The organism is Mycobacterium bulgaricum (assembly GCF_041287165.2).
Taxonomy (GTDB): domain Bacteria; phylum Actinomycetota; class Actinomycetes; order Mycobacteriales; family Mycobacteriaceae; genus Mycobacterium; species Mycobacterium bulgaricum.
The window spans coordinates 115,343-218,440 of the sequence record NZ_JBGGKV020000010.1; the positions used below are offsets into that span (position 1 = coordinate 115,343).

General features: G+C 67.0%; 95 protein-coding genes and 1 pseudogene (1 of these 96 running past the window's edge). 47 read left to right on the plus strand and 49 right to left on the minus strand.

The window, feature by feature from the left end:
• The 5 genes in view from ACAG24_RS22985 to secA2 are tightly spaced (at most 13 nt apart) and all read right to left on the minus strand, a layout consistent with a single transcriptional unit that may run on beyond the window.
• On the minus strand, positions 1–35 hold the beginning of the coding sequence (locus ACAG24_RS22985) for a DUF881 domain-containing protein (RefSeq protein WP_370474696.1). It extends 721 nt beyond the left edge of the window; 35 of the gene's 756 nt are visible here — the first part of the coding sequence; the start codon lies at positions 33–35; its stop codon lies beyond the left edge, outside the window.
• Positions 36–38: 3 nt separating this feature from the next.
• Positions 39–371, minus strand: coding sequence for a small basic family protein (locus tag ACAG24_RS22990; RefSeq protein ID WP_270718809.1), 333 nt, complete (start codon positions 369–371; stop codon positions 39–41).
• 13 nt (positions 372–384) lie between these two features.
• On the minus strand, positions 385–1,275 hold the full coding sequence (locus ACAG24_RS22995; RefSeq protein ID WP_370474697.1) for a DUF881 domain-containing protein: 891 nt from the start codon (positions 1,273–1,275) through the stop codon (positions 385–387).
• Positions 1,272–1,856: a CDP-alcohol phosphatidyltransferase family protein gene (locus ACAG24_RS23000; protein WP_370474698.1), complete on the minus strand. Its 585-nt coding sequence runs from the start codon at positions 1,854–1,856 to the stop codon at positions 1,272–1,274. The genes ACAG24_RS22995 and ACAG24_RS23000 overlap by 4 nt, the downstream gene beginning before the upstream one ends.
• Before the next feature lie 11 nt (positions 1,857–1,867).
• Positions 1,868–4,234 (minus strand): accessory Sec system translocase SecA2, encoded by a 2,367-nt coding sequence (gene secA2 / locus ACAG24_RS23005; protein ID WP_370474699.1) that lies wholly within the window; start codon positions 4,232–4,234, stop codon positions 1,868–1,870.
• Between the two features lie 197 nt (positions 4,235–4,431).
• Between secA2 and ACAG24_RS23010 the strand changes: the two genes are divergently transcribed.
• The 6 genes from ACAG24_RS23010 (at position 4,432) to ACAG24_RS23035 (ending at position 11,638) form a co-directional block, all read left to right on the plus strand.
• A complete protein-coding gene (locus tag ACAG24_RS23010) occupies positions 4,432–6,321 on the plus strand; it encodes an ABC transporter ATP-binding protein/permease (RefSeq protein ID WP_370474783.1) in 1,890 nt (629 codons plus the stop codon).
• 45 nt (positions 6,322–6,366) lie between these two features.
• The gene (locus ACAG24_RS23015; RefSeq protein ID WP_370474700.1) at positions 6,367–8,277 is read left to right on the plus strand and encodes an ABC transporter ATP-binding protein/permease; all 1,911 of its coding nucleotides are present in this window, start codon (positions 6,367–6,369) and stop codon (positions 8,275–8,277) included.
• 115 nt (positions 8,278–8,392) lie between these two features.
• Complete coding sequence (locus ACAG24_RS23020; protein WP_370474701.1) at positions 8,393–9,109, plus strand: lasso peptide biosynthesis B2 protein; 717 nt, start codon at positions 8,393–8,395, stop codon at positions 9,107–9,109.
• A gap of 35 nt (positions 9,110–9,144) precedes the next feature.
• Positions 9,145–10,890: an asparagine synthase-related protein gene (locus tag ACAG24_RS23025; protein WP_370474702.1), complete on the plus strand. Its 1,746-nt coding sequence runs from the start codon at positions 9,145–9,147 to the stop codon at positions 10,888–10,890.
• 71 nt (positions 10,891–10,961) lie between these two features.
• Entirely contained in the window at positions 10,962–11,144 is a 183-nt protein-coding gene (locus tag ACAG24_RS23030; RefSeq protein ID WP_370474703.1) for a hypothetical protein, read from the plus strand.
• A 14-nt stretch (positions 11,145–11,158) separates the two neighbouring features.
• On the plus strand, positions 11,159–11,638 hold the full coding sequence (locus ACAG24_RS23035) for a DUF6636 domain-containing protein (RefSeq protein WP_370474704.1): 480 nt from the start codon (positions 11,159–11,161) through the stop codon (positions 11,636–11,638).
• Here ACAG24_RS23035 and ACAG24_RS23040 read toward each other — a convergent pair.
• The 4 genes from ACAG24_RS23040 to ACAG24_RS23055 form a co-directional block, all read right to left on the minus strand.
• Complete coding sequence (locus ACAG24_RS23040; protein ID WP_370474705.1) at positions 11,635–13,335, minus strand: ABC transporter ATP-binding protein; 1,701 nt, start codon at positions 13,333–13,335, stop codon at positions 11,635–11,637. The two genes, ACAG24_RS23035 and ACAG24_RS23040, sit on opposite strands and share 4 nt — an antisense overlap.
• An 82-nt stretch (positions 13,336–13,417) precedes the next feature.
• The gene (locus tag ACAG24_RS23045) at positions 13,418–14,920 is read right to left on the minus strand and encodes an FAD-binding protein (RefSeq protein WP_370474706.1); all 1,503 of its coding nucleotides are present in this window, start codon (positions 14,918–14,920) and stop codon (positions 13,418–13,420) included.
• Positions 14,917–15,411: a VOC family protein gene (locus tag ACAG24_RS23050; RefSeq protein ID WP_370474707.1), complete on the minus strand. Its 495-nt coding sequence runs from the start codon at positions 15,409–15,411 to the stop codon at positions 14,917–14,919. Before ACAG24_RS23050 ends, ACAG24_RS23045 begins: the two co-directional genes overlap by 4 nt.
• Positions 15,412–15,493: 82 nt before the next feature.
• Positions 15,494–16,174 (minus strand): TetR/AcrR family transcriptional regulator, encoded by a 681-nt coding sequence (locus ACAG24_RS23055; protein WP_370474708.1) that lies wholly within the window; start codon positions 16,172–16,174, stop codon positions 15,494–15,496.
• A 106-nt stretch (positions 16,175–16,280) separates the two neighbouring features.
• Between ACAG24_RS23055 and ACAG24_RS23060 the strand changes: the two genes are divergently transcribed.
• On the plus strand, positions 16,281–16,721 hold the full coding sequence (locus ACAG24_RS23060; protein ID WP_370474709.1) for a nitroreductase/quinone reductase family protein: 441 nt from the start codon (positions 16,281–16,283) through the stop codon (positions 16,719–16,721).
• Here ACAG24_RS23060 and ACAG24_RS23065 read toward each other — a convergent pair.
• From ACAG24_RS23065 to ACAG24_RS23085, 5 genes are all read right to left on the minus strand, one after another.
• A complete protein-coding gene (locus ACAG24_RS23065; RefSeq protein ID WP_370474710.1) occupies positions 16,718–17,449 on the minus strand; it encodes an Rv1815 family serine proteinase in 732 nt (243 codons plus the stop codon). The genes ACAG24_RS23060 and ACAG24_RS23065 overlap by 4 nt on opposite strands.
• 115 nt (positions 17,450–17,564) lie before the next feature.
• Positions 17,565–18,971, minus strand: coding sequence for an NAD(P)/FAD-dependent oxidoreductase (locus tag ACAG24_RS23070; RefSeq protein WP_370474711.1), 1,407 nt, complete (start codon positions 18,969–18,971; stop codon positions 17,565–17,567).
• A gap of 10 nt (positions 18,972–18,981) precedes the next feature.
• On the minus strand, positions 18,982–19,860 hold the full coding sequence (locus tag ACAG24_RS23075; protein WP_370474784.1) for a sterol desaturase family protein: 879 nt from the start codon (positions 19,858–19,860) through the stop codon (positions 18,982–18,984).
• 61 nt (positions 19,861–19,921) lie between these two features.
• Positions 19,922–21,502, minus strand: a complete 1,581-nt coding sequence (locus ACAG24_RS23080) for a carboxylesterase/lipase family protein (protein ID WP_370474712.1) — start codon at positions 21,500–21,502, stop codon at positions 19,922–19,924.
• A gap of 93 nt (positions 21,503–21,595) precedes the next feature.
• Positions 21,596–22,798 carry an MFS transporter gene (locus ACAG24_RS23085; protein WP_370474713.1) on the minus strand — a complete coding sequence of 401 codons (1,203 nt, stop codon included), beginning with the start codon at positions 22,796–22,798 and terminating at the stop codon, positions 21,596–21,598.
• Between the two features lie 67 nt (positions 22,799–22,865).
• Here ACAG24_RS23085 and malQ point away from each other — a divergent pair, with 67 nt between their 5' ends.
• From malQ to ACAG24_RS23100, 3 genes are all read left to right on the plus strand, one after another.
• Entirely contained in the window at positions 22,866–25,010 is a 2,145-nt protein-coding gene (malQ, locus tag ACAG24_RS23090; protein WP_370474714.1) for a 4-alpha-glucanotransferase, read from the plus strand.
• A gap of 90 nt (positions 25,011–25,100) precedes the next feature.
• A complete protein-coding gene (locus ACAG24_RS23095; RefSeq protein ID WP_370474715.1) occupies positions 25,101–26,222 on the plus strand; it encodes an L-talarate/galactarate dehydratase in 1,122 nt (373 codons plus the stop codon).
• An 18-nt stretch (positions 26,223–26,240) separates the two neighbouring features.
• Positions 26,241–26,924, plus strand: a complete 684-nt coding sequence (locus ACAG24_RS23100) for a FadR/GntR family transcriptional regulator (protein ID WP_370474716.1) — start codon at positions 26,241–26,243, stop codon at positions 26,922–26,924.
• 3 nt (positions 26,925–26,927) lie between these two features.
• Here ACAG24_RS23100 and ACAG24_RS23105 read toward each other — a convergent pair whose 3' ends face one another.
• Genes ACAG24_RS23105 through ACAG24_RS23115 form a run of 3 tightly spaced genes read right to left on the minus strand, consistent with a single transcriptional unit; the run spans position 26,928 to position 30,026 of the window.
• The gene (locus tag ACAG24_RS23105; RefSeq protein ID WP_370474717.1) at positions 26,928–28,460 is read right to left on the minus strand and encodes a tripartite tricarboxylate transporter permease; all 1,533 of its coding nucleotides are present in this window, start codon (positions 28,458–28,460) and stop codon (positions 26,928–26,930) included.
• Positions 28,461–28,475: 15 nt separating this feature from the next.
• Positions 28,476–29,012 (minus strand): tripartite tricarboxylate transporter TctB family protein, encoded by a 537-nt coding sequence (locus ACAG24_RS23110; protein WP_370474718.1) that lies wholly within the window; start codon positions 29,010–29,012, stop codon positions 28,476–28,478.
• A 3-nt stretch (positions 29,013–29,015) separates the two neighbouring features.
• A complete protein-coding gene (locus ACAG24_RS23115) occupies positions 29,016–30,026 on the minus strand; it encodes a Bug family tripartite tricarboxylate transporter substrate binding protein (protein WP_370474719.1) in 1,011 nt (336 codons plus the stop codon).
• A 270-nt stretch (positions 30,027–30,296) separates the two neighbouring features.
• On the opposite strand from ACAG24_RS23115, the gene ACAG24_RS23120 reads away from it, so the two are divergent.
• The 5 genes and pseudogenes from ACAG24_RS23120 to ACAG24_RS23140 all read left to right on the plus strand — a co-directional run.
• A complete protein-coding gene (locus ACAG24_RS23120; protein ID WP_370474720.1) occupies positions 30,297–30,788 on the plus strand; it encodes a ferredoxin reductase domain-containing protein in 492 nt (163 codons plus the stop codon).
• Positions 30,789–30,876: 88 nt separating this feature from the next.
• Positions 30,877–31,779 carry a metal-dependent hydrolase gene (locus ACAG24_RS23125; protein ID WP_370474721.1) on the plus strand — a complete coding sequence of 301 codons (903 nt, stop codon included), beginning with the start codon at positions 30,877–30,879 and terminating at the stop codon, positions 31,777–31,779.
• Positions 31,779–32,885 carry a PDR/VanB family oxidoreductase gene (locus ACAG24_RS23130; RefSeq protein WP_370474722.1) on the plus strand — a complete coding sequence of 369 codons (1,107 nt, stop codon included), beginning with the start codon at positions 31,779–31,781 and terminating at the stop codon, positions 32,883–32,885. Before ACAG24_RS23125 ends, ACAG24_RS23130 begins: the two co-directional genes overlap by 1 nt.
• Before the next feature lie 32 nt (positions 32,886–32,917).
• Positions 32,918–34,366: a serine/threonine-protein kinase gene (locus ACAG24_RS23135; RefSeq protein ID WP_370474723.1), complete on the plus strand. Its 1,449-nt coding sequence runs from the start codon at positions 32,918–32,920 to the stop codon at positions 34,364–34,366.
• Positions 34,363–34,758 (plus strand): annotated as a pseudogene (locus tag ACAG24_RS23140) (nuclear transport factor 2 family protein); the annotation flags it as partial. The gene ACAG24_RS23135 and the pseudogene ACAG24_RS23140, both read left to right, overlap by 4 nt.
• Positions 34,759–34,780: 22 nt before the next feature.
• Here the strand turns inward: ACAG24_RS23140 and ACAG24_RS23145 are convergent.
• Positions 34,781–35,272 (minus strand): NUDIX hydrolase, encoded by a 492-nt coding sequence (locus ACAG24_RS23145; RefSeq protein WP_370474724.1) that lies wholly within the window; start codon positions 35,270–35,272, stop codon positions 34,781–34,783.
• A gap of 26 nt (positions 35,273–35,298) precedes the next feature.
• Between ACAG24_RS23145 and ACAG24_RS23150 the strand changes: the two genes are divergently transcribed.
• Together ACAG24_RS23150 and ACAG24_RS23155 are read left to right on the plus strand one after the other, a co-directional pair.
• Positions 35,299–36,036: a hypothetical protein gene (locus tag ACAG24_RS23150; RefSeq protein ID WP_370474725.1), complete on the plus strand. Its 738-nt coding sequence runs from the start codon at positions 35,299–35,301 to the stop codon at positions 36,034–36,036.
• Positions 36,037–36,155: 119 nt separating this feature from the next.
• A complete protein-coding gene (locus ACAG24_RS23155; protein ID WP_370474726.1) occupies positions 36,156–36,941 on the plus strand; it encodes an SGNH/GDSL hydrolase family protein in 786 nt (261 codons plus the stop codon).
• A gap of 105 nt (positions 36,942–37,046) precedes the next feature.
• On the opposite strand, the gene ACAG24_RS23160 is transcribed toward ACAG24_RS23155, so the two are convergent.
• Both ACAG24_RS23160 and ACAG24_RS23165 read right to left on the minus strand, forming a co-directional pair.
• On the minus strand, positions 37,047–37,649 hold the full coding sequence (locus ACAG24_RS23160; protein WP_370474727.1) for a hypothetical protein: 603 nt from the start codon (positions 37,647–37,649) through the stop codon (positions 37,047–37,049).
• 89 nt (positions 37,650–37,738) lie between these two features.
• Positions 37,739–38,548, minus strand: a complete 810-nt coding sequence (locus ACAG24_RS23165) for a nuclear transport factor 2 family protein (RefSeq protein ID WP_370474728.1) — start codon at positions 38,546–38,548, stop codon at positions 37,739–37,741.
• Positions 38,549–38,651: 103 nt separating this feature from the next.
• Between ACAG24_RS23165 and ACAG24_RS23170 the strand changes: the two genes are divergently transcribed.
• On the plus strand, positions 38,652–39,086 hold the full coding sequence (locus ACAG24_RS23170; RefSeq protein ID WP_370474729.1) for an Rv0313 family protein: 435 nt from the start codon (positions 38,652–38,654) through the stop codon (positions 39,084–39,086).
• On the opposite strand, the gene ACAG24_RS23175 is transcribed toward ACAG24_RS23170, so the two are convergent.
• Complete coding sequence (locus ACAG24_RS23175) at positions 39,066–40,283, minus strand: cytochrome P450 (RefSeq protein WP_370474730.1); 1,218 nt, start codon at positions 40,281–40,283, stop codon at positions 39,066–39,068. The two genes, ACAG24_RS23170 and ACAG24_RS23175, sit on opposite strands and share 21 nt — an antisense overlap.
• A gap of 254 nt (positions 40,284–40,537) precedes the next feature.
• Between ACAG24_RS23175 and ACAG24_RS23180 the strand changes: the two genes are divergently transcribed.
• Genes ACAG24_RS23180 through ACAG24_RS23195 form a run of 4 tightly spaced genes read left to right on the plus strand, consistent with a single transcriptional unit; the run spans position 40,538 to position 44,842 of the window.
• A complete protein-coding gene (locus tag ACAG24_RS23180; RefSeq protein WP_370474731.1) occupies positions 40,538–40,966 on the plus strand; it encodes an MmpS family transport accessory protein in 429 nt (142 codons plus the stop codon).
• Entirely contained in the window at positions 40,963–43,869 is a 2,907-nt protein-coding gene (locus tag ACAG24_RS23185) for an MMPL/RND family transporter (protein WP_370474732.1), read from the plus strand. Before ACAG24_RS23180 ends, ACAG24_RS23185 begins: the two co-directional genes overlap by 4 nt.
• Complete coding sequence (locus ACAG24_RS23190) at positions 43,866–44,201, plus strand: DUF732 domain-containing protein (protein ID WP_370474733.1); 336 nt, start codon at positions 43,866–43,868, stop codon at positions 44,199–44,201. The genes ACAG24_RS23185 and ACAG24_RS23190 overlap by 4 nt, the downstream gene beginning before the upstream one ends.
• Positions 44,198–44,842 carry a class I SAM-dependent methyltransferase gene (locus tag ACAG24_RS23195; protein ID WP_370474785.1) on the plus strand — a complete coding sequence of 215 codons (645 nt, stop codon included), beginning with the start codon at positions 44,198–44,200 and terminating at the stop codon, positions 44,840–44,842. Before ACAG24_RS23190 ends, ACAG24_RS23195 begins: the two co-directional genes overlap by 4 nt.
• On the opposite strand, the gene ACAG24_RS23200 is transcribed toward ACAG24_RS23195, so the two are convergent.
• Both ACAG24_RS23200 and ACAG24_RS23205 read right to left on the minus strand, forming a co-directional pair.
• Positions 44,843–45,310: a DUF5078 domain-containing protein gene (locus tag ACAG24_RS23200; protein ID WP_370474734.1), complete on the minus strand. Its 468-nt coding sequence runs from the start codon at positions 45,308–45,310 to the stop codon at positions 44,843–44,845.
• Between the two features lie 94 nt (positions 45,311–45,404).
• The gene (locus tag ACAG24_RS23205; RefSeq protein WP_370474786.1) at positions 45,405–45,620 is read right to left on the minus strand and encodes a hypothetical protein; all 216 of its coding nucleotides are present in this window, start codon (positions 45,618–45,620) and stop codon (positions 45,405–45,407) included.
• Positions 45,621–45,831: 211 nt separating this feature from the next.
• Here ACAG24_RS23205 and ACAG24_RS23210 point away from each other — a divergent pair, with 211 nt between their 5' ends.
• Complete coding sequence (locus ACAG24_RS23210; protein WP_370474735.1) at positions 45,832–47,106, plus strand: spinster family MFS transporter; 1,275 nt, start codon at positions 45,832–45,834, stop codon at positions 47,104–47,106.
• A 5-nt stretch (positions 47,107–47,111) separates the two neighbouring features.
• Here ACAG24_RS23210 and ACAG24_RS23215 read toward each other — a convergent pair whose 3' ends face one another.
• Both ACAG24_RS23215 and ACAG24_RS23220 read right to left on the minus strand, forming a co-directional pair.
• A complete protein-coding gene (locus ACAG24_RS23215) occupies positions 47,112–48,296 on the minus strand; it encodes an acyl-CoA dehydrogenase family protein (protein WP_370474787.1) in 1,185 nt (394 codons plus the stop codon).
• Positions 48,297–48,323: 27 nt separating this feature from the next.
• Entirely contained in the window at positions 48,324–49,328 is a 1,005-nt protein-coding gene (locus tag ACAG24_RS23220) for a DUF7159 family protein (protein WP_370474736.1), read from the minus strand.
• 344 nt (positions 49,329–49,672) lie between these two features.
• Here ACAG24_RS23220 and eat point away from each other — a divergent pair, with 344 nt between their 5' ends.
• From eat to eutC, 3 genes are read left to right on the plus strand one after another with little or no spacing between them, the layout of a single operon-like run.
• Positions 49,673–51,082: an ethanolamine permease gene (gene eat / locus ACAG24_RS23225; protein ID WP_370474737.1), complete on the plus strand. Its 1,410-nt coding sequence runs from the start codon at positions 49,673–49,675 to the stop codon at positions 51,080–51,082.
• The gene (locus tag ACAG24_RS23230) at positions 51,079–52,488 is read left to right on the plus strand and encodes an ethanolamine ammonia-lyase subunit EutB (protein WP_370474738.1); all 1,410 of its coding nucleotides are present in this window, start codon (positions 51,079–51,081) and stop codon (positions 52,486–52,488) included. The genes eat and ACAG24_RS23230 overlap by 4 nt, the downstream gene beginning before the upstream one ends.
• Complete coding sequence (gene eutC, locus ACAG24_RS23235) at positions 52,485–53,237, plus strand: ethanolamine ammonia-lyase subunit EutC (protein ID WP_370474739.1); 753 nt, start codon at positions 52,485–52,487, stop codon at positions 53,235–53,237. The genes ACAG24_RS23230 and eutC overlap by 4 nt, the downstream gene beginning before the upstream one ends.
• On the opposite strand, the gene ACAG24_RS23240 is transcribed toward eutC, so the two are convergent.
• Together ACAG24_RS23240 and ACAG24_RS23245 are read right to left on the minus strand one after the other, a co-directional pair.
• Positions 53,238–53,900, minus strand: coding sequence for a sensor domain-containing protein (locus ACAG24_RS23240; protein WP_370474740.1), 663 nt, complete (start codon positions 53,898–53,900; stop codon positions 53,238–53,240).
• Complete coding sequence (locus ACAG24_RS23245; protein WP_370474741.1) at positions 53,897–56,245, minus strand: Tex family protein; 2,349 nt, start codon at positions 56,243–56,245, stop codon at positions 53,897–53,899. The genes ACAG24_RS23240 and ACAG24_RS23245 overlap by 4 nt, the downstream gene beginning before the upstream one ends.
• 95 nt (positions 56,246–56,340) lie before the next feature.
• On the opposite strand from ACAG24_RS23245, the gene ACAG24_RS23250 reads away from it, so the two are divergent.
• The 5 genes from ACAG24_RS23250 (at position 56,341) to ACAG24_RS23270 (ending at position 63,024) form a co-directional block, all read left to right on the plus strand.
• Complete coding sequence (locus tag ACAG24_RS23250; RefSeq protein ID WP_370474742.1) at positions 56,341–58,128, plus strand: thiamine pyrophosphate-requiring protein; 1,788 nt, start codon at positions 56,341–56,343, stop codon at positions 58,126–58,128.
• Between the two features lie 70 nt (positions 58,129–58,198).
• Positions 58,199–60,346 (plus strand): catalase, encoded by a 2,148-nt coding sequence (locus ACAG24_RS23255; RefSeq protein ID WP_370474743.1) that lies wholly within the window; start codon positions 58,199–58,201, stop codon positions 60,344–60,346.
• A gap of 399 nt (positions 60,347–60,745) precedes the next feature.
• Positions 60,746–61,561 (plus strand): AraC family transcriptional regulator, encoded by an 816-nt coding sequence (locus ACAG24_RS23260; RefSeq protein WP_370474744.1) that lies wholly within the window; start codon positions 60,746–60,748, stop codon positions 61,559–61,561.
• A 173-nt stretch (positions 61,562–61,734) separates the two neighbouring features.
• Complete coding sequence (locus ACAG24_RS23265) at positions 61,735–62,355, plus strand: PAS and ANTAR domain-containing protein (protein ID WP_370474788.1); 621 nt, start codon at positions 61,735–61,737, stop codon at positions 62,353–62,355.
• Positions 62,356–62,373: 18 nt separating this feature from the next.
• On the plus strand, positions 62,374–63,024 hold the full coding sequence (locus ACAG24_RS23270; RefSeq protein WP_370474745.1) for a UdgX family uracil-DNA binding protein: 651 nt from the start codon (positions 62,374–62,376) through the stop codon (positions 63,022–63,024).
• A gap of 3 nt (positions 63,025–63,027) precedes the next feature.
• On the opposite strand, the gene ACAG24_RS23275 is transcribed toward ACAG24_RS23270, so the two are convergent.
• Positions 63,028–64,881, minus strand: coding sequence for a CheR family methyltransferase (locus tag ACAG24_RS23275; RefSeq protein ID WP_370474746.1), 1,854 nt, complete (start codon positions 64,879–64,881; stop codon positions 63,028–63,030).
• A 103-nt stretch (positions 64,882–64,984) separates the two neighbouring features.
• On the opposite strand from ACAG24_RS23275, the gene phoU reads away from it, so the two are divergent.
• A complete protein-coding gene (gene phoU, locus ACAG24_RS23280) occupies positions 64,985–65,728 on the plus strand; it encodes a phosphate signaling complex protein PhoU (RefSeq protein ID WP_370474747.1) in 744 nt (247 codons plus the stop codon).
• On the opposite strand, the gene ACAG24_RS23285 is transcribed toward phoU, so the two are convergent.
• The gene (locus tag ACAG24_RS23285; protein WP_370474748.1) at positions 65,661–66,890 is read right to left on the minus strand and encodes a glycosyltransferase; all 1,230 of its coding nucleotides are present in this window, start codon (positions 66,888–66,890) and stop codon (positions 65,661–65,663) included. The genes phoU and ACAG24_RS23285 overlap by 68 nt on opposite strands.
• 119 nt (positions 66,891–67,009) lie before the next feature.
• Between ACAG24_RS23285 and ACAG24_RS23290 the strand changes: the two genes are divergently transcribed.
• Positions 67,010–68,020 (plus strand): chemotaxis protein CheB, encoded by a 1,011-nt coding sequence (locus ACAG24_RS23290; RefSeq protein WP_370474749.1) that lies wholly within the window; start codon positions 67,010–67,012, stop codon positions 68,018–68,020.
• Complete coding sequence (locus ACAG24_RS23295) at positions 68,013–68,768, plus strand: STAS domain-containing protein (protein WP_370474750.1); 756 nt, start codon at positions 68,013–68,015, stop codon at positions 68,766–68,768. Before ACAG24_RS23290 ends, ACAG24_RS23295 begins: the two co-directional genes overlap by 8 nt.
• A 9-nt stretch (positions 68,769–68,777) precedes the next feature.
• On the opposite strand, the gene katG is transcribed toward ACAG24_RS23295, so the two are convergent.
• On the minus strand, positions 68,778–71,030 hold the full coding sequence (gene katG / locus ACAG24_RS23300; protein ID WP_370474751.1) for a catalase/peroxidase HPI: 2,253 nt from the start codon (positions 71,028–71,030) through the stop codon (positions 68,778–68,780).
• Between the two features lie 11 nt (positions 71,031–71,041).
• Positions 71,042–71,491 carry a Fur family transcriptional regulator gene (locus tag ACAG24_RS23305; protein ID WP_370474752.1) on the minus strand — a complete coding sequence of 150 codons (450 nt, stop codon included), beginning with the start codon at positions 71,489–71,491 and terminating at the stop codon, positions 71,042–71,044.
• 146 nt (positions 71,492–71,637) lie between these two features.
• Here ACAG24_RS23305 and ACAG24_RS23310 point away from each other — a divergent pair, with 146 nt between their 5' ends.
• Complete coding sequence (locus ACAG24_RS23310; RefSeq protein WP_370474753.1) at positions 71,638–72,423, plus strand: SDR family NAD(P)-dependent oxidoreductase; 786 nt, start codon at positions 71,638–71,640, stop codon at positions 72,421–72,423.
• Here ACAG24_RS23310 and ACAG24_RS23315 read toward each other — a convergent pair.
• The 3 genes from ACAG24_RS23315 to ACAG24_RS23325 all read right to left on the minus strand — a co-directional run bounded on the left by ACAG24_RS23315 (position 72,377) and on the right by ACAG24_RS23325 (position 77,255).
• Positions 72,377–73,675, minus strand: coding sequence for an acyltransferase family protein (locus ACAG24_RS23315; RefSeq protein WP_370474754.1), 1,299 nt, complete (start codon positions 73,673–73,675; stop codon positions 72,377–72,379). The two genes, ACAG24_RS23310 and ACAG24_RS23315, sit on opposite strands and share 47 nt — an antisense overlap.
• A gap of 52 nt (positions 73,676–73,727) precedes the next feature.
• Entirely contained in the window at positions 73,728–74,861 is a 1,134-nt protein-coding gene (locus tag ACAG24_RS23320) for a DUF7159 family protein (protein ID WP_508506432.1), read from the minus strand.
• A 156-nt stretch (positions 74,862–75,017) separates the two neighbouring features.
• A complete protein-coding gene (locus ACAG24_RS23325) occupies positions 75,018–77,255 on the minus strand; it encodes an NADP-dependent isocitrate dehydrogenase (protein ID WP_370474756.1) in 2,238 nt (745 codons plus the stop codon).
• A gap of 240 nt (positions 77,256–77,495) precedes the next feature.
• Between ACAG24_RS23325 and ACAG24_RS23330 the strand changes: the two genes are divergently transcribed.
• From ACAG24_RS23330 to ACAG24_RS23345, 4 genes are all read left to right on the plus strand, one after another.
• Positions 77,496–78,341: a hypothetical protein gene (locus tag ACAG24_RS23330; protein WP_370474757.1), complete on the plus strand. Its 846-nt coding sequence runs from the start codon at positions 77,496–77,498 to the stop codon at positions 78,339–78,341.
• A gap of 52 nt (positions 78,342–78,393) precedes the next feature.
• On the plus strand, positions 78,394–78,723 hold the full coding sequence (locus tag ACAG24_RS23335) for a cupin domain-containing protein (RefSeq protein WP_370474789.1): 330 nt from the start codon (positions 78,394–78,396) through the stop codon (positions 78,721–78,723).
• A 108-nt stretch (positions 78,724–78,831) separates the two neighbouring features.
• Positions 78,832–80,355 carry a protein kinase family protein gene (locus tag ACAG24_RS23340; RefSeq protein WP_370474758.1) on the plus strand — a complete coding sequence of 508 codons (1,524 nt, stop codon included), beginning with the start codon at positions 78,832–78,834 and terminating at the stop codon, positions 80,353–80,355.
• A 52-nt stretch (positions 80,356–80,407) separates the two neighbouring features.
• Positions 80,408–81,085, plus strand: a complete 678-nt coding sequence (locus tag ACAG24_RS23345; RefSeq protein WP_370474759.1) for a VldE C-terminal domain-containing protein — start codon at positions 80,408–80,410, stop codon at positions 81,083–81,085.
• Between the two features lie 20 nt (positions 81,086–81,105).
• Here the strand turns inward: ACAG24_RS23345 and ACAG24_RS23350 are convergent, their stop codons facing one another.
• Together ACAG24_RS23350 and ACAG24_RS23355 are read right to left on the minus strand one after the other, a co-directional pair.
• Positions 81,106–82,998, minus strand: a complete 1,893-nt coding sequence (locus ACAG24_RS23350) for an alkaline phosphatase family protein (RefSeq protein ID WP_370474760.1) — start codon at positions 82,996–82,998, stop codon at positions 81,106–81,108.
• 241 nt (positions 82,999–83,239) lie between these two features.
• Positions 83,240–83,926, minus strand: coding sequence for a GAF and ANTAR domain-containing protein (locus ACAG24_RS23355; RefSeq protein ID WP_370474761.1), 687 nt, complete (start codon positions 83,924–83,926; stop codon positions 83,240–83,242).
• Positions 83,927–84,229: 303 nt separating this feature from the next.
• On the opposite strand from ACAG24_RS23355, the gene ACAG24_RS23360 reads away from it, so the two are divergent.
• Positions 84,230–84,673 carry a hypothetical protein gene (locus tag ACAG24_RS23360; protein ID WP_370474762.1) on the plus strand — a complete coding sequence of 148 codons (444 nt, stop codon included), beginning with the start codon at positions 84,230–84,232 and terminating at the stop codon, positions 84,671–84,673.
• Between the two features lie 72 nt (positions 84,674–84,745).
• On the opposite strand, the gene ACAG24_RS23365 is transcribed toward ACAG24_RS23360, so the two are convergent.
• The gene (locus ACAG24_RS23365; RefSeq protein WP_370474763.1) at positions 84,746–86,455 is read right to left on the minus strand and encodes a diguanylate cyclase domain-containing protein; all 1,710 of its coding nucleotides are present in this window, start codon (positions 86,453–86,455) and stop codon (positions 84,746–84,748) included.
• A 411-nt stretch (positions 86,456–86,866) separates the two neighbouring features.
• On the minus strand, positions 86,867–86,995 hold the full coding sequence (locus ACAG24_RS23370) for a hypothetical protein (protein WP_370474764.1): 129 nt from the start codon (positions 86,993–86,995) through the stop codon (positions 86,867–86,869).
• Between ACAG24_RS23370 and ACAG24_RS23375 the strand changes: the two genes are divergently transcribed.
• Complete coding sequence (locus ACAG24_RS23375) at positions 86,975–87,631, plus strand: MFS transporter (RefSeq protein WP_370474765.1); 657 nt, start codon at positions 86,975–86,977, stop codon at positions 87,629–87,631. The two genes, ACAG24_RS23370 and ACAG24_RS23375, sit on opposite strands and share 21 nt — an antisense overlap.
• 32 nt (positions 87,632–87,663) lie before the next feature.
• Here the strand turns inward: ACAG24_RS23375 and ACAG24_RS23380 are convergent, their stop codons facing one another.
• From ACAG24_RS23380 to ACAG24_RS23390, 4 genes are read right to left on the minus strand one after another with little or no spacing between them, the layout of a single operon-like run.
• Positions 87,664–89,028 (minus strand): MBL fold metallo-hydrolase, encoded by a 1,365-nt coding sequence (locus tag ACAG24_RS23380; protein WP_370474766.1) that lies wholly within the window; start codon positions 89,026–89,028, stop codon positions 87,664–87,666.
• A 19-nt stretch (positions 89,029–89,047) separates the two neighbouring features.
• A complete protein-coding gene (locus tag ACAG24_RS23385; protein WP_370474767.1) occupies positions 89,048–89,821 on the minus strand; it encodes a sulfite exporter TauE/SafE family protein in 774 nt (257 codons plus the stop codon).
• Positions 89,822–89,830: 9 nt separating this feature from the next.
• Entirely contained in the window at positions 89,831–90,004 is a 174-nt protein-coding gene (locus tag ACAG24_RS29575; RefSeq protein WP_508506433.1) for a DUF8730 family Cys-rich protein, read from the minus strand.
• A gap of 25 nt (positions 90,005–90,029) precedes the next feature.
• Positions 90,030–91,409, minus strand: a complete 1,380-nt coding sequence (locus tag ACAG24_RS23390) for an MBL fold metallo-hydrolase (protein ID WP_370474768.1) — start codon at positions 91,407–91,409, stop codon at positions 90,030–90,032.
• A gap of 172 nt (positions 91,410–91,581) precedes the next feature.
• On the opposite strand from ACAG24_RS23390, the gene ACAG24_RS23395 reads away from it, so the two are divergent.
• Positions 91,582–92,166 carry a rhodanese-like domain-containing protein gene (locus ACAG24_RS23395; RefSeq protein WP_370474769.1) on the plus strand — a complete coding sequence of 195 codons (585 nt, stop codon included), beginning with the start codon at positions 91,582–91,584 and terminating at the stop codon, positions 92,164–92,166.
• Between the two features lie 114 nt (positions 92,167–92,280).
• The gene (locus ACAG24_RS23400) at positions 92,281–92,550 is read left to right on the plus strand and encodes a metal-sensitive transcriptional regulator (RefSeq protein WP_370474770.1); all 270 of its coding nucleotides are present in this window, start codon (positions 92,281–92,283) and stop codon (positions 92,548–92,550) included.
• Positions 92,551–92,730: 180 nt separating this feature from the next.
• On the opposite strand, the gene ACAG24_RS23405 is transcribed toward ACAG24_RS23400, so the two are convergent.
• Positions 92,731–94,017 (minus strand): cytochrome P450, encoded by a 1,287-nt coding sequence (locus ACAG24_RS23405; RefSeq protein ID WP_370474771.1) that lies wholly within the window; start codon positions 94,015–94,017, stop codon positions 92,731–92,733.
• Between the two features lie 47 nt (positions 94,018–94,064).
• The gene (locus ACAG24_RS23410; RefSeq protein WP_370474772.1) at positions 94,065–94,262 is read right to left on the minus strand and encodes a ferredoxin; all 198 of its coding nucleotides are present in this window, start codon (positions 94,260–94,262) and stop codon (positions 94,065–94,067) included.
• A gap of 140 nt (positions 94,263–94,402) precedes the next feature.
• Here ACAG24_RS23410 and ACAG24_RS23415 point away from each other — a divergent pair, with 140 nt between their 5' ends.
• Both ACAG24_RS23415 and ACAG24_RS23420 read left to right on the plus strand, forming a co-directional pair.
• Entirely contained in the window at positions 94,403–95,002 is a 600-nt protein-coding gene (locus ACAG24_RS23415) for a TetR/AcrR family transcriptional regulator (RefSeq protein WP_370474790.1), read from the plus strand.
• A gap of 127 nt (positions 95,003–95,129) precedes the next feature.
• Positions 95,130–95,969, plus strand: a complete 840-nt coding sequence (locus tag ACAG24_RS23420) for a mycofactocin-coupled SDR family oxidoreductase (protein ID WP_370474773.1) — start codon at positions 95,130–95,132, stop codon at positions 95,967–95,969.
• Positions 95,970–96,130: 161 nt separating this feature from the next.
• Here the strand turns inward: ACAG24_RS23420 and ACAG24_RS23425 are convergent, their stop codons facing one another.
• From ACAG24_RS23425 to ACAG24_RS23440, 4 genes are read right to left on the minus strand one after another with little or no spacing between them, the layout of a single operon-like run.
• Positions 96,131–97,591, minus strand: coding sequence for an aldehyde dehydrogenase family protein (locus ACAG24_RS23425; protein WP_370474774.1), 1,461 nt, complete (start codon positions 97,589–97,591; stop codon positions 96,131–96,133).
• Positions 97,588–98,376 (minus strand): carboxymuconolactone decarboxylase family protein, encoded by a 789-nt coding sequence (locus ACAG24_RS23430; protein WP_370474791.1) that lies wholly within the window; start codon positions 98,374–98,376, stop codon positions 97,588–97,590. The genes ACAG24_RS23425 and ACAG24_RS23430 overlap by 4 nt, the downstream gene beginning before the upstream one ends.
• Before the next feature lie 11 nt (positions 98,377–98,387).
• Positions 98,388–99,191, minus strand: coding sequence for a mycofactocin-coupled SDR family oxidoreductase (locus ACAG24_RS23435; protein WP_370474775.1), 804 nt, complete (start codon positions 99,189–99,191; stop codon positions 98,388–98,390).
• Complete coding sequence (locus ACAG24_RS23440) at positions 99,188–100,018, minus strand: mycofactocin-coupled SDR family oxidoreductase (RefSeq protein ID WP_370474776.1); 831 nt, start codon at positions 100,016–100,018, stop codon at positions 99,188–99,190. Before ACAG24_RS23440 ends, ACAG24_RS23435 begins: the two co-directional genes overlap by 4 nt.
• Positions 100,019–100,119: 101 nt before the next feature.
• On the opposite strand from ACAG24_RS23440, the gene ACAG24_RS23445 reads away from it, so the two are divergent.
• Positions 100,120–100,707 (plus strand): TetR/AcrR family transcriptional regulator, encoded by a 588-nt coding sequence (locus ACAG24_RS23445; RefSeq protein ID WP_370474777.1) that lies wholly within the window; start codon positions 100,120–100,122, stop codon positions 100,705–100,707.
• On the opposite strand, the gene ACAG24_RS23450 is transcribed toward ACAG24_RS23445, so the two are convergent.
• A complete protein-coding gene (locus ACAG24_RS23450) occupies positions 100,697–101,557 on the minus strand; it encodes a CbbQ/NirQ/NorQ/GpvN family protein (protein WP_370474778.1) in 861 nt (286 codons plus the stop codon). The two genes, ACAG24_RS23445 and ACAG24_RS23450, sit on opposite strands and share 11 nt — an antisense overlap.
• Positions 101,558–101,673: 116 nt before the next feature.
• Here ACAG24_RS23450 and ACAG24_RS23455 point away from each other — a divergent pair, with 116 nt between their 5' ends.
• Positions 101,674–102,111, plus strand: a complete 438-nt coding sequence (locus ACAG24_RS23455) for a TetR/AcrR family transcriptional regulator (protein ID WP_370474779.1) — start codon at positions 101,674–101,676, stop codon at positions 102,109–102,111.
• The last annotated feature ends 987 nt before the right edge of the window (positions 102,112–103,098 follow it).

The window sequence follows — 103,098 nt, forward strand, 5'->3', positions numbered from 1 at the left end:
GGCAGTTCGTGGCGGCCGTGATGCTGCTCGGTCATCCGTCAAGCCCCGAACAGCCTGCGCCGCAACGCCGCGGCGTTGCCGAAGATGCGGATGCCCAACACGACGATGATCGCCGTCGACAGCTGCGTCCCGACACCGAGCTGGTCGCCGACGTAGACGATCAATGCCGCCACCAGCACGTTGAACACGAACGAGACCACGAACACCTTGGAGTCGAAGATCTTCTCCAGGTAGGCCCGCAGCCCGCCGAACACCGCGTCCAGCGCGGCGACCACCGCGATCGGCAGATACGGCTGCACGAACTCGGGGACGCTGGGATGGAACACGACACCGACCACGATGCCGACGACGAGCGCGACGATTCCGATCACGCGACCATCCCCATCAGTTGCCGCCAATCTGTGTGGCGAAGTTGACTTCTCGCACCGACCCGGCAGGCAGTGTGAGGCCGTCACCGGCGGCGACGTTCACTCCGACGCCGTAGGACGCCTCCAGCAGCCTCAGGCGCTGCAGGCCCGCGCTGCGGTTGATGTTGTCTCCCAGCGCGTGGGGCGGGCCCACGGCGAGGATGACATACGGGCTCGATATCGGCTGGTTGTCGACCAGGATGCCGCCGCCGGCCTGCCGCATCGTCACGTTGGGGCCGACCCGCACGCCGCCCACCGAGATCGCCTCCGCGCCGCCCGCCCACAGCGAGTTGACGACGAGCTGCAGGTCGCGGTCGAGGATCACCTGCTGGCTGCCGTCCACGCGCGGCGTGGAGACGTCCGTCAAGTCCGGTGACATCCCGGGATCGGTGACGGTGACCGTCAGGCCGGGCCCGATCACCGGGGTGGCCGCGGCGGCGTAGTTCGCATCGTCGAGATCGGTCAGCAGCCGACGGCCGGTCGCGTCGCCCTCCAGGCGGCTGCGGCGCGCGGCGTCCACGTCGGCGTCGAGGTCGTTGCGGCGCGCGGCGGCCACATCGGTGGCGGCCTGCGCGGACCGAACGCTGCCGGCCAGCACCTGCTGGGACTCCCTGACACCCGGTGCGGTGTCCTTGGCCTGCGCCCACGCCATCGCGAACACCGACGCGACCACCACCGCGGCGAGCAGTTGCCACAGCACCGTCGACACCCTGCCGCGCGGTCGACCGACCTGTGCCGCAGCGGCATACCCGGGGTCGAGATGATCGGAGAGCAGCGATCGCAGCAGCGACGGCACCGGGATCCGGGTCGGCGCGTCCGGGTGGTCCGCATCGCGCCCCGCCGACTCGTAGCCCCCCAGACTGCTCATGCTCTGGCTCGTGCGCGCGGCAGGGAACGCATCACCATCGTGACCTGGATCAGGTACAGCACCCCCGACCACACATACAGCGCCATGCCCCAGATCAGAAAGCCCCACCCGATCGCCAGCACGACGCGGCTCCACTGGCCGTCGAATTGGCCGAGCAGCACCAGCGGCAGCCCGGACATCAACGCGAACGTCGCACCCTTGCCGAGGTAGGTCACCGGCAACGCCGAGAGCCCGCGGCTGCGCAACAGCGGCAGCGTGCCCGCCAGCACGACGTCGCGACCGAGCAGCAGAATCACGACCCACCACGGGATCACATGTGCCAGGGCCAGGCTGATGGGGACGACCACCATGTAGATGCGGTCGACCGCGGGGTCGAGCAGCTCCCCCAACCGGGACGCCTGGTTGTCGTATAGTCGCGCGATCTTGCCGTCGGCCCAGTCGGAGGCGCCGCTGAACATCAGGATGCCGACCGCCCAACCGGTCGCATCGGCGACCAGGAGCAGGTACAGGAAGACAGGCACCAAAACCAGCCGGATCACCGACAGCACGTTGGGAACCGTCAGCACGCGGTCGCCTGCCATGGAACTAGAACCTAGCGGAACACCCCGGGCAGGCTCAGCGCGGACAACGTGTCGTCGGCCAACGGATTGTCGTGGACCATGTACGTCCACGTCGACGTCGGACGTGCCAGTTTGGACAGATCCACGCCCGGTTCGTCCTCGATGGACGGCGCGGTGTCGAACGTCTGCTGGGCGGCTTCGATGGCGTCGGCGGCCAGCGAACCGAACGCGTCGACGGCCATCCGGTGGAACTCGTCGAGCGGGTTCTGCCTGCCCAGGGCCCGCAGGTGGATGCTCTCGCGGATGTCGGACAGGAAGGCCAGGTGATCGGCCCACGCCCGGTCGAGGTGGTAGAGCATGATCAGCCGGCAGATTTTCTCCAGCTTGGCCTCGGCGTCCTCGCCGAGCTGTGCGCTGACCTCGTCGTAACGCTCCGGGGAGAGCTCGCGCAGCTCGTCGCGGGCGGTCGCCGTGCGCAGCAGCTTGTCGCGGCGTTCGACAAGGATGGCCCGCTGCTGGGCGATCAGCTGGTTGTAGCGCCAGGTGTTGGCGTGCACGTCGAGCAGCCGGCCCTCGGCGACGCGCTGGGCGTGCTCGAGCAGGGTGGCCGCCTTCGGGCTGATGATCCTGCCGTTTTCGTCGCACTCCAGGGGCAGCTTGCTGTCTTCGAGGTGGGACACGACGACGTCGTCCTCCCAGCTGGAGAAGAAGACGGACGTGCCCGGGTCGCCCTGGCGGCCTGCGCGCCCGCGCAGCTGATTGTCGAGGCGCTCGGTGTTGTGCCTGCCGGTGCCGATGACGTGCAGGCCGCCCAGCTCGGCGACCCGTTCTTTTTCCACGTCCTCGTCGCTCGCGGCGGAGCCGCCCAGCCGGATGTCGGTGCCGCGCCCCGCCATCTGCGTGGACACCGTGACCGCGCCGAGCTTGCCCGCCTCGGCGATGACGGCGGCTTCCTCGGCGTCGTTCTTGGCGTTCAGCACGACCGCAGGCACGCCCCGCTTCACCAGCTTCTCGTGCAGCTCTTCGGATTCCGCGACATCGCGCGTGCCGACGAGCACGGGCTGGCCGGTCTCGTGGATCTCGGCGATGTGGTCGAGGACGGCTTCGGTTTTCGCCGCGATCGTGACGTAGACGCGGTCGGTCTCGTCCTCGCGGATGTTGGGCTTGTTCGGCGGTATCGGCGAGACCCCGAGCTTGTAGAACTGCCGCAGCTGCTCACCGGCGGCCAGCGCGGTGCCCGTCATCCCGCAGACCTTCGGGTAGCGGTTGATCAGAGCCTGCACCGTGATGGTGTCGAGCACCTCGCCGGTCTCGGTGGTCTCGATGCCTTCCTTGGCCTCGACCGCGGCCTGCAGCCCGTCCGGCCAGCGTTGCAGCGTCGCGATGCGCCCGCGAGAGGCGTTGATGAGGTGCACCGCGTTGTCGCGGACGATGTAGTGCACGTCGCGCTGGAGCAGCACGTGCGCGTGCAGCGCGACGTTGATCTCGGTCAGTGTGGTGGCGACGTGCTCCTCGGAGTAGAGGTCGATGCCGCCGAGCGCCGCTTCCACCTTGCGGGCGCCCTCTTCGGTGAGATGCACGTTGCGGCTGTCGTTGTCAGTGGCGAAGTCCTTGTTCTCGTCGAGCTCCCCGACCAGCCGGATCAGTTCCAGCCGTGGGGTCTCGCGGTGGCTGGTGCCCGCGAGCACCAGCGGCACCAGGGCCTCGTCGACGAGGACGGAGTCCGCCTCGTCGATCAGCGCGACGTCGGGGTTCGGGGAGACGAGGTCGTCGACGTCGGTGACCAGCTGGTCGCGCAGGACGTCGAAGCCGATCTCGTTGACCGAGGCATAGGTGATGTCGCACGTGTAGGCCTCGCGACGCTCGGCCGCGGTGGAGTCGGCGGTGATCCAGCCGATACTGAGCCCCATCGCCTCGATCAGCGGCCCCATCCATTCGGCGTCGCGGCGGGCCAGGTAGTCGTTGATCGTGATGACGTGGACGTTGCGCCCTGCCAGCGCGTAGCCGGCCGCTGCGATCGCTCCCGAGAGCGTCTTGCCTTCACCGGTGGCCATCTCCACGACGTCGCCCGCGAGCATCCGCAGCGCGCCCTGCAGCTGCACGTCGAAGGGCCGCAGGCCGGTGGCCCGTTCCGCGGCTTCGCGAGCGATCGCGAGGAACTGCGGGATGTCGGCCGAGTCGGCGAGGTCCTGCAGGTCGAGAAGTTTCGCGGCCTTGCTCAGCTGTTCGTCGTCGAGTTCGGAAGCTTTCGCATCGAAGTCCGCCGCCTTGGTCACCTGGTCCATGGACCGTGACTGGTCTTTGTCGGTGCTGGCGCCCAGCAACTTCCAGAACCGCCCGGACAGCCGGCCGGACTTCGCCGCCGATTTCGAGGACGTCTTCTCAGAGGTTCGTGCCACACGATTACGGTACGCGGCTCCCCAGCCCGCGCCGAGCGCACCGTATTCGTGCCGGTCCCGGGCCGTCGGCGGCGTGGGCGCCGGACGTTTAATTGACGCTCTGGGCAGCACATTTGCGTGTCCAGAACGCCCCTGCGCGACAGAACCTGCGGTAACTTCGGATCGCGCGGAGGGGAGGTCGCCCGGCTGTGGAGACGGTGAACGCACAGACGTTCCAACCGACGCTCGACTGGGGCGGCGAGTTCCTCAATTCCCTGCAATGGGCGGCGACGACGTTCGTGCTGACCGCGTTGTGCCTGCTGGTGATCCTCGTCGCGCTCGCCCGGTTCACCGAGTGGGGACGCCAGTTCTGGCATGTCACCGGCGATTACTTCCGCGGCAGGAACAGCATCGCGGTGTGGGTGATGCTCGCGGCGCTGCTGCTGTTGGTGATCATCTCGGTCCGCATCAACGTCCTGCTCACCTACTACGTCAACGACCTCTTCACCTCGCTGCAGGTCGCATTCCAGGGCGGCATGTCCAGCGGAGTCGCCGGCTTCTGGGCGTCGATGCGCGTGTTCGCCGTCCTCGCGGTCTGTTTCGTGGTGCGGCTGCTGGTGGACATGTACCTCACGCAGCGGTTCGTGATGCGGTGGCGGGTCTGGCTGAGCAGGCGCTTCATCGACGACTGGCTCGGCGACCTGTCCTACTACCGCGCCCAGTTCTCCGGACGTCCCATCGACAACCCGGACCAGCGCATCCAGCAGGACGTCGACGTGTTCACCACCGGCGTCGGCGCGCTGCCCAACAATCCGATCTACAACTCGAGCAACACACTGCTGTTCGGCGCTGTCGAGGCGGTGCTGTCGGTGCTGTCGTTCGGACCGATCCTGTGGAGCCTGTCCGAACCGGTGACCGTCGGCGGGCTGACGCTGCCGCGCGCGCTGTTCTGGATCGTCGTCGTCTACGTCCTCGTCGCGACGATCGTGGCGTTCGTCATCGGACGGCCGCTGATCCGGTTGAACTATCTGAACGAGTTGCGCAACGCGGGCTTTCGTTACGCGCTGGTCCGGGTGCGCGACGCGGGGGCCGCCATCGGGCTCTACCGGGGCGAGTCCGCCGAACGCACGGTGCTCAGGGGCCGGCTCGACTCGGTGATGGACAACTATCGCGGGTGGCTGCACCGCACGATGCTGTTCTTCGGCTGGAACGTGTCGGTCAGCCAGACGATCAACCCGCTGCCGTGGCTCGTCCAGGCGCAGGGCCTGTTCGCGCAGCGGATCACGTTCGGAGACGTGTGGCAGTCGTCGAACGCCTTCGGCGCGATCCACGACTCCCTGTCCTTTTTCCGGAATGCCTACGACCAGTTCGCGAGCTACCGCGCGGCGATCATCCGGCTCGACGGGCTCGTCGACCAGAACACCCGCGCAGGTGCGTTCACGGCGGTGCACACCGAGCACTCAGGCAACGGCGCGTTCGTCGTCGACGGCGTCGAGGTGCGCAAGCCCGACGGCTCGCCGCTGGTGCACACCCTGGACCTGCAGGTGAAATCCGGTGAGGGACTGGTGATCACGGGTCCGTCGGGAATCGGGAAGTCGGTGCTCGTGCAGAGCCTCGCCGGAATGTGGCCCTACGCGTCGGGGCAGGTGCGGATGCCCGACGGTCGCGACGAGGCCATGTTCGTCCCGCAACTGCCCTACTTCCCCGTGGGCGACCTGCGCACCGTGGTGTCCTACCCGCAGCCGTCGGGTGCCTTCGCGGACGCCGCGATTCAGCAGGCGCTGCTGGACGTGGCCCTTTCGCACCTGGTGATCCGTCTCAACGATGACAAGGACTGGGCGAAGTCGCTGTCCGTCGGCGAGCAACAGCGGGTCGCGTTTGCCCGAATCCTGGTGAGCCGGCCCAAGACTGTGTTCCTCGACGAATCGACCTCGGCCATGGACGAGGGTCTCGAGCAGATGCTCTACGAGGTGCTGCGCACCCAACTGCCCGACACCATCGTCGTCAGCGTGAGCCACCGCCAGTCGGTGCAGCCGTTCCACACCAGCAGGCTTGAGCTGACCGGCGGCGGCCGGTGGCGGCTGGAACGACTCGACGCCCCGGCCTGACGCCTCCAACACGCTGCGCGCAGGCGGGCGCGGTACCTTGCCCGGGTGGATAACTTCACACCGACCCTGGACTGGGGTAATGAGCTCTGGACGTCGCTCTGGTGGATCGCCAAAGCCTGGGTCATCGCCGCGGTGTGCACCATGGTGGCCCTGGTCCTGATCGCCAAGTTCACCACCTGGGGCAGGCAGTTCTGGCGCGTCACCCGTGGCTATTTCGTCGGTCGCGACAGCATCATCGTCTGGGCCTGGCTGGCCGGTCTGCTGCTGTCGGTGATGATCGGTGTGCGGCTGTCGGTGCTGTTCACCTTCCAGGGCAGCGACATGTCCACCAGCTTCCAGGTCGTCGCCGGCGGTCTGCTGAGCGGTGACGACGCGGTTCGCCAATCCGGTGGCGACGGCTTCTGGATGTCGCTCGGCATCTTCGGCATCCTCGCCGTGGTCAACATCGCGCAGGTGATGCTCGATCTGTATCTCGCGCAACGGTTCATGCTGCGGTGGCGTGCCTGGCTGACCGAGGAGCTCACCGGTAACTGGCTCGACGGCAAGGCGTTCTACCGGGCACGCTTCATCGACGACACGATCGACAACCCGGATCAGCGCATCCAGGCCGACATCGACATCTTCACCGCGGGCGTCAGCTCGCAGCCGAACACGCCGGGCAACACCTCGACGTCGACGCTGCTCTTCGGCGCGGTGTCCTCGATCGCGGCGATGGTGTCGTTCACCCAGATCCTGTGGAATCTGTCGGGGCCCGTCGATCTGCCCTTCGTGAATTTCGCACTCCCGAAGGCGATGTTCTGGATCGGAATCGCCTACGTTCTGTTCGCCACCGTCATCGCGTTCTGGATCGGTCGGCCGATCATCCGGCTGTCGTTCAACAACGAGCGATTCAACGCCGCCTTCCGGTACGCCCTGGTGCGTCTGCGAGACGCGTCGGAGGCGGTCGCGTTCTACCGCGGCGAGGTCGCCGAACGGTCGGGGCTGCGGCGCCGATTCGCGCCCGTGGTCACCAACTACAAGAAATACGTCAACCGGATGACGGGGTTCTTCGGCTGGAACATCTCGATCACGCAGGCGCAGGAACTCATCCCCTACGTCGTCCAGTTCAACCGGTTCTACACCGGCGAGATCACGCTCGGGCAGCTGTCGCAGACGGCTGCGGCGTTCCGCGAGATCCTGACCGGCCTGTCGTTCTTCCGCAACGCGTACGACAACTTCGCCGGCTACCGCGCGGCGATCATCCGTCTGCACGGCCTGGTCGTCGCCAACGACGAGGGCCGCGAGCTGCCGACGCTGTCGGTGGCGCCCAGTGCCGGCGGCATCGAATTCGACGATGTCGAGGTCCGCAAGCCCGACGGCACCCGGCTGATCAATCCGATCGATCTGCGCCTGAGCGCCGGCGACACACTCGCGGTCACGGGCGTCTCGGGAACCGGTAAGACCACGCTGCTTCGCAGCCTCGCGCAGCTGTGGCCCTACACCACCGGCACGTTGCGCTGCCCCGCCGGCCCGAACGAGACGATGTTCCTGTCGCAGATGCCCTACGTGCCTCTCGGCGACCTGCGCACGGTGCTGTCCTATCCCCGGCAGGCGGGTGAGATTCCCGACGGCGAGCTGACCACCATGCTGAACAAGGTGGCGCTGCCACATCTCACGGACCGTCTCGACGAGGAGCAGGACTGGGCGAAGGTGCTCTCCCCGGGTGAGCAACAGCGCATTGCGTTCGCCCGGATCCTGCTGACCAAACCGAAGGCGGCATTCCTCGACGAGGCCACCTCGGCGCTCGACGTCGGCCTGGAGACGATGCTCTACCGGATGGTCCGCGAAGACCTGCCCGATGCCATCCTCGTCAGCGTCGCCCACCGCGGAACCGTGATCAGCCACTGCGATCAGGAGCTGGCGCTGCTCGGCGGTGGCGAATGGCGGTTCGGCCCCAGAGGGGCCGACGCACCCTAGGCGCTGGTTTGCCAGTTTCCCGTGCCGTGGGACTCGCGGAACGGAAACAGCACGTTCACCTGACATACGGCGTAGTCGCGCCCAATTGATGCCGACGTTGCCTTAAGTTGGTCGCGTGGACCGTCGCGATACGCCAGGCATCGGTGCGGCGCCGACGCTGCCGCGACTGTTCCGCGGCGGGCATATTCGCTGCGTCGAGATCTCGGATCAACTCGTGTTGCTCGACGTATCGGCGGGCACCTACGACGTGGTCGACGAGGTCGGCACGCAGATGTGGAAACAGCTCCTGCTGGACCCGCGGGAGCGCGACATCGCTTGTCTGGCAGACCGATACGGCGTGCCGCTGTCGGTGATCACGACCGACTTCGTCGACTTCGCCGCAGCGCAGCAGGCGGCCGGGCGGCTCTGCACCGACGCGCCGCGATGCGCGCCGTCCGGCGCGCGGGTGCCGAAACGCCGCCCGACGGTCTGGCGCGCTCTGCGGGAGCGGGCCGCCGTCGAGCGGGAGCTGAGGAAGGGCTTTGCGGACGCCTACGCCACGTGCACCGGTCCTGCTGCCGACGGCACGCCGCCCCGACACCCGGTGGAGCGCTCGGTGCGGCAGTTCCGCACTGCCGACGGCCTCTACCCCGCCCGCGAGGCCCCGCTGGACTGCCTTCCGCGTTCACTGGCGCTGACGCGGTTCCTGCGGATGGCCGGGTGGCCGGCGCGGCATGCGATCGGGGTGGCACTCCACCCGTTCGAGGCGCACGCGTGGGTGGAACTCGACGGCGTCCCACTCGACGAGAACCCCGCGTCGCTGCTGCGCTACACCAAGATCGCCATCGCCTGATGAAACCGGAACCGCCTCCGTTGCACGGTTTTCTGGTGGTTCTGCCTTCCGACGCCGCCACTGCTCGCGGGTGGCCGGAGGCGGAGGGGGCGGGCCAGGCCGCCGTGTGGTTCCACGGCTACCTCGCGCACCCGGCCCGCCTGCGGGCGCAGTTGGGCCTCGACAGCGGCGCCTCTGAGGGCCGAATCGTGTCGGCGGCCTGGCGGCGCTGGCGCGCCGACGTGACCGAGCGTGTGGTCGGTGAGTACGCGGCGGTGATCGCGACCGGCTCAGATGCCGTGGTGGTGGGCGACCGCATGGGCCTGCGACCGTGCTACATCGCGAACGCGTCGGCAGGCACCGTGGTGTCGACCGACCTCGGGGTCCTGGCCCGCGAAACGGGCGCATGGCGAGACCCGGACGAACAGTATCTGGCGGACCTGCTCGCCGCGGGCATCCATCTGGGCACGCGCACGCCCTACCGCGACATTCGGCGCCTCGGCATGGGCGAGACCGCCACCTGGAGCTCGAACCGGCTGACGGTGTCGGGCGGCTGGCGCCCGACGGCCACACCGATTCTCGGCACCGCGCGCGAGCACGAAGAACTGCTGCGGGCCACCGTGCAGGATGCCGTCGCCGGGGCGATGCCGGCCCGCGGAGGCGCCGCGGTCGAGCTGTCGGGAGGGTTGGACACCTCCACCGTTTTGGCCGTCGCCGCCCGGCAGGCGCCGGTGCACGCTCTGAGCTTCGTCCACCCGGGCTCGCCCGGAAGCGACGAGACGGAATGGATCGAGGCAGCGCTGCAGTCCACCCCGGCCCAGTGGTATCCGATCGATGCCACCGAGCACGAAATCTTCGCTGCCGGGCCCGATTTCGGCAGATTCCTGGCCGCTCCGTCGCGGCGGATCCTCAACTGGTCATCGAGTGAGGCCGAGGACGCGGTCGCGACGCGACTCGGTGCGTCGACGGTCCTGACCGGGGAGGGCGGCGACGCCGTGTTCCTGGCGGGGCTTCTGCCGTGGTATCTCGCCGACCTGTTGCGCACCGGTCGATGGGTGCGGCTGCGTAAGGAGCTGCGGGCCTGGGGTGTTCGGTCCGACGTGCGGCGGTCCGCGACGTTCTGGTTGCGCCGCGCCGCGATCGACGGGCTGGTGCGCTGGCGCGAGCGCCGGACGCTGACGCTGCACCCGCCGAGACCGCTGTCGGTGACGGCACCGTGGCTGGCGCCCGAGTATGTCGGCGCCCTCGGCCTGGAGGGCAGAACGGACCGCACGACGTCGCTGCGGGTGCCGTCGGTACACGGTCAAGCTGTTCTGGAAAATGTGGTGAGGTGTGCCGAATTCGCCCGCAGCCGACAGGTCATCCCTTCGGGAACGGCGCAGGTGCGGCATCCGCTGCTCGCCCCCGCTCTGGTGGATCTGGCGTTGCGCACACCGTGGCAGGTCGCCGCGGACCCCCGCATCGACCGTGCCGTGCAGAGGTATGCGTTCGCGGGTTTGGTCAGTGACACCGTCCTGCGCCGGCGATCCAAGACGATCGCCGACGAGGCCGTCGTGAACGGCTATCGACGTCATCCCCGCTGGCAGGAGTACCTCTGCGACAGCCCTCTCGTCGTGGGTCGCGGCTACGTCGACGCAGACGGTTGGCGGAATGCGCTGCAGTCGCTCGGGCGCGGCGGAGGGGTCGCGCAACTCTACTCGGCGATCCAGGTCGAAGTCTGGCTGCGGCACGTAAACCACGCGGGTCCCCCGGTGCTGCTCAGTCCCCCGGGCCGAGTGCCGCAGGCCAACGATACAAATTAGCTGTACAAGCCTCTGCGAATGGATTCGATCTGGGTTACCCTGTGGTCAATTCACACTTCTCAGGGGGAGACATGAGCATGCAATCCAAGCCCTATTCGGCGCCGGGTGTGGCCCACGTCGGCGATGCCCGCGACGTCACGCAGGGTAGTGGCAACTACCTGTCGGACAGCAGCACCGGGTACGGCTACATGGGCTGGTACGCACGGCATCTCGACACGCCCGACACGGTGGCTGCCCTGCCTCCCCGGGCGTGATTGCGGCGACCGGCATGTCAGCCGAGCGATTGCAGATCGCTGTCGGCGCGTGGGCAATGGCCGCGGGCGTGGCCTCGGCCGTCGCGCTGGGGCCGGCGGCGGGCGCCTCTCCGGACACCGTTCCGGTGCAGACGCCGCCCAAGCTGGTCACCGAGTTGACCGGCTTCCAGTCACCCAGCGGCAACGTCGGGTGCTATATCGACGCGACAACCGTGCGCTGCGACATCGCCGAACGCGACTGGGCGCTACCGCCCCGACCCGCCGACTGCTACTCCGGGATCGACTTCGGGCAGGGTCTCGTCCTCTCCGATGGCCAGGCCCGCTTCGTCTGCGCCGGCGACACCGCGCTCGGCTACGGCGACACCCTGCAGTATGGCAGTGCCATCGCCGCCGGAACCCTGCGGTGCGAGAGTGCCGAGTCCGGAATGACGTGCCGGGACAACGCAACTGGGCACGGTTTCGTGATCAGTCGGCAGGCCTACCAGATCTTCTAGTCCGCGGTGGGGCCCGCTCGCCGGACCACTCGACCCCCGTCGACCACGAGAACCTGGTCGCAGTGCTCGAGCGTGGCTCGGTGGTGCGCGACGATGATCAGAGTGCGGTGTTCGCGTTGCCGAATCAGCGTGTCCACCATGGCGGACATGTTTTCCCGATCGAGGTGCGCCGTGGGCTCATCGAGAAGGACGAGCTCGGCCGGGGACAGCAGCGCCCGCGCGATCGCCACCCGTTGGCGCTGCCCACCTGACAGCGCGCGGCCACGGTCGAGAACGTCGGTGTCCAGACCGTTCGGCAGCCCGTCGACGAAGCCGTCGAGATTGACCTTCCGCAGCGCGTCGAAGATGTCCTCGTCCGAGGCATCCGGACAACCCATCGCGAGGTTGTCACGCAGGGAGCCGTGCAGCACCGGATTGTCCTGCTCCACCAACGCGATTCGACGTCGCAGTTCGGGCAGTGCCAGCTGGGGGTAGGGGCGGCCGTCGAAGACGAGCCGACCCTCGTCGGGTTCGTGGAAGCGGCACAGCAGCGCAAGCAGAGTGGACTTGCCACTGCCCGACGGCCCTATCACCGCGGTTACCTGGTTGCGGTGCACTGTGAAGGACACCTCGCGCAGAACACGGCGGCTGCCGTAGGCGAATCCGAGGTGTTCGGCCTCGATCAGCGCGGGCCTCGCGGTCGCCGCGGGGAGGTCGGCGGCCGGGCGGGGCGCCGCCGCGAGTTTCTCGGTGGGCAGCGCAAGGATCTCCTGGATCCGGTTGTCGGCGGCCGCCGCGGTGTGCATCGACGTCAGCCCCTGGTAGACATCCTGCAGCGGCGCCAGCGAGTACAGCGCGAGGAGGAACAAGGTCACCAGCTCGCCGACCGATATCGCGCCGGCAGACACGCGGGTTGCCCCGACGACCAGGACCACCACCAGCGAGCCCGTCGCGGTCATCCGCATGACCGGTGCGGAGAGGGCGGCAAGGCCCGCCAGTCGCATGCCCGCGCGGCGCGCATCGCCGGCGGCCTCGCCGATCAGCGCTTCGTGACGGCGTTGCGCACCGGACATTTTCACGGTGCGGATCGCTCCGAGCGTTCGCTCCAGCCGTGCTCCGTGCTCCCCGACGGCCTGCTGGCGGGCAGCAGCCGCAGCTCCGGCCCTGGCCAGCAGAAGGCTCCCGCCGAGGAACGTCGTCGCCACGACGGTCAGGACGGCGGCGGCAAGGGGCGCATCGATGCCCACCATCAAGGTGCCGGCCACCACCAGCGTGCCCACCCCGATGACCACCCGGCTGACCTTGCGCGGAAACTCTTGCAGCTCAGTGGTGTCGGCGATCGCGCGTGCGACCAGGTCTCCCGCCCTGAGGCGGTCCAACTCCCCGACGGGCAGGGCGATCAGGTGGGCGGCATAGGCGCGCCGCCGGTCGTACACCACAGCCTCGCCCAGCCGGTAGAACAGATAGGTGTCCGCCGCCTCGGCGACGATCGCGATCGCGAATGCGGCCGCGAGGAGCAGTGCCGAGGCCCACGAGACTCCGCCATGGGATGCCTCGTCGACAGCGCGCCCCGCGATCAGCGGTTGCGTCAACGCCGCCGCGCTCGCCAGGGCCGCGGTCGTCATCGCCACCGCCATGGCCCGCCAGTGGCCGCGCAACAGACTCTGCGCCACCCCGAGCACTCCGGCAGCGCGTTCAGGCGGCGACAGGGGAACCACCTAGGGATTATCGGCCAACGACGACTTCACTGCTCGCATCCGATGTTTCGTGTTGCCCGGTCGGACCTGCCGCGGAACCGTTCTAGACGTCGGCCTGCTCGCCCACATGCCGGGCTGCATGCTCCCCCGCCCGCCGTCCGAAGAACGAACCCTCGCCGAGCTGCGTGCCACTGGCGTAACCCTTGCCGTCCTGGGCGATGTTGCACGCGCACGCCCCGGCTGCGTACAGGCCCGGCACGGGGTCGCCGCCCTCGCGCAGCACCTCACCGTCGATCGACACGGTGAGCCCGCCCATCGTGAAGCCGGAGTACATCGCCCGGCCCAGTGACAGGTCGAACACCGCCCACGGGCCGTTGTCCTGTGCGGCAACGTATTCGGGCTGCTTGTGGAAGTCGGGGTCGTGACCATCGGCGGCGTTGGCGTTGTAGCGCTCCAGTGTCGCCGCGAAGTTGCCCGCCGGAATGCCCAGCTCTGCCTCCAGTTCGTCGATTGTCTCGAATCCGTCGAGGAATCGGATGAGCGGCATCTCGGGCATCTCGGTGTGTGCCTCGTCGACGATGAGGTAGGCCGTCTGTTCGGGCTGTTCGAGCACGAAAGCCGAGGTTCGCGCATGATAGGAGTCCTCGGCGACGAACCGCTGACCGTCCTTGTTCACGATGAGGCCGGTGAGCAGGATCTCCGGCGGGTAGGCGGCGGCCGTGATGAACAGCTGGTCGAGGTTGCTCGCGACACCGCCCGCCGAGACACCGAGCCCGATGCCCAGCCCGTCGTCGTGCGGGTTGCCCAGGATGTAGGGGGCCACCGTGCCGTGGTGCTTGGTCTTGCGTTCCTGCCCCAGCGCCGGGGTGTATTCGGCGACCATCTCGGCATTCATGGCGAAGCCGCCCGCGGCGATGATCACCGATTTCGCCTTGACGTCGCCGGTTTCGGTGAAGTGCTTCCACCGCACGCCCGCCACCGCGCCGTCGTCGTCGAGGACCAGCGCTGCCGCCCCTGTCTCGTAGCGGATCTGCACACCGAGGTCGGCGGCGCGCTTGACCAGCAGGTCGATCACCATGGCGGCGCCCCCGAGCTCACCGGGAACGGGCACGGAGTGGCCGCGCGGAGCGGGCTTGGCCTGCTCGCAGAACGGCCAGACTTTCTCGTTGCCGGTGTAGGACAGCCCCTCCGTTCCCGGCGGCACGACGACCTTGCCCGGGTAGTAGCTGCGTTCGAACTGAAAGCCAAGCGCCTCAAGCCAATTGAAATGTTCGACGCTGCCCTCGCAGTAGGCGCGGATCTTGTCGTGCTCCGGGTCGCGGGACTGGGTGACGAGGTATTTGTACATCTCCTCGGCCGAGTCCTCGTGGCCCGTGGCCTGCTGAACCGCGGTGCCGCCACCGAGGTAGAAGTGGCCTCCGGCCATCGACGTCGTTCCGCCCGCGGCGGCGGCCTTTTCCAGGACGAGAACGCGGGCACCGGCCGCGGCTGCGCTGACGGCAGCGCAGCCGCCCGCGATGCCGAATCCGAGAACCACGACGTCGGCCTCATCCGACCACGAGGTGACGTCACCGGCACGCACGGTCTCCGGGATGTTGATGGTCAATTCTGCTCCTCTTTGATGTGGCTGAAGAACGCGCGGATCTCCGGTGGTATGTATGCGAATTCGACGAACGGCACACCCGCCTGCTCGGCGGACACGTACGCGAACCGCATGCCCCCGGGCATGGTGCCGGCCATCACGACGGCGGCACCGTCGCGTTCGGCAGCGCCGATGGCGGCATCGAAGCTGTCGGGGTCGGGAGCCGCCACGCACACGTGGTGCAGCCCCGGCCCACACCGGTCGAGGAATTCGGTGTAGATGCTCGGGCCCTGCACCGGGGCGATGACCTCCAGTTGGGTCTCGCCCGCGTAGCTCAGCGAGACGTCGGCGACGAAGTCCGCGGGTTCCCCGCGGTACGTGCACGAATCCGGACCGAAGTGCACGGCGGGCATGCGGATCCACTTCGTGGCACCCAGCAGCGCCGTCAGCGTCGCCTCGGTGGCGGCGAGGTCGCGGGTCACCCAGGCAATCTGGACAGGTGTCTGGTCAAGCATCGAATCGAGAATATCGCCCTGGGGCGACACAAGCTAGAACGTGTTCTAGTTAGGTCGGCAGGAGACGACCTCGAGCCCGTTGTCACCGACACAGCATGTCGGTCAGCATTGCCACCTGCATGTCGAACACCGGCGCCGGATCGACGAAGGTGTCCGGACCGTACTGGCCGAACACCTCCAGGCTGATCGCTCCGACCAGGCCCGCCCACAGGGTCAGGCAGCCGCCGACGACACCGTCGCCCCCGGGGAAGTCGAATTCATCGCGCAGGCCGTCGAAGTCACTCGAAAGGTGCTGCGGCACAACTAATTCCGAGGTATCGACGTCGCCGGCGGTGATGCCGTCGGCGATCACGCCGAACAGCGCGCCGACGACGCGGGTGCCGGGGTCCACCGTCCGGTTCCTCGGCGCGTGATAGCCCGGAACGGGGCTTCCGTAGAGCAACGACCACCGCGCCGGGTGTCGCACCGCCCACGCGCGGGCCGCCCGCGCCATCGCGACCAGCCGGTCGCGCCAGCTTCCGGCGCAGTCGTCGCGGGCGGCTTCGACGGAGTCGGCGAGCTCGGTGTAGGCGTCGACGAGCAGGAGCGTCAGGAGGTCGTCTCGGCTGGCGACGTAACGGTAGACCGCCGACGACACCATGCCCAGGTCCCGGGCGATGGCGCGCAGCGACAAACCGGCGGCCCCTTCGGTGACGAGTTGTTCGCGGCCGAGCTCCACGATCTGGCGCTCGATCCGGTCCCGCGATTCCTGCCGCTTGCCCACGGCCACAGTCTGACACAAAGAGATCAGTGCTCTTGAATTCTGCGCCCAGGCGTGGCACGGTGGCTTTGAGAGAGCGATGCTCTCGTTTTTATGGAAGGAGAGACCGATGCCGAAGCGCTACGACCGACCCGGATGGGGTGCGCGGGTCTTCAACGATGCGATCCGCAGGCTCGCCGAGGTCGGGATCAGCATTCAGGGCAGCACCGCGGTGCGGGTCCGAGGACGCACGAGTGGCCGGCTGCGCGGCGTCGTGGTCAACCTGCTGACGGTCGACGGGCGCCGCTACCTCGTGTCACCGCGCGGCGACACCCAGTGGGCCCGCAACGCGAGGGCCGCCGGCTGGGTCGAGGTGGGCCCACGTCGACGTTCCCGCTCGCACCCGATCGTCGAGGTGTCCGACGAGGCCAAGCCCGACCTCTTCAAGCCGTATCTCGATCGGTGGTATTGGCAGGTGAAAGGTCACGTGGGCGGTCTGACGCCGGAGTCGAGCCGCGACGAGATGCGCCGAGCGGCCCCGTCGATCCCGGTGTTCGAGCTCGTCGGTTAGCCGGCGACGGGCTGCGGGAGCTGGGCCGACGCGGCGGAGATGGTGTCTGCCTGGGCCTGCTGGCTGGCAACCTGCCACGAGATCGCGGCGGGGAACGTGCCCCAGGTGCTGTTGAAAAGGCCGATCAGGACGGTGCGTCCGTCGGACAGCGTGGTGTAGACCGGGCCGCCGGAATCGCCTTTGCGGCTGACCACACCGTTGGCCATCGTGAACCATCCGTTGTTCACCGACTCGATCGTGCCGCAGCTCTCACCCGTGACGACACCGAAGTGGCACACCGGCATTCCCTTCGCGGGCAGTACGGCCGGGTCGGTCACCAGCACCTTGCCGCCGGGCAGCACGTTGTTGATCATCACGCCGGGATGGAGGTGGATGACCTCCCAGTCCGTGATCTGGTGGTTGGTGTCGACCGTCATGCCGTCGGGGGTGTTGTCACGGAACGTGCCCTGCGTGCCGATCGGGGTTCCGAACTTGTCCGAGACGGTGCCCGAGGCGCGGCAGTGGCCTGCGGTGTAAGCGGTGCGGGTCTGCGGATCGACGTATCCGAGCGTGCACAGCACGGTGTCCTGGTGGATCTCCATGCCCGGAAAGACGAGGACGCCGGGCTGCGCGTGGACGGGCGGCGTCGCGACAGTGACGACGAACAGCGGAGCGAGCAGGGCCAGCAGCAGCTGAACCAGTCGCCGCGGCGGCCGCGCGGATGCGGATACAGACCTTGAGAAAGACACTGCGCCTCCGACCCCGTGATGACCCGATTCCCCAGTACCCGTTGGCACTGCTGGTGTAACTGGGTCATCGCGGTTCTATAAAGCGGCGTTACACGCGAGTTGTCGAACCGCGACCTCAGGAGTCGAAGCCGAGACCCGCGGCGTCGAGGGTCCGCAGCAGCAGGTTGCGACGCCCCGCGGAATGGTCGGCGCGGTCCAGCGACCAGCGGGTGGCCTGGATGCCGACGCTGGCCAGCGGCTCCGGCGGGAACGGCAACGGCTTGCTGCGCACCATCTCCAGCTGCGTCCGCGGTGTGGGTGTCCCGTCGAGCAGATCGAGGCAGACGTCGGCGGCGAACCGGGCGGCGCCGACGCCGAGCCCGGTGAATCCGTTCACGTAGGCCACCCGCCCCTCCCGGGCCAGTCCCCAGTGCGCGCAGAACCGGGTGTTGGTGTCGATCGCCCCTGCCCACCGGTGGGTGAACCGGACATCGTCGAGTTGCGGGAAGGTGATGAAGAAGTGGGCGGCCAGCCGCCGGTAGGTCTCCTGCCGCTCCTCGTAGGACGAATTGACGCGCCGGCCGAAGTGGTAGACGGCGTCGTAGCCGCCCCACACGATCCGGTTGTCCGCAGACAGCCGGTAGTAGTGAAATTGGTTGGCGGAGTCGCCGATTCCCTGCCTGCCGCGCCACCCGATCCGGCCCAGCTGTTCGTCGGTCAGCGGCTCGGTCGCGAGCACATAGTCATAGACCGGCACCGTGTAGAGCCGGTTGCGCCGCAGCAGGCTCGGAAAGACGTTGGTGGCCAGCACGACGTGCCGGCACAGGATCGCCGACCCGCTGGTGTAGACGCGCAGCGCCGCGCCACCGGACTCGATGCGCGACGCAGCGGTGTGTTCGAAGATGTCGACCCCGGCCTCCCGGCAGGCGCGCGCGAGCTCGAGGGCGAGCTTGGCGGGGTTGACGATCGCGCACGAATCGGCACTGAGCAGTCCCCCGAGGAACGTCGGCGAATGCACCTGATCGCGAACCTGCTCGAGATCGAGGAAGTCGCCATGGCCGTCGGCGGCCGACTCCTCGAGCCATTGCACCTGGTGCGGCTCGGTGGCCACGCCCAGCATGCCGGTGCGCTCCCATTCGACATCCAGCCCGAGTTCGGCGATCTCGGCCTGCATCCCGTCGAGGTTCTCCACCCCCATCGCTTCGAGGGTGTCGATCTCGTTGGGCCAGCGCGTCTTTCCGTTCTCGTACCCGTGGGTCAGGCTGGCGTCGACGAATCCGCCGTTACGTCCCGAGGCGGCCCATCCGATGCGGTCGGCCTCGATGAGCACGATGCGGCGGTCGGGGTGACGCCGCGCCGCGTGCAACGCGCTCCAGAGCCCCGTGTAGCCGCCGCCGATGACGAGCAGGTCGCACGTGACGGGACCGGCGGTGGCGGGGTATTCGGGGCGCGGAATGTCCAGCCACATCGACCCGAGCGTGGTCGCGGCAAGCGAACGATCGATCAGGGCTGGGTCGACAGGGGCATCGAAGACGGTCTCCACATGCCGAACACTACGGCGTGGCATGGGCCTGCCGGGCCGGGCTCGGCGCGGTGGTGGGCTGCCAGCCGGGCGGCCCGAAGATGTAACCGAGCTTGGCGCGCAGTCCGCGCGCAGCGCGCACGTCGCGCCCGATCGCGGCGTACTCGCGCGTCTGCAGCTTCCAGATGTTGAAGGTGTTCACAGGCTTGGTGAGGCCGTAGTGGGGGCGGAACTCCTCGGCCTGGAAGCTGCCGAACAGCCGATCCCAGATGATGAGGATCCCGCCGTAGTTTCTGTCCAGATACAGCTGATCCATCCCGTGGTGGACCCGGTGGTGTGACGGGGTGTTGAAAACGAATTCGAATGGCCGCCACAGCTTTCCGATGCGCTCGGTGTGGATCCAGAACTGGTAGATCAGGTTGAGCGAAAAGCTGAAGAACACCATCCACGGCGGGACGCCCAGCAGTGGCAGCGGGAGCCACATCAGGATCTCTCCGCTGTTGTTCCATTTCTGGCGCAGCGCGGTCGCGAAGTTGAAGTACTGGCTGGAGTGGTGCGCCTGATGGGTCGCCCAGATCAGCCGGACCCGGTGCGCAGTGCGGTGATACGCGTAGAACAGCAGATCGACACCGAGGATCGCGATGACCCAGGTGTACCACTGCGACGCCGAGAGCTGCCACGGCGCCACGTAGGCGAAGATCGCGGCATATCCCAACAGCGCCAGGAACTTCCACGCGCCCATGGTCGCGACCGATACCAGCCCCATCGAGATGCTCGCCCGCGCGTCTCTCGTGTGATACGCGCCGCTGGCGGGCCGATCCTCGAGGTCTTCGAGCTTGCGCGCGGCGGTCCACTCGACGATCAGCAGCAGCAGGAAGAACGGGATGGCGAACAGCACGGGATCGCGCATCTGCGGCGGAAGGAAATCCAGGAACTCCACGGCGAGCACCTCCGAGGTGAGTGTACGGCGCTTACAGGAAGCTCAGGACGTCGTCGCCCCACGCGCGGCGCACGTCGACGTCGAGATCGTCGACCACCGAGTCGTGCTTGTCGATGACCAATGTCGCGCGGTCGTCGGCGCCGTAGGGTCGCCACTGCGGTTCACCTGCCGGGCCGTCCGGCGAGCCCTCGGCGGCGAAAGTCGCCCACCGGGTCTGCATCCGCTTCGACACCTCGGTGCCCGCTTTGCGACCACCGAGCGCGAACGTCGGGTCCTTGCGTCCGGACCCGAAATTGCCCCAGACGAACGGCAGTTCGGTCGCATGGGCGGCGTGCAGCCGCGCGAGTCGCAGAAGCGGCGTCGCGAAGTCGAACCGGTAGAGGTACACGGGCGCGACGGTGCGGTGGCCGTCGGCGAACCAGATCGACGGCATGCGGAAGCCCAGGTCGCTGGTCAGGCCTAGGCCCCAGGACTTTCCGGTCCTCCCGCGTCGACGGTAGGTGCCCTTCAGGACATCCTCGCCGGGCAGCGCCAGGTCGGGTTGCTCGGCGGCGATCTCGGCGAACATGGCCTTGATGGACTCCGGCGCGATCGGCATCAGCGGGGACTTCATGTACCGGAACAACGCAGCTTCGTTCTTGTTGGTGCCGATGATCAGCGGGACGGCGTGCGTCTTGCCGTCCCTGGCCAGATTGACCGGATAGTCGGGCAGCAGGTCGCCGTCCACGGTCGGCGCGAACGCGAGGGTACCCGGCGTGCGCACCGGGACCTCGTTGAACACCGTCCGCGAGGCCTCGATCAAGACCTCCAGCGGCGCGGTGGCCAACGACGCCAGGTCGTCCCTTCCGGCGCCGAGCACCTCGAGGAAGCGCTCGGCGACCCGGCGGGCCCGGCCCCGGTCGTAGATCGACGTGGCCGGCGCGCTCTGGGCGATCGCCGCACCGAACAAGCCCGCCGCGGCCGGGCTGCCGAGCAGCGACGTGACGACACCGCCGCCTGCGGATTCGCCGAACAACGTGACTCTGCCGGGGTCGCCACCGAAGGCGGCGATGTTGTCGCGCACCCAGTGCAGAGCGGCGAGGACGTCGCGCAGGCCGACGTTGGTCGCGAACCGACCGGAGTCGTCTCCCAGGGTGGAGAGCTCCAGGAAGCCGAGGGCCCCGAGCCGGTAGTTGAGCGTGACGACGACGACGTCGCCTGCGGTGGCCAGCGCACGACCGTGATACAGCGGCTGGCTCGCCGAGCCCAGCACGTAGGCCCCACCGTGCACCCACACCATCACGGGCTTGCCGTCGCCGGGCTGGGTGCCCGAGGGCGCCCACACGTTCAGGGCCAGAAAGTCCTCGCCCTGCGGGGCGCCGAGGTCGAGAGGAATCTTCGGATCGGTCGGCTGCGGGCACACCGGCGCGATGCGTCCGGCGTCGGCCGGCTCGGTCCAGGCCTCGGGTGGTTCGGGGGCGCGCCAGCGCAGCTCCCCGACCGGCGCGGCGGCGTACCGAACACCCCTCCAGGACATGACGGTGCCGTCGTCGACGCCTCGGACCGGTCCGTTCGTCGTGTCCACGACGGGACGGTCGTGTTCCGAACTTCGGGCGGTCGCCTCCGCGGTCATGCCGAGCTCCTTCGGTCGATCGGTACGCCAGTGTACCAGCGATGCGCGCTGATCATTCCCCGCGCGACGTCTGCATGTCTCCCTCGGCCACGCTCAGGGCGTGTCAGCACGGCTCCGCCGTGCACCCAGCGCCCCGGCGAGCACGAGCAGCGCGACGCCGGCGACGGGAACGGTGAGCAGCCCGATCCGCAGGCTGCTCGCATCGGCGACGACACCGACGATCAGCGGGGCGCCGAGGAATCCCAGCCGCATCAGCCAGGTCAGCAACGTCAGCCCGGTGCCCGCGCGCAACCCCGGCAGCTCGTCGGCGGCGCGCATCGCGGCCGGCACCACCGTCGCGACCCCGAGGCCCGCGGCCGCGAAACCGGCGATGGTGCCCGGCACCGTCGGGAAGGCCAGCGCGACGCCCATGCCGACGGCCGTGAGGACGCCGCCGGCGCGTGCCACCGCCCGGTCGCCGTATCGGTCGACGAGCCGGTCACCGACCATCCGGCCGACGAACATGAAGCCGACGAGAGCGACGTAACCGAGCACCGCGACAGCGCCGGGGGCGCCCAGACTGTCCCGCAGGTACAGGGTGGCCCAGGACGAGCCGGCGTCCTCGACGGTCGCGCCCGCCACCGCGATGCCCACCAGCGCCGCCAGCGTCAGGAAGATCAATCCGCCCGTCTTGGCGCCGCCGGCGTCCTGCGTCGCGGGGTGGCTGTCGTGGTCGGGGCCGTGTAGCAGCGAGGGGTAGGCGACGGCGACGACGGCGCAGAAGACCACCGCCGCGAATCCGAGGTGGATCCCGCGCGGAATGTGCAGCGCGATGGCGCCCGCGCCCATCAGACCGCCGAGGATCGCCCCCACCGCCCAGATCGCATGGAGCGAGTTGATGATCGACCGGCCGTAGTTGCGTTGCAGGCGAAGCCCGTTGACGTTCTGGGCGACGTCGGTGATCGCGTCGCACGCGCCTGCGACCAGAAGTGCTGCCGCGAAGATCAACGGCGTCGTGGCCACCCCGGCGACCACGATCAGCGTCGCGAGCGCCACCGTCGTGGCGACGGCGACACGCGCGGACTGGAAACGCCGCACCAGTGCGCCCGCGGTGAGGCCGGCCAGCAGGGCGCCCACCGAGAATGACGCGACGGACGCGCCGTAGGCGGCGTTGGACATCCCGAGGTCGGTCTTGATCTCGGGGAAACGTGGCAGCAGATTCGCGAACAGCGCGCCGTTGGTGAGAAACAGGGCGGCGGCGGCGATCCTGGCCCGGCCGTCACGCGCCTCGCCGCCGGCCGGCGGTTCAGACGCCATGATGGTCGACCCTACCGCCGTCTTCGTCACCGCTTGCGCACGGGCTTCACAGGGCAAGATTGGCGCCATGTCCGATGACACCGAGCTGTCCGATTCGCTGATCGAACTCGCACACCGCTACGGGGTGGCGACCGAGTACACCGACTGGACCGGCCGCGCGGTTGCGGTGTCCGCGTCGACCCTGATCGCGGTGCTGGATGCCCTCGGCGTCGCGGCGGCCACCGAGGCGGACCGCGCCGACGCCCTGGCCGCGCGCGATCGCGACCACTGGGCGCGCCCGCTGCCACCGACGATCGTCGGCCGTTCCGGCGTGACGACGCCGTTCTGGGTCCATGTCACCCACGGCGACCCGGCCAGGTTGTGGCTGCGGCTCGAGGACGGCAGCGTGCGCACCGGCCTCCGACAGCTCGAAAACAACACCCCACCTTACGATCTCGACGGCAGACTGATCGGCGAGGCCACCTTCGAGCTGCCCGCGGACCTGCCCATCGGCTATCACCGGCTGCATCTTCAGGTCGGCTCGTCCGACGTCGGTGCCACCGTGATCGTGTCGCCGTCGTCGCTGCCGCGCTCGGTTTCGCCGGCGACGGGGCGAACCTGGGGGCTGGCCACCCAGCTCTACAGCGTGCGCTCCCGGAACTCTTGGGGCACCGGCGATTTGACTGACCTCGCCGATCTCGCGGTGTGGTCGGCGGCACGGCACGGTGCGGGCTTCGTGCTCGTCAACCCGCTGCATGCGGCGGCGCCCGTCGCGCCGATGGAGCCGTCACCGTACCTGCCGACGTCGCGGCGGTTCGTCAACCCGCTCTACCTCAGGGTCGAAGCGGTGCCGGAGTTCGCCTACCTCAGGCACCGTGGCCGCATCCGGAAAGCGCGGGTCCAGGTGCAGGCGCGCGCCAACCGCTCGACGCGCATCGACCGCGACGCGGCGTGGAAGGCCAAGCGCGCCGCGCTGGAGGCGTTGTACCTGGTCGAACTGTCGGAAGGTCGCGACATCGCCTATCAGGCATTCCAGGAGCGCCAGGGGCGCAGCCTCGACGACTTCGCCACCTGGTGTGCGCTGGCCGAGCAGCACGGAGCGGACTGGCATCAGTGGCCTGAGGAGCTCCAGCATCCTCATGGCGACGCGGTGGCCGAGTTCGTCGAGCGGCATCCCTCGGAGGTGGACTTCCATCGTTGGCTGCAGTGGCTGGTCGACGAGCAGTTGTCGGCCGCCCAGGATGCGGCCGAGCGGGCCGGTATGGAACTGGGCATCATGCACGACCTCGCCGTGGGTGTGGATCCCGACGGCGCCGATGCCTGGGCTCTGCAGGACGTGCTGGCACTCGGCGTGACCGCAGGAGCTCCGCCGGACGAGTTCAACCAGTTGGGTCAGGACTGGTCGCAGCCGCCGTGGCGTCCGGACCGATTGGCCGACGCGGCGTACGAACCGTTCCGGGCGCTCGTCAGCTCCGTGCTGCGGCATGCGGGCGGCGTCCGGATCGATCACATCATCGGCCTGTTCCGGCTGTGGTGGATCCCGAAGGGCTCGCTGCCCACGGTCGGCACGTATGTGCGCTACGACCACGAAGCGATGATCGGCATCGTCGCTCTGGAGGCGCACCGGGCCGGTGCCGTGGTGGTCGGCGAGGATCTCGGCACCGTCGAGCCGTGGGTGCGTGACTATCTGCGTGATCGCGGGCTGTTCGGCACGTCGATCCTGTGGTTCGAGATGACCGGCGAAGGCCGGGAGCCGTTACCCGCCGACCGCTGGCGGGAGTGCTGCCTTTCGGCGGTCACCACGCACGATCTGCCGCCGACCGCCGGTTATCTGGCCGGCGAGCACGTGCGGCTGCGCGACGAACTCGGCCTGCTCACCCGATCCGCCGACGAAGAATTGGCCGCCGACCGTGCCCACCAGGACGCCTGGCTGGCCGAGCTCCGGCGCGTCGGTCTGCTCCCCGACGCCGAGGCGGACCTCGATCAGGTGGTGCTGGCATTGCACCGCTATCTCGGGCGCACACCGTCGCGACTTCTGTCGTTGTCGCTGGCCGACGCCGTCGGCGAGGTGCGCGCCCAGAATCAGCCGGGCACGGTCGACGAATATCCGAACTGGCGGGTTCCGCTGAGCGGCCCGACGGGCAGGCCGGTGCTTCTCGAAGACGTCTTCGGCGATCCCCGGGCAGCGGCGCTGTGCGAGGCGATGCGGTCCGCCGTCCGACCCCAGAGCTGATTCGCGAAGTCGGCGGCACAGCCTTCCTTGCTGCCCAGATAACTTGTATGATGAGTTGCGTTACTTGTCATACAACTAAGTGAGGTCCCTGTGTCCGATCGCATCCGCCACCTGAAGCTGTCGCACGTCGTGCTCCCGCTGGAGACTCCGGTCAGCGACGCGAAAGTGTTGACGGGCCGCCAGAAACCCCTTACCGAGACGGTTCTGCTCTTCGTCGAGGTGCGCACCGAGGACGGTCACACCGGAACCGGTTTCAGCTACTCGAAGCGCGCAGGCGGGCAGGCGCAGTACACGCACCTCAAAGAGATTGCCGAGGTCGCGATCGGGCAGGATCCGTCCGACATCGACCGGATCTACCAGTCGCTGCTGTGGGCCGGAGCGTCGGTCGGCCGCTCCGGCACCGCCACCCAGGCCATCGCGGCGCTCGACGTCGCCCTGTATGACCTGAAAGCCAGGCGGGCCGGCCTGCCGTTGGCGAAACTTCTCGGCGCCCATCGTGATTCGTGCCGGGTGTACAACACCTCGGGCGGCTTCCTGCAAGCCTCCGTCGACGAGATCAAGGAGAAGGCAAGTGCTTCCCTGGCCGCCGGCATCGGGGGAATCAAAATCAAGGTGGGACAACCAGATTGGCATACCGACCTGGCCCGCGTCGCGGCGCTGCGCGAGCACCTGGGCGAGGCTCCGCTGATGGTCGACGCCAACCAGCAGTGGGACCGCGCCCGCGCCCGCAGGATGTGCCGGGAACTCGAACAGTACGACCTGATCTGGATCGAGGAGCCTCTCGACGCGTGGGACGCCGTCGGGCACGCCGACCTGAGCCGCACGTTCGACACTCCCATCGCGACCGGGGAGATGCTCACCTCCGTCGGCGAGCACATGGCGCTCGTCGACGCCGGCTACCGCGGCATCGTCCAGCCCGACGCCCCGCGCATCGGTGGCATCACGCCGTTTCTGCGGTTCGCGACACTTGCCTCGCACGCGGGCCTGGCCCTGGCGCCCCACTATGCGATGGAGATCCACCTGCATCTGGCGGCAACCTATCCGACCGAACCGTGGGTGGAGCACTTCGAGTGGCTCAACCCGCTGTTCGACGAGCGCATCGACATCCGCGACGGCCGGATGTGGCTGCCGGAGCGGCCGGGCCTCGGATTCACGCTCAGCGACCGGATGCGGGCGCTGACCGTGGAGTCGGCCGAGTTCGGCGCGCGGTGACCGCGCGATGATGTGGTCATGACGACCACCATGGCGGCGCGGGTCGTCGCCGGACTGAAAGACAAGATCTTCGCCGGCGACCTCCCCGCCGGGGAGAAACTGCCGTCGGAGGCCGAGCTCATCGAGGAGTTCGGGGTGTCGCGCACCGTGGTGCGCGAGGCGGTGACCCGGCTGCGGGCCGAGGGGCTGGTGGAGACGTTCCAGGGCCGCGGCTCCTATGTGCTCGCACTCCCCCGGTCCACGGCGTTCACCGTCGGGCCGGTCGAGATCCGAACTCAGCGCGACGTGCTCGACGTCGTCGATCTGCGCCTCGGGATCGAGAGCGAGGCCGCCGCGCTGGCCGCCGCCCGCGCGGACGCATCGGGCCGCGACTCGGTGTGCGCCGCGCTCGCCGACTTCGAAAGTGCTGCGCCCGAGGACGCCGTCGAAGCGGACTTCCGCTTCCACCGGGCCGTCGCCGCGGCCTCCGGCAACCGGTTCTTCCTCGACCTGCTGGACTCGCTCGGTCCGATGACGATCATGCTGGCCCGCACCCGGCTCGGTGAGGAGCACTCGATCGTGCACGCCGACCACGCCGAGCGGGTGTTACGCGAACACGGCGACATCGCCGCCGCGGTCGTGGCAGGCGATGTCGAGACCGCCCGGGCGGCGATGCGGGTGCACCTGGGCAACACCCGGCGCCGCCTGGATTCCGGCGGGTGACGGTCACACCCCGAGTTTGTCTGTCTCCGTGGCCTTTTCGTCCCGCCCGGCCCGGTCCTTGCGCCCCTTGAGCAGGTGCCGCACCAGCGGCAGCACCGCCAGGCCGACGAACACGGCCAGCAGCACACCGGAAATCGGCCGGGTGACGAAACCGGTCGGGTCGCCGCCGAAGATCAGCAGGGACCGCCGGGTGCTCGACTCGATGATCGAACCCAGCACGAACGCCAGCACCATCGGTCCCGGGTCGAAGCCGGCCTTCTTCATCAGATAGCCGACGATGCCGAACGCCACCATGAGGAAGATGTCGAACGTCGAGTTGTTGATCGTGTAGACGCCGAGCAGCGTGATCAGTGCGGTGATCGGCGCCAGGATGGCGGGCCGCACCCGCAGGATGCGCACGAACATTCCGACCAGGGGAACCGACAGGATCAGCAGCAGGATGTTGCCGATGTACATCGAGTTGATGACGCCCCAGAACACGTCGGGATGCTCGTCGACCAGCTGCGGACCTGGGGACACCCCGAGGATCAGCAACGCCCCGAACAGCATCGCCATGGTCGCGTTGGCGGGCAAGCCGATGGTGAGCAGCGGGATGAAAGACGACGTAGCTGCGGCGTTGTTGGCCGTCTCGGGGGCGGCGACACCCTCGACCGCGCCGCGGCCGAATCGTTCCGGGGTCTTGCTGCGCCGCTTCTCGGTGGCGTAGGCGACGATCGACGACAGCACCGCACCGCCGCCGGGCAGGACGCCGAGCACGAAACCGATGACCGATCCCCGGCCGATGGCCCCCGAGGACTGCCGCAGATCTTTGCGCGACGGCCAGACGTTGCCGACCTTGGCCGGCGGTGATGCCTTGCGGTGACGCTGCTCGAGGTTGTAGAGGATCTCGCCGACGCCGAACAGCCCCATGGCGACGACGACGAAGTCGATGCCGTCCGCGAGCTGCAGGCTGTCGAACGTGAAACGCGAAGCGCCCGTGAAGCTGTCGCGTCCCACGGTGGCCAGCAGGAGGCCCACCGCGCCAGCGATCAGCGCCTTCAGTTTGTTGCCGCTGCCGATGGTTGCGACGAGCAGCACCCCGAGCAACGCCAGCGCCGCGTACTCGGGCGGGCCGAAGTCGAGTGCGACGCTGGCCACCACGGGTGCCAGCAGGGTCAGACCGATGATCGAGATCGTGGCTCCCACAAAGGAACCGATGGCCGCGATGCCCAGCGCCGTGCCCGCCCTGCCCTGTTTGGCCAGCGCGAAGCCGTCGAAGACGGTCACCACCGACGACGCCTCGCCGGGCAGTCTCAGCAGCACCGAGGTGATGGTGCCGCCGTATTGGGCGCCGTAGTAGATGCCCGCAAGCATGATGATCGCCGACACCGGGTCGATGGTGTAGGTGATCGGGAGCAGGATGGCGATGGTGGCCGCCGGCCCCAGCCCCGGCAGGACGCCGATGACCATGCCGATCAGCACGCCGACGAGGCAGTAGAGCAGATTCTGGGGTTCGACGACCAGTGCGAACCCGTCGAGAAATGCGGTGAAGTCCATGTTCGAAGGTCGTTTCTACAGAGATATGAGGTGCGGCAACGGGATTCGTAAGCCGTAGAGGAACAGGAAGTAGAACGCCGCCACCGTGACCACGCTGATCACGACGGTGTTGCGCCAGCTCTCGCCGCCGAGGAACTTCAGCCAGATGACACACAACGCCAGCGCAGGGATCTCGAACCCGGTGAGCGGCAACAGGAGTCCGAACGCGACGAACGTGACGATGCCGGCGACCGCGAGCAGGCTGCTGCGGGTGAACGCCTCGCTGTCGGTCAGCCCGCGGCCGGCGACCAGCAGCACCGCCGACAACGCGGCGATGACAACGCTGACGACGAACGGCCACAGGCCGGGCCCGGGTTCGCTCAGCGATCCGAGGCCGTAGCCGAATGACAGCACAGCGCCGCCGAGGCCGATGGCGAGGCCCACCAGCGCGCCAACCGTCTGGTAGACGGGCCCCCCGGGAGTGGGCCGGTCCTCCTCCATCTCCTCGGCGACCTCGGCCTCGATCTCGGCGAGGATGTCGCGGGTGTGCGGGTGGGCCGCGGGTTCGGACACGGCTCAGCCCTCGGCACGCAGATTGATGCCGTACTGCTGGACCAGGTCGGCGTACCGCTGGCGGTCCTCTTCGAGCTGCGCGACGACCTCGTCACCGGAGATCTCCATGGGCGTCAGGCTGTTCTGCTCGTTGAACGCCTTGTAGTCCTCGGTGTCGAAGGTGGCTTTCATGCCCTCGACGAGGCGGTCCCGCACCTCCTGCGGGGTGCCCTTGGGCACGGTCATGAAGCGGTACTGGGTGACCTCGACGTCGAGACCCTGCTCTTTGGCGGTCGGCACCTCGGGCAGGTAGGCGATGCGGTCGGGTCCGAAGACGGCCAGCGGTGTCAGCTTGCCGGACTGGATGTTCTCGATGGCCTCGCCGACCTGGATGCTCGCGACGTCGACCTGGTTGCCGAGCACCGCGGCCAGCGCGGGCGCGCCACCGTCGAACGGCACCGCCTGGGCGTTGACGTTGCTGGTCTTGAACAGCAGCGCCGCCGAGAGCTGAGCGCCGGTACCCACTCCTGTGGTGCCGTATCGGACCACGCGGGTGGCGCGCTTGATGTCGTCGAGGGTGCGGTATCCGCTGGCGGGGTTGGTGACCAGGACGTAGTCGTCGCGGGAGACGCCCTGCACGATGTCGAAGCTGTCGAGGTTGGTGACCTCGTCCTGGGCGACGGCCAGCGGGGTGATCGTGAACAGCGACGCATTCTGGATCGCGATCTTGGAGCCGTCCGGCGCGGCGTTGGCGACCTCGGCGGCGGCGAGCGCACCGTTGGCCCCTTCGCGGTTGATGACCGGGAAGGAGGCGCCGAGATTGTCGGACAGCCCCTTGGACACCGCGCGGCTGATCAGATCGCTGGATCCGCCGGCGGAGGCGCCGACATACATCTCGACGGTGCCGGACGGATAGTCGCCGCCGGATCCGCCGCCCGTGGAGCTCTGCACTCCGCTGCAGCCGGTCACCGCGAGGCCGGTGGCTGCCAGGACCGCGATGCCGCGTGTCAAAGAGGTGGGGAGAGCCAGGTGCATCGGTTCACTCCTTGTTCAGTGTGATCCACATGGGCGGCGAGGCGCTGATGTGGTGAGCGTCACGTGTCACGCTAAGCAATACGGTCGATACCTGTCCAAGCCGTTTTCGGCATGGGTTGATACCTTCTGCGCATCGCGCGCGGCTCCCCGCGGGGCGACGCCGCCTGCGCCGGCCGTGCTGCGCTGTAACGCGGGGGCCTGCTGCAGCGGTTTCACATTCGTCACGGCTGCGATATGTTCGCACCGCATACCGAACCCGAGGGAGTTGTCGTGAACAAGCTCGTTGCGCTCAGCGGCGGAATCGTCGCCGCCGGAACGGCCGCGCTGATCGGTACCGGTGTGGCGGTGTCGCAACCGCAACCGGGTGCAGCAGCCCATCCCTCCAACGTCATCGGCGAGCAGTACGGACGCGCGCTGGCCATTCTGAAGAGCCAGGGCGTCAAAGCCTATTTCGGTGGATCCACCGGCAGCGTGCTGCCGCAGTCGTCCTGCCTCGTCGGTTCGCAGAAGGTGACCAGCGGTGGTCGCATGCTTCTCATGCTCGACTGCACGCAGGCCGCGGCCGACCAGATCAAGGCCATGGGTCCCACCGGCGGACCGACCGTCGGCGCCAACGGCGTCACCACGGTCACCCCGACCCCGATGGTCCCAGTCGCCGGCGCACCCGGCGCGGGCATGGCGCCGCCGGCGCCCGGCATCGTCCAGAGCGTCCCGCAGGGTGGCGGCGCCCCGATCATCGCCAACACCTCACCGCGGCCCTGACCACAGGCAGCTAACCGGTACCCGCGTTCCCACCAACGGGTCTGCTTCGTCGTAAACTCGGCTGAGTTCACGACGAACAGGAGCCGCCATGCTGCGACCGCGCCGCTTCGCCGCGGAAATCGACCCCGGTCCCGTCCAGATACAGGCCCGCAAGGTGCACTTCGACGTCACCGACGCGCCGCTGCACTGGATTCCCGGCCACCCGGTGGCCTCGCACGTCGTCAGCGTCCTCAACATCGTGCTGCCGGCGGGGGAACGCTGGTTCGTCGAGACGTTCAACGAGGCGCTCCCACTGGTCAAGGACCCCAAGCTGGCTGACGACATCCGGGGGTTCATCGGACAGGAAGCCACCCACGCCGACGTGCACGACCAGGTTCTGCACGAGTTCATGATCCACCACGGTGTGGATCCGACGCCGATCCTCGATCAGATCGAGCATTTGTTCAGCGGGGTCCTCGCTCCGATGGACGACTCTGTCGACGAAGCCCGCCGCATGAACCATCTGTGCGACCGGCTCTGGCTGATTGCGGCGATCGAGCACTACACCGCCGTGATGGGCGATTTCGCGTTGAACTGTACGTGGGACGATCACGGCGCGGATCCGACGCTGGTGGACATGTTCCGCTGGCACGGCAGCGAAGAGGTGGAGCACCGCAGCGTCGCCCACGACGTCGCCGTCTACTTCCACGACAGCTATTTCGCGCGGATCCGTGCGATGGCGATGTCGGCGACGATGCTGTTCGTCTTCTTCCAGCGGGCGGCCTGGTATCTCGTCAAGCACGACCCGTCGGTGGACGCCGGCTGGTGGACGTTCAACAGAATGCGGATGCGCGACTCCAAACTGGGCCTTCTTCCCCTGTACCGCAACCTTTTCGGGTCCAGCACCCTCGGGTATTTCCGCCCCGGCTATTCGCCGGAGCAGTTGGGCTCCACCGCGCAGGCCGTCGCGTACCTGGCCACCTCGCCGGCGGCGCGCGCCGCACACCTGTGATGCGTCTGTTCGAGCGCCATCGGCGGGTCCCGCCGAGCGCCTCGGGGCGGCTGCGCCACGACCCGACCTTGAGCCTGGCCGACGCGGCCATCTCCGGGCTCTTCGCGGCGTCGGCGGCGGTGCGGCGGATCCGGCCACCGGCGGGCGGGCCGGACACCTTCGCCCTGACGGTCGCCGCGCGCCGCGTCGTGGCCCACGACCAGGATGTCGTCGAGCTGACCCTCACGCCCGTCGGCGGCGCCGCGCTGCCGCCGTGGTACCCCGGCGCCCACCTCGACGTCCACCTGCCCAGCGGAGCGGTACGGCAATACTCACTCTGCGGAAACCCCGCCGTCACAAGCGATTACCGCATCGCGGTGCGGCGTATCCCCGGTGGCGGCGGCGGGTCGATCGAGGTGCACGACGCACTCCCGGTGGGATCGACGGTGCGCACCCACGGTCCGCGCAACGCGTTTCCGCTGACGGTGCCCGGCTACGGGTCCCCCGCGCGCCGATTCCGTTTCATCGCAGGCGGTATCGGCATCACGCCGATCCTGCCGATGCTCGCACTGGCGCGCCGCCTCGGCATCGACTGGTCGATGGTCTACACGGGACGTTCCCTCGACAGCCTGCCGTTCGTCGACGACGTCGCCGGGTACGGTGCCGCGGTCACGGTCCGAACCGACGACCGGCAGGGGTTGCCGTCGGCGGCGGATCTGCTCGGCGAATGCCCGCCCGGCACCGCGGTCTACGCCTGCGGGCCCGCGCCGATGCTCACCGCGATCCGGTCCGCCCTGGTCGGACGGGACGACGTCGAACTGCACTTCGAACGATTCGCCGCGCCGCCGGTGGTCGACGGCAGGCCCTTCCCGGTGACGATCGCCTCCCGCGGCGAGCCGGTCGAGGTGGGCGCCGAGGAGACTCTGCTCGCGGCGCTGCGCCGGGCGGGCGTCGCCGCGCCGTACTCGTGTCAGCAAGGCTTCTGCGGAACCTGCCGCACGCAGGTGCTGGCCGGGTCCGTCGATCACCGCGACACACTGTTGACCGGTCCGGAACGCGACGCCGGAATGATGCTGACCTGCGTGTCCCGTGCCACGGACGGTTCCGGCCTGACGCTGGATCTCTGAGGGCTGCGCACCTGCGTCTGTAGTATTCGGCAATGCCGTTGTCCGCTGGCGAAACGTTCGCGGGGTACACGATCGTGCGTCTGCTCGGATCCGGCGGAATGGGCGAGGTCTACCTCGCTCAGCACCCGAGACTCCCCCGCCAGGATGCGCTGAAGATCCTGCCCGCCACGGTTTCTGCGGACTCCGAATACCGGCAGCGGTTCCACCGGGAGGCCGACATCGCCTCATCGTTGTGGCACCCGCACATCGTCGGTGTGCACGACCGCGGCGAACACGACGGACAGATCTGGATCTCGATGGATTACGTCGAGGGCACCGACGCCGCGCATCTGATCGCCGATGCGCAGGGCGACGGAATGCCGGCCCGGCAGGTCGCCGACATCGTCACCGCGGTCGCCGAGGCCCTCGACTACGCCCATGAACGTCACCTGCTCCACCGCGACGTCAAGCCCGCCAACATCCTGATCTCGCGACCCGGCTCGCGAGACCAGCGGATCCTGTTGGCGGACTTCGGGATTGCGCGCTGGGAGGACGACATCAGCGGGCTGACCGCGACGAACATGACCGTCGGCACCGTGTCCTATGCGGCACCGGAGCAGCTGATGGCCCGCGACCTCGACGGCCGCGCCGATCAGTACGCGTTGGCCGCGACGGCCTTCCACCTGCTGACGGGAAAACCGCCGTTCCCGCACTCGAATCCGGCCGTCGTGATCAGCCGGCACCTGTCGGCGGAGCCGCCCACGCTCGCCGGCCCCCGGCCCGATCTGGCCGGCGCGGACCCCGTTCTGGCCAAGGCGCTGGCCAAGGATCCCGGCGATCGCTTCGAGCGGTGCACAGATTTCGCGCGTGCGCTCAGTCACCGTCTCAACGTTGCGGGACACCAGGATACGGATGCCACCCGGCTGGACGCGCCCGTCGCGACCAAGCGTGCCGGCCGGAGCGGGCCGGCCTGGTCGCGGCCGGCCTTCCTCGTGCCCGCTGTGCTCGCGGTGCTGCTCGTCGTCGCGGTCGCGGCGGCGGCCCTGGAGTTCCTGCGCGCCGACAGCGAGCAGCAGCCGACCGCACGCCCACCTGTTACCTCTCCCCCTCCGGCGGCGACGACCACCACCGGCGCCGCACCGCCGCCGGTCGTCGCCACCTCCGAGGCAACCGAGACGGTGACCGACACCGTGACGTCATCGGCAGTTGCGTCCGCGGCGGTGATCGGCGCGAACTGCGCCCCGCTGGGCAGCACCGCGACCACCGAGACGGGTGCGACCGCGTACTGCGCGTCCGTGCCCGACTCGGACGCCACGATCTGGTCGTTGACGCAGGGCGAGGTGCCCAGCCCCACCTCGACGCCGCCGCCCGACCCGGCCGAGCCGCCGGTGTCCGCCGAAGAGGCGTTCCCGGTGCTGACGTGCATGGCGCAGACCGGCCAGACTCGCAGGCAGTGCCGCGACGACATCCGCAGCAGCAACGGCAGACCACCGCTGCCGTGACGCTCGACATCGCCGACCGGCTCGCAGTGTCCGACCTGGTCCACCTCTACGCTTCCGCCGTCGATGACCGGAGGTTCGACGACCTACTCGAGTTGTTCACTGCGACAGCGGAATTGCGGGTCCCCGACCCGCCGCGATCGCTGGAACCGGTCCGCACACACCACGGCCACGCCGGCGTGCGGACCGCGCTGTCAGCGTTGGCGCGGGTGATACGCACCGAGCATGCGATCGTCGGTGAGGTCTACGCGCGCGGCGACGATCGCGATTACGCCCTGGGGCGCATCGCGTGCGTCGCCCACCACTGGACGGTGGACGGGGATGGCGCCGCCACCGATCTGGTGTGGCACCTGCGCTACGACGACGAATATCTGCGCACACCCAGAGGCTGGCGCTTCCACGGTCGCGCGCTGACCATCAACGCGATAGAGACCCGTCCCGCCCGCCGCGTCCGACTGCCTCCTCGAGCCGGTCCAGCAGTGGGCGCTGGCCTTTCAGCAGCTTCTCCCGCGCCGCCGGCACGTCGAACCACGCCGCCCGGTCGATCTCCGGGAACTCCTTGAACTGTCCCGACCTGGGCGGCCACTCCAGCGTGAAGGTGTTGCTGAACGTGCCGTCGAGGTCGAGGTCGCCGCGGACGGCGAACGCGGTGACGATCTTGCCGCCCGGCTGGCGCAGCGGCGGGAAGTCGATGCGGGGGCCTTCGGGCGGCTGCTTTCCGAGCTCTTCGGCGAACTCGCGCTGCGCGACGTGCCACGGATCTTCGCCGTCGACGTACTCGCCCTTCGGAATCGACCACGCTCCTTCGTCTTTGCGCGCCCAGAACGGCCCGCCGGGATGGCCGATGAGCACTTCGAGACTTTCGCCGGTTTCGCGGTATAGAAGCAGTCCGGCGCTGAGCTTGGGCACGAACCGACGATAATATGGACGCCATCATGACCCGTCCGCGGCGGTTCGACCCGTTTCGTCCAGCCGAGCTGCTGTCGTCTCTGTGGTCGGCGACGGCGATGGTGCCCGTCAACAGTGGCGCCGCGGCAGCCTACCGCACGATGTTCATCACCGTCCGCAGGCTCGTCCTGGGTCGTAGGTTCACCGTCCACCTCGACGACGGGGATCTGACCATGACCGTCACCGAATTCGCGTCCCACCTCGACACCCGCGGCCTGGCCGTCGGCCAGCTCAACGACGTCACCGCGAAGGCCGAGGACATCTGTTGGCGGACAAGCCGATTCGACTCTGCCACGGTGAAGGCGCACAACGTCCACATGAAACCGGGTGCGCCGCCGGTCCTGGTGGCGGCGCCCGTCGACATCACGGTGGAGCTGCCGGCCGCCGCGCTCGATGACCTCTTCCGCACGGCTGCGCCGCGGTTGTCGGGTGTGGTCGGCCCCGACGGCGTCGCCCGGCTGCGGCTGGCCAAAAGGCCCCGACTCGGCCATGTCGAGGTCGAGGCCAGGCTCGACGGGACCACGCTGTGGCTCACGGCACGCAGGCTCAGCATCGGGACCCGACGCTGGCGGTTGCCTGCCAGGACGCCCCGTTACCCCGTGCGGCTGCCGGAGATGGCCCATGGCCTGCAGCTGACCGCCATCACGTTCGCGCCGGGAGTCGTCCAGGTCTCGGGGCGGCTGCCCGAATGGCGCGCCGAATTGCCGCCGAAGCTGTTGCTGTGATGCCACGAATTCGCGGCCATCGACATGGCGGCCCCTGGGCGGCGGCGCGTCACCTCCCGCTGGCCGACACCGCCGCGTGCAGTCGGTGACGGACGCATTGCGCCGCTAGAGTCGCGTCTGTGTTGGGGTATTCCCGGTATGTGGCGCTCGGCGACAGTCAGACGGAGGGCCTCTGGGACGGCGACGACGAGACCGGCCTCGCCGGGTTCGCCGACCGCCTTGCGGTGATGCTCGACGACGTCCGGCCCGGGTTGCGGTACGCGAATCTGGCGATCCGCGGGCGACAGATCCGCGACGTCCTCGACGATCAGCTGCCGAAGGCCATCGCGATGCAGGCCGATCTGATCACGGTGTGTATCGGCATGAATGACATGACTAGGCCGGGTAGGGGTTTTGACCGTGCCCTGGCGCAACTCGACGAAATGCACGTGCGGCTGGCGTCCTCGGGTGCGACGGTCGTGACGACGACGTTCCCGGACCTGGCCCGCATCCTGCCGATCGGTCGCGTCCTTGCCAAGCGGCTCCTCACCATCAACGGACGGATCCGGGATGCCGCGGCACAGCACGGCTTCCGGCTGGTCGATCTGTTCGTGGCTCCGTCGATGACCCAGCCCGACGTCTGGGCTCTCGACCGGGTGCACGGCTCGCCGAAGGGGCATGCGCTGTTCGCTGCCGCTGCCGCCGAGGCGCTCGGCCTCCCCGGCAGCAATCACGAATGGGCGGTCGCCGATCCTGCCGCGGCGCTGCCGTCGTTCCGGTCGCGGATGTACTCGCAGATGCTGTGGACCCAGAACATGATGATGCCGTACCTGTGGATGCACATGCGCGGCAAATCGGTCGGCACCGGCCGCCCGCCGAGGCGCCCCGAACTCGAAACGCTCGAATCGCTGGGCGCGCAAGCTTAGACACCTGTCGCCGAACTGAGATTCCTGGTCGTGATACAGGCCGAAAGCACAGCCGGGAACCTCAGTTCGGCGAGGCTCGGCGGGGCGCTCGGCGAGGACGCGGGCTCAGACGCCCGTCCATGTCTCGGCGATGGTCTCGGCAACGTCGATGACCTTTGCCTCCTGCGATCCCGGGCTGTCGATCTCGCCGGCGACATGCAGGGCGATGAAGCGTTTGATCTCGGCGTCCACGCCTCCGACGATGCGGACCACCTCGCCACGCAGCGATTTCGACGTCACGTGGATCGCGATGTCGGAGGCCCGCGGCTTCTCCACGTCGAGGATCAACAGCAGTGGTTCGGCGGCCTTGGCGGTGGCGCGCAGCGATATCTCGCCGAACACCATGAACTTGGGCTTGTCGATGCGGAGGTCGACGACCATGTCGATCTCCAGCGGGATCCGGACCGCGAACGTGATGAGCTCACCCACGTCACGGGTCACCCGCGGCTGCTGGATGCGCACCTTGGCGGTCACCTTGGCGATCCGGCCCGGGCCCTGCGCAATCGGGCCCATCTCGAAGGCGTCACCGGCGATCTCGCCGATCGCTGCTCCGACGCGGTCTTCGGTCACGGCGATCTCGAAGAACCTGCGGCCGAACTCCTCATAGGTCAGGTAGTTGCCGGGGAACGGGTCGCCGCCGGGCGGGTTGGACGCAACAGACTCTGACATGGTGCTGCTACGTTCTCACGTCCGGCGCACCCGACGCGACACCGCGACCGAAACGTAGCCGGGTCGCCGCCCCCGGTTGATGTGGCGGGTCAGCCGATCTGCCCGAACAGGCGCATGCGCGTGATCTGCGCGCGATCGGCGCCCCCACCTGCCGCGATCTCACCGATGAGCACGCTGCGCTGCCCGTCGCGGTCGACGCGGGCCGCCACCGAGTGCCCGGCGCCGACGAGCTTGCTCCAGCTGCCGCCCGCGAGGTGCTTGACCAGATCGGACGAGGTCAGGGGGTCGTTGTCCCCGACGGTCAGTGGAGTGTCGGAGAGCAGTCGCCGCATCCCGACCTCGTCTCCTCTGCAGACGTCGTCGAGGAGACGTCCGAAGAGCGCCTTGCCGCCGCTGCCCGGCCCGCGGAACCCGCCGAGAAATCCCAGACTGCCGCCGAGACCCTGGTTGGCGAACATCGTCCGGCCCAGGGACAGCCCGGCCGGGACGGCGCCGAGACCCGCTCGGGCGAACTGTCCGACCATCGCGGGCAACTCCCAGTAGGCCGAGAGTGCCGCGACCTTCAACTCGCCGCGCTCGTCGCGCAGGTCGTACCGGATGTAGGTGGGGACGTTCATGGTCAGCGACGACGACATCTGGATCACGAGCTCCACGTCGCGGATCACGACGGATCCGACGACGAGGTCACCCTCCGAACGGAAGGAGATGGACCGTGGCGCGATGAAGGTGTCGTAGAACCTCCCGATCGCGGTGTGCCCCCGGTGCGGCGCCGACCCGACCGGGTCCTCGACCCTGCCGTCGCCGGTGAACAGGCCGATCCAGCCATCGCGGTCGTGTTCTCCCGCGGCGGCCAGGGAGCGCTGCGCCGCGGCCAGCACGTCGGCGTGTGTGAAGGGCATATGGTTGCCTACCACCTCGTGGGGCGACAGTCGACTAGACCTGCCGTCGCAGGCACACTGGTCTCTAACCGCTGTGTTTCCGCGCGGCCTGAGGAGGACCACCATGAGCAGGAGCAACGGCCCCTTCGGATTCGATCCCGAGGATTTCGACCGTGTCGTCCGCGAAGCAGGCGAAGGATTGAAAGAGGCGCTCGACGGTCTTGGCCGGTTCGTGAGCACCCCCGGTGAGCGGGCGGGCTGGTCGACGTTGTTCGACGAGTTCTCCCGCGGGTCGCGTCCGCGTCCCCGGCCCGAGACCACCGGCGAGGCCGGCGACGGGGTCTGGGCGATCTACACGATCGACGAGGCGGGCGGAGCGCACATCGAGCAGGTGTACCCGGCGGAGCTGGACGCGCTGCGGGCCAACAAGAACAACACCGATCCCCGGCGCCGTGTACGTTTCCTGCCCTACGGCATCGCCGTCAGCGTCCTGGACTCCGGTGCAGACGCAGGCCCGGGCACGGAAGCGCCGGACACCTCAGCCGACCAGCATCCGTAGGTGCTCCCAGCCCCTGACCGTGGAGGTCGGGGCGAGCCGGGCGGTGGCGTAGTCGATGTCCCACTCCGGCCACCGGTTGAGCAGTTCGTCGAGGGCGACGCGGCCTTCGAGCCTCGCCAGGTTGGCGCCGAGGCAGTAGTGCAGCCCCTTGCCGAATGTCAGGTGGCTGATGTTGTCGCGGCGGATGTCGAATGTGTCGGGATCGCGGTATCGGCGCTCGTCGCGGTTGGCGGCACCGAACAGCAGCAGAAATGCGCTGCCGGCCGGCACGGTCGTGCCTTGGTACTGGAAATCCCGTACGAGATAGCGCGCGACGTGCGGTCCGGTGGGTTCGAAGCGCAGGGTCTCGTCGATCGTGCGTCCCAGCAAGGTGCGGTCTTCGACGATCTGCCTGCGCTGGTCGGGGTGCTCGGCGAGCACCTTGGCCAGCCAGCCGATCAACCTGCCGGTGGTCTCGTTACCCGCGCCTGCCACCACCTGGGTGTAGTGCAGGACCTCTTTGCGTTTCAGCCTGCGCTCGACGCCGTGCTCGTCGGTGAATTCGACGTTCAGCAGTGCCGTCATCAGATCGTCCGAGGGGTTGGCCGCACGCCATTCGACATAGTCGGCATAGATGCGTCCGTCGGCGATCCTGTCGGGGTCGGCGACTTTCATCGGGGCACCGGGTTTGGTGCGCAGGTTCGCATCGTTGGCGTCGCGCACCGAGACCTGCTCTGACTCCGGGATGCCGAGCAGCATGCCGATCACCCGCATCGGCATCATCGCGGCGAGCTCGGCGATGACGTCGAATCCGTCCGACCCCACCAGCGGGTCGAGGCAGTTGATGCAGTATCGCCGGATCTGGTCTTCGATCTCGGCCATGCGCCGGGGCGTGAACACCCGCGACATCAGGCCGCGCAGCATGGTGTGTGCGGGTGGATCCTCGAACATCATCACGCCCTTGGGCATGGCGAAGTCGGACTTCACCAGCTCGAGGATGTCGCTGCGGCTGTTGGAGAAGGTCGCCCACTCCAGCAGCGCCCTCTCGACGTCGGCGTGACGGGACAATGCCCAGAAGTCGTGGCGCTCGTTGTAATAAAGAGGTGCCTCGTTGCGCAGGCGCGCATAGGTTGGGTAGGGGTCGGCGGTGATCGCCAGGTCGTAGGGGTCGTAATAGAGGTCGGCCGCTCCAGGAGAAGGCTCAGAGAGCACGGTCATTGGTGCACGCTCCTCGTCGACTGTGCAACCGCTCAGCATTGGGCTGTCGCTATGTCTAACAGCGCTGCGTCGCCTACCGCAAGCGTCACATTGTGACCTGGATCGCGCCTGCCGAAAACGAGTTAGCAGGGACACAATCGCTTGAGCTAATCTGTCGCTGGATGAGAACTTAAACGCGCTAAGTTACGATCAGCAGAACATCAGTCTCGAAAATCCAGGGGTCACATGCGCGCCACTTCGCGGGGTCAGCAGTCGTGTTAACAATCGGCAAAAAGGTGTGGCTGCCGCTACTCATCATCGTCGTCGTGGTCGTCGCAGGCCTCACGGTCGCACGCATTCGTACCTTCTTCGGCGCCGAGGGAATCATCGAGACGCCCCGCAACTTCGCCGACCTGCCCGAGCCGTTCGATCCGAAGGTGGTCCGCTACGAGGTCGTCGGCAACGGCACCTATGCCGACGTCAACTACCTCGACCTGGATGCGAAGCCGCAGCGGGTCGACGGTGCCGCGCTCCCCTGGTCGCTGACGCTGGAGACTACCGAGCCGTCGGCGGCCCCGAATATCGTGGCCCAGGGTGACAGCGGGTCGATCACGTGCCGCATCTACGTCGATGACGAGTTGAAGGACGAGCGCACGACCGACGGCTTGAACGCCCAGACCTTCTGTTTTGTGAAATCCGCATGAGCGCACCAGTTTCCGACGCCCGCACCGACGAATTTCCAGCGGCGCGCCAGCCGCACCGCCCGTTCATCCCGCGGATGATCCGGCTGTTCGCCCTGCCGATCATCGTGGTCTGGGTCGCGATCATCGTCTGCCTGAACGTCTTCGTGCCCCAGCTCGAGGCGGTCGGTGAGGCCCAGGCCGTCTCGATGAGCCCCAACGACGCACCGTCGATGATCTCGATGAAGAAGGTCGGCGAGCTGTTCGAGGAGGGCGATTCGGACAGCTCCGTGATGATCGTCTTCGAGGGCGAGCAGCCCCTCGGCGACGAGGCGCACGCGTGGTACGACGAACTCGTCGACCGGCTCGAGGCCGACACCGCGCACGTGCAATCCGTTCAGGACTTCTGGAGCGATCCCCTGACCGCGTCGGGGTCGCAGAGCAACGACGGCAAAGCCGCCTACGTCCAGGTCAAGCTCGCGGGCAATCAGGGCGAGGCACTCGCCAACGAGTCGGTGAAATCCGTCCAGGGCATCGTCAACAGCCTGGAGGCGCCGCCGGGCGTCAAGGCCTACGTCACGGGTCCGGCCGCGCTGGCCGCCGATCAGCACATCGCCGGCGACCGCAGCATGCGCCTCATCGAGGCCGCCACGTTCACCGTCATCATCGTGATGCTGCTGCTGGTGTACCGGTCGATCGTCACGGTGCTCATCACGCTGGTCATGGTGGTGCTGTCCCTGGCCACCGCGCGGGGCGTCGTCGCGTTCCTTGGCCACACAGAGATCATCGGCCTGTCGACGTTCGCGACGAACCTACTGGTGACGCTTGCAATTGCCGCGGCCACGGACTACGCGATCTTCCTGATAGGCCGCTATCAGGAGGCGCGCGCCCTCGGCGAGGACAAAGAGACCGCGTACTACACGATGTTCCACGGCACGGCTCACGTCGTGCTGGGTTCGGGCCTGACCATCGCGGGTGCGACGTTCTGCTTGAGCTTCACGCGGCTGCCGTACTTCCAGACCATGGGTGTCCCGTTGGCGATCGGCATGTTCGTCGTCGTGATGGCCGGTGTCGTGCTGATGGTCGCGATCATCAGCATCGCCACCCGCTTCGGCAAGCTGCTGGAACCCAAGCGCGCCATGCGTATCCGCGGCTGGCGCAAGGTCGGTGCCGCGGTGGTCCGTTGGCCGGGTCCGATCCTGATCGCCACGATGGCGGTGACGCTGGTGGGCCTGCTGGCGCTGCCGGGCTACAAGACCAACTACAACGACCGCGACTATCTGCCTGCCGACCTGCCCGCCAACGAGGGCTACGCGGTCGCCGACGAACACTTCGACCAGGCCCGGATGAACCCCGAGTTGTTGATGATCGAAAGCGATCACGACATGCGCAACTCGGCGGACTTCCTCGTCATCGATAAGATCGCCAAAGCGCTGTTCCGGGTCGAGGGCATCGCCCGCGTGCAGGCCATCACCCGGCCCGACGGCAAGCCGATCAAGCACACGTCGATCCCGTTCCAGATGAGCATGCAGGGCACGACGCAGCGGCTGAACGAGAAGTACATGCAGGACCGGATGGCCGACATGCTCGTCCAGGCCGACGAGATGAACAACACCATCGCCACGATGGAGAAGATGTCGGGCCTGACCGCGCAGATGGCGTCGATCACCAACGACATGGTCGGCAAGATGGAGAACATGCTGACCGACATCGAAGACCTCCGCGACAGCATCGCGAACTTCGATGACTTCTTCCGGCCGATCCGCAACTATTTCTACTGGGAACCGCACTGCTACAACATCCCGGTGTGCTGGGCGCTGCGATCGGTGTTCGACACGCTCGACGGCATCAACGTCATGACCGACGACTTCCGGGAGATCCTGCCGGACATGCGCCGGCTGAACACCCTGATGCCGCAGATGGTCGCGCTCATGCCCGAGATGATCGAGACCATGAAGACCATGCGCACGATGATGCTGACGATGTATCAGTCGCAGAAGGGTCAGCAGGACCAGATGGCGGCGATGTCCGAGGACGCCGACGCCATGGGCGAGGCGTTCGACGACTCGATGAACGACGATTCGTTCTATCTGCCGCCGGAGATCTTCGAGAACGCAGACTTCCAGCGCGGCCTGGAGCAGTTCCTGTCCCCCGACGGCCACGCGGTGCGCTTCATCATCTCCCACGAGGGTGACCCGCTGAGCCCAGAAGGCGTGGCCAAGATCGACAAGATCAAGACGGCCGCCAAGGAGGCGATCAAGGGCACTCCATTGGAGGGCTCGAAGGTCTACCTCGGCGGTACGGCGGCGACGTTCAAAGACATGCAGGACGGCAACAACTACGACCTGCTGATCGCGGGCATCTCGGCGCTGGGCCTGATCTTCATCATCATGTTGATCCTGACCAGGGCGGTCGTCGCCGCGGCGGTGATCGTCGGCACCGTGGTGCTTTCCCTGGCCGCATCGTTCGGGCTGTCCGTGCTGTTGTGGCAGCACATCCTGGGCCAGGAGCTGCACTGGATGGTGCTCGCGATGGCGGTGATCATCCTGTTGGCCGTCGGTGCGGACTACAACCTGCTGCTGGTCTCCCGGTTGAAAGAGGAGATACACGCGGGCATCGGGACCGGCATCATCCGCGCGATGGGCGGCAGCGGTTCGGTCGTGACGGCCGCAGGTCTGGTCTTCGCGCTTACCATGATGTCGATGTCGGTCAGCGAGTTGACCGTCATCGGGCAGGTCGGTACGACGATCGGTCTGGGTCTTCTGTTCGACACGTTGGTGATTCGAGCGTTCATGACCCCGTCCATCGCCGCGCTGCTGGGGCCGTGGTTCTGGTGGCCGCAGCGGGTGCGCACCCGTCCTGTCCCCGCTCCCTGGCCGAGACCTGGTGGGCTGCAATCGGATCCGTCGGAAGGAGTGAGGGCATGAAGCGCCTCATGATCGGTGTCGCCGCAGCGGCTGTGTCCTTGGGGGCGCTCGGCACCGCGGCGCCCGCCGCGGCGGACCCGGATACCGCGTTCGCCAACGAGCTGAACACGTACGGCATCTACGGCCAGAAGGACTACAACGCCTGGATCGGCAAGATCGCGTGCAAGCGCATCACGATGGGCACTGATCCCGATGTGTTCGCGTCGGCGGCCTTCGTGCACAACCAGCTGGAGAAGGACGCGACGACCGAACAGGCGTACAAGTTCCTCGCCGCGGCGCTGCGCACGTACTGCCCGGACAAGCTGCCGATTCTGGGTCAGGCGCAGCGCTGAATCCGCCCAGCCGCAGAGGCTTCAACGAAGCGGTCACCGGATTTTGGGGTTTCGCCGCGCCGATCTATGACACGGCGCTCGTGCAGCAGTGGGTGTACCGCCCGCCGCAGGACGAGATGATCGCGCTGCTGGGTGCCCATGGGTCGCGCCGTGTTGCCGATGTCGGTTGTGGCACAGGCATTCTCGCAGACCGGATCGAACGCGAGCTGCACCCCGAAGCTGTCTACGGCGTCGACCTGTCCGACGGGATGCTGGCGCAGGCCGGCCGCCGTTCGAGCAGGGTTCAGTGGCGCACCGCGCCGGCCGAGCAGCTGCCGTTTGAGGACGCCGGGTTGGACGCGGTCGTGACGACCTCGGCGTTCCATTGGTTCAATCAACCCGCGGCGCTGCGCGAGTTCTTCCGGGTGCTGGCCCCGGGAGGCTTCGCAGCGGTGGCGACACTCAGCCCGAAGCAGCGACTGCCCGGTGTTCCCATCCGATGGCTCTCGGCGAACCGCCTCAACCCGTCGCACGCGCCGGACCCCGACGAGATGCGGACGATGTTCACCGATGCCGGATTCACCGTCGACGATCAGCATCGCGTCCGGCGTCCGGTGTGGACACCGATCTCCGACCTCATCACGGTCGGCGTCAAGAGTTAGTTACCGGACGACCCAATTCCAGACGGACATGTCGCCCCGCGGGTAGTTCATGCAGACGTCGGTGGCATGCGCGACGACGCCCTTGTTGTTGAAGAAGATCTTGGCCCAGTTGCCCCAGCGCGTTGCGACCTGCTCGTAGTAGACGTTGGTGGCGGTGTTCTCGGAGTACTGCCTGCGCCCGACCGGGTCGAGGGAGAAGAACCAGTGGATGCGGTCGAATGCCATCTGCTGCACGTCGGCGGGCCGGTTGCTGCGGTCGATCATGTAGCGCTCGAAGTACACGGGGTTGGTGTCGCGCACCGCGGCCAGGTACTGCTCGACGTCACACGTGGTGTGGATGATGCGGCGCGGGATCGGATAGTCCTCGGTGGAGTCGGCTGCCGCCGGCCCGGCGGTGCCGAAACAGACGGCGGTGGCACCCAGGATGCCCAGACCCACTCGCATGGCGCGACTCTTCAGTCCGGTCATCGTTGCTCCTGCCTCGAAGTGTCGATCGGGGTGCGCGAATCCCCCGGTGAGTATAAAGCGCAGCTAGGTATCCGGAGGCTGTCGCTCATCGAGCTCAGCCGCCGCCGGTGACGGGATTCGACGTCAGCGAGATCCAGCCGCCGTTGATCCAGACGCCCCACCGCCCGCCCCAGGCGGAATTCCAGACGACGGGCTGCCCGATCCAGACCTCGGCGGGCTTCGGCGGGGCCCATGCGGGTGGCACCTCCCCGAGAACCGGTGGCGGCGGGGCCGGTTGCGCGCCCGCAGAGGCACCGCCGAGACCCAGCATTCCCGCAGCGAGCCCACCCGCCACGAAAGCAGCGGACAGTGTGCTCTTGATCAAGGTCGTCACATCGCTCCCACGTCGGAAACAGGCGAGTACTTAGCATATATAACGAGACGGCTGCGCGGTAACCCCGGTCGGCGGTTTGCCTCTCCCGCGTACACCGCGCATGACATTCTGGGAGCCGCCTGTAACGCATGGTCAGCAAGGAGATCTGATGTCGGCACCGGCGGCCGCCGAGACCAGCAGCGAAACCCACCCACCGCGCCGCGCATGGGCGGCCGTCTCGGTCCTCGCGGTGGTCGGCACCCTGAACTACGCGGACAGATTCCTGCCTGCCGTGCTCGCCGAACCGATCCGCGAGGATCTGGCGTTGTCGGACACCGCGATCGGCGTGATCAACGGCTTCGGATTCCTGGCGGTCTACGCGCTCATCGGCATTCCGATCGCGCGCATCTCCGATCGCGGCGCCTACGGGCTGGTGATCTCCGGCTGCCTGTCGTTGTGGGGTGCGATGACGATGCTGGGCGGCGCGGTGCAGTCCGGGTTCCAGCTCGCGCTGACCCGGGTCGGCGTGGCCGTCGGGGAAGCCGGGTCGACGCCGGCCGCGCACGCCTACGTCGCCCGCAATTTCGCGCCCGAGCGCCGCGCCGCTCCGTTGGCGGTCATCACGCTGGCCATTCCGCTGGCCAGCGCCGCCAGCCTGATCGGCGGTGGTCTGCTGGCCGAGGCGCTCGGCTGGCGGACGGCGTTCGTGGTGATGGGCGCGATCAGCGTCGCGTTCGTGCCCATTGTGCTCGCCGTCGCCGGCCGCAGGCAGAGTCCACTCGCCGATCCGGCCGCATCCCAGCAGGTTTCGGCACGATGGTGGGACATCTTGCGTAAACCCAGCTATCTGGCGATTGTCGCGGGGGCGGCGTCGATCTCGGTTGCGGGGTATGCGGTGACGACCTTCGCGCCCGCGTTCCTGATGCGTGCCCGAGGGATGTCCCTGGGCGATGTCGGCATCCAGTACGGCATCGCCAGCGGCGTGGCAGGCATCCTGGGGCTGCTCGTCGTCGGAAAGGTCGCCGACCGGTTGTCGAGTGTGGACCCGCGGTGGCTGCTGTGGCTGGTGGCGCTGATGACCGCGGTGCTGATTCCGTTCTCGACCCTCGGTTTCATCGTCGAAAGTCCGCTCCTGGCCGTGGTTTTCATCGCGCTGAGCTACGTCGTCGGCACGGCCTACATGGCCCCGTCGATCGCGGCGATCCAGCGGCTGGTCCCCGCCGAGCAGCGGGCCACCGCGTCGGCGATCTTCCTGTTCTTCAGCGCGATCCTCGGATCGGTGGGCCCGTTCGTGACGGGCCTGATCAGCGATGCGCTGAAGTCCGATCTCGGCACCATGTCACTGGGTCGGGCGCTGCTGTGCGTGGTCCCGGTGATGCACCTGGTCGCCATCGGCTGCTATCTGCTGGCGGGCAGGCGCTACCTGCGCGAGATCGTGAACTGAGCGCGCTACAGCCCGAACTGGTCCTCGACGATCCCGAGCCACACCTGCGCGGCGTCGATAGCGACCTTCTCGCTGATGAAGGCGTGCTGCGTTCCGGTGTAGATGTCGCGGAAGGCCCGTTCGAGCCGGCTCCCCTCCCGGATGGAGGACGTTCCCGCCACGAGATGAGCCCATTCGGCGCAGGCGCGCGCCGTGTCGGTGGCGAACACCGCCGCGACCCTCATGTCGGCGCGCAGCGTCGGGGTCAGCTCGCCTCCCCCGCCGACGACCGCCTCGGCGGTGGTGAACGCATCGAGCACCAGCAGCCGCGCCGCGCGCCACGCCGCGACGTGGTGGGCGAGGCCTTTCTGGAACGTCGGCCTGCTGGCGAGCGCAGCCATGTCGCTCATCCGGTACTTGGTCTCGGCCAACTCGGCGACGTCGTCGAGCATGCTCTTGGCGACACCCAGCGCCCATGCGGCATGGCCCGCCGCGGTGACGGGCATCATTCCCATCCGCATCGCCGCCGATGTCCCCCGCTTCGGTTCGCGGGTGAACAGCGCGAACGTGCGGTCGTGCGGCACGAACACGTCGCTGATGGCGTAGTCGTACGAGCCGGTGCCTTTCAACCCCTGCACGTGCCAGCCGTCGTGGAACTGGACATCGGCGCGCGGTACGACGGCGACCCGCATGTCGGGCACGCCCTCACTCACCCACTGCATCTCGCCGTCCACCATGGGAAAGAACCCGGCAGCGACGTACTCGGCGTGGCCGGTTCCCGAGCCGAAGCTCCACGATCCGGTGAGCTGGTACCCGCCGTCGACCGCGATCCCCTGGCCGTTGGGAAAGAACTGTCCGCCCATGGTGACGTGGTTGTCGTTGGCGGTGAACACCTCGGCGAATCCGGCGTCGGGGAGGTAGGCCGCCGCGGCGAAGGACGACGGCAGGTTCGCGATTCCGACCCAGCCGAATGACCCGTCCTGCCAAGCCATTTCGATCCAGGTTTCGATCATCTCGGTGAATGTCGGCTCGACGCCGCCCGCCGCCTCCGGGTTGAAGGCCGACATCAGCCCGCTCGACCACAACGCCTCGACGAGCGCCGGGGTCAGCGTGCGGTCACGCTCCGACGCGGCCGCCTGTTCACGGACCAGGTCGCGCAGCCCGCGGGCGCGGTCCACGACGCTGTTGCCGGTTTCGAGTTGGTGCGTCACCGCCGTCACGGCGTCGAGGTTAACCTCTCAGGGCAGCGCACTGAACAGAATTGCCGGATCTGTCATCTCGGGGGCGGACGGGAGTTCCGGTTGCCCTTCGGGCAGGTGCGGCGCGCCGGTCGGAGCTGCCTCCGAGACGGGGACCGCCGTGGGAACGGGGCTCGCTTCGGTCACCGGGGTTGCCGCAGGCACCGCTGCCGTCACCCCGTCCACCGGTGGCGTCACGACCGGGACCTGGGCGGGCGCCGCGAAATGCGGGACACCTTCGGGGAGGTGGGGGACGCCGGTCGGGGCGGCCGCCACCGGCACCGCGACGGGCGCGGGTGCGACGGGCTGGACCTGGCGGACCGGGACGGCCGCTCGCGGCCGGTCGGCCTCGCCGGCGTCCTCGGAGGGCTCGACGAACTTGCGGACGGTGTTGGCCGCGCTGTCGGAGGGGGCGGGCACGGCGACCCAGCCCGGGTCGGGCAGGGGTGCAGACGCGGCGGCGGTGGCGGTCTGTTCGACCGCCGGCACCGAACCCGACGAGAGCAGCAAGCCGCCGAGGGCCGCGACGGCGGCAGCGCCGAGAACCGCCACCGCGATGCGATGACGGGAGAGGCCGCGTCGGGCCGAATCTCGCCGAGGGAGGGCAACGGTGACCGCCTCGCTCGGATCGACCGTGGCGACCGCGGCCCCGTAGGCCAGAGCGAGCCCCGGCTCGGTGTCGGGATGCACCATCACGGCGGTGGCGCGAATGAACGGAACGGCCTCGACCACGCGGAAACCGCAGGCGCCCAGGCGGGTATGCAACCGCAGACCCTCCTTCGCCACGTCGTCGCACCAGGTGAGCCGGACGCGGACGACGTCAAGACCACCGTTTGTCGCGATCGCGTGGGCACCGCGGGCGGCGACCCCCGCCATTTCGGCATCGTCGTGGATCTCGATGACGTCGTGGTCGATCACGGTGCCGTCGGCTTCGTCGACCAACACCCAGACGACATCGTCGGAGGTCAGTGACAACCCCAGCACCATGCCCACGCCGTCTCCCATCGTCGCCGTTGTGTGTGATCTATCGAACAGAGCCGGACCGCTGTTACAGATGAGGTTGCCGGTGCGCATGACTGGACACCGCACCGTGCAGCCCTTAGGCTTCCGCCAAAGGTCGGCTAGTCGACCTTTAACATCGCCCCCGGGTGCCCGGCTGATCGGCAGGAGCGTAACGCCGGCGCGCGACTCGCGCGCACCTTCCGGGACGCGACGCCGCTGTCGCACTGATGACTCCTGCCTACCGTACCTGTAATTCGTTGTGCGCCAACGTTATTCACGCTTTCGTGCAACGTCGACGCAACCCACGGCACGCTAGTGTTCTGGGTCACATCGAGGAAGGGAGATCTGTGAGCGGCATCGAAGAACACCGGGAAACCGACACCTATCTGGAGAAGCGGCAGCTGAAGCGGGGCACCGCAGGCTGGGTGCTCCTCGCAGGGCTCGGCGTCAGCTACGTCATCTCCGGCGACTACTCCGGCTGGAATTTCGGTCTCGCCGAGGGTGGTTTCGGCGGTCTGGCGATCGCCGCCGTGATCATCGCCGGAATGTATCTGGCCCTGGTGCTCGGTATGGCCGAGCTGTCCTCGGCACTGCCCGCCGCAGGCGGCGGCTACACCTTTGCGCGGCGTGCACTCGGGCCGTGGGGCGGTTTCGCCACCGGAACCGCGATCCTGATCGAGTACGCGATCGCACCGGCCGCCATCGCCACCTTCATCGGCGCCTACGTCGAGTCCCTCGGCCTCTTCGGCATCGCCGACGGCTGGTGGGTGTACCTCGCCGCGTACGCGATCTTCATCGGCATCCACCTGTCCGGTGTCGGTGAAGCGCTGAAGGTCATGTTCGTCATCACGGCGATCGCCCTGGTGGGGCTCATCGTCTTCGCCGTCGCCGCCGTGGGCCGGTTCGACGCGGCCAACCTCACCGACATCGCCGTCACCGACGCGGCAGGGGCGTCCTCGCTTCTGCCGTTCGGCCTGCTCGGCGTGTGGGCTGCCATCCCGTTCGCGATCTGGTTCTTCCTCGCGATCGAAGGCGTGCCGCTGGCGGCCGAGGAAACCGACCGGCCGGAACGCAATGTGCCTCGGGGCATCATCGCCGCGATGGCGGTGCTTCTGGTCACCTGCGTCGCCGTCCTCGTCCTGACGACCGGCGCAGGAGGCGCGACGGCAATGTCGGAGTCCGGCAATCCCCTCGTCGAGGCGCTCGGAGACAGCGTGTGGGCCAAGGTCGTCAACTACATCGGACTGGCCGGGCTGATCGCCAGCTTCTTCTCGATCATCTACGCCTACTCACGGCAGCTCTTCGCACTCTCGCGCGCCGGCTATCTGCCGACCGTGCTGTCGGTGACCAACTCCCGCAAGGCGCCCACCTTGGCGCTGATCGTGCCCGGCCTCATCGGGTTCGGGTTGTCGTTGACCGGTCAGGGTGCGCTGCTGCTGAACATGGCGGTCTTCGGCGCTGCGCTGAGTTACGTGCTGATGATGGTCAGCCACATCGTGCTGCGCAGGCGTGAGCCCGACATGCGGCGGCCCTACCGCACCCCCGGCGGGATCGTCACCACAGGTTTCGCGCTGGTGGTGGCAGTGTTGGCGGTGATCGCGACCTTCCTCGTCGACCACGTTGCCGCGCTGTGCTGCCTGGTCGTGTTCGCGCTTTTCATGGCGTACTTCGGGCTTTACAGCAGGCACCGCCTGGTCGCCAACTCCCCCGACGAGGAATTCGCCGCCCTCGCCGCCGCCGAGGACGACCTCAGGTGACCTATTGCCAGCAGGTCTCCGGGCACACCTATCAGTTCGACGGGCTGGTCGACGTGATGGCCAAGGCGACGCCGCTGCGGTCCGGTGACGAGCTGGCCGGGTGTGCTGCCGAGTCCGATGCCGAAAGAGCTGCCGCGGCATGGGTTCTCGCCGACCTTCCGTTGGCGACGTTTCTCGACGAGCAGGTCGTCCCCTACGAGACCGACGACGTCACCCGGCTGATCATCGACAGCCATGACCGGCAGGCGTTCGCGCCGATCGCACATCTGACCGTGGGTGGTTTCCGGGATTGGTTGCTGGACAGCGCATCTCGTGGGGATGGTGCCGAGCGGATCGCGGCGGTCACCACGGGGCTGACCCCCGAGATGGTGGCTGCGGTGTCGAAGATCATGCGCAACCAGGATCTGATCGCCGTCGCCGCAGCGACGACGGTCCGAGCGGCGTTCCGCACGTCGATCGGCGTCCCCGGCACGCTGGCCACCCGGCTGCAGCCCAACCATCCGACCGACGATCCGCGCGGCATCGCCGCGGCAACACTCGACGGTCTGCTGATGGGGTGCGGCGATGCGGTCATCGGTATCAACCCGGCCACCGACTCACCCCACGCGACGTCGGATCTGCTGCATCTGCTGGACGAGATCCGCCAGCGGTTCGACATCCCGATGCAATCGTGCGTCCTGACCCACGTCACGACGACGATCGACCTCATCGAGCGGGGCGCCCCGGTGGACCTGGTGTTCCAGTCCATCGCCGGAACACAGGGCGCCAACGCGAGTTTCGGTGTGACACTTGCGATGTTGCGCGAGGCCGACGCGGCAGGTCGCTCGCTGGGCCGCGGAACCGTCGGCGACAACGTCATGTATCTGGAGACCGGGCAGGGATCGGCATTGTCAGCCGGTGCACATCTGGGCACCGGCGGAAAACCTGTCGACCAGCAGACCCTGGAAACCAGGGCCTACGCGGTCGCCCGCGCGCTGAACCCCCTGCTCGTCAACACCGTCGTCGGCTTCATCGGGCCCGAATACCTCTATGACGGGAAGCAGATCGTCAGGGCGGGCCTGGAGGATCACTTCTGCGGCAAGCTCCTCGGGCTGCCGATGGGGGTGGACGTCTGCTACACCAACCATGCCGAGGCCGACCAGGACGACATGGACAACTTGCTCACCCTTCTCGGGGTGGCCGGCGCCGCGTTCGTCATCACCGTGCCCGGCGCCGATGACGTCATGCTCGGCTACCAGAGCCTGGCGTTCCACGACGCGCTCTACGTCAGGAAGGCTCTCGGGCTCCGCCCTGCCCCGGAGTTCGAGGCCTGGTTGGCACGGCTTGGTATGGCCGACGACGATGGCCGCGTCCTTCCGGTCGATCCCGCTCGATCTCCGCTGCTCGCCCTGGCGTCGGGCCAGTGACCGCCGAACGCCATCTCCCCGCCGACGACGTGTGGACTCCGCTGCGGCAGAGCACTCAGGCGCGAATCGGGCTGGGCCGCACCGGCAACGCGTTGCCGTCGCGCAGGGTGCTGGAGTTCAAGGCGGCACATTCGGCGGCGCGCGACGCCGTGCACGTGGCGCTGGATGTGCAGGCTCTCGCTGCCGACGTCGAAGCCGTCGGGCTGGGGGCACCGGCCCATGTGCGCAGCCGCGTCGAGAACCGCAGCGAGTATCTGCGGCGCCCCGATCTGGGACGGATCCCCCACGATGTGGGCACCGTGGAGAACTCGGGTGGCGACATCGGCATCGTGCTCGCCGACGGTCTGTCGCCGCGGGCCCTGGCCGACCACGGCGCCAACCTGCTCGCCGCGCTGGCCCGCGAATTCGGCGACGCCTACCGGGTGGCGCCGCCGGTGATCGCCACACAGGCGAGGGTCGCTCTCGGGGACCACATCGGGGCCGCCCTGGGCGTGTCCACGCTGTTGATGGTGATCGGGGAACGTCCCGGTCTGTCGGTCGCCGACAGTCTCGGCATCTACCTGACCCACCTGCCCCGGCCCGGCCGCAAAGACGCGGACCGCAACTGCATTTCCAACATCCATCCACCCGGCGGCCTCGGCTATGCCGCCGCCGCGCGCACCGCTGCGGCATTGGTGACCGGCGCGCGCAGGCTGGGACGGTCGGGCGTCGACCTCAAGGACAGCTCTCGGGCCGAGCTCGAGGCCTGACTACGCCGTGGTGTTGGCGAGCCTTTCGATGCGCTCGTGGGCCTCCTCGGCGAGGCCGGCGACGTCAAAGCCCGGGGTGGCGCCGCACGTGGTGATTTCGACGGCCGCGTTGTGGGCGGCGACGAACAGGTTGTCGCAGTTCCAGTCAGATGCCCTCAGGGACCACAGCACGCTGCCCTCCGGCCCTTCGCCGGCCGAGGTCTGTATCTCGAAGTCGTAGACCCGGTCCTGCATCGTGGTGACCGACAGCATGGTGCCGTCGCAGTCGGCGAGGGTGTCCTGCACCGATTGCAGTGCGGCGGCCGGATCGAACTCCGCGCGGTACACCGCAACCATCTCCTCCACGAAGTACTGCCCGTCGTCGGTGGTCCAGTGGCCGCCGTCGGTGGCGAGGGGCCGGCCCGTCTTGATGAAGGGCGGGTCGACTTCGCGGCCGAGGCCGGCGCAGCGCTCCGGTTCTGCGACGACGAACAGGTTGCCGTCCTCCCCGATCACCTTGGGGCTGAGCAGGTCCACCACCTGGAGTGTGGTGATCGGCGCAGCAAGGGCCTCGGGCCTGGCCTGAGGCCGGTCGACGTGGCGTGTGCAGCCGAGCAGCGCGACGGCGCAGGTGGCGACCGCGACGACCTGAGCCGTCGTGATCCGCCGCGCCGCCGAGGTCATCGTCCGAAGCCGGCGTCGCGCAGCGCCTGCGCCATCGATCCGCCGGCGCGTTTCGCGTCACTACTGCCGGAGTTGCTGCCGCGCTGCGGTTTTCGCGGGGCGCTGCGGGGCCGCTCGCCCTTGCGGGGCGAGCGCGCCGGTGTGGCCTCGTCGTTGAGCCGAAGTGTCAGCCCGATCCGCTGTCGCTCGACATCGACGTCGACGACCTTGACGCGCACCACCTGACCCGAGCGCACCACTTCATGCGGGTCGGAGACGTAGCGGTCGGCCATCGCGGAGACGTGCACGAGTCCATCCTGGTGCACGCCCACGTCGACGAACGCCCCGAACGCGGCGACATTCGTGACGACCCCTTCCAGGACCATGCCCGCCTTCAGATCGGCGACCTTCTCCACCCCTGCCGCGAACGTGGCGGTGGTGAATGCCGGGCGCGGGTCCCGCCCGGGCTTTTCGAGCTCGCCGAGGATGTCGGTGACGGTGGGGACGCCGAACCGGTCGTCGGCGAAGTCCGCGGGCCGCAGGGAGCGCAGGGCGCGTTCGTTGCCGATGATCTCGCCCAGCGTCACCCCCGCCCGGTCGAGGATGCGTCGGACCACGGGATAGGACTCCGGGTGCACCCCGGACGCGTCGAGCGGATCCTCGCCGTCGCGGATTCGCAGGAACCCCGCGCACTGTTCGAAAGCTTTGGGACCCAGCCGCGGAACGTCGAGCAACGCACGACGGTTGTGGAACCGGCCCGCTTTGTCGCGGTGGGCGACGATCGCCTCGGCCAGCGATTCGGTGATACCGGAAACGCGGGACAGCAACGGAACCGAGGCGGTGTTCAGATCGACACCGACTGCGTTGACCGCATCCTCGACGACCGCACCCAGGCTCCTGGCCAGGGTGCCCGGCGCCACGTCGTGTTGGTACTGGCCCACACCGATGGACTTGGGCTCGATCTTGACCAGTTCGGCCAGCGGATCCTGTAGCCGCCGGGCTATCGACACCGCGCCGCGCAACGTGACGTCGAGTTCGGGCAGCTCGTGCGCCGCGTAGGCAGACGCGGAGTACACCGAAGCCCCCGCCTCGCTCACGATCGCCTTGGCAGGCGCCGCCGCGCCCGAGTGCCGGATCTCGAAGATCAATTCAGTTGCCAGCGCATCGGTTTCGCGAGATGCGGTGCCGTTGCCGATCGCGATCAACTCGACGCCGTGGCGCGCGACGAACGCGGCCAGCGTGGCCTTGGCCGCATCCCACTGCTTCTGCGGCTGGTGCGGGAAGATCGCGCACGTGTCGACGACCTTGCCCGTACCGTCGACGACAGCGACCTTCACACCGGTCCGGAACCCGGGGTCCAGGCCCATCGTGGTGCGGTTGCCCGCAGGCGCCGCGAGCAGCAGATCCTTGAGGTTCTTGGCGAACACCGTGACGGCGTCTTCCTCGGCGCGCATGCGCAGCCGGACACGGGCGTCCACGGACGCCGACACCGACAACCTGGTCCGCCAGGCGAAACCGACCGTCGCCGCCAGCCACGGCGTGGCTGCGGCCCCTGCGGCCAGATCCACGCCGAGTGCGTCGGCGATCATCGCCTGGTATGCGGCATCCTCGCCACCGTCGAGTGTCAGCGACAGCGCCTGCTCCTTCTCCCCGCGCAGCACTGCGAGCACACGGTGCGACGGCATCGACGCCAGCGGTTCGGTGTGGTCGAAGTAGTCGCGGAACTTCTGCGCCTTCTCCGCGGCCGACGCGTCGTCGGAGGCCGGCCTGGTGCGTACCGACCCCTGCTCCCAGAACCGCTCGCGCAGCCCGCCCACCAGTTCGGCGTCTTCTGCGGCCCGCTCGACGATGATGTGCCGCGCACCGTCGAGAGCCGCAGCCACGTCGGTGACCTCGCCGGAGAAGAACTGGGCCGCCACCTCGTCGGGGATCGTCGTCGGGTCGGCAAGCAACCGCTCTGCCAGCGGCTCGAGCCCCGCCTCCCTGGCTGCCTGCGCCCTGGTGCGGCGTTTGGGCTTGTAGGGGAGGTAGATGTCCTCGACGCGCGCCTTGGTGTCGGCGGCCATCAGCGCAGCCGTCAGCTCGTCGGTGAGTTTGCCCTGCTCCTTGATGGAGGTCAGCACCGCGTTTCGGCGCTCGTCGAGCTCGCGCAGGTAGCCGAGACGTTCCTCCAGCAACCGCAATTGTCCGTCGTCGAGGCTGCCGGTCGCCTCCTTGCGGTAGCGGGCGATGAACGGCACGGTGGCGCCCTCGTCGAGTAGTCGGACCGCGGAGGCGACCTGGTTCTCCCCCACCGCCAGTTCCTCAGCGAGACGGGCATTTACGGCTTTGAGTGCGCCAGAGACGATCGCGCCAGACCTGATCACGCGCGGAACCCTACCCAACCCGGCGGACAACCCCGCTGCGGGACACGGGCGCCTGCGGAGTTTGGGCGGGTTTTCGGGGGGTAGCCGCCACGTGCATGAGCACCGATGTCGCCGACTTCATCCTCGATCGCCTCCGCCAGTGGAACGTGACCCACATCTTCGGCTACCCCGGTGATGGAATCAACGGTCTGATCTCCGCCCTGGGACGTGCCGACGACGACCCGAAGTTCGTGCAGACCCGGCACGAGGAGATGGCGGCCTTCGCCGCCGTCGGCTACGCGAAGTTCTCCGGTGAGGTCGGCTTCTGCATGGCCACCTCGGGACCCGGCGCCATCCATCTCCTCAACGGTCTCTATGACGCCAAGCTCGACCACGTTCCGGTGGTGGCCCTCATCGGCCAGACCGCCCGCACCGCCATGGGCGGCAGTTATCAGCAGGAGGTCGACCTGCAGACGTTGTTCGCCGACGTCGCCAGCGACTACATCGTCGAGGTCAACGCGTCCGCGCAGCTGCCGGCGGTCCTCGACCGTGCCATCCGCACCGCCAGGACACGCAGGGCTCCGACCGTGGTGATCGTGCCGTCGGATCTGCAGGAGGAGGAATACGAACCCCCCGAGCACCGGTTCAAGCACGTTCCGTCCAGCGATCCGGGCGATGTCGTCGGCGTCATCACGCCGTCGGACGTGCAGGTGCGGCGCGCGGCGGAGATTCTCAACGCCGGTGAGCGGGTGGCGATCCTGATCGGCCAGGGTGCCAGGGGCGCCGCGGCCGAGATCGCCGAGGTCGCGCGTCTGACCGGTGCCGGGGTGGCAAAAGCCTTGCTGGGCAAGGACGTCCTCTCCGATGATCTGCCTTATGTCACGGGATCGATCGGACTTCTCGGCACGCGTCCCAGCTACGAGCTGATGCGCGACTGCGACACCCTGCTGATCGTCGGCTCGAATTTTCCCTACACGCAGTTCCTTCCCGAGTTCGGCCAGGCGCGCGCCGTGCAGATCGACGACGACGGGACGTCGATCGGGATGCGCTATCCGACCGAACTGAACATCGTCGCCGACGCACGCGCCACTTTGGCTGCGCTGCAACCACATCTGCATCTCAGAACCGACACGGCATGGCGAGACACCGTCGAGAAGAACGTGCAGCGGTGGTGGTCGGTGGTCGAAGAGCAAGCCACGACCTCCGCACAGCCGGTGAACCCGATGAGAGTGGCGTGGGAGTTGTCGAGGCGGTTGCCCGCCAACGCCATCGTGACCGCCGACTCAGGGTCGTCGACGACCTGGTACGCGCGCTGCGTCAAGTTCACCGACGGCGTGCGGGGTTCGGTTTCCGGCACGCTGGCCACGATGGGCTGCGCGGTGCCCTACGGGCTGGGAGCCAAATTCGCGCACCCCGATCGCCCCGTCATCGCCCTCGTCGGAGACGGGGCCATGCAGATGAACGGTCTCGCCGAACTGCTCACGATCAACCGCTATCGCCAGGAATGGGATGGGCTTCCGTTCGTCATCTGTGTGTTCGGCAACGGCGACCTCAACCAGGTCACCTGGGAACTGCGCGCCATGGGTGGGGCGCCGAAGTTCGAGGAATCGCAGAGCCTGCCTGCGGTCAGCTACGCCGAAGTAGCCCGTGCGATGGGTGTGGATGCGATGACCGTCGAGTGCGAAGCCGATCTGGGCGATGCGTGGGACTGGGCCTTAAGCGCCGCAGGACCCACCCTGCTCGACGTCCGTTGCGACCCTGAGGTCCCTCCCATACCGCCGCATGTCACCGTCGACCAGATGCTCAACATGACGCAGGCCGTCGCGCAGGGGGACCCCAACGCCCGCCATCTCGTCTACCAGACGATCAAAACCAAGGCCGCAGAATTCTTCACGAGGAACTAGGTGCGTTTGGCCGGATCGCTTCCGGGTATTGCGCCGAGGACACACACAGCCCGAGCCCCTGGAGGTACCGATGCCCGCTGCGCGCAAGCGTGATCAGTCCGCCCCTGCCGCCGTCAGCCCGACCGGCGCCACGAAAGCCACTGCAGAACAGGACGATCCGCGCGCCCAGTCCGGCAGCTACCTGACCACCGCGCAAGGCGTCCGACTGCCCGACACCGACCACTCGCTGAAGGCGGGCTCGCGCGGCCCCACACTGATGGAGGATTTCCATCTGCGGGAGAAGATCACGCATTTCGACCACGAGCGCATCCCGGAGCGCGTCGTGCACGCCAGAGGCGCTGCCGCGCACGGTGTCTTCGAGGCTTACGGCAACGCCACGTCGATCACCCGGGCCGCGTTCCTGGCCAAGAAGGGGGCGAAGACAGATGTCTTCTGCCGATTCTCGACGGTGCTGGGATCTCGTGGATCCGCGGACACCGTGCGCGACACCCGTGGCTTCGCGGTCAAGTTCTACACCGACGAGGGTGTCTTCGACCTGGTGGGCAACAACATTCCAGTGTTCTTCATCCAGGACGGCATCAAGTTCCCCGATGTGATCCACGCGGGCAAGCCGCATCCGGACCGTGAGATCCCGCAGGCGCAGTCGGCGCACGACACCTTCTGGGACTTCGTATCGCTGCACACCGAGGCAACGCATCACGTGTTCTGGAACATGAGCGACCGGGGCATCCCGCGGTCCTACCGCACGATGGAGGGGTTCGGCGTCCACACTTTCCGCCTCGTGAACGCCAAGGGGGACACGAGCCTGGTCAAGTTCCACTGGAAACCCGTTGCAGGCGTTCACTCCCTGGTCTGGGAAGAGGCCCAGTTGGCCGCCGGCTTCGATCCCGACTTCCACCGTCGCGATATGGCTGACGGCATCGAGGCGGGTGCTCCCCTCGAATACGAACTGGGCGTCCAGGTCATGCCTGACGACGGCACCGAAACCTACGAGGGCATCGACCTGCTCGACCCGACGAAGATCGTCCCCGAGGAACTCGTGCCCGTCCAGTTGATCGGCAAGCTGACCCTCGATCGCAACCCGACCAATTATTTCGCCGAGACCGAGCAGGTCGCGTTCCACACCGGCAATCTCGTCCCAGGTATCGAGGTCACCAACGACCCGCTGATGCAGGCTCGACTGTTCTCGTACCTGGACACCCAGTTGACGCGGCTGGGCGGGCCGAATTTCACCCAGCTGCCGATCAACCGCCCCCGCTGTCCGGTCAACGACATGCTGCGCGACGGTATGCACCAGACCGCCATCCACACCGGACAGGCGCCGTACCGCCCGAACAGTATCGACGGCGGAGAACCGTTGGTGGCCGACGCCGACGAGGGCGGCTACGTCCAAACGCCGCGGCCTGTCGAGGGCCGCGTCGGCCGCGTGGCGCCGGCATCGTTCGATGACCACTTCACCCAGCCGGCGATGTTCTACCGCTCGCTGACCAAGGTCGAACAGGACCACATCGCAGAGGCATTCACGTTCGAGCTGGGCAAGTGCTATGAACAGGCGATCAAGGAGCGGCAGCTCGAGGTGCTGGCCAATGTCGACGCCGACCTCTGCGCGCAGGTGGCAGAAGGCCTGGGGCTGCCCGCGCCGCAGGGCCGTCCGCCCGCCGATGTGACGCTGTCCCCCGCACTGTCGCAGGTCGTTACGACCCCGGGGCCTGTCGCAGGTCGCAAGGTCGCGATCGTCGCCGACAACGACTCAGACCTTTCCGGTGTCTCCAAACTGGCGAAGGCACTGGACAAGGCGGGCGTGGTACCTGTGGTCGTGGCACCGGCCGGGGGCCGACTGAAGTCGGGCAGGCGGACGCTCGTGGTGGAGCGCACGTTCGACACAGCGCGGTCGATAGAGTTCGACGCCGTGGTGGTCGCCGGCGGTGCGCTGGCACGCGCCGACATCAAGATGGCTGTGCTGCTCCACGAAATGCTCAGGCATTGCAAGCCTTTGGCCGCATGGGGTGATGCCCGCACGGCACTGGAGAATCTGGACATCAACCTCGACGATCCCGGTGTCGTGCTGGCGGACGACGTTTCGTCCGCTTTCGGCGAGAAGCTGCTCGCCGCACTCGGTTTGCACCGGGTATGGGCGCGCGCCGAGTCGGTGATGGCCTCTGCCGTGGCCCCGGTGCGCACCAAGGCCGCACCGGGTCGGAGGTCCCGCAAACGCTGACACGTCAGTCAGCGAAGACGCCGGGCCTCCACCTGCGCATCCCGGGCCCGTAACGACCAGGGACTGTTCGCTTTTCGGACAGGTGCTATAGCAACTTTTCGTTTCACGCGCTGTGCCGACTCGCGCCCGTATGTAAACATCTGCGGGACGCGATAACGCCGTTGTGGACGAAAGGTGCTGGTGGACTTGCGGATTCTGACTTCCGGCGGCGGCTCTGACGCCTGTGTCGTAACGTGCATCGGGAGTCGGATACTTCGGTAGTCAACCCGCACTTCGGTGACCAGATCTCAACGGCCGCGGCATCTCGCGCGGTCCGAATTTTCCGACGATGATCCTGTCCGCATTCGAGAGCAGCTGCACGCCTGCTACGGCAGCGGCGCACAATTGGACTGTCTCGGCATGCCCGGCCGCTATCGGCACGTGCGGCACTCGGCGAGGGGTTTTCACGTCGACCAGACCGAGCACTGCGGTGATGCGACCCTGTCCATCGCCGAGGTCGAGCACGACGCCGTGATCTGGGTGCACGCAGGAACGCTCGTGCTGCAATCTCCGGATGAGGTCGCTACGGCATCGCAGGGCGAGCTGCGACTCCTGAGAGCAGGCGCGGGCCGCGTGTCGCTGCAGACTGTCGACACCCGGCTGACCATCGTCCACCTCCGCGTTTCGGCGCCGCACACTGCACCGTCGCCGGCCTGGTCGGCACCTCGGTCGCAGAGCGCCGCGACTCTGCTCATACGGACCATCGCGTACGCCACGGACGTGGTCAACAACGGCGATGGCGCGACGGCAGAAGCACTCTCGGATTCCCTGACCGACCTGCTCAGGGATGCCGTCCTCGCCGGATTTTCCTCCACCCCGGATCGCACCGCACCGGAGGAGCACCCGGACCCGCTGCCGTCGACGTTGCGCGCAGCGCTGACCTACATCGAGGCCGATCCATCGCGGCGGATCTCTCTCGGAGATCTGGCTCGCGAGGCCTATGCGACACCCCGGACGGTGCAATACCTTTTTCGCCGCTACCTCGACACCACGCCGACCGCCTACATCCGGCGTCTGCGCCTGGCCGCCGCCCGGCAGGAACTGCTGACCACGCACCGATCCCAGACCACGGTGAGCGCGACCGCCTCCCGGTGGGGTTTCGGCCACACCGGCCGGTTCGCCGTTCTCTACCGAGAGACGTTCGGGGAGAGTCCGCACCAGACGCTGGCGCGCTAGCGAGGGGCCATCGAGCGTGCCCATCCCTTTCTGGCCGAGAGGGTCGCCGTGCTTGCGCGATTTGTCCAGTGCGCCTTCGCAAACTGGCCAACACCGTCGGACACGCGCGTCATAGTTTGCCCCGCACACGCAAACCCACATAAATTTCCCTCGTGGTCATCGAGAAGCCGCCCATGGCCGAAGGTTTCGTGACGGTGGGAAGCTTCAGCTATCTGCGCGCGGAGGACCGCTGGTTCTGGTCCGACGCGGTGGCGGCAATGCATGGCTACGCCCCGGGAGAGGTCGAGCCGACGACCGAACTCATGCTTTCCCACAAGCATCCCGACGACAAAGCGGCTGTTGCTGAGCTGATCGACCGCGTGCGCCACGAGGGGGTGGCCTTTTCCAGTCAGCACCGCATCGTCGACGTCAGCGGCAAGGTCCGCAGGGTCGTGGTGGCAGGCGACAGTGTCGTCGACGATGCGGGAGAGGTCATCGGTTCGAGCGGCTTCTATGTCGACATCACAGACGGCTTCACCGCCGACGTGCAGGAGTCGGTGACCAGGCATGTGGCCACCATCGACGAGAAGCGCTCGGCGATTCAACAGGCGGTCGGCATGATCCGGATGGCGTACGGGGTCTCCGAGGACCGCGCCTTCGACGTCCTGAAGTGGAGATCTCAGGAAACCAACGTCAAACTGCGCACCATCGCCGACCGGCTGGTGTTCGAGGTGGCATCCGCGCCGCTGTCCGCGGACGCGAGATCCCGGCTCGACCACATCCTGCTCAACGCACACCGGGATGCGCGCAGCTGATGCGGGTATTCCGTCGCCATGACCACCACCGCGGCGGATTTCGTCCCGAGTACCGATGATGTGCAGACGCTCGCCGATGCCGCCAAGGGCTGTCGCGGCTGCGGCCTCTACGAACAAGCCACCCAAACCGTGTTCGGAAAGGGTCCTGCGGGCGCGCCGATGATGCTCATCGGCGAGCAGCCCGGCGACAGGGAGGATGTCGCGGGCGAACCGTTCGTGGGTCCGGCCGGCCGCTTGCTGGACAAGGCGCTGAACGAGGCGGGCATCGAACGTACGCCCGTATACGTCACGAACGCGGTGAAGCATTTCAAGTTCGTGCCCTCCGAGCGCGGTACGCGGCGAATCCACAAGACACCCAGCCGCATCGAGGTGGTCGCGTGCCGGCCATGGCTGTTCGCCGAGTTGGACACCGTAGCGCCGGAGGTCGTGGTACTTCTTGGCGCTACAGCCGCGAAATCGCTGTTGGGCAACGCCTTCCGACTGACTCAGCACCGGCAGGAAGTGCTGCACCTGCCACCGGAAGAGGCGCCGGGCAAGGTGCGCGATGCACGGGTCGTGGTGACCATCCACCCGTCCTCGGTGTTGCGCGGCCCGCCCGACGCCCGTGCCGAGTCATTCCGCTCGCTCGTCGCCGACCTCAGATTCGCCCGCGAACTCCTGGACGCCTGACGGCTAGTGGCCGACCACTTCCATCAGCAGCACCGCGCCGTTTCCGGAACCGTCCGCGGAGCGAAACGCCGTGCCCAGTACCCTGACACGCGCCGCCCTGCCTCGGCGGTTCACCGCATCGACGATGACTTCTTCGCTCACGTCCGCGTCGACGAACACCTTGCCTATCAGGGGCTTGACCTCGGCTGTCGGAAGTCCGATGTCCAGGGCGGTCAAGGTCTTTCCGATGGCTTCATCGGAACGCAGCCCCCACAGTTCCTCGCAGCCGCGGTTCCACACGACCACGCGCATCTGGCGGTCCACCACGGCGAGGCCCAATCGGATTGAGCTGACCAGAGATTCGACGAAGTCCGTCGCTTCGTCCAGTTCCATGCTTCGCTCGCGAAGTGCATCGTTGATCGTGTGGAGTTCGTCGTTGGTGGACTGCAACTCCTCGTTCATGGTCTCGAGTTCTTCGTTGGTGGACTGCAACTCCTCGTTGGTGGTCTCGAGTTCCTCCACCGTCGACTGGAGTTCCTCGTTGGTGGTCTCGAGCTCTTCGTTGGTGGACTGCAGTTCCTCGTAAGCGGTCTCGAGTTGACGGTTGGTGTGGACAACCTTGTCGAGCAGCGCGCGTGTCGACGTGACGTCGAAGAACACCACCGAGATCCCGAGCAACCCGTTCTCGGTGTCCACCAGGGGATTCACGTGGATCTCGAACCACACGGTGTCGACTCCGGGGCGCTGCCATTGCACGTCCTGGATCCGCGCCGATCGACGCTCCACCCTGGCCTGTTCAAGGTAGGAGCGCAGTTCGACGGGCCGGTACGACACGTCCAGATCGCGCAGCAGCCTGCCGATGTCACGGGCTGAGAGCCCGAACGTGGTCTCGGCCTGCTGGTTGATCATGGCGACGGTGTCATCGCCGGTGACGACGATCTGAGCCACCGGACCGGCGCGGAAGGCAAGGTCGCGGATCGAAGCCAGGCCGGACACATCGCCTTGTCGCTCTGCCATCAGCACCGCGGCATGCCGCGTCCCGTGGTCTTCGACCGACGCCACCTTGCGGAAGAAGCGGTACTTCAGGTTCAGCGGCGAGAAACGGTCCGCGTGACTCAGCAACATCTCAGCGTGTCCGAGAAACAGCACGCCGCGCGGGGCGAGCGCGAAATGCAGCCTGCTGAGCACATTGCGCTGCGTGTCGGCGTTCAAGTACATCAACGTGTTTCGGCACACGAGCAGGTCGACCCGGGAGATCGGCGCGTCCTTGACAAGGTCGTTGCGGCCGAAGATCACCGCACGCCGCAGGTCCTTGCGGAATACGTATCTACCGTTGACGGACTCGAAGTAACGATCTCGCAGATCCTCGGGGACCGACTCGACCGCCTTGGCCTCATAGGTTGCCGCACGGGCCTCGGCGAGGGCCTCCTCGTCGACGTCGGTGGCGTAGATCTTGACGCGTTGCCGAAATTCGTCGACCCCCATCGCCTCCGCGAGGATCATCGCCAGCGTGTAGGCCTCCTGCCCCGAGGCGCATCCGGCGCTCCATACCCGTATCGGGTCGCTGGGTCCGCGTTCGGCGAGCAGGGCAGGGACGACCTCGTCGCGCACGTACTCCCAGGCCGGAGGGTCGCGGAAGAAGCTGGTGACATTGATCAGGATGGTGTTGAACAGAGCGGCGAATTCATCGGCGCTGGCCTGCAGCGTGTCGAGATACTCCTCGAACGTCGAAAAGCCGGCCTGGTCCATCCGGTGACGCACGCGGCGCATCAACGACGTGCGTTTGTACCCGGTGAAGTCGAAGCCGCGCGCGTCGCGGACATACCGCAAGAGAGCCTCGAAGGTCTCCGTCGATTCTTCGCCAGGCTGTGGGGTCAAGCGTGGTCCGTTCGCCGTCTGGAAGCGTCCCCGGGACTATTCGCGTTTGAGGCCGCATCTGCAGGGTAACGGCTCGAAACCCTACTCCACGCAGGCAGGAACGATGCGCAACGAATTCCATGAAACCCTCGAATCGCTGACCGTCGATCTGGCGGCGATGTGCGGTCGGGCCTCGACGTTGATGCAATCGGCGTCGGCGGCGTTGCTCCGCGGTGACATGGCGAGTACCGATCGCGTGGCGTTCGACCTCAAGCGCCTGACCAGGCTCGGGAACGCCGTACACGACCGCGCCTACGGACTTCTGGCACTGCAGGCGCCTGTCGCCCACGACCTTCGAGTCGTCGTGTCCTCGCTGTACATCGCCGCGGACGCGGACCGGATGGGAGGGCTGGCGTCGAACGTGGCACGCACGGCGCGGCGCCGACACCCCGAGCCCGTGGTCCCCGACGAGGTCCACGACCTGTTCACCGATATGGCGTTCACGGCCATTGATCTCGCCGAACTCGTGCATTCGGTCGTGGAGACCGGCGACGTGGCCCTGGCCCGGCGGGTCTGCGACGGCGACGCCCGAATGAACGACCTGCACCGGGAGTTGTTCGCCCGGCTCGTCGACCCGCAGTGGCGGCACGGCCCGGCAGCGGCCGCCGATCTGGTGCTGGTCGGCCGGTTCTATGAACGCTTCGCCGACCACGCCGTGGAGATTGCGCGACGGGTCTACTTCCAGGTCACCGGCGAGCAGCTCACCGCGGGCGGCGACTCGGGTGCGGCTGAGGCGCCCGCTACCCGACTCCGACGGGTGGAAGTCGATGTTTCGACCCGTGGCGAGCCAGGGCCGTCGAATAGATGAACTCCGCCTCTGTCGCAACCCGATCCCAGCTGTACCGGGACCGTGCCCGGGACCTGCCCGCCAATCCCATCCCCTGCCTCAGCACGCTCTGGCTGAGGACGTGTCGCAGAGCCCTGCCCAGCGCTTCCCTGTTGTTGGGCGGCACGAGTAGTCCGGTCACGTCGGCGATCACCATGTCGCCCGCGGCGCCCGAAGCACATGCCACCACCGGTGCCCCCGCGGCCATGGCCTCCAGAACGGTGCGGCCGGACGGCTCATAGGCCGACGGACACACGACCACATCGGCAGATCGAAACAGCGACGCCACCTGTACGTCGCCGGCACCTGCCAGTACCCGCACGCGGTCGGCGACTCCGAATTCGGAGGCGAGGGAGAGGATTTCGGTGGGATCGTCGTCATCGGTCGACACCAGAGTCAGTTCGGCCGACCGTAGGGAGGGCAGAAGTCTGAGTACGCAGCTCAGCCCCTGCGCCGGAGAGAAGTCGCGGGCGACGGCCACCACGCGAAGCGACTCCGACGTGTGCAGGCCCGAGGTGTCCGCAGCTGCCGTGTCATCGATGTCCACGCCTGGGGGCAGGACGGACAGCTTCGTGCGACCGCAACCCATCCGCATGAGTTCGTCGAGGTCCTCCGTGCAGTCAGCAGTGAGAGCGGAGGCATTGCGCGCCAGTAACTTTTCGAGTTTGAGCGCAGCGTCGGTGGGCGCCCTGCCGAGGCGCCGGCGGCGTGCGGTGGCGCCGAGCCCGTGGAGGGCCTGCACTGTCGGGACGGGCCAACGGTTCGCCGCAAGTTGCGCGGCCATGCCGTAGGACACGCCGTGGCAGTGCACCACGTCAGGTTGGTCGCGCGACCACGCGTCCACCAGATGTCGGGCCATCTCGCCGATGAAGGGCATGAGGCTGTCTGTGGAGTCGACGTCCCCGCGGCTCAGCGGTATGCGAGTGAGCGTCGGGCCGGCGGAGCGGACTTCGCCGGCGCCGTCGGCGGTGTAGATCCGCACGTCGTTTCCGCGGCCGGCCAGGGCTGTGGACAGTCTGGCGATGTCGTATCGACCGGACCCGACCGAATAGGACGCGCGAGCGCCGACCGGACCACCCACCACCGCGATCTTCATGTTGCCTCCCATAGACAGCCACCACCCCGACGTGTCAGGCAATGCCACGCCGTTGCAGGTTCAAACGGACGGGCAGGTGGGCGCTTCGCTATGTGGCCGCTGTCATTCGCCGGCCGGATACTCCCCGGGGCCGGTTACGTGCGCCAACCCCGGGTATCAGTGAGCAGATGACGGGAACACAAGCACGTGAGTTGCGGCGTGTCGTCGCGATCGGTGGTTCGGCCGGCGGTGTCGAGGCGCTGTCGAAGGTGGCCGCCGGGCTTCCGGCGGATCTGCCGTATGCAGTGCTGATGGCCCTGCATCTGCCCAGACACGGGCCCAGCGTCCTCGCGCAGATCGTCGATCGCGCGGGCCCGCTGCCCACCGCGACAGCGCGCGACGGTGACAAGCTCGAAGCCGGCCGCATCTATGTCGCTGTGCCGGGACGGCACCTGCTCACCCAGGACCACACCATCGTGTTGTCCACCGGCCCCACCGAGAACGGGCACCGGCCGGCGCTCAACGCACTGTTCCGTTCTGTGGCGGTAGCTTTCGGTCCCCGTGCGGTCGGCGTGCTGCTGTCCGGTGTGCTCGACGACGGGGTCCTCGGCCTGGCGGCGATCCGTGCCCGCGGGGGCACCACACTGTGCCAGACACCTGAGGACGCCCTGTTTCCTGCCATGCCGCACAACGCATTGCGTGCGGGCGTAGTCGACGAGACGACGCGAGCGGCCGATGTGGGTGCCGCCTTGGAGCGGCTGTCCCGGCAGGACCCTGCGAGGCGCACAACCCTGCCCGACCCCTACATGGACCTGGAGAATCGCATCGCTTTGGCAGAACCGCTCGCCGGCGAAGTCGAAGCCGAAGGGATGGGGCCCCCTTCAGGTTTCGTGTGCCCTGACTGCAGCGGATCCCTCCAGTCGGTCGGAGACGGCTACTACCGATGCCAGATCGGCCATGCGTGGACCGCGGATGCGTTGCTGTCGGCGCGCGATACCGAGGTCCACCGCGCACTGCAAGTCGCGATCCGCAGTCTGCAGGAGAAATCCCGTCTCGCTCACCAATTGGCGGTCAAGGCCGTCTCAGTCGGTGTGCGAGAACGCTACACCGAGCTCGCCGCCGAAGCAGACAGCGCTCTCGCGGTCCTGCGGGAGCGGATTGCCCTTGCCGAAGGGAAGACGATTCCCCGCGATGAGTGAACGACGTGATGTCCGCCTCTCGGAGACGACGTCTCCGGGCGGCCACACGACGCTGACAATCGCGGGGACTCTGGACAGCTCGACCTATCGCGAAGTTCGCGACAGCGTCATCAAGGCCGCGCTCGCCGAGCCCACAGCAGTCATCGTCGACGTCACCGATCTTCATGCTCCTGCCGAGACGGCCTGGACTGCCTTCACGAGCGCACGATGGCACGTCAACACCTGGCCGGACGTTCCGGTGGTCCTGGTCTGTCGCCACCCGGCGGGGCGTGCCGCCATCGCACGCAGCGGCGCGACGCGCTATGTTCCGGTCCACGCGGACGCCGAAGCCGCACTGCGTTCGGTCGGTGACCGGCACGCCTTTCGCAGGCGTGCCAGTGCTGTCCTGGAGCCAGACCTCGGTTGTGTGCCGTGCGCCCGCCGGCTGCTCGGTCAGTGGCTCACATGGTGGGAGATGCCCGACATGGTCGTGACGGCGCCCACGGTGGCCACCATTCTCGTCGAGAACACGCTGCAACATACCAGCAGCAAGCCCACCCTCATCCTCGAGGCGATCGAGGACCGCATCACCGTTGCGGTCAGTGACGAGAGCAGCACGCCGGCGGCGCGCCGCGAGACTTCCCCGGCGGGCGCCCACACCATCTCCGGCCTCGCCATCGTGTCGGCATTGAGCCGATCATGGGGTTGCACCCCGATGGCGAGCGGTAAGACGGTGTGGGCGCTGCTCGGACCTGAGAACCGGCTCTAGCGCGTCAAATCACCGCAGATCGAACCGATCGTTGTTCATGACCTTCACCCACGCGGCGACGAAGTCCTCGACGAACTTGCCCTTGTTGTCCTCCTGCGCGTACACCTCGGCGACGGCCCGCAGCACCGAATTCGAACCGAACACAAGATCATTCGGCGTGGCAGTCCATTTGAGTTCACCGCTGGCGCGGTCGAGTCCCTCGTAGACGTTTTCCACTGTCTCCGACGACTTCCACTTCGTGCCCATGTCGAGCAGGTTGACGAAGAAGTCGTTCGTCAACGCGCCGGGCGTTTGGGTGAAGACGCCGTGCTTGGTGCCGCCGTGGTTGGCGCCGATCACCCGGAGGCCGCCGACGAGCGCCGTCATCTCCGGCGCCGTCAGGTTGAGGAAGTAGGCCTTGTCGACGAGCAGCTTCTCGATCTGTCCCTTTTCACCGGGGCGCACGTAGTTGCGGAAGCCGTCGGCCTGCGTCTCCAGCACGGCGAAGGATTCCACGTCGGTGTTCTCCTGCGACGCGTCGGTGCGTCCCGGTGCGAAATGGACGTTGATCTCGTATCCGCCGTCCTTGGCTGCCTTCTCGATCGCAGCGGAACCCGCCAGCACGATCAGATCTGCCAGCGACACCTTCTTGCCGCCCGTCGCAGACGCGTTGAAATCCTGCTGGATCTTCTCCAGGACGGGCAGCACCTTGTCCAGTTCAGAAGGCTCGTTGGCTTCCCAGTTGCGTTGCGGCTCAAGGCGCACCCGTGCCCCGTTGGCTCCGCCGCGCTTGTCGGTGCCGCGGAAGCTGGACGCCGACGCCCACGCGGTCTTGACCAACTGCGGCACCGAGAGGTCGGACTGCAGGATCGTGGTCTTGAGCGCCGCGATGTCCGATTCATCGATCAGTGTGTGGTCCACGGCCGGTACCGGGTCCTGCCACAGCTGGGGTTCGGCCACCCACGGGCCGAGGTAGCGGCTGACGGGGCCCATGTCGCGGTGCAGCAGCTTGTACCAGGCCCGCGCGAACGCGTCGTTGAGCTCTTCGGGATGGTCCAACCACCGCCGGGTGATCTCGCCGTAGATCGGATCGACGCGCATCGACACGTCGGTGACGAGCATCGTGGGCTTGCGCTTCTTCGTCGCATCGAACGGGTCCGGGATGATCTCCTCGGCATCCTTGGCCTCGAATTGCCACGCGCCACCGGGGCTCTTGGTCAGTTCCCACTCGTTGCCATAGAGGATCTCCAGATAGCGGTTGCTCCACTTGGTCGGCTTGTCGGTCCAGACCACCTCGAGACCGCTGGTGATGGTGTCACCGGCCTTGCCCGAGGCGAACGCGCATTTCCAGCCCAGCCCCTGCTGCTCGATCGGCGCGCCTTCGGGCTCGGGTCCGACCAGATCGCCGTCCCCGGCGCCGTGGGTCTTACCCAGCGTGTGCCCGCCGACGATCAGCGCTGCGGTCTCCTCGTCGTTCATCGCCATCCGGCCGAAGGTCTCGCGGATGTCGTGCGCCGCCGCCAGCGGATCCGGCTTGCCTTCCGGCCCTTCGGGATTGACGTAGATCAGGCCCATCGTCGTGGCGCCGAACGGCTGCGCCAGCTCCCTGGTGTCGCTGTCGTTGGTGCCGCCGTAGCGCTTGTCCGTACCCAGCCAGGTGTCTTCCTGGCCGTAGAGGATCTCCTCGGGCTCCCAGATGTCTTCACGACCGAACCCGAAGCCGAACGTCTCGAAGTCGGCCGACTCCAGCGCGACGTTGCCCGCGTACACGATCAGGTCAGCCCAGGAGAGCTTGTTGCCGTACTTCTGCTTGACCGGCCACAGCAACCGGCGCGCCTTGTCCAGGTTCGCGTTGTCCGGCCAGCTGTTGAGCGGGGCGAACCGCTGCGCACCCTCGCCGCCTCCGCCCCGCCCGTCGAAGATGCGGTAGGTGCCGGCCGCATGCCAGCTCATCCGGATGAACAGGCCCGCATAGCTGCCGTAGTCGGCGGGCCACCAGTCCTGCGACGTGGTGATCACCGACAGGACGTCGGCTTTGAGCGCCTCGACGTCGATCTTGGCGAACTCGGCCGCATAGTCGAAGTCGGCGCCGAGCGGGTTGGCCTTCTCCGACTGCTTGTGCAGCACCGAGACATCGACCTGCTCGGGCCACCAGTCCTGATTCGTCAGTGGTGCATGCGCTTTGGGCTTCGGCGAGCTGATGGCCGGGTTCTCGGACTCGCTGTGGCTGTGCGTCTCCGAATCGGAGTGGGGCGGGCGGGCATCGGAGGTATCAGATGACACAGGGTTTCCCTTCAGTCGTGCGCACTACGGGTGGATGGTTGGGCTGTAAAGCAGTCGGGACACAGGCCCCAATAGATGACCTCTGCCTCGTCGACCTCGAAACCGAGATCGTCGGATGCCGTCAGGCAGGGTGCTTCACCGACGGCGCAGTCGACGTCGGCGATCACCCCGCAGGACCGGCACACGATGTGGTGGTGGTTGTCGCCGACCCGGGTCTCATACCGGGCCAGTGAACCCGCGGGCTGGATGCGGCGCACCAAACCCGTTGCCGTGAGGGCGTTCAGCGCGTCATACACCGTCTGCCGGGAGATGTCAGGCAACTGCTCTCTGGCAGCGCGGATGATCACCTCGGTGTCGGCGTGGGGGTTCTCCCCGACGGCATGGAGCACTGCGATCCGCGGTCGCGTCACCCGCAGTGCCGCCGAACGCAGCACGCCCGAGTAGTCGTCAACTTCGGCCATCGTTCCGATACTGGCCTGCAATCTGGACGGGATCAAGAATCTGAGCCGATCCGACGCAGAGAAGTCACGATTTGTTCGCTATTCGGCCAGGCATCCACCAAACGAACACCACTTTTGCGCGCACGGCCGCGGGGTACGCGCACGCCATGACACACGCACAGCTCGCACTGATCACCGGCGCCTCCAGCGGCATCGGCCTGGAGCTCGCCCGTCAATTCGCCACGGGTGGTTACGATTTGGTGGTCGCCGCCGAAGACGATGCCATTCACGATGTACCGGCGAAACTGGCCGAGCACGGTGTCGCCGTCCACCCGGTCCAGGTGGATCTGCGGACACCCGAAGGCGTGGAGCACCTGTTCAGGGCTGCGACCGACGGCGGACGCGAACTGTCGGCAGCAGCGCTGAATGCCGGCGTCGGCCGCGGGGACATGTTCCTCAAGAGTGACCTCGAAGACGACCTGAGTGTGGTCGACCTCAACGTCCGCTCCACGATGCACCTCGCGAAGCTCGTGTTGCGCGACATGGCCGACCGTAACCGGGGCCGTGTGCTGTTCACGTCGTCGGTTGCGTCGATGATGCCGGGCTCGTATCAGACGGTCTACAACGCCTCCAAGTCCTTCGTGCAGTCGTTCGTGAAGGCGCTGCAGGACGAATTGCGCAACACGTCCATCACGGTGACGGCGCTGCTGCCGGGCCCCACCGACACGAACTTCTTCGACCGGGCGAAGCTGCGCGGTACGCCGGTGGGAGAGATGTCGAAAGACGATCCGGCAGAGGTGGCGCGCCAGGGGTACGAAGCCTTGATGCGCGGCGACAGGCAGGTCGTCGCGGCGTCGGCGATGTCCAAGGCGATGGGCACGATGCTGCGCGTACTCCCCGACCCACTCAAGGCAGCGGGGAGCCGGCTTCTGTCGGCGCCTTCGGGGCGCTGACCCGCAGCGGCGCCGCCGCGCACAGTCGCGCCGCGGCGGCTGCGACGAGAAAGCCTGCCAACGCCGCCCATCCCACGCTGTCGCCCAGACCGAACTTGGCCATCACAACCAGCACTACTCCTGCCAGGCACACGAGGATGCCCGCGGCGGTGGCGCGTGTGCCGGTCGCGGTCGCAACCGCGTCCCACCATGGGAGCGGGCGGCGCTCCAGCGGTGAGAGCAGCTTGAACAACACCAGCATGACGACCGCGAAGACCGGTGCGCGCAGAGCGAGTAGACCCCAGAAGCCCTGGGCCTCGACGTTGTAGGCGTCCAGGCCGAGTGCATGCAGACCGAACGCCGCGATGGCGATGGCGACGATGTGCCACAGGTACAGCGTCATCGCGCCGGCGTTGCCTGCCGTCACGGCGCTCCACACCCGCGGCCGTCGGGCCCACCGCCTGATGGCGCCGGCCGCGACGATGAACGCGCACGACATCCAGATGCAGTGCATCGCCAGCAGCAGGGTGGGCGGTGCGACGTTGGAGACACGTTCCGCGCCTGTGACGACCAGCGCCACCTCATACGGGCCCCATGTGGCCAATGCAAGTGCGACGGCGAGCGCGACGAACCCCACTCCTGCCGCGACGCGGGCGGGGATCAGATCGCGCGCATATGCGACCCCGAGGGCCACCGGGATCAGCCACACGATGACGAAGTTCGCCACCGAAGATTCCGGGGTGCCGGTGGTGAACCGCACGGCGTCCATGGCGGCCGCGGCGGCGAGCAGAGCAGCCAGCGTCAGCCCGACGGCGCGGCCGTTGGGAAGTCGGAGAAGCGCGGGTACGAAGGCCAGGGTGACGAGGTAGACGCCGAGGAACCACAGCAGTGCCACGCTCTCACCGCCGAGCCCGGCCGCGGAGTCGGGCCCGAGAACCAGACGCGTGACGAGAAGGCCCGCCGACCACGCGCCCAGATACCAGAACACCGGTCGGCACAGGCGCTGGGCCCGGGTGAACAGCCAAGTGCCCCAGGGGGTTCCGGTGCGATAACTGAAGGCGCCTGCGGCCCCGCCTGCGAGGAAGAACAGCGGCATCACCTGGACGATCCAGGTCAGCGGTGCGACGGCCGGAACTTCACCGATGAGGTTGGCGATCCGCAAGCCGCCGCTGTCGATCGTGGCGAGCAGCAGCGCGCAGTGTCCGAACATCACCACGATCAGGGCGGCGATGCGGGCGACGTCGACGGCGCGGTCCCGCGTTGGCTGGGTCATGAGCCAAGCATGCCGGTCCCTCGACCGCCGGGCATGAGTAGTACTACCGCACCTACGGAAGCGCGCTGAGGAAGGCGCCCAGCGGACCGGCGGGGGCCGGCGCGGCGGGAACTGTGTCGGGTGTCGCTTGCGCGACGGGAGACGATGCGGTCTGCGCGGGCGGCCCGGCGAGGGGGCCGACCCCGGTGAGGTGCGGTTCGCCGGCGGGGGCCGACACCTGCGCCGGTGCCGTCGAACCGACTCCCTGCACCGTCGGCACGGTCGGGGATTCGGCGGCCAGTGCCGCGGGCATCTCGGGAACCACGACGTCCGGAGATGTCGCGATCTCGTATTCGGTGCCGGCCTGGGGCACTGCGCTGGAGTATTCGGGCACCTGATCCACCGCGGGCGCCACCTCGGGCACCGTCAACTCGGGTTCGGCGACCGCTTCGGGCGCGGGCGCCGGGGCCGCGACGGCCGCCGGCACGGGAGGCATCGCGGGAACCGCGGCGGCGGGGGCCGGGGCGACCACCGCGGCGGCGGCGGTCCCGGGCGCCTCGTGCGAGGGTGTCGTGCCGCCGAACAGTGCCCACCCGACCAGTCCGGAGACCGCGGCGAGGAAGGTGATGCCGGCCGCTGCGGCGGGCACGGGGCGCGACAGCGTCGAACCGACATGACGGAATCGGTCCGAAATGCGCAGGGCGGCCTCACTGCCGGCCTCACGAAGCCCGGACATCCGGCCGCCACCGGTCGGCATCCCGCCGCCCCGGTCGCCCGGATGCACGCCGGGCACCCGCGCCACCAGCCGTCCCAGCACGCCCCTGTCCGCGTCGGTGTCGAGGTCCGCACGCGCAGCGCCGTAGGCGAGCACCATATGCGGCGCGATGTGACGAGCGGTCCGGTTGCGTCCCTCCCGTGCGGCCTCCTCGGACACCGTCTCCACCGTGTCGAAGCCGAACAGGCGCATCTTCGTCCTCAACCGGATGCCGTGCGCGCTCGCCTCGTCATCCCAGACAAGCCGGACACCGTCGATATCCCGCTCGCTTTGCAGGGCGAAGGCCTGCACGCTGCGGGCAGCCGCCCTGGCTATCTCGTTCACGGATTCCAGCGGCACGACCTCGTCGGCGAGGATGCTGCCGTCATACGTGTCGACCAGCACCCAGACGGCGCTGTTGGCGGTCAAGGACAAACCCAATACCACGCGCATAACTACCCCTAGACGAGTGCCGGTGTTGGCTTGTAATCGGCACCTGTGCGTCAGATGTTACGCGTGTGTCAGCGTTGAATTAGGGCTGTCGGGCGAAAAGAGAATTAACCGGGGCGGCGAATACCGCAAGGTAGCTGACCGATCGCCGGCGCCGCTCTAGGTGCGAGCGGCCTCCAGCGCCTCGTTGAACGTGGTGCTGGGGCGCATCACGGCTGTCGTCTTCTCCTGGTCCGGGTAGTAGTAGCCGCCGATGTCGACGGGCTTGCCCTGCACCGCGTTGAGCTCGGACACGATGGTCGATTCGTTCTCCGCCAGCGTCTTGGCCAGCGGCGCGAAGTGCTCGGCGAGCTCCTTGTCGTCGGTCTGCCCCGCGAGCTCCTGCGCCCAGTAGAGCGCCAGGTAGAACTGGCTGCCGCGGTTGTCGAGTTCTCCCGCCTTGCGCGACGGGCTCTTGTTCTCGTCGAGCAGCTTGCCGATCGCAGAGTCGAGCGTCTTGCCGAGCAGCGTGGCCTTCTCGTTCCCCGACTTGGCTCCCATGTCCTCGAAAGACGCCCCGAGGGCGAGGAATTCGCCCAGGGAGTCCCACCGCAGGTGGTTTTCCTCGAGGAGCTGGCTGACGTGCTTGGGGGCCGAGCCGCCCGCACCGGTCTCGTACATGCCGCCGCCGGCCATCAGCGGGACGATGGACAACATCTTGGCGCTGGTGCCGAGCTCGAGGATCGGGAACAGGTCGGTCAGGTAGTCGCGCAGAATGTTTCCGGTGACCGCGATCGTGTCCTGGCCGCGGATGACGCGTTCCAGCGTGTACCGCATCGCCCAGACCTGGGGAAGGATCGTGATCTCCAGGCCGTCGGTGTCCTCCTCCTTGAGGTAGGTCTTCACCTTCTTGCGCAGCTCGTTCTCGTGCGGGCGCTCGTCGTCGAGCCAGAAGACGGTCGTCATCCCCGACTGCCGCGCACGGTTGACGGCCAGCTTCACCCAGTCGCGGATCGCGGCGTCTTTGACGATCGGCATGCGCCAGATGTCACCGGTCTCGACGTCTTGGCTCAGCAGTACCTCACCGGTGTCGAGGTCGACGATGTCGGCCACCCCGTCCTCGGGAATCTCGAACGTCTTGTCGTGGGAGCCGTACTCCTCGGCCTTCTGCGCCATGAGGCCGACGTTGGGCACGGTGCCCATCGTGGTCGGGTCGAACTGGCCGTGGGTCTTACAGAAGTTGATGATCTCCTGGTAGATCCGGGAGAACGTGGATTCGGGGTTGACTGCCTTGGTGTCCTTGGTGCGGCCGTCGGCGCCGTACATCTTGCCGCCGAGCCGGATCATCGCGGGCATCGACGCATCGACGATCACGTCGCTGGGCGAATGGAAGTTGGTGATGCCGCGCGCCGAGTCCACCATCGCCAGCTCGGGACGGTGCTCGTGGCAGGCGTGGATGTCGCGGATGATCTCTTCCCGCTGCGAGGCGGGAAGCGTCTCGATCTTGTCGTAGAGGTCCGACATGCCGTTGTTGACGTTGACGCCGAGCTCGTCGAAGAGTTGCTGATGCTTGGCGAACGCGTCCTTGTAGAAGACCTTGACCGCATGGCCGAACACGATGGGATGCGACACCTTCATCATCGTCGCCTTGACGTGCAGCGAGAACATCACGCCGGTCTTATAGGCGTCCTCGATCTGCTCCTCGTAGAAGTCGCACAGCGCCTTCTTGCTCATGAACATGCTGTCGATGACGTCGCCCTCGTCGAGTGCCACCTCTTTCTTGAGCACGAGGGTCTCGCCGCTCTTCGTGGTGAGCACCATTTTGACCTTGCGGTCCTTGTCGATGGTCATCGACTTCTCACCGTGGTAGAAGTCGCCGCCCTTCATCGTGGCGACGTGAGTGCGTGAGGCCTGCGACCACTCCCCCATGCTGTGTGGGTGCTTGCGGGCGTACTCCTTGACGGCCTTGGGGGCGCGCCGATCGGAATTGCCTTGCCGCAGAACAGGGTTCACCGCACTGCCGAGAACTTTCGCGTAGCGCTCCTTGATCTCGCGCTCTTCGTCGTTCTTGGGCTCGCCGACCCAGTCCGGCAGGTCGTAGCCCTTGGCCTTGAGTTCCTTGATGGCGGCGAGCAATTGGGGCACCGAGGCGCTGATGTTCGGCAGCTTGATGATGTTGGTCTCCGGCAGCTGGGTCAGCTCACCGAGCTCGGCGAGGTTGTCCGGAACCTTCTGCTCGTCGGTGAGTCGATCGCTGAACTCGGCCAGAATGCGCGCCGCGACGGAGATGTCACTTGATTTCACATCGATGCCTGCGGCAGAGGCGAACGTGCGCACGACGGGCAGGAAGGCATAAGTCGCAAGCAGCGGCGCCTCATCGGTCAGCGTGTAGATGATGGACGGCTGCTCGGCGGTCATGTGTGTTCTCCCGGCTCGTTTCGGTAGTCCGGCGCTCTCGCTCTTGTGGAGCTTCGCACCCTTCAGGCGCAGCGTACCGAAGAGCCCTGCAGCTGCGTTCGCCCAGTCAGCGCGCCCTGCGGACACACTGCGGTCACGGTTGTCCCTCGCCCCGGCGAGTCGTTGACGGTGGCGAAAAAATCGCTTCCTCAGTCGCGCCGACGAGCAACGTCCGACGTTTTCGCGGAAATGAGGAACTCCATGATCTCCATGACTCGGGCCGCATTGTCCGGCCCGGTACGGTGCGGCGCGGCTGCCGCTTGGATCGCCTTCGCCGCCGCGGGCTGTTCTTCGACCCCTGCGCCCGGGGGTTCGGCAAACGCAGCGGCCGCACCCCCGGCGATCACCGGCTCCGCCGACGACTGGCAGGCGGCCATCTGTCGTGACGACACCGCGACCGCCTCAGGTACCCGGCACACCGTCGAGGGCAGCTCCTGCGTCCCGCAGGACGGCGACGGCATCGTCAACTTCGATCGTTTCGAGTCCGAGCCGTCGATGAAGGCGATGCTGTCGTGGCAGCCGTCCATGTATGTGGCGCAGGCAGTCGTCGAGGGCAAGCCGCTGGCCATCTGGACGCCGTCCGGTGAGGCCGAGGACCTGGAACCGCTGAAGCAGTACGGCTTCACGCTGGCGTCCTACCAGTCGCCGTTGGAGGCGCTGCCCACCACCACGCTGCCCGCGTCGCAGCCCTCCCCCGACAACGCGACGATCCCGCCGAACCAGTACGGCTACGCCGTCGTCCAGACCTCGGCGGGTGACACCCAGTGCATCGTCGACACGACGTATGTGGGCTGCGAGACCGACGGCATGAACTGGGCGCAACACACCGACGGAAGCGGCCCGTACCACGGCGTCCGCATCAATACCGACGGGACGGGATCGTGGGTCGACGGGAACCTCGGCGCCCCCGCGCCGACGACGTTGTCCGACTCGACCTACCGCGCTCTCGGTTGGACGATCGCCGTCACCCCGGCGGGCATGCGATTCACCAACGACACGACGGGTCACGGCGCGGTGGTGAGCATCCAGAAGGTGGAGACTTTCTGACGTCGCCCGGGCAGGGTTGCGGTGCGCAAGCATCAGGCATCCAATGGCAGTCATGCAGAAGGTGTCGATCGAAGCGCTTGCCCGCCAACAACTGGAGCGCGCGGCCGCCAACGGTCGCAACGCGGCCGACACCGTGGTCGGCGGCCACGAGAAAGTGCTGCGGCAAACCGTCATCGGGATGTTGTCGGGCGCCGAGATGGGCGAGCACGAGAATCCCGGTGAGGCGACCCTTTATGTGCTCAAGGGTTCCGTCCGGTTGGTCGCCGGCGATCAGGAATGGGATGCCCGCACCGGCGATCTGCTGCTGATCCCCGACACCAGGCACTCACTGGTGGCGCTGGCCGATTCTGCTCTGCTGCTCACCGTTGCCAAAGTGCCCTGACAGGCGGGGCGGGTTCCCAGGCCTCGACACGCCCGTACGGGGGTTTGGCGACGCCCCTTCGGGGCAACCTCTCGCTCGATTCCGCGGCACTGCGAACTCAGGGGGGCGATGACGAACACCGAACCCGCCGGGGCACTGACGCCGGCTGTCACCGCCCGGCTGGCGCCGAGATGGCAGCTGGTGCGGCAAGAAGGCGCTGCGGGTTGCCTGCAGTTCTGGCGTGGGATCGAAACGGCGACGGCGCGTCCGGTCGCGATCACTCTCATCGCACCCGGTGAGAACCTTCCGGCTCAGGTCGACGACATCCTGGAGCGCACCGCGCGACTGTGCGCATTCGAAGTGTCGGGGCTGGCAAGAATTCTCGACGGCTTCAAGATCGACGACGTGGGTGTGGTGATCTCCGAATGGGTGCCCGGCGGAACGCTGCGCGAGGTCGCCGACACAGCACCGTCGGCGACGGCGACGGCAGCGGCCCTCAAGTCACTGATCGTCGCCGCAGACGCCGCGCATCGTGCCGGGCTCGCCCTCGGCATCGACCACCCTGACCGGGTCAGGATCAGTTCCGACGGACGCGCGGTCCTCGCCTTCCCCGCCCCGCTGCCGGATTCCACCGCTGCCGACGACCTTCGCGGTATCGGCGGCGTGTTCTACGCCCTGCTCGTCGACCGGTGGCCTCCGCAGCGCCCCATGCCGGACGGATGGGTGCCTGCCGACCTCGAAGAGGCCGGATGGCCGCGTGAGCCGGCCGCGATGAAGCCCGAGATACCGTTCCTGATCTCCAGTGCCGCGGCGGGTCTGGTGCGGCCCAACTCCGCAGTTGCCGACACGTCGGTCCTCCTGGGGTTGCTTCGGCAGGTGGTACCGAGCGGCCAGCCGCAGACAGGACCCGAGAAGCGTGCCGCGGCGCGCCCTCCGGGTTCCTACGCGGTATTTCACGCACGTGACGCGGGGACGCAGGCGAAGAAGGCGCGCCGACATCTGACCTACTCGATCTTCGGGGCGGCCGCGGCCGTCATGTTCGTGGCCATCACCGGGCTCGGCTCGACCGTCAACGACGTTCTGGACGCGCATGACGACGTCGTCGCGATGGATGCCGGCCAACTGGGGCTGACCCCCGGACAGGACAAGGCCACCGGGCCCGCAGCTCCTGCCGAACCACCCAAAGTGCTCAAGCAGGGAGCGGCCGACCCGGCCGTGACGCCGGTGCGGGCTGCCGTGTTCTCCCCAGACGGGCGGCCCGACAACCCAGAGGATGCGGGCAAGGTCATCGACGGCGATCTCGCGACGACGTGGGCGACGGACCGGTACTTCGACGCGAATCCGTTCCCCGTTTTCAAGCAGGGCCTCGGTCTCGTCCTGACGCTCCCAGAGCCGACCAAGGTCGGCACTGTCGCCGTGGAAGCCAAGTCCGCGGGCACCGTCGTGCAGATCCGCACCGCATCCGGTGACGCTCCGAAGACGCTGGCGGACACCACCGAGGTGACGCCTGCGGCACCGTTGCAGCCCGGCGCGAACCGCATTCCCTTGAACACCGCGGACAAGACCTCGACCGTGATCGTGTGGATCACCGCGCTCAGCGATCACCGCGCGGAAATCGCCGAGATCTCGATCAACGCCCCCGCTCTCGCCTGAGAATCTGTCCGCTTCGCGACGCGTTGCCATCAATTGCCGACTGCGGCATCGCATGGCCGTTAAGGTGCTCTGCGTGGGTAGGAACCTGTTAGCCAACGGCAGAGGGCGGTGGATGGCGGTCGGCGCCTCCCTCGTCATCTCCGCGGCCATGGTCTACGCCCAGCAGACCCAGCCGGCGGCTCCGCGGCAAGCGGCACCACCCGCGGTGGAGGTGCCCGCGTCCATCGCTGCGCCTCCCCCCGCGGCCGTTCCGACCGAAGCCGAACTGCTCGCGGCGACCGCACCCGCCGTCGACGCCCGGGTCTTCGACTTCGCGCTGCCCAAGGGCATCACCCCGGAGGGCGGACTGCAGGTGCACACGATCTGGGTGGCGCGGGCGATCAGCACGATGTTCCCCGAGATCAAGACGATCGGCGGCTATCGCCAGGATGCGCTGAAGTGGCATCCCAACGGGCTGGCCATCGATGTGATGATCCCCGACCACAACAGCGAGGAAGGTATCGCCCTCGGCAACCAGATCGCCGGGTACGCGCTGGCGAACGCCGAACGCATGGGCGTCATCCACGTGATCTGGCGGCAGGGGTTCTACCCCGGCATCGGTGCGCCGAGCTGGACGGCCGACTACGGTTCGGAGACCCTCAACCACTTCGACCACGTGCACATCGCCACGGACGGCGGGGGCTATCCGACCGGCGACGAGACGTATTACATCGCGTCGATGAAGGGCTAGCAGGTCGGCAGCCCACCCTGCTAGACGGCGACCGCCGTTGCCCCACAGGCGAACACGGCGCTCGACACCCTTCCGTCGCTGCACGCCACCGCGATCAGGTCCGGTGTCGAAACCTCCTCGGGCCCCGACGGGAACTCCGGCGGAGCCGGACGCACCAGCGGGAAGATGCTCGCCCCTTCGACGCCGGTGAGTCCCGCGACGATCTGCGCCACGATGTTGGTTGCCACATAAGCGATGTCGCCGACGATCTTGACCGGGATGATCGCCAGCTTCGCCAGGGGGCTGATCAGGAACAGGCCCTGGTCGGCGAGCGACTGCAGGCCTGAGGTGATGCCGTTGACGATGTTGTCCACGTAGTAGGGAATCGTCGCGGCAATGGTGCGCACGCTGAGCGCGATGTTGGTGCCGATATCCGGGTACGTGTTCTGCGCGATCGCATCCTGCAGCGCCTTGGTCAATCCGTCGATGTCACCGGGCACCACTGTGTCGCCGTCCAGGTCGGTCAGCGAGACGCCGTCGGCGCCTTCGGCGGGCTGGAACCCGAACAGGTGCAGCACTGTCGGCGTGACATCGACGATCGAGTACTTCGAGTTCACCCCACCCTCGGCGAAGAGCCCCGGCGCGCTGGCGATGACGAAAGTCGATGTCTCATCGGGCGATTGGAAGCCGTGACCGAAACCCTTCTGCGGCTGGTGACCGTGGTCGGTGACCATCATGATGGTCCACTGGTCGCCGGTGAGGTCTTCCCAGGCGTCGACAGCCTCCATGATCTCGCCGAGGCTCTGGTCGAAGTTCGCGAGAGCCTCGAGGTACTCAGGCGAATCACCGCCGAACAGGTGTCCGTTCTCGTCGACGCCGACGAAGTAGCTGAAGATCAGGTTGGCCACGTCGGCACTGGCATTGGCGATGGCGTCTTCGGTGAGCTCCCCGACGAGGTTGTCGGCCTCGAGCCAGCGCGGATCGTTCTCCTGCTCAGGCACATTGAAGAGGTTGTCGACACCGAGGCCGGTGTTGGCGATCGCCGAGATCACGTTCCAGTTGGCGATCGACGTCGTCTCGATCGCCGGGTTCAGTGTCTCGAGCTGCGTGAAAACCGTCGGCCACTTGCTGTACGTCCACGGGGTGAAGACGTTGTTGATGACACCTGTCTTCTCCCCCCAAGCCCCGGTGAGGATCGACGTCCACGACGGGTTCGACACGGTGGTGTGCCCGACGATCGTCGACGCGGCGGTGGTGCTGGCCTGCATCAGTTTGAAGATGTTGGTGGTGAGCTCGGGGTGGGCCAGCACCCGGCTCAGGTTGGTCCCGTCGACGCCGATGACCAGGACGTTGGGCGTCCCGACGTCGAGCGCGGCGACCTGCTGCGGCGTACTGGCGGTGCGGCGCAGCGTGTTGCGCTCGAGTTCGTCTCGTGCTGCGGCCAGCGAAGCGAGGAAGGTCGGCCCTTGCAGAGGTGTGGCCGGGGACGGCCGCTCGGGTGAAAGCACCGAACTGACCACATCGGAGATCACCTTGTGCACGGTCGGTCTTTCGGTCGCCGCAGCGTGTGGCGTGGTGCCGTCTTCGGCGGCCGCGGCGGCCGATTCTGTGGCGTCCTCGTCCTCGTCGGCGGAGACGGATTCGGCCTCGTCGTCGTCATCGACGGAGGACGATGAGGCCCGACTGGCTTTGGAGGTCTGACGCGGCAAGGTTTCGTCGTCAACTGTTTCGTCGTCAACTGTTTCGTCGTCAGCGGTGTCGTCGTCCGTCGCGCGCGCCTCGTCGGCGGAACCGTCCGTTGTCGATGAGGAGTCGTCGGACGACGAGGACGTCGAACTCGTCGACGACGATTCGCTCGAGGACGAGGAATCGCCGGTGTCGGCGTACGCGACGCCCGAGGCAGAGGCAACCGCCCACCCGACACCCAGTGCCACTGCAAGCGCTCCGACCCGACCAATGTTGTTGGCGTGACTCATGAGTTCCCTCTCGACGGAGTTCTCCACAGCTGCGGCGGGGGCCCTGCGAACTGTCAGCTGATTGTGCTCCCCGTAAATTACGCCCCGGCCGTCGTTCGCTGGCGCTGATTCAACGAGTTGGTGGCGAATTGCTGTGCTTACCACGCGCTCCACTTCGGCGGGCGAACTTCCCCCGCCGGCTCCGGCGTCGGTGTGGCTGTCAGCCCCCCGCGTCGATTGTGGCGACGAGGTTGCGCGCGACGTCGACGAGCTTCGTGTTCGACTCCTGCGAGAGCCTGGCCAGCAGGCTGAAAGCCGCCGTTGAATTGATCTTGAAGCGTTCCATGATAATTCCCTTGGCCTGCCCGATGACATCGCGACTATTGAGCGCGGCGTCGAATTGAGCCTCGGCCGCCGCACCGATCAGTGCCACCGACGCGTGCTGAGCGACGATTTCTCCGACCATGATCGAGTCCTCGGCGAACACGCCGGGCTCGGCACTGTAGAGGTTGAGGGCTCCGAGGTTCTGGTGCACCACATATAGCTGGAAGGTCAATAGAGAGCGTGCACCGATGTCCATGGCGGCCCCGCAGAATCTCGGCCAGCGCTTCTCGGTCGCCATGTCGTCGATGAGGACCGTTCGGTGGTCTCTCAGCGCACTCAGACACGGTCCTTCATCGAGCTCCGATTGCAGGCTGTCGAGTTTGGCCACGATCGCATCACTGGGAACGCGTGGCTGGATCGTGCGGCCCTCGATCAGGGATATGCCCGCCCAGCGGGCACCTGGCACGATTGTGACAGCTCCTCTGACGATGGATCGCAGGGTGGACTCGGTGTCGTGCTGATCCTGCATCTCGACCGCCAGATCACCGAGGACCCGCGCCAGCTCTTGCGATTGGTTGCCCATGAGGCCGACTGTAGGCCACCTTGCGAAATCGGCACAGGCTGTCGGAAGAGGCATCCACCGCGAGGTGACGCGTCTTCGCCCCGGCGGGGGCAGTGGTCGATGAGAGAGATGACGCCAGAAGCTGTATTACCCCTTATAGCAACGACATCGGCCTGTACACGTTTCGTTCGTCCTGCGGCGGGCACCCAGGGGTCGTCACGGATCGCCGAAGCCGCCGGTGTTCAGGCCACTACCCGCCCGCCGCTTTGACGCGACCACCGACTCTCGCTCCCGTATCAGGGGAGCCATTCCGTGAGGAATCCCATGGGCATTCGCCGCTCGAACAACCTTGGCTACGTCATCGACTGCAGAGGCGCCTGGCTACGCCCGCACGCCCGCGCCACCACCATTCAGTTGATCGTTTCCGGCAGGGTGGACGCCTCCAACCGCGACGTGGTGCAGACCAGCCTTGCGCGTTTCATCAAGCTCGGCGAATCGATGATTCTCGATCTGGAAGGCGCCGACCTGGAACACAGCGAGGCCACGGCGTTGCTCAACGGCCTCGCTGCTGAATGTGCCCGGCAGTCGGTTCCGCACGCAGCCGTGCTCGACCCGCGAACGGGTCGATTGTTGAGTCGCGACGCCCCCCTGGGTTTTCCACTGTTCCGGTCGGTCGCCGAAGCGGTCGCTCACTTCGGCGAGTCGACGCGCGTACCTGAACATAGTGCGCGCGTCGTGCCGTTCCCACGAAAACCGTTCCTGGCCTAAAGCCTTCGGCCAGACGACGGCGTTTGGAACGAGCACAGCCGGCCGCTGATCGACCGAGTCCACCCGCGCGGATCACCCTTCAGATGCCTCGACGCAGACCACCGAATTCTTCCCGGCGAATTTGGCCCGGTACATCGCCATGTCGGCACGCGCGGTGATCGAACCGACGTCCTCTCCCTGAGCCGCGATGGTGGCTCCGATGCTCAGGGTCGCGTGAATCACTGCGCCGGCGGCGTTGATTGGCTCAGCGGTTCGGCGGCGGATGGCTTCGGCGATCTCGGCCGCCTCGTGAATGCCGCGCAGGTCGGGGAGCAGCACGATGATTTCGTCTCCGCCCGTGCGACCGACGGTGTCGGTCTCCCTCACACACTCGGCGATCCGTACGGCGAGCGTCGTCAGTACGACGTCACCCGTTCCGTGTCCCCACGTGTCGTTGATGCTCTTGAATCGATCCACGTCGCAGAAGAGCACGCCCAGAAGGCGTCCCGACTCGCGACGCTTCGACAGTTCGGATTCGAGGCGCGCGAGGAATTCGGCACGGTTCACCAACCCGGTCAAGGTATCGAAACGTGCGAGCCGTTCCAGTTGCCGCTGCGCCTCGACCTGATCGTCGACAATGCGCAGTGCGGCGATGAGGCCGTCGGTGGCGCCGTCGCCATCGACATAGGGCTTTCCGTGGCCATCCACCCAGTGATAGGTGTCGGAGGCCGAGCAGATCCGGAAGCGATGGTGCACTGATTCACCCCCGGTGATCCGCGTGAGGAACTGCTCGACTGCGGGCCGGTCGACAGGGTGTATTCGACTGCTGAAATCCGAACCGATCCACCGCGGGGTCCGTTCGCCGAGTGCGGATTCCACCGAAGGAGACACCCACGCAACGTCGCGGCCCCGCAGGTGCAAGATGACGTCGACGGCGTTGTCGGCGAGCATGCGGAAGCGTTCTTCGGCCATCAATCGCTCGTTGTGCAACGCGCCCCTGTCCATGAGAAGGCGTTGTTCGCGCTGACTGTAGTAGAAGGTCAGTGCCCCGATGCCCAAGCTGCCCAGTGCCACGGACAGCGGCCAGACCGCGCGCTCTTCGAGCCCCATCCCGAGGAGCGTGAACCGCAGTAGCGCGACGACGATGGGAAATCCGGCGAGGACCCCGAGCAGACGAAGCAACGATCTGTGGTCCGGCCGGGCCAGGATCCAACTCAACGGAAGGGCATCGGGCCGCGCCGCTGCGGTTGCCGTTGCCAGCAGCAGAAGGGCAATGGCGGTGGCCATCGCCTGACCGCTGGAAGTCGTGAAGCTCACCAGGTTTGCGGCGTCGAACATGTAGGCAGCCAGAGCGAAGCACGCTGTGCCTACCCCGCCCAACACCCCGAGGGAGCGGACGACACCACCCCACTTGTGGTGGACACCTATCGCTGCGGCGGCTGCCGCGAGCATCATCAACGTCGCAGCAGTCTGCGGGCTCGGCCGGCCCGGATAGGCAGGTTGCGCGGCAAGTACCGATTGTCTGAATAGGATTGTGTCCCAGTGTGATCCGGCATTCGTCAGGTATTCCACCAGGGTGACGAGGGTCAGAAGTCCGACGGTAGCCGCCAGCCCGCGCGCTATTCGGATGCGCCGTTTCGATGCCGGCGTCAGCTGCAGACCGACAGCCCCCGCGAGTGCGCAAAGCAGCAGTGCAGTCCACGGCGTCATATGCGGCCACATCGGAGAGCCGCGGGTGAGGAGTTCGTTTCCGGTGCTCCACCCGACGAGATTCAAGACCACGATGCCGCACACCACAGTCACCGCGGATCGCGCGCAACGAATCGCGATTGTCGGTGGCGTCCTCCGCGGGTCAGACATGCACGCGGTGCCGTTTCATGCTGAGTCCCGCGGCGCGAGTCCCCGCCTACCGGCCATTTGCGCGGATCGGACGCGAGGCGGTACGCCGGTCAGTCCGGTCACTCGATCGATTAGCACGGTCCGCCCTTGATGATCGGCCGCGTCGCCAGCGGGACAGGCTCGACCACGCGGGGTCTGCTTCCCTGCTCGCGACTATCGCACCATTTTGCTGAATTCACAATCCTCGGGAAAATGGCGTGACCGAACGTCGTCCGATGAGCTTGAGGTTCGCTCTCGCGGCCTCCCGGCGCTGAAGCAATTGTGTGCTTTCGTCGACCCGGCCACCTGTCACCTGCGGCCGTCTCCGCTGCTGCGCTAGCCGTGCGAGGCGTTGCGCAGGAGCCGAAAGGCGAGGTCGAGCACCTTCTCCGGGGGCGGTCCGTCAGGGTTGGCCAGCCAGGAGAACGTGAGGCCGTCGGCGTCATGTTCTTCTTCTCCCAGCACCTCCAACTCGTCATGGGCATGACCCCGTTCCAAGCCGGCCTCGCCGAACTGCCCGCCACCATCGCCACCATCGCGGTCGTCGGAATCGTCGGCTACCTGCTCACCCGCCTCGGTCGAGGGCGCGCCATCGCCACCGGCCTCGGTCTCTCCGCGCTGGGGCTGGTCGGTCTGGCCATCACCGAAGGATGGTCCACCTACTGGGGAATGGGCGTCTCCCTGGCCGTCATCGGCCTCGGAGTCGGCGCCGCGATGACGCTGTCGACCGATGCCGTCGTCAGTGCCGCTCCCGCCGAACGCGCCGGAGCCGCCGCATCCATTTCCGAGACGGCCTACGAATTCGGCGTCGCCCTCGGCATCGCCGTCCTGGGAACATTGCACACTGTCATCTACCGCGCCAGTCTCACCATCCCCGAACACGTCAGCGACCTGGAGCGCGCAGCCCTCGACGACTCGTTGGCCACCGCCACATACCAGCTGCCGAACTCACCCAACCTCCTCGCAGAAGCCCAGCACGCCTTCACGTTTGGCGTCCAAAGCGTCTCCCTCATCGCTGCGGCCCTACTCGCCATCGCCGCCGTTGTCGCCATCAGAGTCATTCCTTCGGTCCCGGAAACCACGCCACCAACGCCGCACTAGGCCACCGCTTATCTGACAGCCCCTCGTTGAATTCAGTCGTCGATGTCGTTACTTCGCGTGAGGCCCTGCTCGCTTGCGGTGGAGAAGGCGTCATCGATCAAGACGACGCTTATGCCGGCGCGGTCGAGCATCGAGGTTGCGATGGCGGCGCGGTAGCCCGATCCGCAGTGCACCCAGACCGGACCGGAGGGTACGTCGTCGAGTCTGTCCGGCAGCTCATGTAAGGGAATGTTGGTGGCACCGGGGATGTGCTCTTTGTCGTACTCGTGGGTTTGTCGTACATCCAGGATGGACGGCAATCCCGAGCTGAGTTCTCCTGCGAGACTTGGGAAATCAGCGACCGGATAGGTGGCGAGCTGGCTGCCGCCCGCGAGTGTGTCGATGTGGTCGGTGGCAGCGCCGGTCAGGCGGTCGACCCCGATGCGGACCAGTTCGCGTTTGGCGTCGGCGACCTGTTGGGCCGAGTCACCGATCACTGTGATCGGTGCGCCCCAGTCGTAGAGCCAGCCGAAGTAGCTGACGAAGGACCCGGACAGCTCGAAACCCAGGGTGCCAGGGAGGTGGCCAGCGGCGAATGCCGTTCGGGTGCGCAGGTCCACGACCCATTCGCCGGCGTCGATGCGGCGGCGCAGTTCGGCGGGGTCGATTTGTGCCGGCGGGGTCAGGTCTACCGGCGGCGGTCCCTCGCGATTGATGACGCCCATGTGGGCGTAGTAGGCGGGGTAGGCCGACAGTCCTGCCAGTAGTTCGTCGACGAAGCTCTGTTCGTCCTGCGTCAGTGCCGGATTCGTGCTGCGCTGTTCGGCGATGGTCGAAGAGTCACCGGATGAGGGTGTGGCTGAGCAGAAGCTGCCGAAGCCGTGGGTCGGATAGATCGGGGTATCGGGCGGCAGGCGGTCGGCGAGTTTGTGGACCGAGTGATATTGAGCGTGGGACAGGCTTTTGGTGTCGTCGGGCCCGATGAGGTCGGTGCGTCCGGTGGTGCCGTAGAGCATCGAGCCGCCGGTGAACACACCGTGGATGGCGCCGCTGTCGTCGCGGAGTACGTAGCTGACGTGGTAATGGGTGTGGCCGGGGGTGTAAAGCACTTCGAGGCGAATCGGTCCGGCGTCGATGATGTCGCCGTCGGTGACCGCGCGTCGGTCGTAGTCGACGTCGTCGCCTGCCGGGACGGCATAGTCGGCGCCGACGGTGCGGGAGAGTTCCAGGCCTCCGGTCACGTAGTCGTTGTGCAAGTGGGTTTCCAGGACGTGGGTGATGCGGACCTGGCTCTTCTCGGCCAGGGCGAGCACGCGGTCGATGTCGCGTTGCGGATCGACCACGACGGCGATGCCGTGGTGGGCGATCAGGTAGCTGCGGTCACCGAGTCCGGAAGTTTCGATGATGGAGACGTCCATGTATTGCTCCTTTGTTGGTTCAGTGGAGGACAAGCGTGTCGGCGAGCACGTAGGCGGCGACGGCGAACACCAGGTAGGCGAACCAGCGCTGCAGACGGGCGGTGTCGGTTCTGGTGCCGAAATATCCGGCGACCAGCGAGGTGGCCATCGCAGCGGCGACGAACGCGGCGGTCACCTGCCAGTCGACGGTGATGCGGTCGAGGTGGGAGACGATGCCGGCGACGGAGTTGGCGATGATAATCAACAGCGACGTGCCGATGGCCGTGGACATTTCGACTCCGAGCATCACGACCAGAGCCGGGATGATGAGGAATCCGCCGCCGACGCCGAACAGTCCGGTGAGCAACCCCACCAACAGTCCTGCCCCGAGCGAGCGGGGGGCGCAGCGTCGCCAGTTGACCTGGCCGGCCTCGATCTTGCAGGCGGTACCGGTGGCACCCTGGTCGGTGAGCATGCGGATCCCGGCGACCACCATGACGACCGCGAATCCGACCATCAGTACCGGCTGGGACAGGTGGGCACTGATGGCGCTTCCTGCAATCGTCGCCGGTATTCCGGCGGCGGCGAAAATCCCCGCCATGCGCCACCGCACCTGCTTGGCCCGGATCCTGGGAATCACCCCGACTGCCGAAGCCGCGGCGACCACGATCAGCGAGACCGGGATTGCCTGCTCCATGGTGAAACTCATCCCGTAGACCAGGGCCGGAACGGCAAGAATGGACCCTCCGCCGCCGAGCAAACCCAGCAGTACGCCGATCAGGGCCCCGAATGCGAGGCCGATCGCGATCGCCATGACAGTCCCCTACCCGCCAGACCGGCGCCGCAATATTGCGGCGAAACCGCGCGGCGACTCCGTTCGTGGCGTGCATCGGCACTGCCGCGCGACGGATACAGAGCGCATGACCTCTGCCACGTGCCGGCCGCAGCCACTCCACGTCACCTTGCCGCACTGTCGGCAGTCAACGGCGTGACACATCAGCGAACTCCTTCTGTGGGTCGTGTCAGACTGCGGCGCGGGCGTCGGCCCAGGCGTTGTAGCCCCCGAGCAGGTCGGACACCTGCGTAAAGTCGTTGGTACGCAGCAACGATGCGGCCACGCTGGACCGCCAGCCGCCGGCGCAGTGAACGACGATCGGTTTGTCGGTCGGCACCTCGCCGAGTCGCAACCGCAACTGGGCGAGCGGGATGTGAAGGGAGCCGGGGATGGCACCGCTCTCGCGTTCACCGGGGTTACGGATGTCGATGAGCGTCACGGCATCGTCGGCCAACAGCGCATCCAACTCGGCAACGGTGGTGCGAGGCGCAGCCTGCACCAGGTCGGCGAGTTCAGCGGGAAACAGCCCGTCGCGGCCGACGGTGAGGTAGCCGATCGCGTCGTCGGAGCCGATACGCGCCAGCCGCAACGCCGCCTCTTGCTCATCACCGGGGTAGGTGATCAAGGCAATCTGACCGCCGATGTCCGACACCATGCCTCCGGTCTCGGCGAAGCGACCGTCGAAGCCGACGTTGACCGCCCCTCGCAGGTGTCCGGCGGCGAAGTCTTCGACGCTGCGGGCGTCGAGCACCCGCACACCGGCGTCGAGCGCGGCGCGGATCTGCCGGGGCGTCATTGCGGGCACCGTGCGATCGGCCTGCAGCAGTGGGTGCACCCGCTTGTTCATCGCCGCATCGGAGGCGAAGTATGCCGGCGCGGCAGGCTGACCCGCGGTGAGCATCGCGACGAACGTTTCCTCAGGCATCGGTTGCACCGAAGGGTTGCTCCTGCGCTGTTCTCCGATGGTGGAGGTGAGTTCGGTGGAGAGGTTCTTGCCGCACGAGGAGCCGGCCCCATGGGCGGGCATCACCGTCACGGCATCCGGCAACGTCATGAGCTTGTCGTGGACCGTGCGGTACATCGCGCGAGCGAGGTCTCTGGTCGAGCCGTCGCCGAGGTTGACCAGATCCGGGCGGCCGACGTCGCCGATGAACAGCGAGTCACCCGTCAACACGGCGACCGGCTCCGCAGCGGGGTTTTCGCGGACGAGCACACTGATCGATTCCCAGGTGTGCCCCGGGGTCGACAGGATCTCCAAGTCGACCCCACCAAGGGACACATGCTCACCGTCGGCAAGCCGGCGGATCGGATAGTCCGTCTCGGCGGCCGCGCCGAACCCGATCCATGCGCCGGTCGCGTCCACCAATTCCAAATGGCCAGAGACGAAGTCGGCGTGGAAGTGGGTGTTGATCACACCTTCGATCGTCAGGCCGAACTTCCGCGCGTCGGCGAGGTAGTCGCTGATGTCACGACGAGGATCGACGACCACCGCGCGGCCGGTGGCCTCGTCGCCGACCAGATACGACGCATGCGACAGACACTCGATGTAGTACTGCTCCAAGATCATTGCCAGTTCCTCTCAGTCCAACTTCGAGCGCGGTACGCGCCCGCTCAGACATTTCTACAATACCCCGAGGGGTATCTATTCCCGTCTACAGATATACCCCCGTGGGTATGCTAGCGTCTACCGGTGCGATACCCCCGTAGGTATATGTCAAGCGACCAAGGAGACACAGTCGATGCCTGAAGCCACCGTCGACGCCGCAACGCTGCATGAGCAGCTCACGTCGATGAATCCGCCCCGCCTTATTGATGTCCGGACACCCGCGGAGTTCGAGACCCAGCACAACAGCGGCGCGTACAACGTGCCCCTCGACGTGCTGCGCGAGCACCGCGATGAGATCGCCGGCCATCTCGATCAGCGGGTCGTGTTGATCTGTCGCTCCGGCCAGCGCGCCGACCAGGCTGGAGAATCGTTGCGCCAGGCTGGACTAACGAGCATCCCCATCCTGGAGGGCGGGCTCTCCAGCTGGCTGGCCGGTGGGTTCGCCGTAAACCGAGGCAGGCAGCGCTGGGAGTTGGAGCGTCAGGTGCGCCTGATCGCCGGGCTGATCATCGCACTCAGCGTGTTGGCCAGCATCGTCGTCCCCTACCTCGAGTGGGTTGCCTTCGCGATCGGCGCCGGCCTCACTACTGCCGCGCTGACCAACACCTGCGCCATGGGGATACTGCTCGCCCGGCTCCCCTACAACCAGGCCAACACCACCTGTGACACCGCCACCGTCGTCAGTCAACTGCTGCCCGCGTCAGGGGCCTGCAGCTGACGCGTCGGCACCTTGCTGCTCTCTGGGAATCCCAGCGGGGACGGGACCGTTGACCTGGGATGACAGATACCCCCTCGGGTAATCTCTGAGGCAGCGGCAACGAAAGGGATCACAATGGTAGGTGACGAAGAGGCAATGAGCGCAGTTCTGAATCGGCTACGCCGGGCGCAGGGCCAGCTCGCCGGCGTCATCTCGATGATCGAGCAGGGACGCGAATGCAAGGACGTCGTGACTCAGCTAGCCGCCGTGTCCCGTGCACTGGACCGCGCCGGCTTCAAGATCGTGGCCACTGGATTGCGGGAATGCGTGACCGGTGAGCATGCCGGCGCCGACAAGCCGATGACCGAAGCGGAACTGGAAAAGCTGTTCCTTGCATTGGCCTGATGAACTACGACACAGGCGCCATATGAGCCGGCGAGCAGGCTGCCTCGTTTCTTGTCGGACTTGACCTCTGCCCGTTGAGAATTGATGCGCAGGGCTGGGTTCATTGCTTCCTGCACTTGAAGCGAAGAGGCGGGGTGTGCAATGCACACCCCGCCTTCGTCAACTGGGCTGAGCCGGCCGTCACCCTTCTGGAGCTGGTGTGAATTCGATGTGCAACTCGCTGAGACCGCGGAGGAGGAAGGTCGGTTCGTAGGCGTAGGCGCGTTGCTCGTGCGGGCCGTGCTTCTGCTCGCTGATGTGGAACTCCGTCATACGGTCGAGGAGCCGGTTGAGGGTGACGCGGCCCTCGACGCGAGCGAGCGGTGCGCCCGCGCACGTATGGATGCCGCGGCCGAAGGCGATGTGTTCACGGACGTTCTTGCGGTCGAGATCAAACTCGCCGGGATTGTCGAACTTTCGCGGATCGCGATTTGCGGCCCCCAGACACAACATCAGGACGGTGCCGGCCTTGATCGGTACGCCTCCCAGAGTCGTCGACTTGCGGGCGAGCCGGAAGTCGACCTTGGTCGGGCTTTCGAAACGCAACGACTCCTCGATGAAGGCTGGGATCAGGGACCGGTCGGCGCGCAGCCGCTGTTGGAGATCCGGCCGGTCTCCGAGGACCTGCAGCGCTGAGCTGAGCAACTTGACGACCGTTTCTTGCCCGGCGCCGAACAGGAATGTGGCCGGGCGGACCACCTCGAGCAGCGGTGGGGTCGAGCCGTCGGGGTAGGTGGCGGTGGCCAGTCCCGTCAGCACGTCGTCGCGGGGATTGCTGCGCCGATCGGCGATGTATTCGCTGAACAGATCATCGAGGTACTTCAACGGATTGCTGCCCACCGGCGTCGAATCGAGAGCGCCGACCTGATGGTCCGGTGCGCTGCCGGCCCCGAGATTCCTGCGCAGCTTCGGACGATCTTCGTCGGGCACTCCGAGCAAGTCGGCAATCGCCAGCGTCGCATAGGGTTTCGCGTACTCGGAGAGGAATTCGCACTGCCCGTTGCCGATGAACTCGTCGAACTGCCGATCAGCGAGAGCCCAGATGTACTCTTCGTTCTCTTGGAGCCGGCGGGGTGTCAACAGCCGGCCAAGCAGTGAGCGCGCCTTTTCGTGGTGCGGCGGATCCATCACGACCATGTGTTCGAAGATCGGGAAGAGATGGCGGTGGGCCTCGATCAACTCGCTGATGTCGTCACCCTCCGGGGTAAACGGCAGCGGAGGAAACGGCCCACCGATGGCATTGACCGCAGAAAAGCAGTCCACATTTTTGAACGCCGCGTGGACCTCTTGATAGCCGGTGACCGCGACGACCCCGTAATGCGGCTCCCGGGCAACGGGTCCCTGGCCACGCAGATATTCCCAATAATCATAGGGATTCTGCGCAAGGTCAGCGTCGGCGAAGTAGTCGAGGTCAGCAAGATCGGGCATGCAATGGGCCTTTCGATGCGAGACTTTGATATTGGGAGCGAGGCGGGTCAGTGAACCCAACTAATGGCCTGCCGCGGGCAGGCCGAGACGGCCGCGTCGACATCGGGTGAGTCGTCTGGGTCTGGCGACTTCTCCACCGTCGCAATGTCGTCACTGAGGTCGAACACGTTGGGCGCCAACTCGATGCAGAGCGCATGGGCTTCACACAATCGCGGATCGACCTGTACCAAACGGTGATCCGCCATTGACGCCTCTCTGTGGTTTTGCCTCGCCTGAAACCCCCTGGTCCAAGCGCGCCCGCCTAATCTGATCGAGCGATCAGCCTGCTACGATGCAGTATGCCTACCACGCAGCTTCGGCGCCGGTCAAGTGGATCGGACCTTTGATGCCGGCTACCCAGCGGGCGAAGACCTCAGACGGGGCCACTCGTCGCCGGCTCATCGAGGCGGCGACCCAGATCATGCACGACGAGGGCTATGCCGCGGCGACGTCACGGCGAGTCGCAGCCAAGGCAGACGTCAAGCAGGCGCTGGTCTATTACTACTTCCCCACCATGGATGATCTGTTCCTGGAGGTGCTGCGGGCCGGTTCTGAAGCATCCCTTGCACGCCTTCGGGACTCGCTTCAAGAAGACAATCCGGCGCGAACGCTGTGGCTGATCAACAGCGACACTCGAAACACCGTGCTGAGTAACGAATTCATGGCTCTGGCGAATCATCGCAAAGCTATCGGAGCAGAACTGAAGCACTATGCAGAGCGCGTACGGGATATCGAGTCGGCTGCGGTCACGATGATGCTTCGTGCCCAGGGTGTCGACATCACACAGTATCCACCCGTCGCCATCTCGATGTTGATCACACAACTCGCGCGCAGTATGGCCAACGAACGTGCCGTCGGGGTTTCCTATGGGCACGAGGAACTGCAGCGCTTCCTCGAAGAGCGGCTGCCCTGGCTGCTCTCCCCTTCTCCAGGCGGACACACCTGACACTCTCCCGTTGAGCCGTGGTTGACAGATGACCCCACCCGTGCCAGCCTTCCTGATCGAATGACAAGTTTCCCGAGGGCCTCCGCGCACGAAGTTGGCCTCGGTCTCAATGGCAGCGAGGTGCCCCATGGCTGGACGTGTTGACGGAAAAGTCGCTTTCATCACCGGGGCCGCGCGCGGCCAAGGACGTAGCCACGCGGTGCGTCTTGCCGAGGAAGGTGCCGACATCATCGCGATCGACATCTGCGGTCCGGTGAGCAGCAATCCGCAGATCGAGCCCGCAACCGTCGACGACCTCGCCGAAACCGCGGATCTGGTCAAACAATTGAACCGACGTATCGTCACCGCCGAGGTCGATGTCCGCGACTACGATGCCGTCAAGGCTGCCGTCGACAACGGTGTCGAGCAGCTCGGCCGGCTCGACATCATCTGCGCGAATGCGGGTATCGGCAACGGCGGCCAGACGCTGGACCACACCAGCGAAGCCGACTGGACGGACATGATCGACGTCAACCTCTCAGGCGTCTGGAAGACCGTCAAAGCGGCTGTCCCGCACCTCATCTCGCAGGGGCAGGGCGGATCGATCATCCTGACCAGCTCGGTAGGCGGGTTGAAGCCCTACCCACATACTGGTCACTACATTGCCGCCAAGCACGGTGTCGTCGGCCTGATGCGTACCTTCGCTGTCGAGCTCGGCCAGCACTCCATCCGGGTGAATTCGGTACACCCCACCAATGTCAACACCCCGCTGTTCATGAACGAAGGCACCATGAAGCTCTTCCGCCCGGACCTGGAGAACCCGGGCCCAGACGACCTCGCGGTCGCCGCACAGTTCATGCACGTTCTCCCCGTCGGTTGGGTCGAACCCGTCGATATCAGCAATGCGGTGCTCTTCCTGGCCTCCGACGAATCCCGCTATGTCACCGGACTGCCGATGACTGTCGACGCCGGAAGCATGCTCAAATAGCGACTTCTCGCTGACAGGCGGCCGGCGGCGTCCGAGGGACTGCCGGTCGCGAGCGATGGGCGGGAGTACTGCACCGAACTCGGCCTGCCCGAGATGCGGCTGTTCAGACCGCTTGACGGGCCACCGCGCAACACCGCACAGATCGGGTCGATCGTACACTCTCAGCCGAGGCCGATCCGAATATTCTTGACCTGTTGGAATTCTCGAAGGCCTTCGAGGCCTCCGGTGCGCCCGGAGCCACTCTGCTTGTAGCCGCCGTAGGGCCCCTGCGGGGAGATGCGGCTGCCCTGGTTGATCCACACCGACCCAGACTGCAGTCGGCGGGCCACGGTGTGGGCGCGCGTGAGATCTTGAGTGTGGACGAAGGCGTTCAATCCGTACGGAGTGTCGTTGGCGATACGAACGGCTTCGTCGTCCTGGGCGAACGGGATCAGCGACACGACCGGGCCGAACGTCTCGGTCTGTGCCAAAGCGGACGTGTTGTCGACGTTGCCTAGCACTGTCGGCTCCAGGTAGTAACCCGCGGCGAGAGCATCGTCGGCGAGACGACGGCCGCCCGTGAGGAGCTCGCCGCTACCGCTGTCGACCGCCTCCCCGATCACACCCAGGATGCGATCTAGGGCGGCGGCGGATATGACTGGGCCGAAAACCGTGGCGGGATCGGTCGGATCGCCGATGCGGGTGGATTCGATCACGGCCAGAAACCGTTCGGTGAATGCGTCGTAGACGGTTTCGTGGACGAGGATCCTGCTGGCGCACGCACAGCTCTGCCCCGACTGCATCAGCGGGCCTTGATGGGCAGACCGTGTGGCGGCGGTGTCGAGATCGGCGTCGTCGAAGATGATGTTGGCCGACTTGCCACCAAGTTCGGTGACCACCGGCGTCAGATTGTCTGCCGCGGCGCGCAGAATGGCGCGGGCCGTGTGCCCGCCGCCAGTGAAGTGGATCTTCGCGATGCCAGCATGTCTGACGAGGGCGTCGCCCCCGTCGCCTGCGGCAGGGACGATGTTCACCAGGCCCGGGGGAAGTCCTGCCTCCAAACAAAGTTCACCGAACCGCAGAGCGGCCAGCGGAGCCACCTCGGACGGCTTGAACACCACCGCATTGCCCGCCGCCAGCGCAGGCGCGACGCACGATGCGGCCACCACGAGCGACCCGTTCCATGGCGCAATCACTCCGACGGCGCCAAGGGGTTCTCGTTCGATGAGGTTGAGGTCGTCGCTGCCGCTGACCGGTGTGCTGGAGCATTGCGGTTTGTCGACGTAGCCGGCGAAGTGACGCAGGAACTGGTCGAGCATCACAGCGTTACCGGCGTAGGAGATCGGGACGCCGTAGTCGAGCGTGTTGAGCTCGGCGAGTTCATCCAGGTGCTCGCGCACGACGTCGGCGAGGCCGATCAGCATGTCTCTGCGCTGATCGACATTCAGGGCGATCCATTCGCGCTGCGCCTCTTTCGCGGCCGCCACCGCCATATCCATCTCGGCAGCGCCGGCTAGCGCCACGGTCGCGTTGGGAGCCCCGGTGGCCGGGTAGATGTGCGGATGCGGATCGAGCGACGTGCGGGTGAGCCGGTCTGACCCGATCAAAAGCCCGGCGGGAGCGGCGGGGTCGATTGCCCTCACGAGACGGGTGCACCTTCTGCGGCCCACTCGGCTCTCACACGCTCCTTCTGCTCGCCGATCACATGATTCAGATGCGAACCCTTCGGCCACCCGTAGTGCGCGGCGAATTGCAGCGCCAGTTCGTCCATTTCCTCGAAGGAGATGTCGCGGCTCTTCAAGGCTGCATAGACGTGGCTGAGGATCGGATACGGCGAGTCCTGGAAGGCCACGCAGGCGACCGTGATCAATCTGCGCTCCTTCATACCGAGGTTCGGTCGCAGCCACATCTCGCCGAAGACGAAGTTCAGGATGCCGGCACCCTGAAAGGGGTTGTCCCGCTGTGGCGCAAACGGGAGGCAGTTGACGTCCTTGAAGGACTGCTCGCCGACGGACAACCGAGCCTCCGGGTCACTCGGCGTGCTCAGTGGCAGCAAAGGTGCCGGCGGCGGCACTGGCAGTCCGCGTTCGCGGTGGATCCGGTCCCACTGCTCGTCGACGACCATGTTGAACCGTGAGGCCTTCGGCCAGCCGGCATACACCGCGAAATGCAGGACCGCTTCCCGCATTTCGTCGATACTGAGATCACCGCTGTTGAGTGCAGCGTAGACGTGGTCGCGCATGGGCGCCTCGGCATCGGCTGCCGCGACGCAGGGCAGGGTGACGAACCGACGTTCCCTGCGGGTCAGGCCCGGGCGCTGCCACACCTCGGCGAACACGAAGTCCAGCAGATGCTGCGTCGCCGGCGACGTGTCGTCGGGGGCAGGCGCCGTCATGATGTCGGTATATGCCCTGCGCCCGCGGTCCATCCGATCGGTGCTCACCGGATCGTCACTCCTGCATCAACTTTGAACTCCAGACCCGTGACGTAACGCGCCTCGTCGGAGATCAGGAACAGCACCGCGTTGCTGATGTCGACGGCCTCGGCCATGACGATCGGCAGCGCGTTCTGGAAGATCGGCCCGAGGTCACTGCGGGTGTCATGCAGCAGCTGGTGCAGCGACGCGGGCTGCATGCCCGTCGGCACCCCGGTCGGATGCACGGTGTTGACCCGGATATTCACGGCGGCAAGCTCATTGGCCAGCGCCTTGCTCAGGCCGACGACGCCCGCCTTGGAGGCGGTATATGGCGTATGAAGCGGTGAACCCTTGATGCCCGCCGCGGAGCTCACGTTGATCAGGCTGCCGCCGCGCTCCAACAGGTGCGGTATTGCGGCGCGACAGGTGTTCCACGTGCCGATGAGGTTGACGTCGACGACGGTGCGCCACTGCTGTGCCGTGGTGGTATCCCATGTTCCACCGGTAAGTACGCCGGCGTTGGCGACGGCGGCGTCGAGACCACCGAGCTGCGCGACACCGTCGTCCACCGCCATCGACAGCGCCTGCTCGTTTCGTACGTCGACGACATGGGTGACCGCCCGGCGGCCGTGCCGCACCACCAGCTCCGCCGTCTCGGTGAGCTCTTCGACTGTGGCAAGCGGATATTCGATGACAGACAACGAGTCGCAGATGTCAACAAGGATCAGATCGGCACCCTCTTGCGCCAACCGGACCGCGTGACTGCGTCCCATACCGCGGGCGGCGCCGGTGATCAGTACCCGCTTGCCCTCGACCCGCCCGCTCATAGCTTGTTGCAGAAGCCGGCGTCGACGGGGAACGTGACCCCGGTGACGTACTTGGCGGCGTCGGACACCAGATACGAGACGGCCGCGCTGATGTCCTCCGGCTCGAGCAGCGATACCGGCATGGGGTTCTGCAGGTGTGGCCCTCCGTCAGGGTAGGCCTCCAGGAACGCGGTCATGGCGGGGTTGGTCGCCATCATGGTGTTGACGGCCGTCGGATGAATGGTGTTCACCCGGATACTGTGTGGCGCCAGGGCATTGGCGAGTGTTCGCATCAGTCCGACGATGCCGTGCTTGGAAGCCGCGTACCCCAGGCCGCCGCCCTGCGATCCGCCGAAACCCTTGAGTCCCGCGGTGGAACTGGTGAACACCATCGCGCCACCCCGGCCACCGTCGATCAGGTGCGGAATGGCTGCCTTCGCGGTGTGGAACGAACCGACCAGGTTGACGTCGATCGCGGCGGCCCACATCTCGAGGTCCTCTTCGATGCTCACCTCCCGAAATGCGGTAGGCGCGATTCCTGCGTTGGCGCAGACGATGTCGAGGCGACCGAAGTGCTCCACGCCTGTATCGAGCGCAGCCTTGAGTGCCTTGAAATCTCGGACGTCGGCAACGGACCCGAGCATCTTCCCGCCCGCCGATTCGACAAGCTTGATCGTCTCGTCCAGTTCGTCGCGGGTCGCCATCGGGTATCCGTTGGCCTCGATGTCGGCGCAGATGTCTACTCCGATGATGTCGGCACCTTCGGAGGCCAGACGGATCGCGTGACTGCGCCCCTGCCCCCGGGCCACGCCGGTGATGAATGCAACGCTGCCGTCCAGTGAACCCATTTGCCCTCGCCTCGTCACACGCGTCGGATAGCGACTCCAGAAGGAGTAACCGCGTTACTCACGGTAGGGTAACTGTGTTATCCACGGAAAGGCAAGGGGGCATGGACGAGGGCACGGCGTCACCGCCAGAGGGTGATCGGCTTCTCGATGTCGTCGTCGACATGCTCGAAACCGAGGGCTACGAATCGGTCCAACTGCGCGCCGTGGCGAAGCGTGCACGAAGTTCACTGGCAACGATCTACAGGCGTTACCCCACCCGGGACGACCTGATCTTGGCCGCACTCGAGTACTGGATGGCCAGACACCGCTATGCCGGCATCGCCGGCCCACCGGCGGGCGGAGAAACGTCGCTCCGAGAGGGGCTTATGTCGTTGTTCCGCACCATCTTCGAACCGTGGGAACGCCATCCGGAGATGCTGAAGACATACTTCCGGGTACGCTCTTCTCCGAACGGGCAGAAGTTGTTCCGCTTCGGATTCGATATCGTCGCCCCGGCGGGCATGGAACTGCTCAAAGGCGTGGAAGACGATCTCGTCGCCGACCTGGAGGCCATTGCCGAGAACGTCATCTACGGGCTGCTGGGACGCTTCTCCGCCGGCGAGATCGCGGTGACCGACATACTTCCCGTGCTCGACCGCACGGTGTTCCGGCTCGCCCGAGGTTTTCCCGAAGAATCAATCAGGAGATGAGGGCGGGTACCCCGCTGGCGTGACCACCGACGTAGGTGTCGATCATTCTCAGGAGGCCGGCTTGAACGGTCGGGTCGTCGCTGAGCGGTGCTGCGATGGCGATGCGTGCGGCGTCGCGCGGTAGGAGACCTTCGGCGATGAGTCTTCCGGCGGCGATAAGTACGCGCGTTGAGGCGACTTCGCGCAGGCCTGGTGTTTTCAGTCGGCGGATGGCTTGGCTGAATCGGACGAGTGTCGCAGCGGTGCCCTGGGTGATGCCTGCTTCTTCGGTCAGTATCTCTTCTTCGGTTTCGGGTGCGGGGAAGCCGAATTCGATGGCGACCATTCGTTGACGGGTGGAGTCTTTGAGGTCTTTCAGGACGCTTTGGTAGCCGGGGTTGTACGACAGGACCAGACCGAACCCTGGTGCTGCGTCGAGGGTGATTCCGAGACGATCGATGGGCAGCTGCCGTCTGTGGTCGGCGAGGGGGTGCAGGACGACGGTGGTGTCTTGTCGCGCTTCGACGACCTCGTCGAGGTAGCAGATGGCTCCTTCTCGGACCGCGCGGGTGAGCGGGCCGTCGACCCATTCGGTTTCGCCGCCGCGGAGGTGGAAGCGCCCGACGAGGTCGGCGGTGGTCAGGTCGTCGTGGCAGGACACGGTGATGAGCGGTCGGTCGAGGTCGTGTGCCATCGCTTCGACGAAGCGTGTTTTGCCGCATCCGGTTGGTCCTTTGAGGACGATGGACAACCCTTGGCGGTAGGCGGCCTTGAAGTGTTGCTCCTCGTCTCCGGTGGATATGTAGAGGGGTCGCGAATCGTGGGGTGTCGGCGGTTCGGAAACCGCGTTGTGGGTGTCGACGGAGGTCATTGGATTCCTTGTGCTCATTCGGTTGCGCTTGTGTGGCCGGGTGATTAGGCCACGCGTCGGCGAACGTCGGCGTATCGCGGGGGACGTTCTACTTTCACTTTCCGACCAGAGAGCACGTGCTGCACAAGTTGATTCGCCGGGAGGAAGCACGGGTAGCCGCAGAACTCGGCACATTCCTGGATTCTTCTCGCGATCTCGCCGCCGTCCTCAAAGAGATCGTCAGACTGGTCTTCGACCTTGAAAACCGTTGGGGTAGCGTCCTTTTTCGCGATGTCATTGGACTATACTTTTCACCGGCCCGGCCTGAGAACGACGAGTGGACCGACCATCCCACGATCGTGCTGCTCGCTGCAGAAATCATGCGCGCCCGCAACCGGGGCGAATTCTTCGCCGACGTCGACGCATTCCGCAGTGCTGTGTTCTTCCTTCTTGGCCTCTACGCACTGGTCACCACAATGCGAACCGAAACTCCCGGCCGCGACGGACTGCTGGACAAGTACGTGGCCAGCGAGCTAAGGAGCCTACGAGCGGAAGCCCCGTCACCCGCGCAGTAGCTTCCGATCTGATTCCGCGCGGGTGTGTTTGCGTCTGTCGTGTGCAGGAGGCCGCGAAAGTTCACTCGCGATCGAACTCGTCCTTAAGAGTCCTCTCTAGGCGGCCTTGCACGCATCGCCATTGCGTTGAGGTGGGCGTTCTTGTCAACGCCGTCGTCAGTGGGCGGATCTGTGTCCGCGTTGCGCAATGGTGCATAACGCCTTCAGCGGAAGACCCTTCGGCGGTAGCGTGTTGCCCACTGTCTCAGAGCCGCTGGCGCGCCTCGTATCTCGCGTTCCTCCATCTGCCGACTCTTCGGCTCGTATATCAACGCGCCCGGGACCAGATGGCTGCTACCCGCCGAGTGACCTCAGCCGAGATCCGCCCCTTTCATTCGGCCAATACAAAAGCCGCCTCGCAATGCTGGAGTGTGATGGCTGAGCGCCGTCAGTTGCCGTCGCACATCCGACGCGTTGAGCTGGCGCAGCGCTCCGGCGCCAGGCCAGTTGTTCGCTACCAGCTCACGAGTTCGAGCTCCAATACGCGGCGAGCTTGGCGAGCTGGCGGTGCAGGACCTACCCGCCGCCACACTGATGACCTCATGAGGTTTCGCCAGGCCGCCGAAAACTCGCGCAGGGCGGGGCTTACTCCGACCAGGCCTACATCGTCTGCAGGGAGGCGGGCCTACGTCCACGCCCAGTCCGAGGCGCTCCCCCATAGCGGCACGGAGCGTTGCTCCGCCGCTGGCGCAATCCGGTGATTGAAACAGTTCGCACACCGGTGCGGTGACGCTCGCAAGCCTCTGTGGCAAGTTGCGGCAATTGCCGATCTGCCAAAACTGCGTTCGATCGCTAGTGCTCTTCAGGAAGAGCAGGTCAAAGACCTTTTTCTGTGTCGGGCTGACAGTGTGCTGTTTCAGGACATCGGAAATAGGGTGTCTCAAGACATCGGCATAGGTGAATCAGCCAGTTTCAGCTGGTGTCGAAGGCTCGCCTGGTCATCACCGC

Coding starts and splice junctions, on each gene's coding strand:
- ACAG24_RS23315 (WP_370474754.1), bottom strand. CDS start 73,675: ATGACCCAGCCAACGCGGGACCGCGCCGTCGACGTCGCCCGCATCGCC.
- ACAG24_RS23115 (WP_370474719.1), bottom strand. CDS start 30,026: ATGCACCTGGCTCTCCCCACCTCTTTGACACGCGGCATCGCGGTCCTG.
- ACAG24_RS23165 (WP_370474728.1), bottom strand. CDS start 38,548: ATGCCCTTCACACACGCCGACGTGCTGGCCGCGGCGCAGCGCTCCCTG.
- ACAG24_RS23060 (WP_370474709.1), top strand. CDS start 16,281: ATGCCGAAGCGCTACGACCGACCCGGATGGGGTGCGCGGGTCTTCAAC.
- ACAG24_RS23450 (WP_370474778.1), bottom strand. CDS start 101,557: ATGACCTCCGTCGACACCCACAACGCGGTTTCCGAACCGCCGACACCC.
- ACAG24_RS23030 (WP_370474703.1), top strand. CDS start 10,962: ATGAGCATGCAATCCAAGCCCTATTCGGCGCCGGGTGTGGCCCACGTC.
- ACAG24_RS23320 (WP_508506432.1), bottom strand. CDS start 74,861: ATGCGCGTGGTATTGGGTTTGTCCTTGACCGCCAACAGCGCCGTCTGG.
- ACAG24_RS23170 (WP_370474729.1), top strand. CDS start 38,652: ATGAGCAGGAGCAACGGCCCCTTCGGATTCGATCCCGAGGATTTCGAC.
- ACAG24_RS23410 (WP_370474772.1), bottom strand. CDS start 94,262: ATGGCGGATCACCGTTTGGTACAGGTCGATCCGCGATTGTGTGAAGCC.
- ACAG24_RS23445 (WP_370474777.1), top strand. CDS start 100,120: ATGGACGAGGGCACGGCGTCACCGCCAGAGGGTGATCGGCTTCTCGAT.
- ACAG24_RS23200 (WP_370474734.1), bottom strand. CDS start 45,310: ATGACCGGACTGAAGAGTCGCGCCATGCGAGTGGGTCTGGGCATCCTG.
- ACAG24_RS23385 (WP_370474767.1), bottom strand. CDS start 89,821: ATGGCGATCGCGATCGGCCTCGCATTCGGGGCCCTGATCGGCGTACTG.
- ACAG24_RS23050 (WP_370474707.1), bottom strand. CDS start 15,411: ATGCTTGACCAGACACCTGTCCAGATTGCCTGGGTGACCCGCGACCTC.
- ACAG24_RS23265 (WP_370474788.1), top strand. CDS start 61,735: ATGGCCGAAGGTTTCGTGACGGTGGGAAGCTTCAGCTATCTGCGCGCG.
- ACAG24_RS23175 (WP_370474730.1), bottom strand. CDS start 40,283: ATGACCGTGCTCTCTGAGCCTTCTCCTGGAGCGGCCGACCTCTATTAC.
- ACAG24_RS23340 (WP_370474758.1), top strand. CDS start 78,832: ATGACGAACACCGAACCCGCCGGGGCACTGACGCCGGCTGTCACCGCC.
- phoU (WP_370474747.1), top strand. CDS start 64,985: ATGCGCAACGAATTCCATGAAACCCTCGAATCGCTGACCGTCGATCTG.
- ACAG24_RS23430 (WP_370474791.1), bottom strand. CDS start 98,376: ATGGACCGCGGGCGCAGGGCATATACCGACATCATGACGGCGCCTGCC.
- ACAG24_RS23405 (WP_370474771.1), bottom strand. CDS start 94,017: ATGCCCGATCTTGCTGACCTCGACTACTTCGCCGACGCTGACCTTGCG.
- ACAG24_RS23360 (WP_370474762.1), top strand. CDS start 84,230: ATGGGCATTCGCCGCTCGAACAACCTTGGCTACGTCATCGACTGCAGA.
- ACAG24_RS23390 (WP_370474768.1), bottom strand. CDS start 91,409: ATGATCTTGGAGCAGTACTACATCGAGTGTCTGTCGCATGCGTCGTAT.
- ACAG24_RS23105 (WP_370474717.1), bottom strand. CDS start 28,460: ATGGACTTCACCGCATTTCTCGACGGGTTCGCACTGGTCGTCGAACCC.
- ACAG24_RS23420 (WP_370474773.1), top strand. CDS start 95,130: ATGGCTGGACGTGTTGACGGAAAAGTCGCTTTCATCACCGGGGCCGCG.
- ACAG24_RS23330 (WP_370474757.1), top strand. CDS start 77,496: ATGATCTCCATGACTCGGGCCGCATTGTCCGGCCCGGTACGGTGCGGC.
- ACAG24_RS23440 (WP_370474776.1), bottom strand. CDS start 100,018: ATGGGTTCACTGGACGGCAGCGTTGCATTCATCACCGGCGTGGCCCGG.
- ACAG24_RS23130 (WP_370474722.1), top strand. CDS start 31,779: ATGCGTCTGTTCGAGCGCCATCGGCGGGTCCCGCCGAGCGCCTCGGGG.
- ACAG24_RS23210 (WP_370474735.1), top strand. CDS start 45,832: ATGTCGGCACCGGCGGCCGCCGAGACCAGCAGCGAAACCCACCCACCG.
- ACAG24_RS23325 (WP_370474756.1), bottom strand. CDS start 77,255: ATGACCGCCGAGCAGCCGTCCATCATCTACACGCTGACCGATGAGGCG.
- ACAG24_RS23400 (WP_370474770.1), top strand. CDS start 92,281: ATGGTAGGTGACGAAGAGGCAATGAGCGCAGTTCTGAATCGGCTACGC.
- ACAG24_RS23220 (WP_370474736.1), bottom strand. CDS start 49,328: ATGGGAGACGGCGTGGGCATGGTGCTGGGGTTGTCACTGACCTCCGAC.
- ACAG24_RS23125 (WP_370474721.1), top strand. CDS start 30,877: ATGCTGCGACCGCGCCGCTTCGCCGCGGAAATCGACCCCGGTCCCGTC.
- ACAG24_RS23295 (WP_370474750.1), top strand. CDS start 68,013: ATGAGTGAACGACGTGATGTCCGCCTCTCGGAGACGACGTCTCCGGGC.
- ACAG24_RS23310 (WP_370474753.1), top strand. CDS start 71,638: ATGACACACGCACAGCTCGCACTGATCACCGGCGCCTCCAGCGGCATC.
- ACAG24_RS23150 (WP_370474725.1), top strand. CDS start 35,299: ATGACCCGTCCGCGGCGGTTCGACCCGTTTCGTCCAGCCGAGCTGCTG.
- ACAG24_RS23135 (WP_370474723.1), top strand. CDS start 32,918: ATGCCGTTGTCCGCTGGCGAAACGTTCGCGGGGTACACGATCGTGCGT.
- ACAG24_RS23190 (WP_370474733.1), top strand. CDS start 43,866: ATGAAGCGCCTCATGATCGGTGTCGCCGCAGCGGCTGTGTCCTTGGGG.
- ACAG24_RS23260 (WP_370474744.1), top strand. CDS start 60,746: ATGCCCGGCCGCTATCGGCACGTGCGGCACTCGGCGAGGGGTTTTCAC.
- ACAG24_RS23185 (WP_370474732.1), top strand. CDS start 40,963: ATGAGCGCACCAGTTTCCGACGCCCGCACCGACGAATTTCCAGCGGCG.
- ACAG24_RS23355 (WP_370474761.1), bottom strand. CDS start 83,926: ATGGGCAACCAATCGCAAGAGCTGGCGCGGGTCCTCGGTGATCTGGCG.
- ACAG24_RS23380 (WP_370474766.1), bottom strand. CDS start 89,028: ATGGACGTCTCCATCATCGAAACTTCCGGACTCGGTGACCGCAGCTAC.
- ACAG24_RS23085 (WP_370474713.1), bottom strand. CDS start 22,798: ATGGCGTCTGAACCGCCGGCCGGCGGCGAGGCGCGTGACGGCCGGGCC.
- ACAG24_RS23075 (WP_370474784.1), bottom strand. CDS start 19,860: ATGCGCGATCCCGTGCTGTTCGCCATCCCGTTCTTCCTGCTGCTGCTG.
- ACAG24_RS23435 (WP_370474775.1), bottom strand. CDS start 99,191: ATGAGCGGGCGGGTCGAGGGCAAGCGGGTACTGATCACCGGCGCCGCC.
- ACAG24_RS23080 (WP_370474712.1), bottom strand. CDS start 21,502: ATGACCGCGGAGGCGACCGCCCGAAGTTCGGAACACGACCGTCCCGTC.
- ACAG24_RS23255 (WP_370474743.1), top strand. CDS start 58,199: ATGCCCGCTGCGCGCAAGCGTGATCAGTCCGCCCCTGCCGCCGTCAGC.
- ACAG24_RS23345 (WP_370474759.1), top strand. CDS start 80,408: ATGGCCGTTAAGGTGCTCTGCGTGGGTAGGAACCTGTTAGCCAACGGC.
- ACAG24_RS23270 (WP_370474745.1), top strand. CDS start 62,374: ATGACCACCACCGCGGCGGATTTCGTCCCGAGTACCGATGATGTGCAG.
- ACAG24_RS22995 (WP_370474697.1), bottom strand. CDS start 1,275: ATGAGCAGTCTGGGGGGCTACGAGTCGGCGGGGCGCGATGCGGACCAC.
- ACAG24_RS23250 (WP_370474742.1), top strand. CDS start 56,341: ATGAGCACCGATGTCGCCGACTTCATCCTCGATCGCCTCCGCCAGTGG.
- ACAG24_RS23000 (WP_370474698.1), bottom strand. CDS start 1,856: ATGGCAGGCGACCGCGTGCTGACGGTTCCCAACGTGCTGTCGGTGATC.
- ACAG24_RS23240 (WP_370474740.1), bottom strand. CDS start 53,900: ATGACCTCGGCGGCGCGGCGGATCACGACGGCTCAGGTCGTCGCGGTC.
- ACAG24_RS23205 (WP_370474786.1), bottom strand. CDS start 45,620: ATGCTGGGTCTCGGCGGTGCCTCTGCGGGCGCGCAACCGGCCCCGCCG.
- ACAG24_RS23160 (WP_370474727.1), bottom strand. CDS start 37,649: ATGTCAGAGTCTGTTGCGTCCAACCCGCCCGGCGGCGACCCGTTCCCC.
- ACAG24_RS23395 (WP_370474769.1), top strand. CDS start 91,582: ATGCCTGAAGCCACCGTCGACGCCGCAACGCTGCATGAGCAGCTCACG.
- ACAG24_RS23335 (WP_370474789.1), top strand. CDS start 78,394: ATGCAGAAGGTGTCGATCGAAGCGCTTGCCCGCCAACAACTGGAGCGC.
- ACAG24_RS23290 (WP_370474749.1), top strand. CDS start 67,010: ATGACGGGAACACAAGCACGTGAGTTGCGGCGTGTCGTCGCGATCGGT.
- ACAG24_RS23100 (WP_370474716.1), top strand. CDS start 26,241: ATGACGACCACCATGGCGGCGCGGGTCGTCGCCGGACTGAAAGACAAG.
- ACAG24_RS29575 (WP_508506433.1), bottom strand. CDS start 90,004: ATGTGTCACGCCGTTGACTGCCGACAGTGCGGCAAGGTGACGTGGAGT.
- ACAG24_RS23415 (WP_370474790.1), top strand. CDS start 94,403: ATGCCGGCTACCCAGCGGGCGAAGACCTCAGACGGGGCCACTCGTCGC.
- ACAG24_RS23035 (WP_370474704.1), top strand. CDS start 11,159: ATGTCAGCCGAGCGATTGCAGATCGCTGTCGGCGCGTGGGCAATGGCC.
- ACAG24_RS23305 (WP_370474752.1), bottom strand. CDS start 71,491: ATGGCCGAAGTTGACGACTACTCGGGCGTGCTGCGTTCGGCGGCACTG.
- ACAG24_RS23375 (WP_370474765.1), top strand. CDS start 86,975: ATGTTCTTCTTCTCCCAGCACCTCCAACTCGTCATGGGCATGACCCCG.
- malQ (WP_370474714.1), top strand. CDS start 22,866: ATGTCCGATGACACCGAGCTGTCCGATTCGCTGATCGAACTCGCACAC.